We start from the raw sequence: 115,343 nt of genomic DNA on the forward strand, positions 1-115,343 counted from the left end.
CCATGAAGGATGCGCTGCTCGCCTTCCTTCGCGAGCGCGGCGTCGGCGTGCATGACGTCGGGACGTACAGCACGGATGCCGTGGACTATCCCGACTACGCGCTCGCGGTGGCCCGCGCCGTCGCCTCAGGCGCGGCCGCCCTCGGGATCATGGTCGACGGCGCGGGGATCGGCAGCTGCATGACGGCCAACAAGGTCGCGGGTGTGCGCGCCGCGATGTGCTACGACGTGACGACGGCCGCCAATGCGCGCGAGCACAACAACGCCAACGTCCTCACGTTGGGCGGCACGTTGATCGGGGTGCGGCTCGCGCAGGAGATCGTCCGGACCTTCCTCGATACGCCCTTCGGCGGAGGGCGGCACGCCCCCCGCGTGGCCAAGATCGACGCGCTCGATGCCGGGCGCCACGGGAGCCCGTAGCGACGGCCTGCCCAAATCGTTCTCCCCCTACGTCCCGTCGTCTTCCCCCCCACGCCCGCCATGCCTCGCTTCGTCACCCATCTCGCCCCGCTCTTCCTGTCCTGTGCGGTCGCCGTCAGCAGCACGGCGCCCGCGCAGGAGACCCCGACTCAGCGCGCCGCGGCCGTTGACGTGGTGAGGCGTCAGGGGGAGTTGCAGCAGCGCATCAACGCCTTCGCGCTCGCCGCGCGCCTGGCGGGCGCGCCCAACGCCCGCCGCGACGCCGTGGTGGCGCGCGCCAAGGCGTTGTGGGACGGCGAACTGCAGGCGATGGCGGATGACATCACGCGCAATCCCGAGGTAGGCTTCAAGGAGACGCGCTCGGTAAAGCTCCTCAGCGACTGGCTCACGGCGCACGGCTTTGCCGTCGAGCACAACGTGGCCGGGCTGTCGACCGCCTTCATCGCGCGCTACACCAAGGGGACGCCCGGGCCCACCCTCGGCATCATCGTGGAGTACGACGCGCTGCGCGGCACCACGCGCGACTACCATGGCGACCAGCATTCCGCACAGGGGCCGGTGGGGCTCGCCGCCGCCGTCGCCGTCGCCGAGTTCCTGACCAGCAGCAAGACGCCGGGGACGGTGACAGTGTACGGCACCCCCGCCGAAGAGATGATGCCCCCGCCGTCCAAGACGGTGATGCACCAGGCCGGCGTCTTCAACGGCGCCGACGTGATCGTGCGCTCGCACTCCTCGGTCAATACGCAACGCCCCGCGCCGGGCTTCGGCACCTGCTGCCTCAACATCGATGGCGTGCGGTACACCTTCTCCGGGGCACCGGCGCACCAGATGACGGCCTGGGAGGGACGCGACGCGCTCACCGCGGTCATCCACCTCTTCCAGAACGTCGACGCGCTGCGCAAGAACATGCGCCCCGAGACGCGCATCCAGGGGATCATCCCCGAGGGCGGGAAGGCCCCCAACGTCGTCCCCGACCGCGCGGTCGCCGACTTCTACATTCGGTATCCTGACGAGGTCTACCTCGCGCAGGTCCGCGAGATGATCGACAACGCGGCGCGCGGTGCGGCGCTGGCGACCGGGACGAAGGTGGCGATCGACAACTACGGATCGATGCGCGACGGCATCTCGACCGCGGCGCTCAACGAGGTCGCCTTCGCCTACCTCAAGAAGTACGGCGCCACGCGCGTGGTGGCCGAACCGCAGAAGCCGCAGGGCTACGAGGAGACGGGCTCCGTCTCGCGCGACATCCCGGGGGCGGGGTTCAGCGCCTTCACCTCCACCGGGGGCTTCCACACCTACGAGATGGAAGCGGACGCCCTGAACGAGGTCGGGCACACCGGCTTCCGCATCGACGCGATGGCGATGGCGGCCCTCCTCACCGACTTCGCGACCGACGCCAACTTTCGCGCCCGGGTGAAGGACGAGTTCTCAACGACCAAGGCGCTCTTCGGCGACTACGTGAACGCCCTCCGCAAGGCCTATCCGCTCCCCGAGGTGAAGTGACCACGGGCGGCGCGTCCCGTTAGGCAGCGCTCGCGCCGGCCCCGGAGGCCGGAGCGGGACGAGGGTCAGGCGGCGACGTGCGCCGCCCCCACGCCGCCGGGTCGACGTCCTGCTCGAAGAGCGTGTCGAGCTTCACGACGAGCGTGCTCCCGTCCTTCTGGACCGCGAAGCGATCCATCGCCCGCGTGGCCCGCCCGGAGATGAAGATGCCGTCGGGCTGGTACTTCGACTTGTGGCGCGTGCAGAAGAAGGTCTTGTTCCCCTCGTTCCAGCGGAGCGCCGTGTTCTGGTGCGGGCACGTGAGCGCGAACGCGTAGACGACCCCCGCATGCCGCGCGATGATCACCCCCTCCTTCTTGTCGATGGAGACGCCATCGCTCGCCGGGATGGGGTAGCGCATTTCCTCTCCGCCAGACGCAACGCCGCGTACGTCCAGAGCCGGGAGCGCGTGCGCCTCGGCCGGGAGGAGCCCCTCGAGCGCCAGCGCCGCCAGCGCCGTGGCCACGCCGCCAAGGAACTCCCGGCGGCCCGTGCGGAGCGCACAGCCGCTGCAGTCGTGCGCCGCATGGGCGCGGATGTCGTCGTGGTTTCGTGGCATCTTCGTTAGGCTGACCTGGCAAGGACCCTGCGTTCGAGGCAGGACTGCGTCGCCGAGGCGGCCGGCGCCGCGCGCGACGCCGCGGCGTTGCCCCCCCGCAGCAAGACACCGCGGACCATCGTTCCCCCCAAGCGGCGCGCTGGGCAGTCGTGGGTCACGCTGCCCCATTCGGCGGCGATCGCCGCCACCGGTCGCACACGCGACACACGCGACACACGCCGCATACGCAACACGTCGCTCACTCGCGTCGAAACGGCGGCAGCATCATGACCCAACTCACCGCGGCAATCCCCATCGACGTCAGCGCCACCGTCCGGTGCGTCTTCAGCCGCGATCCCCCTCCCGAGCCTTCGTCCTCATCCTCGGCGAAGGCCGGCGTGAGGGCGAATCCCGCGTCGGCGACGAGCATGAGGACCGCGTGTGCCGTGCGCCACTTCCGTGCCTTGGGGTCGCGCCGAGCATCCCAGAGATTCCATCCTCCCGTGATGGTGTTCACGGCAAAAAGCGCCCCGGTCGCGCCGGCGAGCGGCCCATGCCAGTCGTGCGCCCACCCGGCGGCGCCCTCTTCCCCGTGGTCCAGCAGCTGCTGCCCGGCGGCGTACTGCGCGGCGAAGATGGGGAGCATCGCCCAGGAGGCCACCTGGTGGATCTTGAGCCGGCGGCCGTACCAGTCGCTGTACTCGATGGCGACCGGTCGGCGGCGCACCGGCAGCGTGTCGGTGTCAGGCCTCGGGAGAGCATTGCCCGTCGCGAAGGAGGCGAACGCCGGGTTCGGCGTCACCGCGCGGGAGGGATCCAGCCGCGGCGCTTCACGTCGCTGGGCGGTCGCGCGTATGGGAAAGAGCGAGACAACAAGGAGCGTTGCCGCGCCGGTCATGCCGAGGCGTTGCAGGAAGGTCCGCCCTACCGTTCCGTGTGTCATGCGATCGTGCTCCATCGGTTCGTGACCGGTCGATGTCCCATGCCCAGCCTAGCACGCGCGCTTGAACCACCCATGAACGCGACGCCACGCGGCGAGTCTTAGTTCTTTCCTTTCCTGTTCTCTCCTTTCCTCGCCTTCCCCACGGCGGGTCGGGGTTCCCCCATCTCGCGCGCCCGTTTTCGCCGGTAGATTATTCACATGAATCGCAACGACGCCCTCGACTATCACGCGTCTCCCAGGCCTGGGAAGATCGCGGTCGTACCGACCAAGCCGCTCAACAACCAGCGCGACCTCTCCCTGGCCTACTCGCCAGGCGTCGCCGAGCCGTGCCTGGAGATCCAGAAGAACCCCAACGACGTCTACAAGTACACCGCGCGCGGTAACCTCGTCGCGGTCGTGACCAACGGGACGGCGGTGCTGGGGCTCGGGAACATCGGCGCGCTCGCCGGCAAGCCGGTGATGGAAGGCAAGGGGAACCTCTTCAAGCAGTTCAGCGACCTCGACGTCTTCGACCTCGAAGTAGGGTCGGAGAATCCGGACGACGTCATCCGCTTCTGCCAGCTCCTCGAACCCACCGTCGGCGGGATCAATCTCGAGGACATCAAGGCCCCCGAGTGCTTCTACATCGAGGAGACGCTGCGGAAGACGATGAAGATCCCCGTCTTCCACGATGACCAGCACGGGACGGCGATCATCTCCGGTGCGGCGCTGCTCAACGCGCTCGAGGTGGTGGAGAAGAAGATCGAGGACGTGCGCGTCGTCTTCTCCGGCGCCGGCGCCTCGGCCATCGCCACCGCCGGCCACTACGTGCGATTGGGGGTCAAGCGCGAGCACATCATCATGTGCGACCGTGCCGGGGTGATCTGGAAGGGGCGCCCCGATCACATGGATCCGTACAAGGCGAGCTTTGCCAACGACACCCCCACGCGCGAGCTGAAGGAAGCGCTCGTCGGTGCCGACGTCTTCGTCGGCCTGTCGGCCGCCGGCGCAATGACGGCGGAGATGGTGGCGGTGATGGGGCCCAATCCGATCATCTTCGCCCTCGCCAACCCGACCCCCGAGATCCTCCCTGAAGAGGTGAAGGCCGTGCGCGACGACGCGATCGTCGCCACCGGGCGCAGCGACTATCCCAACCAGGTCAACAACGTGCTCGGCTTCCCGTTCATCTTCCGCGGGGCGCTCGACGCGCGCGCGACCGAGGTGAACGAGGAGATGAAGATGGCGGCCACGCGCGCGCTCGCCGCCCTCGCCAAAGAAGACGTGCCGGAGTCGGTCTCGGCGCTCTACGGGCTGAGCAAGGTCAAGTTCGGCCGCGAGTACCTGATCCCCTTCCCCTTCGATCCGCGCGTCCTGCTGTGGGTGGCGCCGGCGGTGGCGTGGGCGGCGGTGGCGAGCGGCGTGGCGCAGGAGTTCATCGAACTCGACGAGTATCGCGAGCAGCTCGAGGCCCGTCTCGGGCGGGCCAAGGGGATCATGCGCGGCATCATCAACCGCGCCGTGCGCGACCCCAAGAGGCTCGTCCTCGCCGAGGGCGAAGCGCGCAAGATGATCCGCGCTGCCCGCCAGCTGCTCGACGAGGGGATCGCCCACCCGATCCTCCTCGGCAACGAGGAGACGATCCGCCGCAAGGCGCAACAGGACGGTGTGCGCGTCGATGACATCACCATCGAGGATCCGGCGCGCTCGCCGCGGTTGGAAGGCTACGCGCAGTTCCTGTGGGAGCGGCGCCAGCGCAAGGGGTTGTCGCTGGGCGAGGCGCAGCGGCGCATCGTCAACGGCAACTATTTCGGCAACGTGATGGTCGCCAAGGGCGACGCCGATGCCCTGCTCACGGGCATGACCACGACGTATCCCGAGGCCTTGCGTCCGGCGTTGGAGGTGGTGGGGGCCAACACCAAGTCGGGGATCGTGGCCGGCATGTACATGCTGGTCTTCGAAAAGCACGTCGTCTTCTGCGGCGACACGACGGTCAACATCGAGCCCTCGGCGGAGCAGCTGGCGCAGATTGCGCACGCCGCCGCGCGCATCGTGCGGGCGTTCGGTCAGACCCCCAAGGTGGCGATGCTCTCGTTCTCGAACTTCGGGTCGGTCCGTCACCCCGAGGCGCAGCGCGTGGCCGAGGCGGTCGCGCTGCTCCGGCAGCGCGATCCGGGGCTGATGGTGGACGGCGAGATGCAGGCCGACACGGCGGTGGACGAGACGATCCTGAAGGAATCGTTTCCATTCAGCGCGCTGAAGGAATCGGCCAACGTGTTGATCTTTCCGAACTTGAGCGCGGGCAACATCGCGTACAAGTTGTTACGCGACCTCGGCGGTGCCACGGCAATCGGCCCCATCCTGGTCGGCATGGCCCAGCCCGTCCACATCCTCGAACAGGGGGCGGACGTGCAGGAGATCGTCAACATGGCCGCGGTCGCGGTCATGGACGCGCAGGAACGGGCGCGCCCCTCGGGTCGGGAACTGTCCCCTCCGGGCGGTGCGCGAGCGTTTTCGTTCCTGTGATCGTCTATACATGACACCAGGGTGAGCAACCGGGCGAGCCGGGTGCTCGCCCGTTTCCCGATTTCTGCCCACTATGGCCACCACGAGTGCACCCCTGAACGCGCTGGAAGGACAGGGGCTCAAACCGTCGGGTACGATCCACTGGAACCTTCTCGCCCCGCGGCTCATCCAGGAGGCGATCGCGCGACATGAAGGGATGATCGCCGACATGGGCCCCTTCGTCGCCAACACGGCGCCGCACACCGGGCGCTCGCCCAACGACAAGTTCGTCGTGCGAGAGGCCTCGACCGAAGCGGACGTCGATTGGGGGAAGGTCAACCAGCCGATCTCCGAGGCGCATTTCGAGGCGTTGCAGGCCGACGTCCGAGCGTACCTCAACTCGAACGACGACCTCTTCGTCCAGGATCTCTATTGCGGCGCCGACCCGGCGCACCGCCTGAGTGTCCGGTACGTCACGCCGAACGCGTGGCACGCCAACTTCGTGCGGAACATGTTCATCCGCCCGGAATCGCGGGAACTCGCGAGCTTTGCGCCAAACTTCACCGTGCTGCACGCGCCGGACTTCCAGGCGACCCCCGAGAAGCACGGGACGCGCAGCGGGACCTTCATCGTCCTGCACCTCGCAAAGCGCACGATCCTCATCGGCGGGACGCGCTACGCGGGTGAACTCAAGAAGGCGATGTTCACCGTCATGAACTACATGATGCCCAAGTCGGGCGTCCTGTCGATGCACTGCTCGGCGAACATCGGTCCCAAGGGCGACACCGCGCTCTTCTTCGGGCTCTCCGGCACGGGGAAGACGACGCTCTCGGCCGACCCCGAGCGCGGGCTCATCGGCGACGACGAGCACGGGTGGTCCAACGACGGCGTGTTCAACTACGAGGGCGGGTGCTACGCCAAGGTCATCAACCTGTCGCGGGAGCAGGAGCCCGACATCTTCGCCACCACGCAGATGTTCGGGACGATCCTCGAAAACGTCGTCCTGGATGACGAGACGCGTCGCGTGCGCTTCGACGACCAGACGATCACCGAGAACACGCGCGCCTCGTACCCGCTGCACTACATCCGCAATCACGTCCCGTCGGGACGTGGCGGTCACCCCCGGAACGTCGTCTTCCTCACCGCCGACGCCTTCGGCGTGCTCCCGCCCATCGCCCGCCTCTCGCGCGAGCAGGCGATGTACTACTTCATGAGCGGCTACACGGCCAAGGTGGCCGGGACCGAGCGTGGCGTCACGGAACCGCAGGCGACGTTCTCGTCGTGCTTCGGCGCCGTGTTCCTCGTCTGGCACCCGACCAAGTACGCCGAGATGCTCGGGAAGCTCATCGACCAGCACGGGGCGCGCGTCTGGCTGGTGAACACCGGGTGGAGCGGTGGCGCCTACGGGACCGGTGCGCGCATGAAGCTCTCGTACACGCGGGCGATGGTGCGCGCGCTGCTCGACGGGGCGCTCGAAGGGATCCCCTTCGCCCCCGACCCGGTCTTCGGGCTCCAGATCCCGGCGGCGGTGCCTAACGTGCCGACCGAGATCCTGCAGCCGCGTTCGACCTGGCAGGACGGCGCCGCCTACGACGCGCAGGCGAGCAAGCTGGCCGCCATGTTCCACAAGAACATCGAGAAGTTCGGCAATGTGGACCCCGCCATCCTCGCAGCGGGGCCGAAGTTCTAGCCACACCACAGGCGGGGACGTCCTCCCCGCCTGCGCAGGGAACCGAACGACGAGTGAAACGAGCCGCTCGGCAATGGCATGATGCCGTTGTCGGGCGGCCGTTTGCTAACTTCTGCCCATGACCGTCATTATCCGCGACCCGTTGTGGAACAACATCCGCGTCGATGGTTACGCCCTGCGGTTGGTCGACACGCGCGTCTTCCAGCGACTGCGGTACGTGCGACAGCTGGGATGGGCGTACCTCGTCTATCCCGGCGCCACGCATGCGCGCTTCGAGCACGCGCTCGGGGCGTATCATCTGGCTGGCGTCGCATTGCGGCTGCTGGAAGAGCGCGGGGCGCTGGCGGAGGTCGATCCGGTCGAGAGCGCGATCGTTCGTGCCGCGGCGCTGCTGCACGACGTGGGGCACTATCCTTTCTCCCACGCCCTCGAGGAGATCGGAGCCCCGCACCATGAGGAGGTCGCCCGCCCGCTCATCACGACCGGCGAAGTGGGCGACGTGCTCGCCGAGATCGCGCCTGACGCACCGGAGCGAGTGTTGGCGATGATTCGCGGGACGTCCACCTCGCCGCTGCAGGGGCTCGTGTCGGGGTCGCTCGACCTCGACAAGATCGAGTACCTCAAGCGCGACACGCTGATGTGCGGCGTCCCCTATGGGACGATCGACGCCGACCGCCTCATCAACTCGCTCACCGTCGTGGCCGACCCGCAGACCGGGGCGCTGCGCATCGGGGTGCTCGAGAAGGGGCTCTCGGCGCTGGAGTCGCTGCTCTTCGCCAAGTACCAGATGTATCGCAACGTGTACTGGCACCACGCCGTGCGCAGCGCGACGGCGATGTACAAGCGCCTGGTCGACGAAGCGCTGGCCACCGCCGCGCTCGACGTGCGCGAGCTGGCGCGCCTGACCGACGAAGCGTTGTTGCACACGCTCGAGCAGCGCGCCCCGTCGCCCATGCTCGACGCCTTGCGCAACAGGCGCCTGTTCAAGCGCGCCTTCGAGTGCCCGGCCGCGGAGCTGGAGGAGGATGTGGGCGAGTGGATGGCCGCCGATCGGGCCCGCGCGGTCGAGGTGGAGAACGCGCTGGCGATGGAATGCGGGCTGGCGGCTGGGGAGCTCCTGCTCGATTACCCCGAGAAGACGCAGATGCTGGGGCTGGACATCCCGGTGGTACGCCGGACGGGCGAGGTGATGCAGCTGACGAGCGCGGGGCTCAAGGGGGCAATCCACCTCCCGCAGATGTCGCAGCAACTCTACCGATCGGCGCGGTGGCTGCGGGTCTTTGTGGCACGACCGGTCGAGCTCACCGCCGAGCGGGTGCTGGCCGTGGCGCGGGCGGGATGACTCCAGGCGGGAGACGCGACTACCGAGGCGCAGCGCGCGCGGGCGCCAGCGTGTCAGCGGCCGGCCGGCGACCGATGCCGTTCACAGATCTTCGCCGTGCCGCGATCGTCGGCCTCGCGCTGGTCGGTGCGCTCTTGGTTGCGACTCGCCCGGCGGCGGCCCAGGTCATACGCGGCATCGCGGTCGATTCGGTCACGCGCGACCCGCTCCCCGACCTCCTCGTCACCCTCGTCGACTCGGCGGCCAACTTCCTCGGGGCCGCGCGAACGTCCGAGCGCGGGCGCTTTGTCTTCACCGGTCGCGGAGGCGGCTTCTATGCGCTGGACCTGCGCGCGATCGGCTTCAAGCGCCTTACGTCGCCGTGGATTCCGCTCGCGGCGAACGACACGGTCGAGGTGACGCTGCGCGTCGTGCGAGTGCCGATCACGCTGTCACCAGTGGTGGTGCGCGCCGAGCGCGATGCGATTCTCGACCGCTCCTTCCTGGGGATGAACTTCAAGGCGATGGGAGCGAAGATCCTCGCGCCGTCGGAGATCGACGCCGTACGCGGCGGCGCCCGCGACTATGTGGATCTCGTGCAGTCGTTGAGCCCCGTGGGTTACCTCCCGCGCAGCATCGACGGGCGAACCAGCGCTCGCTGCATCGCGTGGATGCGTACGGGGGGCTGCATGCTCGTGTTCGTCGACGGCATGCGGATGCAGGATCCGCAGCAGGCACTCGACATGGCGCCTCCCGAACAGGTCAGTCACGTCGTCCTGATTCGCGCGAGTGAGGCCGGTGTCTTGTTCGGGACCGGATCATCGTCCGGGGTCCTGATGGTCTTCACGAAGGGCTTCGTGCGGGGCGCAGCGCGATAGGCCCCCCCTGCTCGCCTCGCCCCTACTGCGTCGGCGGCCCCGCCGGATGCTTGCTGCACGCGGGCGGTTGTTCAGCGGTCCACGCCATCGACGCGATGCGCCACGTCCCATTCGTCTGGACGAGCGTGAAGACGTCCACCCCGCAGTGCGACCACTTCCCGTCGAGATAGAAGTCGTACGGATACCAGACCATGGCGATCGGTCCCTGGATCTTCACCTCGGCGTTCCACCCCCGTTCGGCAAGCTTGGCCGTCGTCGGCGCGCTGCGCTGCTCGGCACGCGTGCGCACGCGATACACCGAGGCGCCGTCGCGCGTGACGGTCGGGAACATGACGGCCTCGGGGATCATGAGGTCCGTGAAGCCCACCATGTCGCTCTTGCTGATCAGGGCCAGCGCCGAATCGGCGACGGCGAGGACGCGGGCCCGCTCAGGCGACACCTGCGCATGTGCGGGGCGCCCGAGCGGGGCGACGATCAGGGAAGCTACGAGTGCAGCGCGCAGGAGGTGCATCGTCGTCGGGGCGGGGGGACACGGGCGGTGCGTGACCACCCGAATCTGGCACGAGGCCGCCCTCCCGTCTACGCCTTCTCGCGCCCCCGCGCCTCGGCCAGCTTGCGCGCAATCCCGCGGTAGAACGCCGCATGATCGCCCTGCCCCTGCTGGTCCATGCCTAACGCGCACGCTTCCAGCGCGTAGAGGATGTTCCCCAGGTACAGCGCCGAAATCGACGCGACCGATTCCGGCTCGCGCTCGTCCTCGCCCGGCGCCTGAACGTGTTCGTCCCCCGCGTCCGTCACGCGGTCCTACGCGCCGAACGCCGGCCCTTCCTGCGTGGGGGCGTCCGCGTTGGGGGAATCGATCTGGAGGACCTGCACCACGATCGCCGTGATGTTGTCCAACCCGCCGCGGTAGTTGGCCTCGGCAATCAGCGCGTCGACGACGCGCCCGGCCGAGGCCCGCGACAGAAGGAGCTGTTGCAGCCGGCGGTCGTCGACCATCCCGGTGAGCCCGTCGGAGGCGACGAGGAAGACGTCGCCCACCTTGAGTTCGCCGGAGTACGTGTCGGGCTCCACCACGTCGCTCGCCCCCACGCAGCGGGTGATCACGTTGCTGTAGGGGTGGTAGCGCGCCTGCTCGGGGGTGAGGAAGCCGGCGTCGACCTGCTCCTGCACGTAGGAGTGGTCCTTGGTGAGCTGGCGCAGGGCGCCGTCGCGCAGCAGGTACACGCGGGAGTCGCCCACCTGGCCGATGAGGTAGCGCGCCCCCGACATCACCAGGACCGACGCGGTCGTCCCCATCCCTTGCTTGTCGGACTCCTGGATCGTGCGATCGTAGATGGCCCGGTTGGCGATGCGCAGCGACTCGGCGACCCGCAGGCGCGCCGCTTCACCATACACGTCGTTCAACTCGTGCAGCTCACGCGAGACGATCTGCACCGCCATCTCACTGGCCACTTCGCCCGCGGCGTGCCCTCCCATGCCGTCAGCGACAATGAAGACGCCGCGCTCCCGGGTGGCATGCGCGAAGAACGCGTCTTCGTTTCCTGAGCGAATCATGCCCACATCGCTGCGGGCGGCAACGGTCAGCTCCACTAGCGACCCTGGAGGACGAGGTAGAGAAAGAAGGCGCCGAGCGCCACGAGTGCCAACCACAACCAGACAGGCGCCCCTTTCGGCGCGGGCGGAGCATCGTCCGTTTCCACGCCACGCGCAAGTTCCTTGAGCCGCTGCTCCGCGCGCTTGGGGTCCGGCCCACGCACCCCCACGATCACCCGCGTCTCCCCTGTGGCCCGCTGTCCCCCACCCATCGTGCGAAAGAGCATCTTCACGCCGCCGAACCGCACGTCTCCCCCGCTCGACACCTTCGCCTCGCCATACACGCGGCTCCCGGCGACGTAGGTGCCGTTCGTGGAATCCATGTCCACAATGTACCAGGCGTCCTCGCGTCGCTGGATCTTCGCGTGCGACTCGGAGACGCTCTCGTCACGGATGGCCACATCGTTGTGATCGCCCCGCCCGACGTGCGACAGCGGGGCGATCAACTCGAAGCGTTTCCCCTTCTCCGGCCCCTCGTTGAGGATCTCGAGCACCGCCAGCGTCCCCTTGCGGCGCGAGGCCGCGGACGACGCCTCGTGCAGTGCCGGGGCCCCACCCACGGGGGCGGCGTCCGACGCAGGGGTGCGCGGCGCGACCGGCCCCACTCCCGGCATCAGCGAGAGATCCGGGGTACGCGACGGCGATGGCGCGGACGGTGTCGCCGGCGGTGTGGGGGCGACGACCGGGCGCTTGATCGCCGGAATCGCCGCCGTCGCCTGCAGCGACGGGACGTCGAGGAGCGACCGTGGTGGGACCGGCGGCTCTGCGTCGGCGTAGAAGCGGAACTCGTCGTTGCCGATGCGCACCGTGTCGCCGCGCGCCAACCCCAAGGCCCCCTGCACGCGCGCCCCGTTGACCAGGACGCCGTTGGTGCTGGAGTCGACCAACTCGTAGCCCCCGGGCCCCGGCGTGATGCGCGCGTGCCGGCGCGACACGTTGGCGGCGGCCACGACGACGTCGCACCCTGCATCACGCCCGAGCGTCAGCCCCTCCGGCGGGACGGCGTACTCGCGACCATCGGTGAGCGAGACGAGGCGTCCGCGGGAGCGCGCCTCACCAATCCCCGCACTCGGCGTCGCCACGCGCACATCGCCCTGCGTGGGGACCTCCAGCGTCACTCCCCCCTGCTGCTCGTCCGCGAAGCGCAGCTCGCAGCCGTCGATCGCCACGCGATCGCCGTGCAGCAGCGGGGCGGGCTCGCGTCCCACGGGGACGCCGTTCACGAAGACGCCGGCATCGCCCTGCACCACACGCAGCGATGCCGCGCCATCCGGGGCTATCACCACGGCCACGAGCGCGGCATCAGCGACATCGCCGGGTTCAGCACCGGGAGGGACGCACACATCGGCCCCGACTCCCCTCCCCACGCGCGTCTCGCCCTGAGCGAGCGGAAAGTGCGCGTCTTGGTGCTGGAGATAGGGCATGCGTTCGGTTGAAATCGGGAACGACGACGGGACGTGACAACACGATCCTGCAGGGGACATGCCCGGGCCAAGGGGCGGAAACTACCCCGCGCACCGCTGGGGCCGCAAGCTCAGGCGCCACTTGGTCATGCGCCCCTCACGACACCGGTCTGAAGACGTGTCAGCCGCTCATACAATCCCCCCATCTCCTGCAACTCGCGGTGCGTCCCGCGCTCGCGCACTTCGCCATGGTGCATGACCAGAATCTCGTCCGCATCGCGAATGGTGCTGAGGCGGTGCGCGATGGCGATCGTCGTGCGCCCGCGCATCAGTTCAGCCAACGCTCGCTGGATCTCCCCCTCGATCTCGCTGTCCACGGCACTGGTCGCTTCGTCGAGGACAAGGACGGCGGGATCGGCCGCGATCGCGCGCGCGAACGACAGGAGCTGTCGCTCCCCCACACTCACCGAACTCCCGCGCTCGCCGAGCGCGTAGCCGTACCCCCCGGGGAGTCGCTGCACCAGCCGATCGGCCCCCACGCGTGTCGCCGCGTCGCGCACCTGCGCATCGGTGAGCGGCGTCGACAGCCGGATGTTGGAGGCGATGTCGCCCGCGAACAGGAAAATGTCCTGCTGCACGTAGCCGATCAGGCGCCGCACGTCGGCCACGGGGAGCTCGCGCTGGTCGATCCCGTTGATCAGGATCTCGCCGCGCTGCGGCTGATAGAAGCCGAGCAGGAGGTTGATGATCGTCGTCTTTCCCGCCCCCGTGTGCCCGACGATGGCGAGAGTGCGCCCGGGACGTGCGACGAAGTTGACGTCCCGCAGCACCCACTCCGGCGGGCGATCGGCGGTGTCGCCAGCGGCGGCGTGCGGCGCGGCGTAGGCGAACCAGACGTGGCGGAACTCGATCGAGACGGGGGATCGAAGACGGGGATCGGACTGAGCCGCGCCGTCGCCGGGCGTTGTGCTGGCGCGGGATGAGTCGGTCGACTGCGCCGGCAGTGCCCGCCCGGTGGCCGACGCGCCAAGCGCGCCGGCATTCGCGTCTCCCGTCGCTCGTCGCACGTCCGGTTCTTCGTCCAGGAGCGCGAAGATCCGCTCGCTCGCCGCCATCGCCTGCTGCAGCGTGTTGTACTTGTCGGAGAGGTCCTGCAGCGGCTCGAAGAAGCGCCGGACGAGTTGCAGGAAGGCAGCCACCGTCCCGACCGAGAGCGTCGCCAGGTCGACGCGCGCGGCGCCCGCGACGAGGATGGCGGCGATCGCTATCGTCGTCAGGAGCTCGATGATCGGGAAGTACAGCGCATAGATCGTGATCGACGTGAGGTGCGCATCGAGATGGTCCTTGTTGAGCGCGTCGAAACGCCTCGCCTCGTCGCCCTCACGTCCGAACAGCTGCACCACGCGCACCCCCGAGAGCCGTTCCTGCAGGAAGGCGTTGATGCGCGCGAGCCGGGTGCGAATCGCGCGATACGCCTCGCGCACGCGCACCCGAAAGACGTTCGACGCGATCACGACCAGCGGGATGACGGCGAAGGCGGCGAGGGCGAGCCGCCAGTCGACCACGAGCATCAGGATGCTGATGGCCAGGAGCGTGAAGACGTCGCCGAGTCCGGCGACGACCCCGGAGGTGAACAGCTCGTTCAGCGACTCCACGTCGGAGGTCACGCGGGTGACGAGACGCCCGACGGGGTTGCGGTCGAAGTAGGCGACGGGGAGTCGCTGGAGGTGGGCGAAGAGCTGCGTGCGGAGGTCGTGCATGACGCGCTGGCCCAGGCGCGCGGTCAGGACGGTTTCGCCGTACGTGCAGCCGAACTGCGCGAGCAGGGTGCCGCCGAAGAGGAGGGCGGCGTGGAGGATCGCGGTGGCGTCGCCTGCGGGGATGGCGACATCGATCACCCGTCGCGTGAGCAGGGGGCCCACCAGCTGCAACGCGCCGTCGATCACCAGCAGGGCGAGCGACGAGGCGATGAGGGCGCGGTACGGCCAGGCGTAGCGCAGGAGCCGCCGGGCGAGGCGCGCGTCGTACGCCTTGCCGAGGACGTCTTCCTCGCTCGAGTCTGGGGGGGTGGGCGGCATCTCCCGCGAACGGTAGCCGGAGCGACCGACGCCCGGCAGCGGGGGGCGGCGATTAGCTTTTCCCCCTGTGAAGGACGCGATTCTCGTCCGGGGCGCCCGGCAGCACAACCTCAAGGGGATCGACGTGGCCATCCCGCGCCGCGCGATCACCGTCGTCACCGGCCCGTCGGGTTCGGGCAAGTCGTCGCTCGCCTTCGACACGATCTACGCCGAGGGGCAGCGGCGCTACGTGGAGTCGCTGTCGTCATATGCGCGGCAGTTCCTCGAGCGCATGGAGAAGCCCGACGTCGACTCGATCGAGGGGATCTCCCCAGCGGTGGCGATCGAGCAGAAGAACCCGACCAAGTCGTCGCGCTCGACCGTGGGGACGGCGACGGAGATCTACGACTACCTGCGCCTGCTCTGGGCGCGCGTGGGGCACACGTACTGTCCGCTGTGCGGGCGCGAGATGACCCCCGACACGGTGGAGTCGGTCACGGACCGCCTGCTCGCGCTCCCCGAAGGGTCGCGCATGCAGGTGGGCTTTCCGTTGCGCCTGTCGTCGAAGGTGACGCACACCGTGGTGGTCGAGAACCTGCGCGCGCAGGGCTTCCTGCGCGTGGTGGCCGACGGCCGCACGCTGCACGTCGACGATTTCGCGGCGGAGAAGCTGGACCTGACCAAGGTCGGCGAGCTGGTGGTGGTGGTCGACCGTCTTTCGGCGACAGCGGAGCTGCGGGGGCGCATTGCCGAAGCGGTGTCCACGGCGTTTCGCGAGGGGGAGGGCGACTGTGCGGTCGTGTTGCAGGAAGACGAGAAGACGAGAAGACGAGAAGACGAGAAAGGGCCGAGCAGCGCGTTGTCCCGTCTTCCCGTCTTCCCGTCTTCCCGTCTTCTGCGTTTCACCGAACGTTTCGAGTGCCCGAACGATGGCACGCGCGCCCCGGCCCCGTCGCCGCAGCTCTTCAGCTTCAACAATCCGCGCGGCGCCTGTTCCACGTGCAACGGCTTTGGTGCCGTGCTCGAGTATGACGAGTCGTTGATCGTGCCTAACGTCGAGCGGTCGGTGCGCGACGGGGCCATCGATCCGTGGACCAAGCCCCGGTACGAGAACAAGCGCCGGGCGCTGGCCGAGTACTGCAAGAAGGAGGGGATCGACACGAGCGTCCCGTGGCTCGCGCTCGCCGCCGATGTGCGCCACCGCCTCCTGCATCACAGCGGGCGCGGCTACAAGGGGATCTTCCCCTTCCTGGTCGACCTCGAGGAGAAGCGTTACAAGCAGTACATCCGCGTCTTCCTGCGGCAGTACCAGTCGGCCAAGGAGTGCGGCACCTGCCGCGGGACCAAGCTGCAGACCGACGCGCTCAACGTGCGCGTGGCCGGCCTCACGATCGCCGACGTGTCGGCGTTGTCCATCGACCAGCTGCGCGCCTGGCTCGACGGACTCGCCCTGTCGCCGTTCGAACAGGAGGTGGCGGACCACATCCTGCGCGAGGCGCGCGACCGCGTGCGCTTTCTCTGCGACGTGGGGCTCACGTACCTCTCGCTGCACCGGGCCACGCGCACGCTCTCCGGCGGCGAGGCGCAACGCATCTCGCTCTCCAACGCGTTAGGCTCGTCGCTGGTCGACACGTTGTACGTGCTCGACGAGCCGTCGATCGGGCTGCACTCGCGCGACCTGGATCGACTCCTCGCCCTGCTCGCGCGCCTGCGCGACCGCGGCAACACGGTGCTGATCGTCGAGCACGACCTCGCGGCGATCCGCGCCGCCGATCACATGATCGAGCTCGGGCCGGCGTCGGGCGAACAGGGGGGACACGTCGTCTTCGACGGGCCGGTGTCCGAGGCGGCCGATTCACCGCTCACCGGGCAGTACCTCACCGGGGCGCGCACGATCCCCCTCCCCGACCAGCGGCGGCGTACCGGGCCACGGTGGCTCACCCTCACCGGCGCCCGCGAGCACAACTTGCGCGGCGTCGACGTGAAGATCCCGTTAGGCACGCTCACCGCCGTCACCGGCGTCTCGGGCTCGGGCAAGAGCACCCTCATCCACGACGTGCTGTATCGCGCCCTCGAGTTCCGCCTCACCGGCGAACACAGCGCCAAGCAGCACCTCGGGGAGAAGGTCGGCGCCTACGACACGCTCACCGGCTACGAGTCGCTGGACGCCGTCGTCCTCATCGACCAGGAGCCGATCGGGCGTTCGCCGCGCTCCAACCCGGTGACGTACATCAAGGCCTACGACGAGATCCGCCGCATCTTCTCGCAGATCCCGCTCGCCAGGCAGCGCAAGTACACCGCCTCGACCTTCTCCTTCAACGTGAAGGGGGGACGCTGCGAGAAGTGCGAAGGCGCCGGCTACCTCGAGGTGGAAATGGTCTTCATGGCCGACGTCTTCGTCCCCTGCGACGAATGTGCCGGCCGCCGCTTCAAGGCCGAGGTCCTCGAGGTCACGCTCTTCGGGAAGAGCATCCACGACGTCTTGCAGCTCACGGTGGACCAGGCGATCCGCTTCTTCCCCTATGAGGAGAAGCTGGGCCAGGCCCTCTGGCAGCTGCAACAGGTGGGGCTCGGCTACCTGCGCCTCGGCCAGCCGGCGACCACGCTGTCGGGCGGCGAGGCCCAGCGCGTGAAGATCGCGCGCGAACTCACCCTCTCCGCCAAGGCCGCCGGGCGCAAGCTGTACCTCATGGACGAGCCAACGACCGGGTTGCACCTGGAAGACGTGCGCAAGCTGGCCGAGGTGCTCGACCGGCTCGTGGAGGCGGGGCACACCGTACTGCTGATCGAGCACAACCTCGACGTCATCAAGCTCGCCGACTGGATCATCGACGTCGGCCCCGAGGGGGGCGACGGCGGCGGGACGATCGTGGCGATGGGGACCCCCGAGGAGGTCGCGGCCACCCCCGCCTCGCACACCGGACGCTTCCTGCAGGAGGTCCTGGGGGCGGATACGCGGGCGCAGGTGAACCCATCATCCAGGCGCGGCGCGGCGGCGCGGCGATAGTTTGGCAAGCGAAGGGACCGCGCGGCGCCTCAGCGAGGTGATTCAGCGGGGCGTTTCGGCAAGGCGATCCCTCGCGTGTACAGCGATCGCTCGGCAGCACCGCACGCGCCGTCCACCCCTCACACTAGCCGAGCCGCGAGCGCTGGATGCGCCGCACCACCGCCGCCGACCAGCTGCGCGGCATGTAGCGGCCCAGCATCGACGCCACACGATTGCGAAAGCCGGCGTACACGATCCGCTTCCCGGCGCGCGTCCCGCGATACGCCAGCTCCGCCACCGCGCGCGACGACATCGGCGGCGCCCCCCCCGCGCGAGCCCCGGACACCACGCCCGAGACGCGCTGGAATCCCGTGTTCGTCGGACCGGGGCAGACCGCCGTCACCGTGACCCCGCTCCCGATGGACTCGTTGTGCAGCGCCTCGCTGAACGAGACCACGTACGCCTTGCTGGCGTAGTAGACCGCCGACAACGGCCCCGGCTGAAAGCCCGCGACCGACGCCATCTGCATGATGTGTCCCCGCCCGTTCCGGCGCAGCCACGGCAGCACGCGAAAGGTGAGGTAGGTGAGCGCCGTGACGTTCACGTCGAGTTGCACCTGCTCGCGCTCCCACGCGATCTCGTGGAACCATCCCACCGCCCCGAGCCCCGCGTTGTTCACCAGCGCGACCACCCGCGACTCGTGCCCCGCGCACGCGGCCACGACGGCGTCGCACCCGGCGCGCGACGCGAGGTCGGCGGCGACCACCGTGGCCGTGATGCCATGACGTTGTTCGAGCTCCGCGGCCAGCGCACGCAGCGCTGCGTCGCGGCGCGCCACGAGCAGAACGTCGTGCCCATCCGAGGCATAGAGATCGGCGAGATCTCGACCGATCCCTTCACTGGCACCGGTGATGATGGCGAGAGGACGCATGAGAAGATCTGAAGGCGGAACGCACGCCCCCGCGAACGCTGGGGTCGGCACGCACGCCCCGGCGAACGCTGGGGGCAGGGCGAGGCGTGGGTAGCAACGTGGGGGCGTGATGCGTGTGGGGGAAGCGGGCCCGGCGTCGGGGCTTTCGGCGATGACGCTCCCGCACGCCGCGGCTAGCTTCCCTTCCGACTCGCACAGCCTGAGGTCGTGATGTCTCGTCTTGCCGTCGCCGTCGCCCCGTTCGTCGCAACCCTCCTGGTCGCCTGTACGCCCGGTGCGCGCGGAACGGTGGGGGCCCCCCCGCCACCAGCGAACGACACACCACACCTCACCGTCCTCCACTTCAACGACATCTACGAGATCACCCCAGTGGAGGGGGGGCGCTCCGGAGGACTCGCGCGCGTCGCCGCCCTGCGCCAGCGCCTCGCCGACTCCGTGGGCCCCGTCCTCACCACGCTGGGCGGCGACCTCTACTCGCCGTCGGCGCTCGGCACCGCCCGCGTGAACGGGGAACGGCTGGCCGGGAAGCAGATGGTCGCGGTGCTCAACGCCACGGGGCTCGACTGGACCACGTTAGGCAACCACGAGTTCGACATCGGCGAGAACGCCTTTCGTGCGCGCGTCGCCGAGTCCCGCTTCAAGTACGTCGCCTCCAACGTGACCGACAGCGCCGGGCGGCCATTCCCGGGGATCCTCCCGCATGCGATCGTCTCCGTTGCGTCTGGCGGTCGGACGCTGCGCGTGGGGCTGGTGGGCGTCGTCATCCCGTCCAACCCCCAGCCGTGGGTGCGCTACACCGACCCCCTGGCCTCGCTGCGGCAGCACGCCGCGATGATCCGGGATTCGGTCGACATCCTCATCGGGCTCACCCACCTGAGCGTGGCGCAGGACCAGCGCGTCGCGGAAGAGATCCCGTCGATCGACGTGATCCTCGGCGGCCACGAGCACGAGAACTACCTCCTGCAACGCGGCCCCAACTTCACCCCCATCATCAAGGGCGACGCGAACGTGCGGACCGTCGCCGTGGTGCGGATCGAGCCCGCCGCGCGCGGCACACGTCCCCGCATCACCAGCACGCTCATCCCCATCACCGACGCCATGCGCCCCGACAGCGCTGTCAACGTCGAGGTGCAGCGATGGATTGACGCCGCTTTCGCCGGCTACCGGAGCCAGGGGTTCGCCCCAGAACAGCTCGTCGCCACACTACGCGCCCCGCTCGATGGGCGCGAGACGGTCGTGCGCACGCGCAGCGGCGCGCTGAGCGACGCGATCCTCGCCGGGATGCGCGCCGAGGCCAGCGACGCCGAGGTGGCCATCTTCAACGGCGGGTCGATTCGGATCGATGACGTCGTCCCGCCGGGGCCGCTCACCCAGTACGACGTCATCCGCATTCTCCCGTTTGGGGGGAACACGGTGCGCGCCGACTTCACCGGACGGCTCCTGCGCCAGGTGCTCACCATCGGGCGCCAGAGCGCCGGGAGCGGCGGTTTCCTGCACGCGTCGGGGGCCGCCTTCGACTCGAGCGGTGTCCTCATGGTTGGCGGCAGCCCCGTGCGCGACGACATCTGGTACCGCATCATCATCAGCGACTTCCTGCTCACCGGAAACGAGACGGCGCTCCCGTTCCTCACACGCACCAATCCCGAGGTGCGGATCGTGCGCGAGTTGCGTGACATCCGGCAGTCTCTCATCGACCAGTTGAAGCGGATGTAGACGCGGCGGGGGGCGCTTTCCGGCCCCTCGATGGCCGGTTGCCCGGCGCCGACGTTCGCCGTAACCGCAGCACTGGGAAGGATTTGCCTCGCCCTTTACGGAGTGGGCGTGGCGGGTTGACCCGGCTTGGGGGCCCGTCTACTTTTCGCCGCCTGATCCCGAGTAGCTCAGTTGGTAGAGCGGGTGACTGTTAATCACCATGTCGGGGGTTCGAGTCCCTCCTCGGGAGCTGGATCAGTCCACGCAAGGCCCGTCGCGCGAGCGGCGGGCTTTGTCGTATCCGGAGTCCGCCGGCGATGGCGGCGCGGACGATCGAGCTGCGACGGCGATCGACTCCGGCGTCGGGGGAGGCGCAAGCGAGCGCCGCAGTGAAGCCTGCGACACGTCGCGGCGTACCAAACAGGGCGCCAAGCGGGAAGTCGCCTAACGGTCGCCCGGGGACGCACTCCGGCGGGACAGGGCTGGCGCCTGCCGTTCGAGCGAGGGAAGTTCTCCGCTCCTCCACGCCACCCGCCGTGACGCTCCCGACGCTCACCCCTGCGCCCCTGCTCTCGACACGCCTCGAGCTCCTCTCGGGCGAGGGAGCCCTCGACGTCTTCCGACGGGCGCAGGCGCTCGAGCGAACCGGACGGCACGTCATTCACCTCGAACTGGGTGCCCCCGACGTCCCGGCCCCGGCGCACGTCGGGGAGGCCGCGATCCAGGCGCTACGCGATGGCGATGCGCGCTACGTCGCGGTCAACGGGATCCCCGAGCTGCGCGCGGCCATCGTCGACGACCTCCGCACGCGCGGCGTGCGCGCGCACCCCGATCAGGTGCTGGTGACGCCCAGCGCGAAGACGGCAGTCTTCTACGCGATCCTCGCGACCGCCGAGCCGGGGAGCGAGGTGCTCGTCCCCGACCCGGGCTTTCCGATCTATCCCTCGGCCGTGCGCTTTGCCGGGGCGACCCCGGTGGGCTATGGCGTCGACAGCCGCAACGCCCCCGACGTGGACGACATCGAGGCGCGCATCACCCCGCGCACGCGCGCCATCCTGCTCAACTCGCCCAACAACCCGACGGGCGGGGCGTTAGGCGCTCCGGCCATGGCGCGCCTGGCGGCCCTCGTCGAGCGGCACGGACTGGCCGCCGTCACCGACGACATCTACACGCGCCTCGTCTACGACGCCCCGTTCGCCCCGACGCTCGCGGCCTTCGAGGGCGCGCGTGAGCAAACGCTGATCGTCGACGGCTTCTCGAAGACGTACGCCATGACGGGCTACCGGCTGGGCTACATCGTCGCGCCGCGCCCCTGGGTGGAACCGCTCCTCGTCCTCGCGACCAATGGACACACCTGCGTCGCCCCATTCATCCAGCGCGCCGGGGTGGCGGCGCTGACCGGACCGCAGGACTCCGTGCGCGCGCAGGTGGAGATCTACCGCGCGCGTCGCGACCTGCTGGTGCGCGGCCTCAATGCGATCGACGGCGTGCACTGCCCCACCCCCGACGGGGCCTTCTATGTCTTCCCCGACTTCTCCGAGCTGCTGCGGCGGCACGGCCTGACGTCGGCACAGTTCGCCGATCGCCTGCTGCAATACTTTGGTGTCGCGGCGATCGACGGCACCTCGTTCGGCGCGAACGGCGAAGGGCGCCTCCGACTCTCCTTCGCCTCGTCCACCGGCGAACTCGACGCCGCCCTGTCGCGCATCGCCGACTGCGCCGCCTCCCTCACCCTCTCGCGCCCATGAGCATCGACCGTCGCTCAGCCGTCGCCGCGCTCGCGACACTCCCGCTCACCCGCTCCCTGCCGCGCTCGCTCTTCGTGCAACCGCACGGCGCCGCCGAGCACATCGCGGTGATCGGGGCCGGCGCCTTTGGCGGGTGGGCCGCGTTGCACCTGCGGCGCGCCGGCCATCGCGTGACCCTGGTCGACGCGTACGGCGCCGGGAACTCGCGCGCCTCGTCAGGCGGCGAGACGCGCCTCATCCGTGCCGTGTACAACGGGCAGGCGGCGTACATCGACATGGTCGCCCGCGCGTACGCGTTGTGGCGCGAGTCCGAACGGTCGTGGAACCGCCGATTCCTCACCCGCACCGGGGCGCTCTGGATGTTCGACGGGAGCGACGATGCCTTCGCCCGCCGTTCGGTGGAGGGGATGCGCAGGCACGGGCTTCCGCTGGAAGAGGTCGCGCCGAGCGACGCGGCCCGGCGCTGGCCGCAGGTCTCGTTCACCGGCGTGCGCCACACCTGGTTCGAGCCCGAGGCCGGGGTGCTGCTCGCGCGCGCCGCCTGCGAGGCGGTGCGCGAGGCGTTCGTGCGCGAAGGCGGGGAGTTCCGCATCGCGGCGGCCCGACTCGGCGCGCCGGGCAACACGAGGCTCACGTCGCTCGCGCTGTCCGACGGCACGACGCTCACCGCCGATCGCTATCTCTTTGCCTGCGGCCCGTGGCTGGGCCGTCTCTTTCCCGATGTCATTGGACGGCGTGTGCGCGCCACGCGGCAGGAGATGTTCTACTTCGGGACCGCCGCGGGCGACACGCGCTTCACCGATCCGGCGATGCCGGCGTGGGCCAACTTCAGCGATCGCCTCTACTACGGCATGCCGGGCAACGAGGCGCGCGGCTTCAAGGCCGCCGACGACACGTTAGGCGACGAAATCGACCCGGACACGCTCGAGCGCATCGTGCGCCCCGCCACCCTGGCCCGTGTGCGCGCCTTCGTGCGCCGGCGCTTCCCGGCGCTCGCCAAGGCGCCCATCGTGGAGACGCGCGTCTGCCAGTACGAGTACAGCACGGACGGCGACTTCATCGTCGACCGCCACCCGGGGATGGACAACGTCTGGATTGCCGGTGGCGGCTCGGGGCACGGCTTCAAGGTGGGGCCAGCGCTGGGGGAGCACATTGCCGCCGTCGTGGATGGGCGCGAACCGGTGCGTCCCATGTTCGCGCTCAAGCGCCTCGGCAATCCCAACGCCGCGCCCGCGTCGCGTAAGGCGTAGTCGCCGGCGCGTCACTCCGCGCCTCCGTTCCATTCGACCAGCACCCCAAGCACGATGCCTCCAACGCCACCCACGTCCATCGACGCCTACCTCGCCCCCCTCCCGTCCGACCAGCGGGAGGCGTTGCAGCGGGTGCGTTTGGCCGTCCGGTCGGCGGTACCCCAAGCAGAAGAGTGCATCAGCTATGGGCTCCCGACCTTTCGACTCGGCGGCAAGGCCTTCTTCCATTTCGGCGCAGCGGCGCGGCACTGCGCCATCTATGGTGCGCTTGAACGAGACTTCGAGGAGGAGCTCTCGGACTTCGAGACCAACGGGAAGGGGACGATTCGCTTCCAGCCAGATCATCCCCTCCCGCTGACGTTGATCAAGAAGCTCGCGCGGGCGCGCCTGGCTCGGGGGGGCGCCACCCGGTGACCCTCGCCGCTCCGCGCCTTTAGCCTGTCACGAATCTCCGGCATGCGACCTCAGGTCAACTACCTGCTCCTGATCGTGGTGGTGCTCGTCCTGCTCGGGGCGACGGTCGGGTACGCCTGGCGGCACCGTCGCGCTCCCGGCGCCCTGCACTTCCTCGCCTTCTCGGGTGCGGCCTGGGCGTGGGCCTTCCTGGTTGCGGCGATGGCGGTCGCCGATCCCCTGACAGCGCGTGTGCTGCTCAGCGTGAAGTATCTCGCGATCGGCCTCGCCACCACCTCCAGCTTCCTCTTCATCGCCCAGCGCACCGGGCGCCTCACGCGCCTCAGCCGCTGGCAGCTGGCGGCCTTCTTCGCCATTCCCGTGTTGGGACACGTCGCCTCGTATCGAGACGCTGCCGGGATGGTCAGCAACGTCTCGTTTGGCGAGGCCTACGAGCTCACGCACGTCGCCGCCATCTCCTTCGGCCCGGTGTACTGGCTCTTCACTGGCTATGCCTACGCGCTGATCCTCTCGAGCATCGCGTTCCTGCTCTTCTCGCGACGCGAAGGGGCATCGATGGCGCGGGTCCAGGCCACGCCGCTGCTCATCGGGGTAGTCGCCCCGCTCGCGACGAACATCCTGCTCATTACTGGCATCGCCCCCCGGGCCTTCGATCCCATGCCGTTCGGGATCGCCCTCACAGGCATCGGGCTCTGGTGGGGCGCGTTCCGTCACCGAATCCTCGATCTCGTCCCCGTCGCGCGTCAGGTGCTCGTCGACACCCTTCACGAGGGGATCCTCATCGTCGATCGCGAGGGGCGCATCCTGGACGTCAACCAGCATTTCGCCTCGCTCGCCGGTGTCGTCCCTGCACGACTCGTGGGGATGACGCTGGAGCAGTGCCGGCTGCCGATCGGCGCCATGTCCGACGTCCTGCAGCGAGCCCTCTCGGCAGCGCCGGCGTCAGGCGCCAGCGATCCGCCCCCACACCACGCGCTCGAGATCGGCGATCGTGTCTTCGATGTGCGCGTCCTGACGGTCGCCGGCCGCGACGCCAGCGCCGAAGCGCGCATTGTCGTCCTCCAGGACGTGACGGAGCGCCAACGATGGCAGGACGAGCAGGCACGCCTCATCACGGAGTTGCAGGACGCGCTCGGGCAGGTGAAGACCCTCACCGGCCTCCTCCCCATCTGCTCCGGGTGCAAGAAGATCCGCGACGACGTCGGTGACTGGCAACCGCTCGAGGTCTACATCCGCGACCACTCGGAAGCCGAGTTCACACACGGAATGTGCCCCACCTGTGTGGACATCTGGTTTCCGGGGTTCATCGAGTCTCCGCGCCCCAAGCGATAGCGGCGCTCCGCGACCGACGTCGATCCCGGTGGCCCGCTGGAGGCGACGCCCTCGTCGCGCCAGCGACGCAATGCCACCCGTCCGCCACGGCCCCAACGGTTCAGGGGCCACGTCGCGCCCTAACGCGACATGGCCCCCGTGTTACGTGACCGCTCGGCGCGGTGCGCCGGACAGCCAGTGCGGATGGTGGTACGTGACGCTTACCAGCCTCTGGCGATCCGCGCCGTTCTTGGGTCAGTAGACAATGGATCACCTCCTCGCTGCAGGGTGGACGTTGAGGGTGCGATGGTGCGGAGAAAATACCGAGATCTGGCGGAGGCGCAATATCGGCCACCTCTCAACGAATCGGCGGCACCGGAATGTCCGGTGCCGCCGACTCGCGATCGAGACCAGATCACCGCCACGAACGCTCCCGCTACACGCCGTTGATCTCACGCGTCGGGTGCGGCCAGCAGCGCGTGCTGCCGTACGGACGATTGGTGAACGGGTTCGACCCGGTCTTCCACACGATGTTGTAACGAAGAAGATCGTTCAGGCGGTGGCCCCCTTCGAAGCTCAGTTCCTTTCGGCGCTCTTCGATGACGTGGGCAACCGCCTCTGCTTGCGTGGTCGCCGTGAGCGCCGGAAGGCTGACCGCCGCACGCCGAGCATTGATGATCGTCATGGCCGGCCCGACCTGCCCCTGCTGCGCCAACGCCTCGGCTTGAATCAGGTTCGCCTCGATCTTGCTCGCCAGACGCATGGGCGAGGTGAGCCCCGTGTACTTCTTCGTCACCCAGAGCCGTACTTCGGCGTTGAACGAGCCACGCCCCGCATCTGCGACGAGGACACGCGGGTCGGCGATGCTTCGATATGCCGTCGCCACGGTGTACGCGCCGGTCTGTTCGGCGAGACGCCAGAGCTTGTTGTGGCGGCGCGTGGTCTCCTGGCCCCGATCGACATTCTTGGTGTAGCCGTCGGCCACGGCCGCGGCAAAGGTCGCCGCCTCCGCCCACTTCTTGAGGTCCATCTTGGTGCGCGCCATGCCGACGCGCGCCAGGTTCAGCATGTCCGTGTTGCCCGAGGCCTGCGCGAGGGTGATGCCCTCGGCAAATCTCGACTCCGCCGCCGTGAGTGCCGCGGTCGGGGGCTGTCGGGCCGCACCGTCAAACGCGACCTCGCAGAATCCCTCGCCCATCAGCAGGTACGAATAGGCCGCGTAGACCTTCGCCTGCGCCTGCAGTGAGGCACGCCCCGCCACCTGCGCATCGGTCCAGGCCCCGAGCTTCTTCGTGGCATCCTCGGCCTGCAACCGCGCCGTGTGCAGCGTCAGGTTCATGCCGAAGTTGCCTTCGCACGTGCCGATCGAGTAGTCGGTCTCGTCGGGTGAAATCGTGCGCTCTCCCCAGTTGGCCAGCGGCACGTTGGAATTCGCCGTCTCGTACTCGTCGGAATGCACCGCCGAGCCGGACATGTAGTTGCTGTACGCGCACTCGAAGTCGCCGACGGCCGACCTAACGAGGACGGCGGCAAGCGATGGATCGCCGATCTGCTCCGTGGGAATCTGCCCAGGGAACTCGACCTCGAGAATGTTGTCGCAGGCGGCGAGCCCGCTCACGGCCGCGAGGGCCGTCGCGCCACGCGCCAGGCGATGCAGGAACGTCTTCATCGATGTCTCCATTGGCTTGTGGGCGGTTAGAAGGTGAATCGGAGCGTGCCACGGATGCGGGCGAGCTGCGGCCACGACTCCTGCGTGTAGCCGGCGTTGCCCGTGACGTCGGTGGAACGATTGGGCAGCAGTTCGGGATCGACCCACGGGGCACCGTACGCGTCCTTCTGGGCACGCCACAGGAACGCCATGTTCTCGGCGGCGAACGTGAAGGAGCCGCGCGTGGCGCCCGCCAGCTTGGCGAGGCGTGGGTGGAAGTCGTAGGTGAGCGAGACCGTACGCAGCCGTGCGAAGCCCGCGTCGAAGACCCCCGAAGCCCCTGGACCGTTGGCGTCGTTGCGCCACGCCTGAAGGATCGCGTCGCTCCCATCGATGGAACTGCGCGAGTTGCGGAAGAAGGTGTGCTGCGCGCCCACGTCACCCACCACCGCGTTCACGCCGCCGAGGTAGTCGACCAGCGTGAAGAGGCGGATGCGCTGGCCAAAGCGCAGCGTGGCCTGCATCGAGCCGTTGTACGACGGCGTTGGGCGACCGGCGTAGAGGCGCGGCGCGGTCGCGCAGTCGACCAGCGTCCCGTCACCATCACTCAGGTCGGCACCACCCTCGCACTTGGCGTTGGTGGCACGCGGGAGAATCCAGTTCGGCGCCAACGAGAGGTCCGGCACCACGTCGGCGCTCTTGATGCGCTTGTAGAAGTAGGCCGACGGGGCGTACCCCTTCACGTTGAACTGCTGGATGTAGCTCGATCCCACGAACGTGGGCGGAACGCCGCCCAGGTCGATGATCTTGCTGTCGTTCGTGGCGAGCGTTGCACGCAGGTCCAGCCCCCACCGCGCGGTGCTGATCGGCGAGAAGTCGAGCCCGACTTCAATTCCCTCGTTGCGCGTGGCGCCGATGTTGAGGAACTGCACACCGGGGAAGCCGCGCGACGGACGCAGTGGCGCGGAGATGATCGCGTCCTTGGTGTCCTTGCGGTAGACGGTGAACTCGATGCCCACGCGCTGGTTGAACAGCCCCGCGTCGAAGCCGAACTCGGTTTCCTCACCAATTTCAGGCTTCAGGTCCGGGTTGCCGAAGTTGCGCGGCGTCACGCCACCGGCCCCGTTCGACCCCACGGCTGCCTGATAGGTCTGAATGGCGGAGAAGACGTCGGGCTGAAGCCCGGCTCGCCCCCATGCACCGCGCAGTTTGAGCTGCGAGAGGACGCTCGAGTTGGCGAGCCATGGCTCCTCGGAGATGACCCAGGAGGCGCTGAACTTGGGGTAGTACGCCGCGTCGAAGTTGGCCCCGAAGGCCGAGTTGCCGTCGGCCCGCATGGCGGCGGTCAGGAAGACGCGGTTCTTCCACGCCAGCTGCTCCTGCCCGTAGACGCCGAAGGTCTTGTTTTCCTGGAACGATTCCGACGCCGCCACCCGCGCGCCGCTTCCGACGTCGCCCGGACCGGGGACCGGGAACTCGAAGCCTTGCGAGATGTTCTGGTCGAACTGCTTGTAGTAGTACTGGACCCCCACGGCTGATGACGCGATGAAATCCTTCGAGATCCCCCAGTCGGCGTTGGCGCTGTAGTCCGCCGTGAAGAAGGTGCTGCGCAGTGCCGACGTCTGCTTCTGTCCGAGCGATGCGGCGAAGAACGGGTTGTACCCGGTCGGATCGCGGAAGACGAGCTGTGACGACTTGTTGTTCGTCATGTCCGGCCCGACGGTAAGCCGGTGCTTGAACCAGGAGAACGGACTGTGGTTGAGGGTGATGCTCAGGCTCGTGCGGTCGATGTAGTCGATCCCCTCGACCCCCTGATAGTCATCGGGCCGATAGAACTGGAAGCCCTGCCCGGCGCCGTTCCACCCCGTCTTGGACGTATCCGGACCGGTCGGCTCGCACCAGGGAAAGTTGCAGGCCCACAGGAGCGACGTGGTAATGGGCTGGACGCCGGACGCCCCGCGCGTCTTGGCGCGGATGACCCCCAGGCTCAGGTCGGCCCTGAACTTGGCGTTTGGTGCCGTGTAGCTCAGGTTCGAGCGAGCCGACATCTTGTTCTGCCAATTGTAGTCGACCGGCCCTTCATCGCGGTTGTAGTCCCCGGAGAAGAAGTACTTGATCGACTCGGTCCCGCCCGAGACGCTGCCGCCGCCGGCATACGGCGTCCCCGTGCTGAAGATGTCGGCATATCCGCGAGAGGCCCGGAATTTCTGTACGTTGAACTCCTTGATGTCGGCAGCGTTTCGGTAGTCACCGCCGCGACGCAGGTAGAAGTTCGATGGATAGCGTCCGACGGGATCCTGGATCCAGTTCTGGCCGGCGTCGATGTGCGTCTCCCACGTCGGGCGGCCGGTGCGGCCGCGTTTCGTGATGATCTGGATGACGCCGTTCGACGCCTCCGTCCCGTAGATCGTCGCCGCCGAGGGGCCCTTGAGCACCTCGATGCTCTCGATGTCCTCGGGATTGAGGTCGTTGAGGCGGCTTGGCTTCTCCTGGCCGTTGAAGGCGAAGGAGGCAACCGCCGCCTGGTTGTTGGAGCGGACGCCATCGATATAGATGAGCGGCTCGTTGGAGAGCGAGAGGCTCCCTGACCCGCGAATGCGCGTCGTGCCACCCGTGCCGATCGCGCCGGACGAGCGCATGATGCGCACCCCGGGGACGTTCACCGACAGCATGTCCTGCATCTTCGCCGGCGGGCCGGTCACTCGCAGGTTGGACGCCACGTCGACGCGCCCGACTGCATTGCCGAGCGTCCGCCGCTGCGCCTCGCCGGCCGTCCCCGTGACCACGACGGCGTCGAGCTTGACGGCGAGCTCGGCGAGCTCGATGCGCAGGTTGGTCTCACCGACCCGCGCGTCGGTCGCCATCACCTGGTAGCCGATGCGGGTGACCCGGAGGCGCACGCTCGTGCCGCTGACGTTCGTTAGGCGAAAGTCGCCGCGTGTCCCCGAACGCACCCCACCGGTGGTTCCCACGACGATCACCTGCGCGTCAGGGAGCGGCAGCCCCGACTTGGCGTCGACCACCGTTCCGGCGATCACCCCGCCCTGCTGTGCCTGCACGGCGCCGCCCCAAGCCATCAGGACGGCACCGCCCAGTGTACGTGCGATGATGCGAGCCCGATCCGACCACGACCTCAGCATACGCCCTCCATGGCCTGCGGTGTGGAACCAGCCTTAGCGCCATCGACCTGACGCTTCCAGCGGACGGCCCATATTGGGATGAACCGTCCTTGTATGCAATGTTGGGCACATTTTCGGTGACGAGACGCCCTCGTGCGGCGCCCCCGTGGCGCTCGGCCCCCTCCATTCGGGCTTTGACGCCTACCCGCTCGTGGGGTACGATTGCGCCGTCACTCCCGAGGTTGCACCCGTACCAGCATCTGACATGCGCTCCGTTCACGCCCTGCTCGCCGCAGTACTCCTGCCCCCGCTGCTCGCCGCCGCGCAGCCGGCGGTGCAGAAGCCCTCCATCGATCCGTCGGTCTACGCTCGCTTGCCGTGGCGCACGATCGGCCCCGAGGGCAACCGATTCACCTCGGCCGCCGGCATCCCGGGGGACCCGCTCACCTACTACGTGGGCGCGGCCTCTGGCGGGGTCTGGAAGACGACCGATGGCGGCGTCAACTGGCGCTCGCTGTTCGACGCGCAACCGGTCCAGTCCATTGGCGCCCTCGCCGTCTCGCGTTCCGACCCCAACACGATCTGGGCCGGGACCGGTGAAGCACACATCCGCAGCCACATCTCGGTGGGGATGGGGGTGTACAAGTCGACCGATGCCGGACGCAGTTGGTCGCTGATGGGGCTCGAGAAGACGGGGCGCATCGCGCGCGTGGCGATTCACCCGCAGGATCCGAACACCGTCCTCGTCTGTGCCCTGGGACATGCGTACGGCCCGCAGCCCGAGCGTGGCGTCTTCCGCACGACCGACGGCGGTGTCACGTGGACGCGCGTGCTGCACGTGGACGAGCAGACCGGGTGCTCGGACCTGGCGATGGACCCAAAGAACCCGCGGATCCTCTTCGCCGGGATGTGGCAGCTGGAGATCCACACATGGGGGCGCACCTCCGGTGGACCGGGGAGCGGGCTCTTCACCTCACGTGATGGCGGCGCCACCTGGACGCGCCTAACGGGGCACGGCCTCCCCCGGGGACCGGTGGGCAAGGTCGCCGTAGCGATCGCCCCGTCCAACCCCGACCGTGTCTTCGCCCTCATCGAAACGGGCGACGGACTCCCGTGGAATGGCCAACCGACGGAGAGCGGGCAGCTCTGGCGCTCGGAGGACGGCGGCGAGAACTGGGCGCTCATCACGCGCGACCGCAACGCCATGGGGCGCGCGCACTACTACTCGCGCATGGCTGTCACCCCCGATGACCAGGACGAGGCGTACTTCCTGACGGCCTCGTATGCCAAGTCGGTCGATGGGGGCGCCACCCTGCGCACCCTGCAGGGGCGCGAAGCGCCGGGCGGGGACCACCACGACATCTGGATCGACCCGACCAACGGCAACCGCCAGATCGTCGCGCACGACCAGGGTCTCTCGATCACGCAGAACCGCGGGCGCTCCTGGTACCGTCAGCGCCTGCTGAACGCGCAGATGTACCACGTCACGGTAGACAACGAGATCCCGTACAATGTGCTGGGGAACAAGCAGGACGAGCCGTCGTATCGCGGTCCCTCCAACTCGCGCGTGATGGGGGGGCGAAGCGCCGGGATCTCACGCGGGATGTGGCATTCGGTCGGGGGCGGCGAGAGCGGGTGGGCCACACCCGACCCAACCGATTCGAAGATCATCTGGTCGACCGCCTCGGGCTCGGGCATGGTCGGCGGCATCGTGGTGCGCTTCGAGGAGGACCGCCGGCAGTTCCGCAACGTGGAGGTCTGGCCCCAGCAGTCCAACGGCCCCGCCGACGGGGTGAAGTACCGCTTCGTCTGGGACTCCCCGTTCCACATCTCGCCGCACGATCACAACACGATCTACGTCGGGAGCCAGCACGTGCACCGCACGACGAACGGCGGCCAGAGCTGGGAGGTGATCTCCCCCGACCTCACGCTCAACGATCGCTCCCGCATGGGGAGTTCAGGGGGACTCACCCCGGACAACATCGGCGTGGAGTACGCCGGCGTGGTGTACGGCATCGCCGAGTCGACGCGAGAGAAGGGGCTGATCTGGGTGGGGACGAACGACGGCCTCGTGCAGCTGACGAGAGACGGCGGAAAGAGTTGGACCAACGTCACGAAGAACATCCCCAATCTTCCGGCGTGGGGGAGCGTGCGCTCCATCGCCCCGTCGCGGTACGACGCCGCGACGGCGTACCTCACGGTCGACTTCCACCAGGTGAACAATCGCGACCCGTACATCTATCGCACCACGGACTACGGGCGCAGCTGGAAGAGCATCACCAACGGCATCCCGCGGAGCATGCTGAGCTACGCCAAGGTCATCACCGAGGACCCGGTGCGCCGCGGAATGCTCTATGTCGGGACGGAGAACGCCATCTACGTGTCGTTTGACGACGGCGACAACTGGCAGCCGCTCCAGAACGACTTGCCGCATGCGCCGGTCTCCGGGATCGTCGTGCAGGAGCACTTCAACGACCTGGTGATCTCCACGTACGGGCGCGGCTTCTGGATCATGGATGACATCACGCCGCTCCGGGCGCTCACCCCGGAGCTGCTCGCCTCGCCGGCCACCCTCTTCGCCCCGCGCGCGGCGTATCGTTATCGCCCGATCACCGCCCCGTCGACGACGTACGACGACCCAACGATGGGCCAGGATCCGGAGTACGGCGCGTCGATCAACTACTACCTCAAGGCGCCGGTTGCCGGAACGGTGACGCTCACCATCGCCGACGCGAAAGGCGACGTGATCCGCACGCTCACCGGGAGCAATGCCGCCGGGATCAACCGCGTGCACTGGGACCTGCGCCACGAGGCGTCGATGGTCACGCGGCTCCAGACCTCGCCGCTCTACGCGCCACACATCGTTCCCGGCCCTGGTGGACGTGTGGCGCCCGGCACGGGGCAGCTGGCGATTCTTGCCCCGCCGGGACGCTACACCGTCACCCTCACGGCCGGCGGCGTAGTGCAGCAGCAGATGCTCGACGTCCGCAAGGACCCCAACTCGGGCGGGACGGAAGGTGACATCGAGGCCCAGGTCCGCGCCCTCGTCGCGATCCGACAGGACCTGAACGACGGCGCCGATGCGGTGCATCGCATCGAAGCCGTGCGGGTGCAAGTCGAGGCGATCGCGAAGGTGGTGAGCGACGCCGAGGTGAAGCGGGCGGCCGAAACGATGCTAGAGCAGTTTGTCGACCTCGAAATGAACCTCGTCGACCTGCGACTGACGGGTGGCGGGCAGGATGGGGTGCGCTTCGGGTCCAAGCTGCTCGCGAAGCTCAACTACCTGGCCAATGGCGTGTCGAGCAGCGACTACCGCCCCACCAACCAGCACGTCGAGGTGCAGGGCATCCTCAATGGGGAGCTGAAGACGCACCTCGCACGCCTCGACGGGTTGCTCGACAAGGAACTCACCGCCTTCAACGCGCTGCTGCGCTCACGCAACGTCCCCAACGTGATCGTGCGTTCGCGCGCTCCGATCAGCGACTGAGCCAACCGCGGGGAGCACCGAGCGGGCGTCCCATCCATTCGGAGAGGGCGCCCGTCAGCTTTCCACCCCTTGGCAGCACCGCACGGGTCCCGCATGTTCCGACCGTTCCCCTCCCGTACGCCACCCATGGACGACCGTCGAACCGGGGCAACCCCCGCGCCCACTCCCATTCCCACGCCCACGGCTCACGAACTGGAAGTCGCGCAGTTGCGGCTGGCGCAGCTGCACCTCGGGTCGGACGGCGACGCCTGGAGCGCATTCGCCGCCGGTGCCGAAGATGCCGTTCGCACCCTCGGCATTGGCCGACTCGGCATCTGGCTGTATTCGGATGACGGGATGGCGCTCCGGTCCTACCTCGTGGTGCAGCCCTCCGACGGCGAAACGTTCGAGGGGGCGCTCCTGCGGCGGCGCGATTTCCCCGCCTACTTTGCCGCGCTCGAGGAACGGCGCGTCGTCTGCGCCGAAGATGCCCTCACATCGCCGCTCACCGCCGAACTCACCGCCGCCTACCTCGTCCCGTTAGGTATCGGCGCGCTCATGGACGCACCGATCTACCGCGAGGGACGCATCGTTGGGGTGGTCTGTCATGAGCACCTCGGTGGTGCCCGCGCCTGGACGGAGCCCGAGCAGCACTTCGCGGCCTCGGTGGCGCAGACCTTCGCGCGACTCGCCGAAGAGGCCGAACGGTTCGACGTCGAATCGCGCGTGGGAGCGGCGCATGGCCAGCTGGAACGCCTCGAGCGCATGGCCGCGCTGGCACGCCTGGCTGCCGGCGTCGCGCACGACTTCCGCAACGTGCTGCACAGTGTCGGGATCCTCGCCGAGATGATCCAGCAGGAGTGCGCCGGCATGTCGCCCGTGCAGGCGCTGGCGTCGGACATTCGCCTCGGCGTGCGCCGCGGCGAAACGCTCGTGCAGAACCTCCTGGCCTTCGGACAGGAAGCGCCGTCGTCGCCGACGATGCTCGATATCCCGGCGGAGCTCCGGGGCATGGAGCGACTGTTGACGCTCTCCGTCGGCTCTGGCGTGCGGGTCGAGTTCGCCATGGCCGATCGCGTGGGGCGCGTCCTGATGGACGCGAAGGACCTCGAGCGCATGATGGTGAACCTCGCGCTCAACGCGCGCGATGCGATGCCGTCGGGCGGGACGCTGCGCATCACCGTGTGCGAATCGGAGCACGATCAGGGCGGACTGCACAACACGACGTGGGTCCTGGTCGAGCTCTCCGACTCCGGCATCGGGATCCCGGCCGACGTGGTACATCGCGTCTTCGAGCCGTTCTTCACCACCAAGGGGGAGCGCGGTACGGGGCTCGGGCTCCCGATCGTCGAGCAGCTCGTCGGCAAGGCGGGCGGGTACGTGCGCGTCGAGAGTACCCCGGGGAACGGGACCACCTTCCGCCTCTTCCTCCCGCGACTCGCCCCGGCTGCCTGACGAGTCGCGACCGCGCGCCCGGTGCGTCGCGACCGCGCGCGTGGCGTGTTGCTCGCCCCTATTTGTGGATCGTCCCCATCTGCACAACCTCGAAGGCGCTCGATGGCACTTGCTTGAGCTTCCCGAGGTTGCCGTCGTTCCAACGCGCGTCGGGCGCGCCGGAGACGTACCATCCGCTTCCGTTGTCAGCCAGGAACATGCCGTAGCTCTTCATCGCCTGCAGGATCACGCGGACCTCGGCGGGATACGCGCTCACGTCGAAGCCGGCCTTGAGTCGCACGCGCATTCCCATCGGGGGGAGTGCCGCCGAGGTATCGCGCGACGCGTAGTGGCGCGCGGGATCGACGAAGGCGCGACGCGTGCGCGGGCAGGTGAAACGCAGCGCGTGGTTGATGACACCGCGGGTGACGGCCTCCTCATAGCGCACCAAACCCGGAAAGATGGGGAGCCCGGCGGCGTCGGCGGAGGTCCAGTACATCGGACGGAGCGCGTTGGAGTTGAGGTCGAAGACTGCCCCCGCCCCGGCCTTCCACGACTTCCCGCCGTTGAGTGGATAGGCGTCGAAGAGCTCGTACAGCTTCCAGTTGAGCGTATCGACGACGAGCACGTGCCGGTCGCCGGTTCCCTTCGCCCCGCCCTCGATCGGAGCGTTGACCGGAATGGGATAGGGGCCGGGATCGCTTTCGCTCGCGTACTGGAAGGTCACGCTGCGCTTGGCCTGCGATCCTCCCACCAGCACATAGGGGATCCCGTTAGGCGCGCCGTTCCAGGTCGTGCCGAAGTCCGGATGCAGGGTGCGCAGGCCACAGCTGGCGATGAGCGTCGCGGAGTTGGGATCGACGGGGGCCGACGCGACGTTCGTGTTCCACGGGTTGTTGGCGGGAAACGGCCGGCGGCCGTTGAGCGGCCCGTTGGCCACCGCCGCGAGCGGTTCGATGGCCTCGTCGGCCAGCCCCGCCGCGTCCGAAGGCGCCTTGGAGCATGCCGCGCCAAGCGCACTGGCGACGAAGGCGAGCATGGCCACTGCAGGGGCGGGACGCAATCGAGTCATCGAGGGCCTCGTGGAGTGTCGTGTCCACGTGCAAGGTGCCGCCGGGAGCGCCCTCGGCGCTGTGCGGCGCGACGCCGTCGCCAGAGGGCACGGATCACCGAGCCATCAGCTCGCCCCGACGACGTGGCCGGCCTCTGACACTTGGCGAGGGACCGCTCCGTTAGGTTGGAGGAAGCTCATTCTCACCTCCACGCGAGCGCTGCATGTCCCTCATCCTGCGCCTCCTCGTCAACGCCGCCGCCCTCTACGTCGCCACGCGCGTCGTCGACGGGATCTCGTTTACCGGGTCGCCGGCCGCGCTGCTCGGTGTGGCGCTCGTCTTCGGCATCGTCAACACGCTCGTGAAGCCGATCGTCCAGTTCTTCTCCTTCCCGTTCATCATCGTGACGCTGGGGCTCTTCCTCCTGTGCATCAACGCGGTGATGCTCCTGGTGACGTCGAGCCTGTCGCAGTCCCTGGGGCTCGGCTTTACCGTGCGCGGATTCGCGGCGGCGCTGATCGGCTCGATCGTCGTCTCGCTCACCAGCCTCGTGTTGGGACAGTTCGTGGACCAGGAAAAGAAGGACTGACCCAGCACTCTCCGTCGACGGCACCCGACTCCTACGTCACCGCCAGCTGGCCGCTACGTCACGCATCCGATGTAGCGGCCGTCGCATTTCTCCGACCTTGGTCGTGCGCTCATGGGGAGCGCATTTCACACCAGGGAGGAGCACCATGCAACAGTCTCGCAAGGTCCAGTCCGCCGTGCTCGCGCTCGCGATGCTCGCGTTCGCCGCCTGCTCCGACGATTCGTCGCCGTCGGCACCGGCGTTGTCGCCGGAGGCTGCGCGCGCGGAGGTGGAGTCCCAGGGAGAGGGAGCGGCCGCGCTACGGCGCTATGTCGCGATCGGGACGAGCGTCTCGATGGGATACCAGTCGGACGGCGTGAACGCCACGGGACAGGATCAGTCGTGGCCGGCGCAGTTGGCGCGCCTCGGCGGCACGACGCTGCGCCTGCCGTCGATCGCGGGGTTCGGATGCAAGGCGCCGATGGCCGCGCCACTCGCCAGCGGCGTCCGTATCTCGGGAGAAGCGATCACCCTGGGCGATTCCCTGCTCAACTGTGATCCGAACGTCGCGGGGATCGAGCTGCCGGCCGCCAACGTCGCGATTGCCGGGGCCACGACTTTCGATGCGCTCTACAGCACGCCACAGAACGTGACGAGCGTGCTGGGGGCCAAGGTGTATTCGCGTGTCCTCCCCTCCAACACGACGCAGCTGCGAGCGGCACTGGCGCAGAAGCCGAAGTTGATCTCGATCGAGCTCGGCGCCAACGAGGTGCTCGGCTCGCGCAGCGGCATCGCGATCCCCGGCGTCACCATCGTCCCCGTCAACACGTGGGCGCCGCTGTATACGGCCGTGGTCGACTCGGCGGTGCGGCAGACCAAGCGCGTCGTCCTCGTCGGGTTGATCAAGGACGCGGCGTCGTTCCCCTCCTTCCGCCGTGGCGACGAGATCTACGCCGACGCACCAACGCTCCTGGCCGCCTTCCACGTCGCCGTCTCCAGCGACTGCGCCGGCAGCCAGAACCTGATCTTCGTCCCGGTCCGCATTCCGACGGCGATCTCGATCGGCGCGTTCTATCGTTCGAAAGGGCTGCCGCCCTACAGCTTCTCCTGCGCCAACGTGAACAACGGCGCCCCTGACTACGTGCTCACCCCTGCCGAGGCGGCGGTGGTGAACAGCACGCTGGGCGAGATGAACGCCCGGATCCGCATCATGGCCTCACGTCGCGGCCTGGCCCACTTCGAACTGGAGGCGTTGTATGGCCTCCCCGGCCTCAAGCCGCCGTTCAGCAGCGTGCAGCTGATGACGTCGTCGCAGCCGTATGGCGCCTACTTCAGCCTCGATGGCATCCATCCGAACGCCGCGGGGCACGCCATCCTCGCCGACGCGGCGGCCAAGGCGCTCAACGCCCGCTTCGGGCTCGGCATCCCGACCGCATCGTCGGTGATCGCCAGTCGTTAGGCCCGATGGGTTCCCGGCCCCCCCGCCGCCGCCCGGCGCCGGGGGGGCCGATGTTGCCGCACCTACTCGTTTGCGTCGGAGAAGCCGGGGTGCGTCCGCAGCAGGTCGACGAGGGCCCCACGCGAGTCGACTCCGAGCTTCCCGAACATGTTGGAGAGATGGGTGCTGACGGTGCGCGCGGAGATGTCGAGCCGCACGGCGATCTCCTTGTTGGTGAGGCGGCGCGCGACCAGTCGCGCGATATCGAGCTCACGACCCGTGAGCGAGAACGCCCCCTCGCTCGCCCCTCGCGCCGGCAGTCGCATTCCCAACGCCCGCATCTCGCTGCGGGTCCCGCGCAGTTCGTGCTCGGCGCCGAGTCGGGCGAAGACGTCGTGGGCGCGGCGCAGTTCGTGCCGAGCGCCGTCGGCGTCACCATCGGCGAGCATCACCTGTGCGGCGTTGCGGCGCACGCGCGCGGCGTGGAAGGGGAACGGGATCGCCTCGAGTTCGTCGGCGGCGGCCAGCAGCGCCGGCACAGTCGCCGGATGCCGTTCCTCGAAGCGCAGCCGCAACGCCTCCGCCGTGTTGGCCCAGGCGAGGCCGAGCCGATGCCCCATCAGTTGCGACTGCTCGCGCAATCGCGCGCTCTCGCGGCGCACGAGGTCGAACTCCTGCAACCAGAGCCCCGCCTCGATGATGATGGGGAGCAGGCGGTGGATCGCCCAGACGACGTACCCGAAGGCGTCGGCGATGGCGAGGCCACGTTGCCCGAACTCCAGCGCGCGGCGCCACTCGCCCATCGCCAGCCAGTACGCGGCCATCCCGGTATGAGCGAGGATCGCGTTATGCACCTCGCCGGCGTCGGGCGACCGCCCCTCCCGCAGCGCCTGCTCCACCTCATGGGCGCGCGAGATCTGCCACGCTTCTTCCAGGAGTTCGTGGCCACGCGGGAACTCGTCCCGCGCGATGTGAATGAACGCTGTCCAGACGAGGAGACGCGGCAGGACCGTGTTGGGGGCGATGGCGCGCGCCATGGGAATCGCGCGGTCGGCGCGGGCGAGCGCCTCCGCCCACTCCCCGACTCCTGAGGCGAACTCGATCGCGATCTCCGCCGTTTGCACCTGCAAGAGCGGCGAGTACAGCTCGCGCGCAAGATGCTCCGCGTGGCGCTGGTGCATCGCGACGACGTCGGAGTTGCCACCGAGCCCCTCGAGCACGGCCAGCCCCCAATGCGCCCACCACATGAGTGCCCGGTCGCCGCTGGCGGTCGCATGCGCGAGGGCAGCGGCGCCGTGGCGCCTGGCGACGTCGGCAGGCCCCGTCCACCCGTAGAACTGCATCAGGGCGCGATGGACGAGGGCCTGCAGCGCGGCATCGCCGGTGCGTTCGGCCACCGGGACGACCTCCTCCACCGCCGCCTTGGCCTCGGCCACGCGCCCCTGCGCGTGGAGCAGCATCGCCTTGGCGACGCGGACAGGGACGGCGAGGTCGGCGCGCTGCATGGCGGTGGCCACCGCCTCGGCGCGGTCGAGGTACGTCAGCCCGTCGGCGGGGCGACCGGCGAAGGCGAGGGCGAGCCCAATGCGCCGCAGCAGGCGCGCACGCGCCAGGTCGTCTCCGGCCTCGACGGCGAGTGAGAGCGCGACTTCCCACACCGTCATGGCCCCGACATGATCACCGTTCCGCGCACGCGCGCGGGCGAGGTCCTCACACAAGGCGCGATAGGCGGCGGCGTCGCGCTCCGCGGGCACCACGCGATCGGCGATCGAGAGGGCGTCAGTGAGGAGGCGCAGCGCCTCGGCGTCGGCGTGCCGGTTCAGTGCCTCACGCCCTGCCGCCGCCACATACCGCAGCGTGCGGACGTCTCCCGCGAGCAGGTCTCCCTCCACGAGATGACGCGCGATCTCGCGGGCGTGCGCGATGGCGCCGGCCCCGAGCGTTCGTTCCATCTCGCGAGCCGTCGTCAGATGCAACGCGCGGCGCCGGGCCGCCGTGAGCCCGGCGGCGACCGTGAGCTGCACGAGCGGATGCACGAACTCGTACTGCGGGAGCCCCCCTTCCCCGATCTCCCGCAGGATGCGTCGGGCGCACAGGATGTCGATGGCGTCGGCGAACGGCTGCGCCTCGAGCCCGGCCACCGACTGCAGCAGGGGAAGCGAGGCGCGCGTCCCGATCACCGCGGCCACCTCGGCCACGCGGCGCGCCCCCGGCTCCACCTCGTGCATGCGCGCCTGCAGCGCCTCGCGAATCGTCGCCGGCAGCCCGACGTCGTCGAAGTCACCCACCACCCAGCGCTCGCCCTCGATGCGCACACGCCCCGATTCCACGAGGTGGCGCACGAGCTGGTCGACGAAGAGCGGATTGCCGCGCGAGCGCTCGTGCACGCGTTCGGCCAGGCGCGTCACCTCGTCGCCCGTGAGTGCAAAGAGACGGAAGAGCACGTCGGCGATATCGTGACGCGTCAGCGGCTCGAGATGCCGCACCACCGCCTCGCCGCGCGAGACCAGCGAGCGTTCGGTCGTCTTGAGGGCGGGCGGAAGTTCCTGCTCGTCATCCGCATACGTGACGATGAGGAGGAGCGCGGCCTGGCGCACGTGGCGCGCGAGGAAGTGCACCAGCTCCATCGACGACGCGTCGCTCCACTGCGCATTCTCGAGGATCAGGAGGACGGGCTGTCGATCGGCCAACCGTTGCAGGAACTGCGCGAAGTTCCAGAGCAGCCGCGCCTTGTGGTCGGCATCGTGCGGCGACAGCGGCTCGCTGGGCGCGCGTCCCAGCGACAGCCCGTGAAGGATCATCGCCAGCTCGCGCTCGGCACCGCGTGCGAGTACCGATAGCGTGGCGGGGGGCAGATCGCGCAAGGCGGGGACGAGGGCGTCCGACAGCATCCCGTACGGAATCCCTGTTTCCGCCGCGTAGGCACCCCCAGCGGCCACGAACATCTCGCGCCGGAGCGCTTCGCGTGCGAGCAACTGCACCAGGCGCGTCTTGCCGACGCCACTTTCCCCGGCGAGGAAGATCGTCTGCCCCTTTCCTTCGGCAGCAGCATCGAGCGCCATCCGCAGAACGCCGAGCTCGGCCCGGCGCCCCACGAGGGGGAGTTCGGTCTGCGCGGTCAGCGTCATCGTGGGATCGGCGCTCGATGCCATGGGCGCAATTCTGCGGACGCGCGCAATGCGCCGCTAGTGGCGCGCTCAGCGGCGCGGGACGTGGCGCGCGACGTGGCCCGTCAATCGTGCGGCCGTGCGCAATCGATCGGTGAAGTGAACCGTCTGCCGTCACCCCCGTCCTTCGTCCGCGTCCGATCCTCCTCAAACGCCACCGGCCCGCGAATGCCATGTTGGCATCCGCGGGCCGGGGCGTACTGCCGGGGGCCGTTAGGCGTTCCGGTCCAGGCACCCCTTGAACTTGGGGTTGTTCTGCTCGTCCTGGATGATCGGCAGGTTCACGTCCGGGCCAAAGACACCGCCCTTGTAGTGCGGCCCCGTCGGGAAGACGTTGTTCGCCGAGCGCCCGTACTGGCGGATGAGTCGACGCATGTCGCCCAACCGCTGGCCGCGGCTGAACGTCCACAGCGCCTTCTCACGGAAGTGCAGGTTGATGCGCGCCGCCGGCGTGCCCGGGTCGGTCAGCGCCGGCAACGCGGTCACGGCTACCGAGTGGATCGTCGGCGGCGTGGCACGCAGCGCGTTCAGGATGGCCAGCCACTGCGTGGGGTTGTTGTCACGCAGTGCCTTCTCGGCTTCGATGAAACGCGCGTCGATGCCGTTCACGATGTCCACGGCCGTGAGCTGCTGGAAGATGATGGTCGTGTTCATGAACGTCTGCCCGTCCTGGCCGGCCGTGGTGCGCTTGGTGACCGGGACGCGCGGATCGTTGAGCGTCGCAAACGGAATCGCGTTGGCTACCGGGATGTTGCGCTGGTTCCCCTGCAGCGAATCGCCCACCGTGTAGCGCAGCGACGACTGCCCCAACGACCAGAGCTGGTTGGTCTGCGTCGTGGTGGAGAACAACGACCGGTGCGCAAACGTGGTGGGAATGCCGGCGACCGTCGCGGCAGCGGCGTCGACCTGGTTGAGGCCCATCTGCGCACGCGCCTTGCCGACGCGTGCCGCGCGGGCAATCGCCACACTGATGGTGTCGGTGGCGCTTCCCACCGTCGTGATCGCCGAATCGAACTGGGCGACAGCGGAGTTGAAGACCTGCGTCACGGTGAGCGGATCACCGAAGACCGCCTTGTCCCCCGAACCATCGGACAGCGGGATGCCGTTGCAGAAATCCGACGCCAGCTGCAACTCCACGAAGCCCTTGGCGAAGTACATCTCACCGATGCTCGCAGTGGCCGTCGGCTCCCACTCTTTGAGGCCGGCGACGGCCTGCGTGGCCGAGGTGCGAACGCGATACAGGCGATACAGCATCCCGGAGACCTGGGAGTTGTTCTCCTGGATGCGGCGCTGGTCGGTTTCATCGTTCTGCACGAAGGTCGAGCTGGTTCCCCACTCGTCGGCGAGGAGTCCGCCGAAGAGCCAGGTGCTCTCACTGCCGGCGGTGGCGGCGGTGAGCCGCGAGACGGTGCCAATGGCCAGTCCGCGCGCGCCCTCGATCGACCCAACGTCGCCCGGGGGAATGAGGTCGGGATCGGTCGCCTCGAGCAGCGTATCGGTCACGCTGCTGCAGGCGGCAGTGGAGGCGAGCCCGAGGACCGCGAGGGTCCTCGCAAGGCGCCCGCCAAAGGAGATGCGATGCATCTGAAGTGTCCTCAGGTAGGCGTTAGCGGTTGATGTTGACACGGAGGATGTAGTAGCTGGGGAGGCCGAGACCCTGGAAGTCGCCGCCCGCCGCATCAGCGCCGGTGGTGACCTGATAGTCGTTCTCGGGGTCGACGCCGCGGTACTTGGTCCAGAGCGCCAGGTTGCGTCCCGTCAGGAGCACGCTCACCGCGCGGCTCTTGAACAGGCGCTGCGAGAGGTCGGGGCTCAGGTTGTACTGCACCGTCATCTCACGGAAGCGCGCAAAGGCGCCGTCCTGCAGGAAGCCGTCGAGCGAGGCCGACGGGTGGTTGCGCGTCGCGACCACCATGGCCTGCTCCTCGAACGAGGCATCCGGGTTCTGCATGCCGTTGCAGTTCTGGCGCGAGACGCAGCGAATGCGCTCCGTGTTGTTGTACCAGCGGTGTCCACCACGATAGTCGATCATCGTCTGGACGCGGAAGCGACGCGAGAACAGGTCGATCCCGTTGGTCCACGTCATGAGGTGGCGCGGCTGCCCGTACCCACTGAAGGAGAACGAGTCGGCGACGAACACTTCGTTGAGGTTCGGGTCGGCGTTGTAGGTCAGGATCTTGTCGCTGTTCTTGTCTTCCCACCCCGTGATCTTGCGCGACCACAGGCCAAAGATCGGGTAGCCTTCCACCGCACGCGTCGTGGTGCCGAGCTGCGGCGGCGTGCCGCCGAGCGAGACGAGTTCGTTGGAATTGGTGGAGGCATTGAGCGCCACGTCCCACGCGAAGTTCTTCTTGTCGACCACCTGTGCCGAGAAGAACGCTTCCCACCCCTGGTTGGCCACGGAGCCGATGTTGACGCGCTGAGTGGTCGGGCCACCGATCGACGGCGGCTGGATGGCCGAGATGATCGCGTCCTTCGTCGTCTTCGTGTAGTACGTGAGCTCGAAGGAGTAGCGGTTGTTCAGGAACTTCGCGTCAAAGCCCGTCTCGAACTCGGTCGACCGCTCTGGCTTGAGGTTCGGGTTGCCGATGGAGCTGTAGACGACGGCCGCCTGGTCAACACCGCGATAGTTCGCGGTGGTGGCGCCGTAGAAGCGCAACGCGTCGTTGGGGCCCGGTTGCACACCCGACGACCCGATGGCGGCGCGGAAGCGGAACTGGTTCAGGAAGTCCCACTTGGGGAAGAACGACTCGTCGGACATGATCCACGAGACCGATCCCTTGGGATAGTACACCGACTGGAAGTTCGTGCCGAAGGCCGAGTTCTGGTCGGTGCGCAGCGCCGCCGTCAGGAACAAGCGGTCATTGATCGCCGCCGCCTGTTCGACGAAGAGCCCCAGCGTCTTCTGGAACGTGGTCGCTTCCGACGCGGTCGGGACGGCGCCCGCGCCAGCCGTCTGCGCACCCGGCGCGAGCTGCGTCCCCAACGCGGAGCCGAACTCGAACAGGTAGTTCACGTACTGCACGCCGCCGGTAGTCTTGAGCGCCAGCCACGGACGCGGCGTGTACGACGCCGTGGAGCCGAGATCCACCGTGAAGTTCCGGATGTCGGCGCGCGTGTTCTGCTTGAAGCCGTTGCGATAGAGCGCCGTGATCGGCGGCCCCTCGCCGCGATAGAGCAGGTTGTCGTCGACGCGGTTGGTGTAGTCGTTGCCCACCGTCAGGCGATTCTGCAGCCAGTCGGTCGGGCGCCAGTTGGCATTGAACGAGCCGAGGAAGCGGTTCACGCGCTGTCCTGTCTTTTCCTGCCAGGTGTAGCCCGGCGTCCAGGCGCGATACCCATAGAGCGGCGTCGCCAGAATACCGGTGCCCACGAGGCGGTTAGGCGCGCAAATCTTGCACCCCGGGCCGCCGAAGGCCTGCGACCCGAGACCAGCGGTGGCGTTGGACTCCAGCGAATAGCGCTGCGCCAGATTAATGAAGCCGGTCGACGCCGACAGGTCGAGCTTGGGGCTCACCGCCGCGTTGATGTTCGCGCGCACGCTGTTCTTCCCCAGCACGTTCGGGCGCTCCGTCCAGTCCCGAATCGGAATGTTGAGCGTGTCCAAGCGACGACGTTCGAACGCCGGGAGCTCCAGCATCCCGGTTTCGTCTTCGCGCTCGCCCGAGACGAAGTAACGCACCAGGTCGTTGCCGCCCGACAGCTGCAGCCCGTACTGGTTGCGGTAGCCCGTTCCCAGCGGCGTAACGTCCGGATCCTCGAACAGGTTGTACTTCGCCACCGAGTCAATCGTGCAGAAGCCCGACGACACCAACGGAAGGTTGCACCCGTTGATGGCCAGCTTGGACCCGTTGGACACGCGCGTGCCGAAGATCGTGTAGTTGGTGGGATAGGTGTTGTTGTCCTTGATCATCCCGCCTTCGCCGTAGATCGTCCAACGCGCCGTCCCCGCCCGCCCACGCTTGGTGGTGATGAGGACTACGCCGTTGGCGGCGTCGGTGCCGTACAGCGTCGCCGCCGACGGCCCCTTCACGATCTCCATGCTCTCGATCTCTTCCGGATTGAGGTCGCCGACACGGCTCGGCTGCGCCCCACCGGTGAAGAGGTTCGACGACCCGATGTTGTTCGACATGCGAACGCCATCGATGATGAAGATCGGGTCGTTGGAGAGCGACAGCGAGTTCTGGCCGCGGATGCGGATACGCGCGCCCGAACCGGTCTGCGTCCCCGACGTGACCGTCACGCCCGCGGTACGCGAGTTGAGCATGTCGTTGACGTTCTGCACCGCCCCCGACTCGGCGATCTTGGCCGCGTCGATCGAGGCCACCGCGTTCCCGAGCTCGACGCGACGCTGGTCGCCCGTCGCCGTCGTCACGACCGGCGCGAGCGTCAGCGCGACTTCGGTCAGCGCGAACTCCAGGCTCGCCGCCTGGCCCGCCGCCACGGTCACCGGCTTCTTCTGCTCCGAGTAGCCGACGCGCAGCACGCGCACCGTCACGTTGCCCGGCGTCACCGCACGGAAGGTGAAACGACCGTCCGCATTCGTGAGGCCGCCAAGCGTCGTCCCGACGATCACGACTTGCGCCTGATCGAGGGGGCGACCGCCCGCGGCCTCTGTCACACGAACACTGATTGTCCCCTGCGAGGTCTGTGCGCCGAGTGCACTGGCCCCGATGGCCAAGAGCGCTCCGACAGACCGCAGGGCTCGTCCGAACGAGACAATACTCATTCTACGAACTCCAAGGTGTGGGGAATGGAGGGGTACCGCGACACGCCCGCGCCCGCGTTTCGGCGGACGACACGGAGGAGACCTTCCCGCGGGGGGGTGTACGGGGGTCGGACTCCGAAAAGCGTTTCAACGGACCCGCTAGGTTACAGGATGAAAAAGCGTGAGTCAACGACGGATGACGTGGGCGAGCCGTGCGCTGGGCGTGATGGAAGCGCTTTCATTGGTCCCCAGTCCACGTCCGACCGCGCGCGGGGGCCCCTCGTCCCGTATGCGGACGCAAGAGGGGCGACACGCCAGCGCGCGACGCTCCCGTTCAGCGCAGGCGGCGCTCCAGGAACTCGGTCGTGGCGCGAGCCACCGCCAACCACGACTGGTGCCGCAGGAAGCTGTGCACCTCATCGGGGAAGACCAGCTGCTCCACCTCCACGTTCCGCTGCCGGAGCCGCTCGACCAGGGTGATCGTCTCGGCGAACGAGACATTGCGATCGTCGTCGCCATGGATGACCAGCACCGGGGCCTTCCAGCGGTCGAGCGAGGCGAGCGGCGATGACTCGAGCGCCAGCCGCGAACGCTCGGGGTCGAGGAGCGTGTTGTAGTCGGGGATGAAGGTGCGGATGCCCACGTTCCAGTCGTGCACGCCGTGAATGTCCACGCCGGTAGCGAACAGCTCCGGCGCGCGCGCGAGCCCCATCGCGGTGAGGTAGCCGCCGTAGGAGCCTCCCCAGAGCGCGACCTTTGATGGGTCGACGTCGGGGCGCGACCGCATGAAGAGCCCGGCCCCGACCACGTCGTTGAACTCGCTCGCCCCCTCGGCGCCGTACCGATCGGCCTCACGGAACTTCATCCCGTAGCCGATCCCGCTGCGATAGTTCACCGACAGCACCACGAAGCCGCGGCTCGCCATGTACTGGTTGAGCGAGTACGCGTGATGGTAGTACTCCATGTAGTTGTAGCCCAGGAGCATCTGCCGGCGCGACCCGCCGTGGAAGAAGATCGCCGCGGGTCGCTTGTCCCCCGGCTTGGCCCCCGGCGGGAGGAAGAGCTGCGCGGGGATCGGCATGCCGTCGGCCGCCGTGATGGTGACGGCCTGCGGCGTCACGAGGCGCGCCGAGGGGAAGTCGGCCAGCAGCGCCGGTGCGAGCGGGGTGGCCACGCCGGCGTTCGTTAGGCGCGCCGCGTGCGCCGGCGTGCGCGCGTCGGATCGCAGCACGGCGAGCGATCCGTCGCTCAGCTCCACCTGGCCCCACTCGATCCCTTCACCGCGCGTCACCTGCACCGGCGCCCCACCGCGCACCGGCACGCGCCAGACGTGCCGTCGATCGATGTCGCCGATGTTCGTGTTGTAGAGCACTTCGCGACGATCACGACTGAGGGAGACATACTCCACCTCGCCTTCACCTGGCGTGAGAAGCGTCGCGCGACCGCCGGCCACCGGGACGCTGTACAGGTGGTTCCACCCATCCTTCTCCCACGGGAAGACGAGGATGTCGCCGTCGCCCCAGAGCAGCTGGTCCGCTCCAACGATCCCGTGCGGGACGCTTCCATCGCCCGCGTCGGCGGTCCACACGGTGCGCGCCGTACCGGTGGCCACGTCGCCGACGAGGATCGACCACGGGCGCGCCGTGCGCTGCGCCCTGAACATGTACAGCTCGCTCGATGCCGGCTCGCGGACGAAGGCCACCCGCCGGCCATCGGGCGACCAAACCGGCGCCCCGTCGGTGTCGACACTCGGCGCGAGGAAGCGCACCGCGCGTGTGGCGACCTCGAAGATGCCGATGAACGCGTGATCGCCGCGGCTGCTCACGAAGGCAAGCTTCGACCCATCGGGCGACCACCGCAGGTTGCCGATGCCACCACGGATGTTCAGCCATTCGGCGAAGTCGGCCTTGTCGTTCGAGAGCGACCGCGCCCACAGCTTGCCGCGATTGATGACGAGCGTCGCCCCGTCTGGCGCGATGCTCGGTGCAAAGCCGCCGCCCAGTCGCACCGGCGCCCCGCCGCCGAGCGCCACGCGATGGAGGGCGCTCTCCGCCCCCGTCGGGTTCTGCGCCGGATTCGGGCTCTCCCCCGCGCGATTGCGCGCCCCGCCACGCACGAAGACGAGCGACGCGCCGTCGGGCTCCCAGGTGAGCGCCAAGATCTCCTGCCCGTCGTCGGCCGTGTAGTTCGTTAGGCGCCGTCCCGCATAGGCGGGCGGTGTCGCCACCCAGATGTTGCGCGCCCCACGCTCGTTGAGCACCCAGGCCACCGCCCCACCGCGCGGCGCAGCGGTGAGTTCGGTCGGGAACGGGGCACCCAGGAGTTGCTCGAGGGTCGGCCCGGTCACTCCCTGGCCCGGGAGTCGGGACGTCGTGGACGCAATCAGGGTCAGCGCCGCGGCCAGCGCGGGAATCGCTCGACAAAGCTGGGAGGGCATGAGATCGGGGAAAGGGAGGCGAGAATATGTCCCCGGAATCCGGCCGCGGCGATGCCGCGCATCGTGACACCGCCGACGCTTCGCTCCCCGCGCCCCTTCGCGGGCCAGAGCACGCGCCGCATATTTCGCCCGAGGTCTCGCCTGACGGCCTGCACCGCCGGCGCCCCCCCCGCCACCGCCTCCCCAACGCCATGCCATCGTCCGCCGCCCCCCTCGTCGGGGTCGTCATGGGTTCCAAGTCCGACTTCGAGCACATGCAGCACTGCTGCGCCATGCTCGACGAGTTGCAGGTGCCGTACGAGGCGCGCGTCGTCTCGGCGCACCGTACCCCGGACTGGATGTTCGAGTACGCCGCCTCCGCGGAGTCGCGCGGACTGCTGGTGATCATTGCGGCGGCCGGTGGTGCCGCGCACCTCCCCGGCATGATCGCCGCCAAGTCGCTCGTCCCGGTGCTCGGCGTACCGATCCCCGCCACGTTGCTCAACGGACAGGACGCCCTGCTCTCCATCGTGCAGATGCCGGCCGGCGTCCCGGTGGGGACGCTGGCGATCGGCAAGCCGGGGGCGATCAACGCGGCGATCCTCGCCAGCGAGATCGTGGCGGTGCGGCACCCCGAGGTGCGCAATCGGCTGCGCCACTGGCGCGACGCGCGCCGTGACGACGTCCTGACGCAGGTCCTCCCGTGAGCGTGATCCTCCCCGGCGCGACGATCGGCATCCTGGGCGGCGGCCAACTGGGCCGCATGACGGGCATGGCGGCCCGTTCGTTAGGCTACGACGTCCAGGTCCTCGACCCCGATCCCGATTGCCCGGCCCGTGCCATCGCGTCGCGCACCATCACCGCACGCTTCGATGATGCCGATGCCGCGGCCGAGCTGGCGCGCGACTGCGACGTCGTCACGCTCGAAATCGAGCAGATCGCCCGTCCAGCACTCGAGGCGGTGACGACGCTCGCCCCGCTGCGGCCGCGTGCCGAGGCAGTCTTCACGGTGCAGGACCGCATCCGCCAGCGCTCCTGGCTCGACAAGCACGGCTTCCCCGTGGGGCCGTATCGCGCGGTGGGAACCGCCGACGAGTGTGCGGCGGCCGTGACGGCTCTCGGGCCTTCCATCTGCAAGGCCCCGATGGGGGGATACGACGGACGCGGACAACGCCGCGTCCGCACCGCCGAGGAAGGGACCGAGGCGTGGAAGGCGTTAGGCAGCGGGCGGGTGATCGTCGAACAGTTCCTCGACCTCGACATCGAGCTCTCGGTGCTGGTCGCCCGGCGCGAGGACGGAGTGTGCGCGGTGTATCCACCCTCGGTGAACCACCACGTGCACGGGGTGCTCGATTGGGCCATCACCCCCGGCGCCCTGCAGGCGCCGCTGCTGCAGCACGCGCAACAGGTGGCGCGCGCCATCGCCGAGAGCATGGGGATCGTCGGGCTGCTGGCGGTGGAGCTGTTCCTCACGAAGGATGGTCGCCTGCTCGTCAACGAACTCGCTCCGCGCCCGCACAACACGTATCACCACTCCGAGCGCGGCCACTCCACCTCGCAGTTCGAGCAGCTGGTGCGCGCCGTGTGCGGGCTCCCGTTAGGCTCGGTGGACGCGGTTGCTCCGGCCGCCATCGCCAACCTCCTGGGCGACCTCTGGGTCGAGGGCGACCAGCCGCACTTCGTCGAGGCGCTCGCCGTCCCCGACGTGCGATTGCACCTGTACGGCAAGGCATCCGCCCGCCCCGGCCGCAAGATGGGCCACCTCTCCGCCATCGCCGCCACCGCCGAGGAAGCGCTGGCGCGCGTCCTCGAGGCGCGGCGACGCATGGCCACCCGCTCCGCGATCGAGGTCTGACATGTTCCGCGTCGCTCGCTCGACACGCGACCGTCTCGCGCTCCGCCTGACGAGTCGCGTGCTCGCCACCCTTGCGCTGGGCGCCTGCGCGCACGGCCGGGGCGCAGTGGCCCCGCCGGCGCTGGCCGTCGCGACGCTGCGAAGCAGCACCGGCACCACCATCGGAACCGCCACGTTGCGTCAGGTCGACGGCGCCATCCAGGTCGACCTCGATGTGCGCGGCATCGCCGACGGAGCGCACGGCGTGCACTTCCACACCGTCGGGCGCTGCGACGCCCCCGACTTCGCCACGGCGGGCGGCCACCTCAATCCCAAGGGGACCAAGCACGGCGCGAAGAACCCGGCGGGGCCGCACGCCGGCGACCTCCCCAACCTGATCATCTCCGGCGGACGGAGCAGCGGATGGACCGCGAAGACGCTCCGCATCGCGGCCGACGCCTCACCGGGCGGGCTCTTCGACGCCGACGGGACGGCCATCGTGGTGCATGCGATGCCGGACGACGAGATGACCGACCCGAGCGGTAGCAGCGGCGCGCGGATCGCCTGCGGGGTCATCGAGAAGCGCTAGCTCGAGAACCACTCACTGGATCGCGGCACCGTCCACCGGTAAGGGAGCCCTCACCATGACGTCGCACGCCTCGCGCACCACCGATGGCCGCGGTCGACTGTTCGACAGCGTCGTCGACACGATCGGCAACACCCCGTGCATTCGCCTCAACCGCATCGCCCCGTCGCACGTGCGGATGTATGTGAAAGCGGAGTTCTTCAATCCAGCCGCGTCGGTCAAGGATCGCCTCGCCATCAGCATCATCGAGGAAGCGGAGCGCCGGGGCGACCTCAAGTCGGGACAGACGGTGGTGGAGGCGACGAGCGGGAACACCGGCATCGGTCTGGCGATGGTCTGCGCCGCAAAGGGGTATCCGCTGGTCGTGACGATGGCGGACTCGTTCTCCATCGAGCGGCGCAACCTCATGCGATTCCTCGGCGCCAAGGTCGTCCTCACGCCGCGCGCCGCGAAGGGGCTCGGGATGTACCAGAAGGCGAAGGAGCTCGCGGACGCCAACGGGTGGTTCCTCGCGCGTCAGTTCGAGACCGCCGACAACGCGTTGATCCATGAGAATACGACCGGACGCGAAATCATCGCCGATTTCGGGGGCGATCGACTCGACTACTTCGTGAGTGGATACGGAACTGGGGGAACGGTCACCGGCATCGCGCGTGTCCTGCGCAAGGAACGGCCGGAGACGAAGATCATCCTGAGCGAACCCTCCATCGCACCGCTCGTGGCCTCAGGCATCGCGCAGGTGCGCGGCGCCGACCACTCACCGGCGGCAAGCCATTCGGCCTTCACCCCGCATCCCATCCAGGGGTGGACGCCGGACTTCATTCCGTATGTGCTGCAGGAGTCGATCGACCAGCATTTCTACGACGAGCTGATCCCCGTCGCCGGCCCCGACGCCATCGCCTGGTCGCGCAAGCTGGCGGCGCAGGAGGGGATCTTCACCGGGATCTCGGGCGGCGGGTCGCTCGCCGTCGCCATCCAGGTGGCCGAGCGCGCGGCCGAAGGATCGGTGATCTGCTGCATGCTCCCCGACACGGGTGAGCGCTATCTCTCGACGCCGCTGTTCGAGGGGGTCGCCACCGACATGACCGACGACGAAGTCGCCCTGTCGCGCTCGACCCCCGGCTTCCAGATGGACCCGCCGCCCGCCTAACGGGCGGTCGCGGAACGACACCGGGGGGCCGGCATCGAGTGCCGGCCCCCCGGGTTCGTCCCCTCGTGGTGCGGTCGTGCTCCCCTAGATCGCCTTCGACAGCCCCCCAAACCGGCGGTCGCGGGCGCGGAAGTCGTTCACCGCCTCATCGAAGTCGGCGTTGGAGAAGTCGGGCCACATGCGGCGCGAGAAGACCATCTCGGCGTAGGCGCATTCCCACAGCAGGAAGTCGCTCAGGCGCTGCTCGCCCCCCGTGCGCACCATGAGGTCGACATCGGGGACGTCGCCCGGGCAGTGGTTCACCATCGAGATCGCGCGGCTGAAATCCTCGCGTGACAGCGCCGCCCCCTGCGGGACCATCGTGGCCGCGCGCACGAGCGTGTCGCGCGACGAGTAGTCCACCGCCAGCCGCAACACCATGCCATCGCAATCCGCCGTCTCGCGCTCGGAGGCCTCGATGGCCCGCCGCAGCTCGGGGGAGAGGCGATCGCGGCGCCCGATGACGCTCAGGCGAATGTCGTTATCCAGCAGGCGCGGTGTTTCCGAGGCCAGGTTGCGCCGGAAGAGCTTCATGAGCGCGTGCACTTCGTCCTGCGGACGATTCCAGTTGTCCGAGGAAAAGGCATAGAGCGTGAGGTAACCCACGCCGGAGCGCCGGGCATGCTCGACGATGCGCCGCACCGTCTTGGCCCCTTCGATGTGCCCCATCGTGCGGCGCTTGCCGCGCTGCTGCGCCCAGCGCCCGTTGCCATCCATGATCATGGCGACGTGCCGAGGCCCGAATGCCGAGACCGAGACGACTTCGCGTCGCCCGTCTCCCGTCTCCCGTCTGAGTGTTGTCGTCACCGCTCGCGAGTGGCTTTGATAATCGCTTCCATGTGCCCGAGATACCGTTCCAGCGCCTGCCGCCCGAGCGGGGACAGCGCATAGTCGGTCTTGGGTAGGCGTCCTTCAAACGACTTGGTACAGAGGATGTAGCCGGCTTCCTCGAGCTTGCGGGCATGGACGCTGAGGTTCCCGTCGGTGGTCCCCATCAGCGACTTGAGCGCGTTGAAGCTCAGCGAATCGTTCACGGCGAGTGCAGAAACGATGCCGAGACGAATGCGCTCGTGGATCAGACGATCGAGGGCGGCCGGGGTCGCATCAGTCGCGTGACCGTCCACCGAGGAGAGCCCGCCCGCTCCCGGCCCGTGGGCCCCGACGTCCCCCGCGGGAGGACGGGTCGAGGCGGCTGTGTTTCGCTTAGCCACCGTACCTCCGTGAGATCAGATAGCCGAACAGCACGTGCAGCCCGCCGAAACCGGCGGCCATGATCGAATTCAGCAGGACACCGCGCAGCTCCGGCGGCCATCCGGCAAAGACCAGCGGGACCGCCAGGGCGATCGCCCCGAAGCCCATGAAGAGCGCCCCCATCACCGGGACGATCGGGACCGACATCGCCCCGCCGGCCATGACCGCGGCGCCGTACATCATGAGCCACATCCCCGGGAGCGCCGGATACCACCCGGCCCGGATCGCCACGGCGGTCAGCACCGCTCCCGCGACCAGCGACGGGAAGAAGGCCAGCGCCAGCTTGCGGGCCAGCGCCGTGGTGAACGTCGCCTTCGACGCGCGCGTCTTGCGCACGGTGTGGTAAACCGACGCCGAAAAGGCGATCGGCGCCGCCGCCATCCAGGTGAGGAGCCAGCGCGGCGACTCGAGATGCGTCCCCGCCACAAGGGTGGCGATGAGCGCCACGATGCCGGTCAGGGTGATCCCGGCCCCGGAGACGGCCGTGAAGGTCCCCGCCGCTTCCATCGTCTGCCGAATGAAGCGAAGGTTGTCCAGCGCCCGGTCCGACAGCGCCGGCGGCGGCGCGGGGGGCTCGAGCTTGAGTGGGCGGTCGTGTCGCGTCATGGGGGGAGAATGTCGCCGTGCCCGTACTGTCGTCAAGTGCTTTGCAGTGTAAAGACGATGTGACACACGACCTGTCACAACACGGCGGCGCCCCTCGCCGTGAGGAGCGCCGCCGAGCCCGGAACGCGGTTACGCCCGGGAGGACCCTACCGCGTCACCACCCGCCGGAGCCCCCGTCGGGCGCGTCGTCGTCATCGTCGCTGACCGCCGGGGTCCCCAGCACCTTCCGCAACTCGGCGATCCGCTCGTCGAGCTCCTTCCGCAACACCCCGTACCGCGTGATGGCGTCGCGGCCGATCTTCTGGTCGGCCTGCATCGTCATGCTGTAGAGGTACTGGATGTGTGCCTGCAACTCCGGCTTGGAGTAACGCACCGACGGCATGATGACCTTGGCCCGCAGCGCTTCCAGCGCCTTCAGCGTGTCGGCCGCACTGGCCGCCGAGGCCAGGCGACGGCGCCCGTCCTCGATCTGCGCGGCGACCTGGTTCACCTCGGTCACCATGTCGCGCACCTTGACGTTGTGCTGGAACTGCTCGCGCAGGTCGGCGAGCGTCACCCCGTCACGTGCAATGCGCGGGTCCATGCGCAGCTCGAGCGGCCGGGTCGCCGACCAGCTCCCGCTCGTCAGGCGCACGCTGTACCGTCCGGGGACCACGCGCGGCCCGTTGCGCCCGCTGCGGGCGGGGTTGGCGTCCCACGGCCCGGCGACGGTGAAGTCCCAATAGAAGCGGTTCACCCCCGCCGCGGCCGGGAGGCGTGGCGCCCCCGAGCGCTCGCTCACCATCTGCCGCATCGACGGCTGCACCGTCTCGCGCTCCCCTTCCCCGGCACTGGTGAAGGCACGTAGCACCTTTCCAGTGGCATCGAGGATCTCGAGCGTCACCGGCGCCGACGGCGCGCGACCGAGCCAGTAGTCGATCTGCGCCCCGGCCGGCGGGTACTGCGGATCGGCCGGGTCGGAGCGCGACGACTCGACGCCGCCGAACGAGCCGGCGTAGCGCTGCAGGATCGCCGGACGCGGCGCGAGCAACTCGGCGTCCGCCTTCACCACCTGGTCGGACAGCTGGTGCAGCGACGACAGGTTGTTGAGGATCCAGAACGAGCGCCCCTGCGTCGAGAGCAGGAGGTCGCCGTGCTGCACGCGCATGTCGGTGATGGGCACCACCGGCAGGTTGCGCTGGAACGACTGCCACTGCCTGCCGTTGTCGAACGAGATGTACATGCCGAACTCGGTGCCGGCGTAGAGCAGTCCCTCACGCGCCGGGTCCTCGCGCACCACGCGCGTGGGGGTGTTGGCCGGGATGCCGTTGGTCCCCGGCGTCAGCAGCGTCCACGTCGCCCCATAGTCATCCGTCCGATACAGGAACGGGCGGAAGTCGCCTAACAAGTAGCAGTGTACGGCGTAGTACGCCGAACCGCGACGGTGCGGCGACGGCTCGATCTGCTGGGTGCGGCAACCGTCCGGCGGCCCCTTGAAGCCGTTGCGCGTGAAGTCGTCCGAGGTGGCGACCAGCCCACGCGGCGTGATGTCCTTCCACGTCTTGCCGTTGTCGCGCGTGATGTAGAACGGACCGTCGTTGGCGCCGGTCCAGATCACCCCGGGCTCGAGGACCGACTCGCGAATCGCGTAGATGACCGAGAAGTACTCCTCCCCCGTCACGTCGATCGTGATGGGCCCGCCGCTCGGCGCCTGCTGCCGCTCCGTAGGGTTGAGCGTGAGATCGGGCGAGATCGTCTGCCAGGTCACCCCTCCGTCGCGCGTGCGGTGCACGTACTGCGACCCGTAGTACACCGTGTTGGGCTCGTTGGGCGAGACCTCCATCGGCGAGACGCGCTGGAAGCGCAGGATCATGTCCTTGCCCGGGTTGCCATAGAGCGACTGCCCGCCGTTCCAGTACGGCTGCTCCTGCCCGGTGCGCATGCTCATGCGCGAGAACTGTCCCTTGCAGGCGCCGTAGACCGTATCGGGGTTGGTGCGATGCGGCATGATCGGGCCGGTCTCGCACCCGGGGCCCTGCATCCACTCCTGCATCGGCGAGTCCGGGCGCCCCGACGTGAGCGGGAGCGACGGGACGATGAGCGTGGAGTTGTCCTGCTGTGCGCCGTACAGGCGATAGGGGAACTGGTTGTCGGCGATGACCTGGTAGATCTCCGCCGTCGGCTGGTTGTACAGCGTCGACCAGGTCCGCCCGCCATTGAGCGTGACCGTGGCGCCGCCGTCGTTCGACTGCACCATCAGCTCCGGATTGTTTGGGTTGATCCAGAGGTCATGGTTGTCGCCGTGCGGGATGTTCTGCGGGCGGAACGTCTTCCCGCCATCGGTCGACTTGTAGAACCCCTCGCTCATCGTCCAGAGCACGTTGGGATCCTTGGGGTGCACCACCACGCCGGTGTAGTAGAACGGGCGGGTGAGCATCGGCCCGAAGCTGCTCACCAGCGTCCAGTTCTCCCCAGCGTCGTCAGAGCGGTACAGGCCGCTCCCGGGCTTGGCTTCGATGATGGCCCACACCGCGTTCGGCGTGGCGGGGGAGACGGCGAGGTTGCTCTTGCCGAAAAGATCACCCGGCAGCCCGTTCGTCAGCTTCTTCCAGGTGCTGCCGCCGTCGACCGACTTGTAGATCCCGCCTTCGCGCGCGCCGGAGATGATCGTCCACGGCTTGCGCTCGGCGCGCCACATCGAGGCGTACACCACGTTCGGATTGCCCGGCTGGAACTCGACGTCGACCGCGCCGGTGGAGTCGGAGACGAAGAGGACGTTCGTCCACGTCTTGCCGCCGTCGGTGGTGCGATAGACGCCGCGTTCGCGGTTGGGGCGGAACGGATTCCCGATCGCGGCGACGAAGGCGACGTCCGGGTTGTTCGGGTGGATCTCCACCCCGCCGATGTTTCCGACCTTGTCGAGCCCGACGTGCGCCCACGTGGCGCCGGCATCGCTCGACTTGTAGACGCCGATCCCGATGGCGACGTTCGAGCGATAGCCATCGGAGCCGGTGCCGGCGTAGATGACCTTGGGGTCGGAGTCGGCGACGTCGATGTCGCCCATCGACCCGACCTTGAAGTACTTGTCGCTGATGTTCTGCCACGTCTGCCCGGCATCGGTGGTGCGCCAGACGCCGCCACCGGTGGAGCCCATGTAGAACGTGTGCGGCTCCTGCGGCACACCGGTCACCGTGGTGACGCGGCCACCACGCGCGGGGCCGATCATGCGGTACTGCAGGTTGGCGAGGTGCGACGCGCTCACCTCGGTGAGCGGTGCCGCGGGAGCGCGGCGCGCGAGGGCCGGTCGGGCGGCGGCCGTCGCCTGCGCCCCGAGCTGCGGGGCGAGGAGGACGGCCGCGAGGAGCGTGGCCCCCGCCGCGCCACGGTGCGCGGAGATCGGACTGCGTTGGTGCATGCTGCGCCTCGGGGTGGGGAGGAGTGTGCTTCTACAACGTGCGGGCGACGCCTCGCGTTGGCGGCGCCCGTCCGCGCGGGAATCTGCCTCGGAAGGGGCGGCGAGGCGAGTCCGGACTTGCGCCGCCCCTGCGCCGGACGTTGCGTTGCCCCATCCCCCCGCCGATCCCTCCATGCCGTCCACGATGCGCCTGCGCCGAACTCCCGTGACTCCCACGACATCGACCCCACGCCGCCGCGCGTTGCGCCTGCTCCTCGCCACCGGTGCCACGCTCATTGCAGCCGCCGCCCTCCCCCGCGCCGGCTCGGCGCAGGCCGTCAACGAGGCGCGCGTGCGCTGGGAGCGCATGTGCCAGATCCGGAAGGACAAGTTCGACCGGATCCTCCCCGAGGCGATGCGGGAGAACGGGATCGACATGTGGATCGTGGCGATCAAGGAGGGACACTACGATCCCATGTGGGACGTGCTGGGGCGCGGATACGCCGGCAGCATCGGCTACTACATCTTCACCGACCGCGGCGACCGCGTGGAACGCGCGGCGTTAGGCCTCACCGACCACCATCGCGAGGCGTGCGGCGCCTACGACATCGACGAGGACGGCGCCGACCTGGCCGCCTTCGTCACGGCGCGCAACCCGAAGAAGATCGGGCTCAACATGTCCGACGAGATGGGAATGGCCGATGGCCTCACCCATACCCTGCACGCGCACATCGTGAAGACGCTCGGCGCCCCCTACGCCTCGCGCATCGCGTCGGCCGAGAAGCTCGTCTCCGACTTCAGCTCGCGGCGAACGGCGAGCGAGCTCGTGGCCTTCGGTGCTGCGGGAGAGATCGGTCGCCAGATCGCCGAGCGCGCACTCTCCAACGCAGTCATCACGCCGGGGGTGACGACGCTCGCCGACGTCGCGTGGTGGATCCAGGACGAGATGCTGCGCCGCGGACTCGGGACGTCGTTCGAGGTCCCCTCGATCTACATCACCGGCCCCAACGGCATCGAGGCAACCTCCAACGACCGCATCATCCAGCGCGGCGACTTGATGATGATCGACTTCGGCGTCGGCTACCTCAACATGTGGACCGACCAGAAGCGCATCGCCTACGTCCTCAAGCCGGGCGAAGTGGCGCTCCCCGCGAGCTACCAGCGGGCCTTCGACAACGCCGTGAAGGTGCGCGACGTCATTCACCGCACCGCCAAGGCGGGGAAGAGCGCACAAGCGATGATGGACGAGGTGAACGCGGCGATCGCCAAGAGCGGCCCGCTCCCGATGCGTGGCTTCAACCAGGTGCGCGCTGACGCGTCGATCGAGTTCATCATCGGCTGCCACTCGGTCGGCGACTGGGGGCACGGGATCGGGCCGTCGATGGCGTTCTTCAACCCCGGCCGCCTCACCTACGAGATCCGCCCGAGCAACCTCTTCTCGATCGAGCTCTTCGCCTACACGCCGATCCCGGAGTGGGGGGGCAAGAAGCTCCGCATTCCGCTGGAAGACGACGCGGTCATCACCGAGCGCGGGGTGGAGTGGGTGTACCCGGTGAATCCGCGGATCCTGCTGGTGAAATAGGGCGAGCGACGGGAGACGGGAGAAGCGTTGGCGACGCGCCTAACGCGTCGCCAACGCTTCTCCCGTCCCTCTCGCACCCGACAAGCGGTGAGATTCGCATGCGCACCGCGCGCGGCACCGCCGTGCGCACTCCCGTCTCCCGTCTCCCGTCCGCCCTACGGCTTCCGCTTCCCCCACAACGGCGGCGGCGGCTCCGTCATCATCCGCGTGGGCGCCGAGGGGAGCAGGCGCAACGCCTCCTGCACCGCGCGCTCGAGCTGCGGATCGCGACCGGCAATGACCTCCTTCGGCGTGTTCTCCACGTCGATGTCGGGCCCCACCCCCTCGTTCTCCACCGCCCACTTGCCGTCGCGGGTGAAGAAGCCGCCGCGCGGGGCGATCATGGTGCCGCCATCGATGAGCACCGGGGTATCCCACGTCCCCACGAGTCCGCCCCACGTGCGCTTGCCGACGAGCGGCCCCACCTTCCGCCGCTTGAACATATTGTTGAAGTAGCCGTCGAAGTCGCGCTCGAGGATGTCGATGATGTAGTCGGCCGCCGAGCCGCCACCGTTGAAGCGCTCGTCGATGATCGCCCCCTGCTTGTGCTGCTGAGCGAAGTAGTACCGGTTGAACGAGGTGTAGCCCGGCTGCCCCGTGTTGGGGATGTACACGTAGGCCAACCTCCCCTGCGACAGCGAGTCCACGAGGCGGCGGTTCCCCTCGATCCAGGCGCGATTCCGCAATCCGTTCTCGTTGGCAACCGGCGTGACGACGACGCGCCGTGCCCCCGCCATGTCGGGGGTGCCGTTCACCATCAGGACCACCTGCCGGTTCGCCGTCCCGTCAAGGAGGCGATAGATGTTGTCCGGGGCCTGCAGCTCGGCGCCATCGATCGACAGGATGTAGTCGCCGACCTTCACGTTGATCCCGGGGCCGCTGAGCGGGGCGCGCAGTTCGGGGTTCCAGCTCTCGCCGTCGTAGATGCGCGCGATGCGATAGCGCCCGTTCTCCACGACGAAGTCGGCGCCTAACAAGCCGCCGTTGGCCGGCGGCACGTCGGGGAGGTCACCGCCGCGCACGTACGAGTGTCCGACGGCCACCTCGGCCCCCGTCATGTCGAGGAGGTAGCCGAAGTCCTCGCGGTGCGCGACGTGGGCCACCATCGGCTCGTACATCGCCTTCACCTTCTCGTAGTCGGCCCCCTGCATGTTGCTCACGTACAGGTACTCGCGCTGGTTGCGCCACCCTTCGGCGAACATCTGCTTGTACTCGGCGCGCGGGTCGACGAGCATGCGAATGCCGGCGTTGAGGCGCCCCTGCCCCGCCGTGGGTGCCGGGCCCTCGGTGTTCACGATCGCCAGGGCCCCCTGCGGACCGGCACCGCGCCACAGGAGCTTCTTCCCGTCCTGCGAGATGGTGTACTGCGCCACGCCCGACGCGAACGGCGTCGCCCGGCGTTCCTTGAACGTGTACCGATGGAGGACGTCGCCCCCGCCCTGCGGTCCGCCCGTCGCCGTCCCGACGTCCGGCGTGTTCTCGAGGAAGAAGAGCGTCCCCGCGCCCCCGGCCTTGAGCGCCGAGTAGTCGCGCGGCGCCACGCCTAACGATACGACCCGGTTGACCAGGCCGTCGAAGTCGATCGTGACCGCGGGCGCCAGCGGTGTCGCATCCCGGTTTCCCGCCGCCCCCGACGGCGGCGCCACGGGCGCTGCCACGCCCGTCTCCCGCCTCCCCTCGCCCTCTTCATCGCTTTCGGGGGCCAGTGGAGAGGGATCGGCCTTGCGCAGCACCGCCGCATAGATCGCGCGCGTCACCGGATGATCGTACGACGACATGTCCAACCATCCGGAGCGCGGACCGAAGTCGGTCGACGCCATCCAATACAGGTACTTCCCGCTCGCATCCCACGCCGGCCACGAAGCGTCGGCCATGCCGTCCGAGAACTGACGCGTGGTGCCCGTCTGCACGTCGTGGACGAAGATGGCGCGGAAGAGCGACGGGAGCCGCTTGGCGTACGCGATCCAGCGCGAGTCGGGGCTCCAGACTGCGTTGATCGACCGTTCGGGGAGCATGTACGGATCGGTGTCGATCTTGCTCGAGCGTCCTGACACGACGTCGGTCACCCAGAGGCGCAGGTGTGCGTCGGTGTAGAGGAGCTTCGAGCCATCGGGCGACCAGGCCGGCGTGTAGTAGAACGACGGCTCGGGGAGGGAGATCGTGCGCGGCGGCGTGATGCCGTCCTGCGACGCGATCACGAGCTGGTAGGCACCGCCGGCATCGGAGAAGTAGGCCACCGACCTGCCGTCCGGCGACCAGGCCGGCGTACGTTCGGCGCTCCCGTTGGCGCGCGTGAGGTTGCGCCAGTCGCCCTTCTCGGCAGGGATGGTGAAGATCTCGCCGCGCGCCTCGACGGCGGCACGCTTTCCGGTGGGCGAGAGGGCGATGTTGCTGATGCGGTTGCCGACCTCCTTCCACTGTGGCACGAGCCACGGGAAGTCGCCGCGGACCGTGATGGCGAGGCGCTTGTGCTGGCGGGTGCGCGGGTCGAGCGTGTGCAGGTAGCCGCCCTGCTCGAAGACGACCAGACCACCGCCCGCATCGAGCGCCTTCACGTCGAAGTCGGTGAACTTCGTGAGCTGCTCGAGGGCCTTGGTCTTCGTGTCGTACGACCAGACGTTGTGCACGCCGTCGCGATCGGAGGCGAAGTAGACCACGTCGCCGATCCACGCCGGGTCGATGTCCTTCGAATCGGTCCAGGGGGGCGACGTCAGTTCGTGGCTGGCCAGGTCGAGGATCCAGATCGCCCGGTTCTGCCCGCCGCGATAGTTGCGTCGTTCATCGTCCCACGAGCCGTTCATGCGATAGGCGACGCGCCTCCCGTCAGGGGCAATCTTCCCCTGGAAGGCGCGCGGCATCGGGAGCGCCGTCTCCACATCGCCCTGCGGCGCGACGGTCCAGAACTTCGGCTGGCCGTTGGACGACGCGCGCGCCGACGAAAACACGATGCGCGCGCCGTCGGGCGTCCACCCCTGCACCACGTCCGCCCCCGGGTGCCACGTGAGGCGACGCGGCTCGCCACCGTCCACCGGGACGACATAGGCGTCGGTGTTGCCGGCATACTGGCCGCTGAAGGCGATCCACTTCCCGTCCGGCGAGAAGCGCGGATTGGTCGTGACCCCCTGGAAGGTCGTCACGCGGCGAGCATCGCCCCCATCGCGCGGTGCGGTCCAGATGTTGTTGGCGTACGCGAAGGCGACGTGCGTCGCACTAATGGTCGGCTGCCGGAGGAGCCGAGTCTGCGCGCTGGCGGGGCGGGCGGCGGCGAGGGCGGCAAGCGCCGCAAGGGCGGCGTGCAACGCGAAGGGAAGTCGACGGTCCATCGGGGAGGGCAGGAATGAGACAGGCCCCCAGCCGATGCGGCTGGGGGCCCTCAATCATGCCTGCCGGAGACTACCAGCGCGAGACGCGTCGCTCGCAGTAGTCGCGAATCCGCCGGCGCTCGCGGATCGCCTCGCGACGCGTGTCCACGCGATCCCAGCGCGAGCGGCGCCACAAGTCGCGCTCGCAGTCGCGGAAGGCGTCCCACTGGTAGCGGTTCCAGCGACGGCTGCGACGCTCGAAGTCACGCTGCTCGCGTTCGTACGCCTTCCAGTCGTCATCGCGCCCGTACCCCCACCCGATCCCCCGGTTGTCCCGGCGATCGTCGTAGCGATCCCGGTCGCGATCCCGATCACGATCCCGGTCGCGGTTCTTGTCACGGTTCCGGTCCCAATCCCAACGGTCATTGCGCCCCCGCGTCGACGTCGCGTTCGCGCGACCGGACTTCCCCTTCGCTCGGCACTCGCTGGGCAGCGCTCACGCGAGGGGACACGGCCAGGACTGAGGTGGCCATCAGGGCAAACAAGGCGATTCGCATGGTCTCTCCCGCGTCGGGGTGTCGAAGCGTCAACCGGTGCCAGGTACGGCACGTCGCTCGCGCGACGCTCCAACCGTATCTAGGGCAGCATCGGTGCCACGCGCGAGAGCGGCGCCGTGAGCGCGTAAGTCGTTGCAGCGACTCGGCGTGCGAGATCTCGCGCATCCGACCGGCGCCTCCGGTGTCGCCGCTGGAGGACGAAACGCTGTCCTCCCGAGGCGTGCTTTGCGGAGAGCCGCGCCATCGCGGCGCGGTCGGTGGGCCGACGCGCGCTCGCAACGCGTGCCGTCGAAGGACCGTCCGGTCCTGTGGCGCGCACGGTGGCCGCCTCGCATTCTACGGCAGGCCCGATTCGAGGGATGACGCCTGGCGCGGCGTCCATCGCGTCGGCGCGACTCCCGCGTCCCGGAGACCTAACGATGGCGTCGACCGTTCCGAATCGCCCCGCCCCCAACGGGCCGCTCGACGCCGTCTACGGTGATCGCCTTCGGTCGCTCGCGCTCCTCGTCGGCAACACACCGCTGCTCGCCCTCGACTTCAGCTTTGGCGGCGAGTCGCGCACGGTGTACGCCAAGCTCGAGTCGATGAACATGACGGGGAGCGTCAAGGATCGGATGGCGCTCCACATCCTGCGCAGCGCAGCGCAGCAGGGCGTGCTCGCGCCGGGAGCGCTCATCGTCGAGGCCACGAGCGGCAACACCGGGATCTCCTTCGCGGCGTTAGGGCGCGCGCTCGGCCACCGGGTGGCCATCTTCATGCCCGACTGGATGAGTAGCGAGCGCATCAACCTCATCCGCTCGTTCGGCGCGGACGTGCGCCTGGTCTCGCGAGCAGAGGGTGGCTTCCTGGGCTCGATCGCGCTGGCCGAGACGCATGCGGCCAGGACGCCCGGGGCGTTCCTGCCGCGCCAGTTCTCCAACGAAGCCAACTCCGCGGCCCACGAGCAGAGCACCGGCCCCGAGCTCTGGTGGCAACTCGCCCCGCTCGGCCTCGCCCCCGATGCGTTCGTCGCGGGGGTCGGCACCGGCGGGACGATCATGGGAACCGGGCGCTACCTGCGCGAGAACGATCGCTCGATCGCCCTCTATCCGGTGGAGCCGGAGAACTCGCCGACCCTCACCACCGGCCACAAGGTCGGGCACCATCGCATCCAGGGGATCTCGGACGAGTTCATCCCCCCCATCGTCGACCTCGACTACCTCGACGAGCCGATCGCCGTCGACGACGGCGACTCCATCATCATGGCGCAGAAGCTGGCGCGTGACGTGGGGCTGGCCGTGGGGATCTCGTCAGGCGCCAACTTCCTCGCCAGCATCATCGCGCAGGAACGGCTGGGGCGCGACGCGGTCGTCGTCACCGTCTTCCCCGACAGCAACAAGAAGTACCTGTCGACCGACCTGATGCGCGACGAGCCGTCACGCCCCGAGTTCCTCTCGCGGCACGTGACGCTGCACGGATTCCGCGTGATGGCACGTGCGTGCGCGCTCTGCAATCACGCCGCCGAGTCGCTCATCGACCCGAACGAGTCCAGATCTTCTTCGTTGGAAGCGCCTCCCGATCGATGATCGTGCCGCGCGCCACGACAGTCTCGAGGCGCCGGATGTTGCGAATGTCGGCCAAGGGATCGGCGGTGAGCACCAGCAGGTCGGCCGACTTGCCGCGCTCGATCGTCCCGTAGTCGTCGAGCGCCTTGCTGGCCAGGGCGCCGTTGCGAGTGGACGCCACCAACGCCTGCAGCGGCGTCATCCCCAGTTCGACCAGCCCCTCGATGGCGGCCAGCGACCCGGTCCCCGGATCCTGCCACGCCGGCTTGGGCTCGCGGCGGAATTCCGGGGCGAGCCCGAGGTAGTTGTCGGTGGCGATCGTGGTGACGCACCCCGCCTTGATCAGCTTCTCGGCGTTGGCGCGCCGGATCGCCATCCCGCGATCGCCCTGGTCGCGCCGCTTTTCCGCCTCGGTGCGCGCGCGCGGCACCACCCCCTTGGCACGCGCCGAATCGACGCGTGCCTGACGAGTGGAATCGTCGCGGCGGAGCTTGGTGATGTACTCCGTCCACGGTGCCCCCGTCATCGTGTTGGAGAGCATGGCGCAGACCACCTTGCGCTCCACGAACTCGCGCACGATCTCGTCGGACATGGGGACATCCAGCACCTCGGGGTGCTGCACCACGTCCACACCGGCCCGCAGCGAGATCAGGAGCCCTTCCGGGGTGGTGGAGTGCGTCTCCGCGACCAACCCTCGCGCGTGCACGGCGTCGACGATGACGCGCTGCGATCGTTCGGAGAAGCCGATGAACACGGGGAAGCCGAAGTGCGACGTGCCGCCGAACTTGAGGAAGTCGACCCCCTTGTCGAGGTAGCGGTTGATCGCCGCGCGCAGTGAATCGGGCTCCATGTTCACCAACTCCTCGCCCGCGCCCTCCGCGATCGCATCGTTCATCTGCTCCTGGAACAACGAGAGGTTCTCCGGGGGGCGCCCGGTGAACGAGAACGACCAGGGGCCACCCCATCCGACGATGTTGCCGGCGACGTACAGGCGCGGCCCGGGGACGTCGCCGCGCCGGATGGCGTCGCGCGCCGCCACGAGCGGGGCGAGCATCCCGTACGAGTCGCGCACCGTCGTCACACCAACCTTCAGGTGGTTCTGCGCCGCCTCGATGGCGACGTCGGTGAAGCGATCCTGGTAGCGGGCGAAGTTCTCGAGCCCACTGTAGATGGAAGCGTGGATGTTCGCATCGACGAAGCCGGGGGTCATCCACTTGCCGGCGACGTCGATGACGCGGGCCCCGCGCGGGACCGCGGTCGTCGCCCGGCCACCGACCGCGGCGATGCGCGACCCGCTGACGACGACGACCGCGTCCGTGAGCGGAGGGGCACCCGTCCCATCGATCAGCGTGGCGCCGACGAAGGCGAGGAGCGTGTCGGGGCGCGCCGGACGCCCGGTCGCGCGCGACTGCGCGCCTAACGTTCGCGAGGACGGAAGCAGGAGGGCGGCAAGCGCCAACACGAGGACGGCAACGCGCGAGCTCTGGCGGGCGGTTGGCATGGTCGACCGGTTGAGGAAGCCGCCATATTGCCCTCGCGGAAAGCCGCGATCAACCCATGCCCTTGACAGTCCGAACGCGAGGGGGGCAATTGCACCGCAGCGTAATCCGGAGTGTCGCCGAGCGACCTCCCCTCTTCCGTCACCGTCTCCAGCCTCCCGTCCGGTCGCCCCGTGTCCCTCTCTCCCGAACAGTCCGCCGCCATCGCCGCCGTCTCCCTCGACGAACCCTGGGCGCTCATCGAGCGATTCACGACGCTCAAGCGCGAGCATCCCGATGACGTCAACACCGCCGCCGGCGAGATCGTCGATCGCCTAACGCGGCTCGGCGTCCCGGTGGAGGTGCATCGCCCTTCGCTCTTCCTTTCCCTCCCGGGCAAGGCGAGCCTCACGGCAGGGGCGCAGGAGTTCCGCGCCAAGCCGATGGCGATGTCGGTTCCGTACCCGGGGGGCATCACCGCCCCGCTGGCCTACGTCCCGGCGCGCTACGCGCGCAACGCCGACGAGATGTTCACCAAGGGCTTCGTGAGCGACGCCAACGTCGACCTCACGGGAAAGATCGTGCTCAGCGAAGGGTTCGGAATGCCGGGGAAGGTGTCGTACTTCCAAGAGCGCGGCGCGATCGGGATGATCGCCGTGAACCCGGGACACAATCCGCACTGGGGAATCTGCACCACCGTCTGGGGAACCCCAGACCTGCGCGACCTGCCGCGCAAGCCGAAGATGGCGGTCGTCGCGGTCAACAATCCGGACGGGCAGGCGCTCATCGAGATGGCCAAGGCCGGCGCCAGCGTCACGCTCACCAGCGAGGTCACCGAAGGGTGGTGGGAGTCGCCCATCCCCGTCGTCACGATCCCCGGGACCGAAGAACCCGAGGCGTTCGTCCTCCTGCACGGGCACTACGACTCGTGGGACTACGGCATCGGCGACAACGCCGTCGGCGACGCCACCCTCCTCGAGATCGCCCGCGTCCTCTGGCACAACCGCGCCTCGCTCAAGCGCAGCGTGAAGATCGCGTGGTGGCCGGGGCACTCGACCGGTCGCTACGCCGGCAGCACCTGGTTTGCCGATGCGTTTGCCCTCGACCTCTACGAGCACTGCATCGCGCAGGTGAACTGCGACTCACCGGGGTGCCGCTGGGCCACCGAGTACAAGGACATCTCGTGGATGGACGAGACCGAGGCGTTCTGCCAGTCGGTCATCCGCGACATCACCGGCCAGGACTCGCAGGGCGAGCGCCCGCACCAGGCGGGCGACTATTCCTTCAACAACATCGGGATCTCCTCCTTCTTCATGCTCCTCTCGACCATGAAGGACTCGCACCGCGAGGAACTCGGCTACTATGCCGTCGGGGGGTGTGGCGCGAACATCGCCTGGCACACCGAGGAAGACCTGATCCACATCGCCGACCGCGAGATCCTGCTGAAGGACATCAAGATCTACCTCGCCTCGGTCATGGGGGTTGCGAATGCGACCATCGCTCCGTTCAACTTCCGCCGCACGTTGCGCACCTTCGGCGCGACGCTCGACACGTACCAGGCGGCGGTGACGGGGGTCTACGACTTCGCCCGCGCGCGGGCCGCGATCGCCGACCTCGACGCCACGCTCGAGACGTTAGGCACGTTCGCCTGCAAGGCCGCCACCGGTCAGGCAGGCGATCCCGCGGTGCGCAAGATCAACCACGCCATCCGCCGGCTGGCGCGGCTCCTCGTCCCGGTCAACTACACCCGCGGCCCCGCCTTCTTCCACGACCCCGCCGAGACGACCCCGGCGCTCCCCGACCTCGCGCCGGCGCTCGGCGCCCCGACGATGGCCCCCGGCGAGATCGGCTTCCTCCGCACGCACCTGCTACGTGGAGAGAATCGCCTGGTCGCCGCGCTGCGCGATGCGCGCCGCACGGTGGAAGGGGCAATGGCGTGATCGCGCTCCGGCGCAGGTCCTTCGTGCTCCCTCGCCCCGGCGCCCGCGCGCTGTGGATCGTTGGGGCACTCCTTGTCGTCGCGGCCTGCGGCGGCGATCAGCGACCGCAGCCCCAGGCGGGGAACAGCACCGACGCCGGCGGGACGCTGCGCATCCCGCTCATCAACGACCCGATCCTCGACCCGGTGGTGGCGCCGGACATCGGGTCGGTGATGGTCAACAAGGTCCTCTTCCCGGGCCTCGTTCGCCCGGACGAGGCGCTGCGCCCCATCCCCGACCTCGCGCTCAGCTGGACCACGAGCGACGACGGACTCCGCACGACCTTCAAGCTCCGCCCCGGCGTCACCTGGCACGACGGCACGCCGTTCACCGCCGCCGACGTGAAGTTCACCTTCGACCAGATCCTCGACCTCAAGTCGGGCTCTCGCCTGCGCTCCGACTTCGCGGCGGTTGACGGCGTCGACGTCGACGATTCGCTCACCGTCACCTTTCGCCTCAAGGCCCCGTTCGCCCCCTTCCTCACCCTGCTCGGCTACAACGCGGGCATCCTCCCCAAGCACCTGCTGCAGGGAGCGCCGCTCGCCGACGCCACCGACTTCAATCGGAAGCACCCGGTGGGGACGGGGCCGTTCATGGTGCAGGACGTGTCGCCCGGAGCCTCGATCACACTCGTGCGCAACCCGCGCTACTACGGGACGCCGCCGCGGCTCGATCGCATCGTCTTCAAGGTGGTGCCCGACGTCAACGCGCAGGTAGCCCAGCTGCGGGCGGGCGAACTCGACCTCATCACGATCGAACCGGCCAACCTGGCCAGCGTGCAGGGGGTCCCCGGCGTCGAGGTGCAGCAGGTGCCGGTGGTCCAGCACTACTACGTGGGGCTCAACGTGGCGCGCGCACACTTTCGCTCGCCCGCGGTGCGGCGTGCCCTGGCCATGGCGATCAACCGCGAGGCGATCATCAAGGGCGTGCTGCGCGGCTACGGCGACCCGGCCGTCGGGACGATCCCCGTCGCCCTGCGCGACTTCGTGGCCGACTCACTCCTCCCCATCCCCTACAACCCCGACTCGGCACTCGCCATGCTTGCAGCTGCCGGGTGGCGACGCGGCGCCGACGGGGTGCTGCGCAATGCCGCGGGGGCCCCCTTCCGCTTCGAGTTGCTCCTGGACAAGGGGAACCCCACGCGCGAGCAGACCGCCCTCGCCATCCAGCAGGACCTGCGCAAGCTCGGCGTCGATGCGTCGCTGCGCACCATGGAGTTTGCCGCGCTCGTGCGCGACCGCATCCTTCCCGGCAACTTCGACGCCGTCCTCACCTGGTGGACCACCCCGCCGGACCCCGACCAGTACGCCTTCTACCACACGGGGCAGGACAACAACAACGTGCACTGGTCCAACCCGGTGGCCGACTCGCTGCTCGCCCTCGGACGCGCCACGCGCGACCTCCCGCGGCGCCAGGCGATCTATCGCGCCTTCCAGGCGCTGGAACTGGAGGATCCGCCGGTGATCGTCCTGTTCTTCCCGCGCGAGATCCAAGCCGTCTCGTCACGCCTGCAAGGGCTGCCGCTGCTCGGCATTCGCGACGCCTTGCGACACAGCGAGCGCTTCGCCATGCGCGCCCCGTAGCCGCCGGCGATGGCGGCGTTCGTCCTGCGCCGGCTCGGGCACGCGTTCCTCGTGCTCCTCCTGGTCGCCACGGTGACGTTCACCATCGTCCACGCGGCCCCGGGCGGGCCCGCGCTGCTCGCCGATCCCAAACTGAGCATTGCCGAACGCGACGCCATCGCCCAGCGCCTGGGGGTCGATCGCCCCCTCCCCGTACAGTACGTGCGATGGCTCGGCGCCCTGGCGCGTGGCGACCTCGGGAACTCGTTCCTCTACGAGACGAGCACGGTCTCCACCATCGCCCAGCGCCTCCCCAATACGTTGCTCCTGGCGGGAGCGGCCCTGCTCGTCTCCCTCCTCGTCGCCATCCCGGTGGCCGCATGGTGCGCCGAGCGCCCCGGAGGGTGGCTCGATCGCCTGGCCGGCGCCGTGGCCCTCGGCGCCATCTCCATCCCCGTCTTCTGGCTGGGCATCGTCGCGATCCTCGTCTTCGCCGTGTACCTGCGCCTCCTCCCCGCCGGAGGAGTGGAAACCATCGGGGGCGACGGCTCGCTGCGCGACCGGCTGGCACACCTCATTCTGCCGACACTCGTCCTCGCCGCGGCCGGGACCGCCGAGCTGCTGCGCTACACCCGCAGCAGCGCGCGACGACAGTTCGCCCGCCCCTTCGTCCGCACCGCACGCGCCAAGGGGGTCGGCGAGCGCGCCGTGCGCTGGCGACACGCCATGCGCAACGCCCTCGTCCCCGTCGTGACGGTCATCGGGTTGCAGCTGCCGCGGCTCGTCGGCGGGGCGGCGATCACCGAGACCGTCTTTGCGTGGCCCGGGATGGGGCGCCTCGGGATCGAGGCGGCACTCGCCCGCGATTACCCGCTGGTCATGGGGATCACGCTGCTCGTCTCCGGGGGCGTCCTCCTCGCCTCGTTCCTGGTCGACCTCGCGTACCTCGTGCTGGACCCGCGCATCCGCCTCGACGCATGAGCGCCCCGCTCTCCCCGGCCTCCCCGGGCACTGCGGTCGCGCCGGCCGCTTCGCTTACGCCGCGCGCGCCATCACCGCGGAGGTTGCAGCTGTCGGTGGCCATCCTCGCCACTCTCGTCCTCGCGGCGGTCGCCGGCCCCATGCTCTACCGCGTCGATCCCGACGCCCTCGACTTCGCGCGCGCCGCCGCCCCCCCAGGCACCGGACACCCGTTCGGTACCGACGAGAGCGGGCGCGACGTGCTCGCCCGGCTGCTCGTGGGGGCGCGCGTCTCGCTGGCCGCGGGTGCCGCCGCCATGCTCCTCGCCGTCGCCCTCGGGACGGCGGTGGGGGCCGTGGCCGCCCTCTCGCGGCCGCGCATCGACGCGCTGCTCATGCGCCTCACCGACGCCGCCCTGGCCATCCCCGCCATCTTCGTCGTCATCACCGTGCTCACCTTCCTCGGGCCCTCGGTCGTCACGCTCGTCGTCGCCATCGGCGCCACGTCGTGGATGGGGCTCGCACGACTGGTGCGCGGCGAACTCCTGGCGCTCAAGCACCAGGACTTCGTGGAAGCCGCCGTTGCCCTGGGCGAACGCCCCGTCGCCCGCTTCGCGCGGCACCTGCTCCCGCACCTCTGGCCCACGATCCTCGTCAACGCCACGTTAGGCATGGGGAGCGCGCTCCTGACCGAATCGGCGCTCTCGTTCCTCGGGCTCGGCGTCCAGCCCCCGGCGGCCAGCTGGGGCAACATGCTCAGCGGGGCGCAGAGTTCGCTCTTCAGCGCCCCATGGCTCGCCGTCTTCCCCGGTGCCATGATCCTCCTCGCCGTCGCGACCATCAACATCCTGGGCGACGCGCTGCGCGACGCCCTCCACGCCGGCGACTAGCCGGAGCCGACCCGCCTCAGATGCTCACACGCCTCCCGCACACCATTGTCGTCGGCACCCTGGTCCTGCTCCCCCTGGCCGCCCCGCTCCGCGCACAGGGGACCGTGCAGCCGCCAGCCGCAACGCCCGCCGCCTTTCGCATCGAGGAGGCGACGATCGCCGACGTGCACGCCGCCCTCCGCTCGGGCGCGCTGTCGTGCCGGCAGCTGGTGCAAGGCTACCTGCGCCGCATCGAGGCGTACGACAAGAACGGCCCGGCCATCAACGCGATCGTCGTGATCAACCCGGCCGCGCTCGCAACCGCCGACTCGCTCGACCGACGCTACGCCCGCGACGGCTTCGTCGGCCCGTTGCACTGCGTGCCGACGATCGTGAAGGACAACTTCGAGACGATCGACCTCCCCACCAGCGCCGGCACCCTCGCCCTCAAGGGGTGGCAACCCACGCGCGACGCCTTCCAGGTGCAACGCGTGCGCGCCGCCGGGGCCATCGTCCTCGCCAAGTCGAACATGGCCGAACTCGCCTTCTCGCCAAACGAGACCGTGAGCTCGATCCTGGCCGGTTACACGCGCAATCCCTACGCGCTCGATCGCGTCACCGCCGGGTCGAGCGGCGGGACCGCCGCGGCCGTCGCCTCGTCGTTCGGCACCGTGGGACTGGGGAGCGACACCGGGAACTCGATCCGCGGCCCTTCGTCGCATCAGGCGCTCGTCGGCATTCGTTCGACCATGGGGCTCACCAGCCGCAACGGCGTCGTCCCGCTCTTCGACTCGCAAGACATCGCCGGCCCCATGGCGCGCACCGTCGCCGATGCCGCCGCGGTCTTCCAGGTCATCGCCGGCGAGGACCCCGGAGACCCGGTCACCGCCGCCGCGCGAGGACGTCCGATCCCCCGCTATGCCGACTCGCTCCGCGCCGACGGGCTTCGGGGAGCACGCATCGGCGTCCTGCACGCGGCCTACGACACGCCGACGCTCGACGCCGAGGTCAACTCGGTCTTCCAGCAAGCGATCGACGACCTCCGGCGCCTGGGAGCGACGGTCATCGACCCCGTCGCCATCCCGACCCTCGATTCGCTCCGCCGGCTGCAATCCGGCGCCTGCTCCCCCTTCCGGCACGACTTCGAGACCCACATGGCACGCGTCGCCGATTCGCGACCGCCCGTGAGCACGGTCGACGAGATCCTCAAGTCGGGACGCTTCCACCCGTCCATCGAAGCGCGACTCGCCGCCGCGGTCCGCGTGACCGAGAGTCCGGCCGAGAGCCCGGGGTGCCAGGCCCGCGAGCGCTACCGCGCCGGGCTGCGCCTCGCGCTGCGCCAGCTCATGGACTCGCTCCGCCTCGATGCCGTCGCCTATCCGACCTGGAGCAATCCCCCGCGCCTCATCGGTGACCTCAACACCCCGGGGGGCGACAACTCGCAGGTCTTCTCGCCTGCCACCGGCTTCCCGGCCATCACCGTCCCCATGGGCTACACGCGGACCGTCCTCCCGGCCGGGCTGCAGCTCCTGGCGCGCCCCTTCGCCGAAGGGACGCTGTTCAAGCTCGCTTATTCATATGAACAGGCGACGCGGCATCGGCGCCCACCGCCAACGGTTCCCCCCCTGCGATAGCGCTCGGGCCCCCACTCCGCCGCGACGCCCATCGTCGCATATTTCCGCCCATGCCCATCGTCCCGATCCACGGCCACGACGCCCTGCGAGCGCGCCTCTCCGACGCACTGTCGCGAGGACTCCTTCCGCAGAGCCTCCTGCTGCATGGCGAGAGCGGGATCGGAAAGCAGCGCCTCGCCCTCTGGCTCGCGCAGGCCATCCTGTGCGAGGGGACCATCCAGCCATGCGGCGCGTGTCGCCAGTGCCGGTACACCGCCGAGCTGACGCACCCTGACCTCGTCTGGGTCTTCCCGCGTCCCAAGCTCAAGGACTCCGATCCCTCGCTCGAGGAGATCAAGCAGGACCTGAACGAGTCGGTGGCCGAACGCGCGCAGGCGCACGGGCTCTATGCGCCGCCACCCGGGAGCGACGGGATCTACGTCGCCACCTCGCGCCTGCTGGTGCAGATGGCGTCGATCACCCCGGCCATGGGGCGCCACAAGGTGATCGTCGTCGGAGAGGCGGACCGCATGTCACCGCCGCAGGAGAACGCCGAGGCCCCAGCGGCCAACGCCTTCCTCAAGCTGCTCGAGGAGCCGCCCGCCGACACGAACATCATCCTGACGTCGAGCGCCGCCGGCGCCCTCCTCCCCACGATCCGCTCCCGGGTCGTCGCCGTCCGCGTCGCCCCGCTCGGCGAGGCGGCGTTGCGCGCCTGGCTGCTGGAGCCGCTGGTGAAGGAAGCGCTCGACAAGGCCAAGCTCCCGGGGAATGTGGACGAGCGCGTCCGCCTGGCCGGGGGGGCCCCCGGCCGGCTGCTGGCCACCCAGGAAACGAGCGCCGCCAGTGAGGCCGCCAAGCGGCTGCTCGAGGTGGCGCTGAGCGGCGACCGGGGGCGCGCCCTGCGCGTCTCGCTGGCCCAAGGGAGCGCCGGCGCCCGTGGCGCCTTCACCGATGTGCTCGACGCGCTCAGCGTCGCGCTGCACGACCGCACCCGTGCCGCGCTCCAGAAGTCCGACGAGCGCGCCGCCCACAACGCCGCCCGCGCCATGAGCTTGGTCGAGGAGTCGAAGCAGATGGCCGGCGGCAATGTGAACCCGCAGCTCATCACCGCCTCCCTCCTCGAGGAGTTAGGGCGAGTCCTAAGCTCCTAGTGCAGCAGTCGACACGTCGGGCCTTTCCGCTCGAGTTCCGGTCAGTGTTTGGGCCTCACCGCCCGCTGGGCTCACCGCTTCACACGCATCTTCCCGCCATCCCTTGACCAGACTGACTCACTCGGACGATGCCGGCCAGGCCCGAATGGTCGACATCTCGGCCAAGTCGCCGACCCAGCGAATGGCCCGCGCGACGGGCGCAATCACGATGCGCCCCGAAACGCTTGCTCTGATTCGCGATAATCAGATCGCCAAGGGCGACGTGCTCACCGTGGCCAAGATCGCCGGAATCATGGGCGCCAAACGCACGGCCGAGCTGATCCCGCTCTGCCATCCTATCGCCCTATCTGACATTCACTTGCAGCTTTCCCTGGACGAATCGCTCCCCGGAATCCGGGTCGAGGCGACGGCCAGAACCACCGGCACGACCGGAGTGGAAATGGAGGCCATAGTGGCCGTAAGTGTGAGCTTGGTCACACTTTACGATATGGCCAAGGGGGTGGATAAGGGGATGGAGATCGGTCAGATTTCCCTCATCGAAAAGCGCGGCGGGAAAAGCGGGGATTGGGTGAGAGGGTAACGGTCTCCCGTCGCTTCATCAGGAACCGATCGGCCTTCCGGTTCGCCGGACTTAGGGTCGAGCGGCTGACGATAGAGGAAGACTTTCATGAAGGATCTCAGCAAGTCGTACGTGCACCGCGGCGACGCGGAGCGGCGAAAGCGGAGAGTCCGAGGGGCGATCATGCTGGCGGGGGTACTCACCGCCGGAACCATGGCCGCCAGGAACTGGGAGCCCTCCGAGGCCACCGCGACCCCCCTTCGCCGCACGTTGGCCGAACGGGCCGAAGTCCAGCGACTCCAGAAGCAGATCGAACAGGCGCGTGGCGATCTCCGCCTCGCCTCAGTCCAGCTCGAGCGCTGGAACCGGATCTTCCATTACTCCCACAAGTTCCGCATCCCGGCCGACTTGGCGGGCTCCATCTACGACGCCGCGGTGGCGGAGCGCATCGATCCGGACCTCGCCTTCCCGCTGGTCAAGCTGGAGAGCGACTTCACCGAATCCGCTCGGAGCGAGGTGGGAGCGATCGGCCTGACCCAGCTCATGCTGTCGACCGCCAAGTTCTACGATCCGTCGCTCACCCGCGAGAAGCTCTACGAGCGCAACACCAACCTGCACATCGGCTTCCGATATCTCCGCGACCTGATCAAGGAGCAGCGCGGTGATATCCAGATGGCGCTCCTCGCCTACAATCGTGGGCCGGCGGCGGTTCAGGTGGCCAAGGAGCTCGACCTCGACGCCTCCAACGGCTACGACCGGATCGTGCTCAAGGGGTACCGCGGCAAGGGAATCCTCGACTGATCCCCGACACGATCGTCGGCTAGCAAGCCGTCAGCGGGCGGCCGTCTTCTTCTTCGAGACGGCCGCCTTCTTCTTTGCCGGTGCCTTCTTTCGGGCTACCGACCCCTTCGACTTGGCGGTCCCCGACTTGGCCTTGCTCGCGCTCCGTGACTTGGCGCGCGACTTGGCCGACGACGAACGCGCGGTGCTCTTCTTCTTCGCCGTCGCGCTTCGCGCTGAGCTGGTGCTCGACGAGCCAGCGCGCGCCGTGGAGCGACGGGCCGATCCGCCTCGCACAATGATCGTCTGCCCGGGGTAGATGACCTTCCGCTTGAGCCCATTGAGGCGGACGAGCGATGCAACCGACGTGCGATACCGCTTGGCGAGGAGCCCGAGCGACTCGCCGCGCCGCACCACGTGCGTGACGCGCCCCGCCCCCGAAGACGACGCGCTCGGTCCATAGCGCTCGATCGATGGATCGGGGACGTCGAACGCCCCCTGGACGACGGCGGCCGTCGGAACCAGGAGCGTCTGTCCGGCCAGCAACCGTCCCTTTCGCGTCGAGATCTTCCGATTGAACCACTGAAGGTGCCGCACCTGCACGCCGTGCCGATTGGCGATCGACGCAAGCGACTCACCCTTCTTGGTGGTGACCTTCGTGAACGGCGAGCGCTCGTCCGTCGAGAGGGCGGCGAAGAGCGAATCGAACCCTCCACCCGTCCCTGACGGAATGCGGACCGACACCTCGGCATCGGGAGGGGTCACGCCACGCAGCAGGTGCGGATTGAGCGTCTGCACCTCGCGCACCGTGAGGCCGAGCGACCGGGCCACCGCAGCCACCGGGGTCAGCGACGGGACCATCACGGAGTCGTAGGCGTAGCGCGGGACGGAGTCGAGTTTGATGCCGTACTTGTCCGGCGCCTTGCCCAGCAACGCGGCGGCGATGAGCTGGGGGACGTAGTTCTTTGTCTCGGCGCGCAGGTAGTCCTGCTCGGCGAGGGCGAAGAAGCAGTCTTCACCTTCGACCGTGTCGAGTGCGTCGTCGAACTTCTTGAGGCCGCGCGAGACACGTCCGGGACCACCGTTGTACGCCGCAGCCGCGAGATACAGGGAGCCGAACTGCCCGCGCAGATCGCGAATGAAGCGCGCCGCGGCATCGGTCGACTTCATCGGGTCACGCCGTTCGTCGACCCACCAGTCGACGCGTAGCCCCACGCCGCGCGCCGTCGACGACATGAACTGCCACATCCCGACCGCTGCGGCGCGCGAGTACGCGTGCGGATCGTAGCCGCTCTCGACCAGCCCCAGGAAGTACATGTCCTCGGGAATGCCGGCGGCGCGGAACTTCTCGCGGATCATCGGCTCGTACTGCTTGCCGCGCTGCAGGCGCTCGGTGAACCGCGTCTTCCCGGCCCCGAGAAAGAGGTTCACGTACTGCGCAACCTTCTCCTGCGTGACGTACGAATCGACCTCGATGTCCCACGTCGGCTCGCCGCCGACGTTCGATGTCGAGTCCACATCGACGACCGAGGAGGACGCCATGCCGCGCACGACCGAGTCGGGGACGTCGAAGAGCTTGCTGACGCTCTTGATCGCATCGCCGAGCGCCGTGTTGACGGAGTCGGGGACGACGAGCGATTCCGCCACGCGCCGGGCGCTGTCGGCCGTGCTTGCGCTGTCCTGATTCCTCGCCGCTTCGGCAACGACGGGGCGATCGGGCGAGGGCGGTGCCGCCGGCGGCGTCGGGCGAATGGCCGGGGCGCACGCGGCAAACGCGGTCAGCGCGAGGCAGGTCGCGAGCGGGCGGGCGCGGGAGAGGAGTGGAATGCCGACCTCCTGCGGGGCGTGAGCGAGAACGCCGCAATCTGACATGGCGCCCGGGGAATGGGAACCTCGTACCCGCTGACGTTCGTGGTGTTCACGCGCGCCCTGCCTGACGAGTCCGTCGTATCGCTCGTCCCGAGCGCCTCACCGCCCGTCGTGAGCCATGACAGACCTTCACGGAGGACCGTCACGATCCGTGGCCCAACAGCGCAACGCGCTATCGCGTGGCGATCGAGTTCCCGAGCATGCGATTGGTCGCCTGCAGCGTGGCGATCACGGCGCCGCGCAGCGGATCCTCATCGGCCAGGTGACAGCCGAGGAGTCGGCGCTCCTGCTCGGCGCCATCGGGGCTCTGGCAGAGGACACTGACGATGACAACGTTGGCGTCGAACGCGCGCATCTGCTTCACGCCCAGCAGGTCGAACTTGAGCGTTCCGCGAGAGAAGTGCTCGATGGCCCGCAGCGTCGCCTCCGCAGCCAAGCGCACATCGCCGAGCGGCGCCGCCACCCCCTCGGCGCGCCCGATGACCGAATCGCCCGGCTGGTATTCGAGCTCCACTTCGGCCGAGCAGCGCGCCGTCGGCGTGCGATCGAAGGAGAAGCGTGTGAAGCGCAGCCGTTCGCGGCGCTGCCCCCCGGCGGACGCGCGCTCGTCCAGCGCGCCCTGGGCGCGGTCGTCCAGCGCGCTGAGGGCGAGGGAGAGATTCAGGTCATCCACAGAGAGGCGCATCCGGCCCGGCCGACGAGGGAGACAACGGAACTGCGTAGGGAGACTCCCCTGTGACACGACTGTCCCCCCCGACAGGCAACACAGCCGTTGCCAGCCGGCCACTCGGCCAACCGTCCCGTCATGCTTCGACCCGTCCGGTTCGTGGTCCCTCGGGTTCTTCGTCGGCTCGCCAGGCATCGACACGCGAACCTGGGCGCACTCCCCTACCGATGTGCTGCAAGCGCCATGGCCTGGCGGGGGCCGCCACCCTGCACGGTGCGGCGCTGGTGCGTCCCGCCGACGGCGCGCCCTGCGTGCTCGTCGTCGCCACGCGAGGGCTGCCTGACGAGACGACGGGGCCGCGCCGCATCGAGGACATCTCCCGGCTGGTGTGGGGGCACGCCACCGCGAGGTGGGGTGCGCCCTAGCCGGCGAACATTCCCATCGTCGCGCGCCGCGCCTTGAGGCGCGCGGCGCCGTCCGTGTCGTCGGCGGGGAGTTCGCCCAGGATCAGGCGGAACGAGGAGCCGTAGCCCGGCGTGCTCTCGACCGCCAGCGCGCCTCCCAGCATCTCGCTCAGGCTGCGGCAGATCGCGAGCCCGAGCCCCGTGCCACCGAAGCGACGCGACGTGCTCGAGTCGGCCTGCTCGAACGGGAGGAAGATCGCCTCGAGCCGCTCGCGCGGGATGCCGACCCCCGTGTCGTGCACGCCGATCGCCGTGACCTCACCTAACGAGTCCGTCTCCACCCGCACGAGGACCTCACCGCGATCCGTGAACTTGATCGCGTTCCCCACGAGGTTGATGAGGATCTGCCGCAACTTGCCGAGATCGTTCTTGACCAGCGGTGCGCGCGCCGGTCCGTCGTAGCGCAGGAGCACCGGCTTCCCCGCCACCTGCCCCTCGAGCTGCGAGATCGTCTCGTGCGCCAGCGCCACCATGTCGACCTCGTCGATGTCGAGCACCATGCGCCCGGCCTCGATCTTGGAGATGTCGAGGATGTCGTTGATGAGCGAGAGCAGGTGCTTGCCGTTGGAGAGGATGCGCTCGATGAGGTCGAGTTCGGAGGCGGTGAGCCGCCCCGCGCGGTTCTTCATCAGGACGCTGGAGAAGCCGATGACCGAGTTCAGCGGCGTCCTCAGCTCGTGCGACATGTTGGCCAGGAAACGCGACTTCGTCACGCTCGCCTCCTCGGCACGTCGCAGCGCTTCCTGCAGTTCGGCGGTGCGCGCCGCCACGCGCGCGTCTAGTTCACGCAGCACGCCGTTGAGTTGCGTGTTCAGCCTCTCGCGTTCGACCAGCGTGCGTGCCACCTCCTCGTACGAGGCGCGCAGGCGTTCGCCGAGGACCTCCATGGCCGACATCACCTCGCGAATCTCGCTGGGCGTGTTGGCGGGCACCTCGGGGGGCGACCGATCCACGCGCACATCGAACTCGCGCAACCATGCCATCACGCGCCCGAGCGGCCCCCGCACGCTGCGCATGAGAAGGAGCGTGATCACGAAGCCCAGCAGGACGGCGAGCGCCGCGGCGCGAACGGCGGCGACGCGACGTCCCGTCGAGGCGACGAAGACGTCGCGGAGCGGTCGTTCGACGATCACGCGCCACCCGGCCGACGTGCTGACGCTGGCGATCATTCGGTCCGACGACTGCACCAGCGTCGCACTCGGCGCCATGGCGGGGGCGATTCCCCAGCGCTCGCGCATTCGCGACTCGTCGACCGTATCGAGCGGGGCGATCTCAATCATCCCGTCCTGCGCCGCGACCACGCCGGCGGGATCGAGAATCACATATGCCGCGCCGGAGCCGAGCGAGCGATCGCGCATTGGCCCCAGCGTGGTCAGGTTCAGCGACGCCTGCAGCACGCCGCGGACCTGGCCGTTCACGTCGCGTAGCGCGCGCCCGAACGCCACGATCACCTGGTCGCCCAATCCGCGACCGCGGTAGACCGATGTGGTGACCGTCACGCTGTCGCGCACCGCGCGCGCGAAGTACTCGCGCTTGGCAAACGATTGGCCGACCAGCGCCGACGTGTCACCGGCCCCGAACTCGCGAGGCTCGACCGCGCGTAGCGTTCCGGCGGCATCGAGCAGCGCGACGGTGCGGAACTCCGGGTACTCCGCGTGCAACGCCCGAATGGCGGCGAGGTTGGTCGGCCCCGAGAGCGACTCGGTCGCCTCGAACAGGTGCGAGGCCAGCGAGACCGCGTTGCGGTGCGGCTCGAAATGACGCTCGAGTCGCTCGCCGAAGTCCTGCGCTTCGTCGCGCAGTTGCGCCGATGCAGTCTCGATATCGAGGCGGCGTGCCGCTCGATCTTCCCAGAAGGCAACAGCGACGACGGGAACGGTCGCCACGAGCAGAAACCCTGCGAGAATGCGACCGGAGAGCGAACGAAACACGAGTTACGGTTTCAGGATTGCGTGGGTGCGCACACGATCGCGCATGTACTCACCAGTGTCGGCACAGATTAGACGATCTTGATCTGCCGCTCACGAACTCGCGTCATCTGCGCGAGTCGGTGCTGGCCCCCCCCTCGTCCACCTCCGCCAGTACTGCCCGGCGACGCACCGCGCACACCGATCCCGTCCGGTGCCCTCGATGCGTCCAGCTGCAACCCGATCAGGAATCGCGACGACCGCTACTCCCCCGACTCCAGACGCTGTCCCGCCGAGTCGCCGAGTCGTCCGCGACGCTTCCGTCAGGAACGGCGGCCGGATCGCATCCAGGCGTTCTTCGGAAGTCCCGATCGTCGAGTCGGAGACGTTCGGGCGCGTGCGCCCGTGGCGCCGCTCCCGGTAGCGCGTCCCGTCCCAGGTCGCGAAGCCGATGCCGCCGGTCGAGGCGGCACGCCCAAGTATCGACGAGAGGAGCGGCGACTTGATGGTCGCGGCCGGAGTCGCGCGGACTCTGCCGGCGTCGCCGGGGCGAGGGGGCCGTGAATGGTTCGACGGCTGGGTGCAGCGGAGCGCCTTCCGCGCATCGCGGACGCCGTGCGTGCACTGAACGACTGCATGACCCGGCCGGGTCTCGAACCCGGGACCTACGGATTAAAAGTCCGTTGCTCTACCAACTGAGCTACCGGGTCGACGAGCGGGGCGAAATCTACTCGCCCGCAGGGGAGGATTGTAGCAATGCCATGGGTCGGAAACGCAGCAGGGGCCCCGGCAATGCCGGGGCCCCTGCGTCGGTCAGGCTGGTTCGACTTACTGCATCGACGCCGTGGCCGTCTCGCCGCCCTTCGTCTCGATGACGAAGACCACGCGACGGTTGGCCTGCGCGCCCGGCTGATCGCGCTCGGCGCCTTCCACTACCAGGCGGGCCTCACCCATGCCGACCGTGCGCATGGAGACTCCCTGCACACCGGCCTGCGTCAGGTACGACGCCACCGACTCGGCGCGACGCTTCGAGAGCGCGTTGTTGTACATGGCGGAGCCCGCGGGGTCGGCGAAGCCTTCCACCGTGAGGAGCGCGCCACCGTAGTACTTGTTCACGACCTGGACGAAGCGATCGAGCGACGGACGATCCTCGTCGCGGACCGAGGCGTCGTCGAAGGCGAACGTCACGGGGAAGGCGAACTTCATCCCGTTTTCCATCGCCGTGATCTTCGCGCCGAACTCCGTGCGAAGCGCCGTCAGGTCGCGACGCAGCGCCGCGACGTCGGTCTTCAACGTGGCGACTTCGCCCTTCACCGTGGACAGCTCGCCCGACAACGCGCTATCGCCCTGGGCACGGGCAACGCGTTCGGTGGAGAGGCCGGTTTCGACGGTGTTGCGGACGAACCCCTTGGTGGCGCAGGCGCTCAGGGTGACCGCCGCGAGGGCAACCGCGGACAGCTTCAGGATACCGCTCATGATGTACTCCTCAGGTAGGCTGAGTTTCGGTTGGATGTGCCGCGCTGCCCATGAGGTGGGCCGTCCGCGAGGGCAGCGTGCATGCACAGGGGAATTATAGCGGCGGCAGAGATTTCCGCGTGTGACCGCTATCACACCCTAACCAACGACTAATTCAGCCTACTTCACCCGTGGAGAGTTGCGGCTTCCACAACCACTCGCCGCCATCGACCACCAGGATGGCGCCGGTGATCCACGACGCGGCATTCGAAGCAAGAAAGGCGACCGCGTTGGCCACGTCGTCCGGGCTCCCCCAGCGCCCCAGGGGAATGGTCTTCCGTGCGTAGTCTCCCATGGCTTGTTCGACGGCGAAGACGTCCGTCGCGCCAGAGCCGCTCGGGGGAGTGAACGCCTTGCGCACTCCCTCGGTTGGAATCGGGCCGGGGGCAATGGCGTTGACCCGGATGTTGTGGCGCGCCCACTCTACCGCGAGCGTGCGGGTGAGCGCGTCGATCCCCGCCTTGGCCGCGGTGGCGTGCGCCATCAGCGGCCACCCGCGGTAGTGCAACGTCATCGAGATGTTGACGACGTTGCCCCCACCGATGCGCTGCATGATGGGAAAGACCGCCTGGGTGCAGAAGAACGTCCCCGAAAGGTCGATGTCGAGCACGGAGCGCCAGGCATTGGGCGACATCTGCTCCGACGGCACGTAGAAGTTGCCGGCCGCGTTGTTGACGAGCAGGTCGATCCGGCCGTGCTGCTCGGCGATGCGTGCCATCGTCGCCTTGACCGCCTCGGGGTCCCGCACGTCGAGGGGCATCGGGTGCACGTTGCCGCCCTCGGCCCGGAGCATGTCCGCCGCCGCCTCGAGCCGCGTGGCGCTGCGGCTGGCGATGACCACGGTGGCGCCTAACGAGGCGAGCTGTCGGCTGATGCCATAGCCAATGCCGCTCCCGCCGCCGGTGACGACGGCGACGGTTCCGGCATACAAGTCGGGGCGGAAGACGGACGCTGTCATCGGGAGACGGAGGGCAAGAGACGGGAGACGCGACGGACCGCAGGACGAACGACGCTCGCGGTTTGCGGTGCGCCGCGCAAGACGGCGGTCATGTGGGTGAGGATGACGACGGTCATGCCGGCGGTCATGCGGGCGAGCAGGGGCGACCGTCAGTGCGCAGTCGCAACCGGCGCCGACCGGCGGCGCGGGGGAGGAAAATGGCACCCGCCGCACGCAAATGATGACGCGACCGGCCGCGCCATCGCACATCTATTCGTCGGGGGGGGGCCCCGCCGTCAGCGACAACGACAGCTGCTTCACGCAGAACGACCGTCGGTGATGCGGCGTCGCCCCCAGCGCCTCCAGGGCCGCCATGTGCGCCGGTGTCCCGTACCCCGCGTTCTGCTCCCAGCCGAAGCCCGGGTACCGAACGGCCAGACGGTGCATCAACCGATCGCGGGTCACCTTGGCCACGATGGATGCGCACGCGACGGCGTAACACTTCCCGTCGCCGCCCACCACCGCCGTATGCGCCACGCCGAGGGTGCGGATCGGCTTCCCATCGACGATCACGTGGTCGGGGACTACGCCGAGGCGAGCCAACGCCCGTCGCATCGCCGTGGTCGTGGCGTGGTAGATGTTGAGGTGGTCGACCTCGCGAGCTGACGCGGCGCCGATCCCTAGGGCGACCGCTCGGGCGCGAATCTCGTCGACCAGGGCCTCACGCGAGTCCGCGTTCAGTCGCTTGGAGTCGTCGACGCCTGGAATACGGCGTCCGGTCGAGGGCATGATGATGGCGCATGCGACAACGGGGCCCGCGAGGGGGCCCCGTCCGACTTCATCGACTCCGGCGATCAGTTCGCCGTATGTGGTACGGGCGTCGCGCTCGATGCGCGACCAACGGGGGGAGCGCCGAGACGGCATCCGCCCCGCCCGACGATCTTACGCCTTGCCCGCCTCGGCACCCGGCACCACGACGCGCGCCTTCTTTTCCTTGATGCGGGTCGCCTTGCCGGAGAGATGACGCAGGTAGTACAGCTTGGCGCGGCGCACACGGCCACGACGCACCACGGTGATCTCGGCCAGCATGGGCGAGTGCACCGGGAAGATGCGCTCGACACCGACGCCGTTGGACACCTTGCGCACGGTGAAGGTGGCGCTGACGCCGCTACCACGACGGGCGATGCAGACCCCTTCGAACGCCTGCAGGCGTTCCTTGTCGCCTTCCTTCACGCGAACGTTGACGCGGACGGTGTCGCCGGCACGAAACGGCGGCACTTCGCGAAGCCACTCCTTCTGAGTTTCGATGAACGGATGCATATGACGCTCGGGTCGGTCAGGCAGGGCCCGTCTAGGACGATTTTCGGGAGACCCGTAACGTAAACGGACGGATCACCATCCGCTACCCTCAACCGCAGACTGGGGTTACGCCCCTACTCGATCGTCCCGCGGATGGCCCCGAGGCGCGCCGACGTGGCCGAATGCACGCTCACCTGAAAGGCGCGCGGGTTCTCCCGGATCTCCTCGGCCAAGGCGCCGGGGCGCGCGTCTCGCCCGACCGACACGGTCCCGCGTAGCTGGATGTAGGGGGAGCGCAGCGTCATGTCGGAGAAGAGCGTCGCCAGCACCACCCCGGCGTCTCCCCCCCCGCTCCGGCGCAGGAACGCCCCGGTGAAGGTCTCCCCCTTCGGATTGTAGATCGTCGCCAGGTACTCGAAGGAGTCGTCGTCGTTGACCACGATCCGCACGGTCCCCCACGCCTCGGACGATCCGACGGTCGGCTCCAGCACCGGGCGCGTCTCGGCGGCGCTGATGCGGGTGCTGAACACCCGCCGTTCCGCGGATCGCGGGTGCGTGCCCATGGCGGTCGAGGCGCGAACCAGATTGCCCTGCGTGGCCATCGTGGCGCACGCGGGACAGAGGGCGACTATCGACAGGACAACGAGAAGCGGTCTACGCACGCGGGGTGGTCTGGGGGAGGCCCAGCGAACGCCACAGTATGCACCGGAATCGCGGAGGCGTCCAGCACGAAAAATCCCGTCGGGACTACTCGATTCCCCGACGCGGACGTTCGCGCGAGCGCTCCTGCGTCAGGCGCTCCCCCTCGTCCCGGCGCCATCGCGCGATTTCCGCGTGATTGCCGGAGAGCAGGACATCGGGCACCGTTAGGCCGCGATAGTCCGGCGGGCGTGTGTAGCTCGGCGCACTGATCCCGGTGGAGTCGTAGAACGAGTCCGTGCGGGCGCTCTCGTGATCCGACATCGCCCCGGGCAGGAGGCGCACCACCGCGTCGACGATGGCCAGCGCCGCCGGCTCGCCCCCGCTCAGGACGAAGTTGCCGATCGACAGTTCCTCGGTGGCGAGATGCTCGGCCACGCGCTGGTCGACGTCCTTGTAGTGTCCGCAGAGGAGTGTGAGCTCCTCGCCCGCAGCGAATCGTGCCGCGTCGCGCTGCTCGAAGACCCGTCCGCGCGGCGACAGCAGGACGATCGGGGCCGCACAGCCTAACGCTTCCACCGCCTCGAAGAACGGCCCCGGCTTCATCACCATCCCTGCCCCGCCACCATACGGATAGTCGTCGACCGAGCGATGCCGGTCATGCGTATAGTCGCGCAGGTCGACGACGCGATACTCCACACTCCCCGCCGCCGCCGCCTTGGACGGGATGGACAGCTCGAGCGGGATGCGAAAGAAGTCGGGGAAGATCGTGACGATCGTGATGCGGAGCGGGCTCATTCGAAGAGCCCGTCGGGGGGATCGATGACCAGGATCCGCGCTTCGGTGTCGACCTCCGCGATGAACTCGTCGCGGTACGGCATGAGCACCGTCTCCTTCCCGCGCCGAATCTCGAGCAGGATGCCGTGCGCGAGTTCGAAGTAGCCGAGCACCGTCCCGACGACTGTCCCGTCGGTGCGACGCACTTCGAGCCCGACGAGGTCATGCAGGTAGACCTCGTCCTCGGCCAGCGGTTCGAGCTCTTCGATCGGCACCAGGAGGTAGCGCTCGCGCCACAGGTCGGCCGCGTTGCGGTCCTGGATCTCGTCGAAGGTGACGAGCAGCCCGTCCTTGAACGGTCGCGAGTCCTCGACATGCAACGTCGCACCGTTGGGTGCGAGATCGCCGGCAGTATTCCCGGCGAAAATACGTGCGCCGGACGCGAAGACCGCGTCCGGCGCATCCGTCATCACTTCGATCAGCAGCTCCCCGCGCACCCCGTGGGCGCGCCGCACACGACCAACAATGGCGTGCGTGGCCTCCCCGCGCGGCGACGAGGTCACGGCTGGTTACTCGGCGCTCTTCTCGCCCTCGGCGAGGGGAACGGCAGCCGCCTGCAGCTTGCTGGCGAGGCGTGCCTCGTGACGAGCCTTGAGGAGCCCCGCACGACGCAGGATCGAACGCACCGTGTCGCTCGGCTGTGCGCCGACGTCGAGCCAGTAGTTGGCGCGATCCTGCTTGAGCTCCACGCCCCCCTCGGTCTTGCGGGGCTGGTAGGTCCCGATGATCTCGATGAAGCGCCCTTCGCGCGGGCTGCGCGAGTCGGCGACGACGATACGGTACATCGGGTTCTTCTTGCGCCCTTCACGGCGGAGTCGAATGCGAACCATGTCAAAACCTCGGTTGGTGCGTGAATCCTACTACCCCGGGTTCCTCGCGATCTCCGGCAGTTCCGGAGTGCACCCGGTTCCCTCTCAAGAAGACGGGAAGACGAGAAGACGAGTGAATGCTCGCCGTAGAACCCGTCTTCTCGTCTTCCCGTCTTCCCGTCTTCTACCGTCCGAACATCCCCGGCGGCATTCCCATGCGGCCGCCGCCGGCGGCTTTCTTCATCATCTTCTGCATGTCGCGGAACTGCTCGAGCAGGCGATTGATCTCGCTGATCGGGCGGCCGCTCCCCTTGGCGATGCGCGCGCGACGCGACCCGTTGATCAGGTTGGGCGTCTTGCGCTCTTCCTTGGTCATCGAGAGGACGATCGCCTCGACATGCTTCAGGCGCTTGGGGTCCAGGTTGGCCCCCTTGAGCATCTTGCTGTTCACGCCGGGGAGCATCTTCAGGATGCTCTCCATCGGTCCCAGCTTCTGCATCTGCTTCATGGCCGTGAGGAAGTCCTCGAGGTCGAGTCCTTCCTTGCGGACCTTCTTCTCCAGCTTCTTGGCTTCGGTGGCGTCGAATGCTTCCTGCGCCTTTTCCACGAGCGACACCACGTCGCCCATCTGCAGGATGCGCCCGGCCATGCGCTCGGGGTGGAACTCCTCGAGCGCGTCGGACTTCTCGCCGACGCCGATGTACTTGATCGGCTTCTTGAGGACGCCGTAGATGGACAGGGCGGCGCCACCGCGGGCGTCGCCGTCCATCTTGGTGAGGATCACGCCGGTGACGCCTAACGCCTTGTTGAAGCCCTCGGCGATGCGCACCGCGTCCTGGCCGGTCATGCCGTCGGCGACGAAGAGGATCTCGTCAGGGCGGACCGCGTCCTTGAGGCGGACCAGCTCCTGCATCATCTCCTCGTCGATCTGCAGGCGGCCCGCGGTATCGAGGATGACCACGCGATCGCGAGCCCGCTTGGACTCGTCGATGCCGGCGCGGGCGATCTTCACCACGTCCTTCGTGGAGCGATCGGCGTAGACCGGGACCTCGAGCGAGGCGCCTAACGTCTCGAGCTGGTCGATGGCGGCGGGGCGATAGACGTCGGCCGCCACCAGGCGCGTCGGGCGCCCCTCGCTCTTGAGCTTGCGCGCCAGCTTGGCCGCGGATGTCGTCTTCCCCGACCCCTGCAGCCCGACCATCATCACGACCGTCGGCGGGACGGACGACAGCTTGAGCGGCTCGCGGCGCTCGCCGAGCATCGTGGTGAGTTCGTCGTAGACGATCTTCACCAGCTGCTGCGCCGGCTGCACGGTCTTGAGCTGCGTGACGCCGACGGCCTTCTTCTCCACGCGCTCGAGGAACTCGCGCGTGAGCTGGAAGTTGACGTCGGCCTCGAGCAGCACGCGCCGAACTTCCCGCAGCCCTTCCTTGATGTCCGATTCGGTCAGGACACCGCGGCCGCGGAGTTTGGCGAAGACGCCGGAGATTTTGTCTGAGAGCTCGTCGAACATAGAGCCAAGAACGCTAGCTAAGTGGCCTTGGAAACACAACCTAGAGCCCACTTCGCGTCCGACTTTTTCCACGCGCCCCTACCCCGCCCTCCAGAGCATCCCCAGCACCGCCGCCCCCCCCATTACCCATGCCACGGTCGTCGGCGCGCGGAACCGGAGGAGGGCGACCAGCGCCCCTACGAAAGTGACGATCGCCAGCGGCGAGGTCAGCGCCCCTCCCCACGCTCCATGGTCACCGCAATCACCCACCACCCCGCGGTGACCCCGTCCGGAAGGCATGGTGGACGGCGTCTCGACGATCCGTTCGAGCTGGTCGTGCCCCACCAATGTGAACGCGAAGGCGGGGAGGAAGACCCCAGCCGTGACGACGACCGCCCCAACCATCCCTCCCCCGAGGTATCCCGACAAAGGTCGAGAAGATGATGAACGGGGCGGGCAGCACCGACGACAAGGCCAATCCGTCGAGAAACTGCGCGTCAGTCATCCACCGGCCGGTGATCACGGCGTCGGATCGAAGAAAGGGGATCGCCGTGTACGCCCCGCCGAAGGTCAGGAGTCCGGCGCGCCCGCTGCCGAACAGGGTCCTGATCGACGGGGCGATGGTCGACCGACCTGGCGACCAGCGGCGCGGGAAGCCAGAGCGAGGAGCGCCCGGAAGCCCGACAGGTCCGTCGCCCGTCGCGTCGCCGCCAGCGCGTGCAGGCGCGACACCAGCGACGGCGAGAACCACGATCCGGTTGGCCCGGCACTGGCTCCGGCCGCCGCGACGGCAATCACCCAGAGAGCCGGCGAGGAAAGCGCGTGTTCCCCGATACGCACCACAGCGCGCACGATCAGCGCCGCCACCGCCCCTTGGCAGCCCAGCATCGCGCCGCGCCACAGCGGCGAATCCACACCGAAACGGACGTAGCTCCACGACAGCAGCAGCATGAGCGCGAAGCCCGGGAGCATGAAGCCCAGCCCGGCGACGATCGCCCCGGACCGACCACGCGCCAGCATCCCGAAGTACACGCAGAGCTCGTGCGCCTCCGGTCCCGGGAGCGCCTGGTACACGGCGAGCACACGATGAAAGCGCTCGCGCGAGATCCATCGCTCACGATCGACGAGCTGCTCGCGAATCATTGCGATCTGCGCCACCGGCCCGCCCCACGCCAGCAACCCGAACCTGAGGAAGCGCACGAACAACGCCCCCAGTCTCTCGTTAGGGACGCCCTCCACCGCGCGCGCGGCCGGTGATGAACTCGGTTGCTCCATGCCGGAATATGCACCGGGTCGCGCCCCTCCTCACCAGCCATCACGCGCTGCGACCTCGCCCTCCGCTGTCGCGCACAACTCCCGCGCCCCGTACCTTTGTGGCAGGAATCACATGCACCGTCCGTTGATAGGGCGGTGGCATGCCGACGGGAGATCACGCCACACTCCCTCCCGTCTCCCGTCTCCCGTCTCCCGTCTCACCTCATGTCCCGTCCCCAGCGTCGCGACGAAATCCTCGGTCAGGAACTCCCGCCGACCCTCCCGTTGATGGCGTTGCGCTCCACCATCGTCTATCCACTCGGGACGATCGCGGTCCAGATGGGGGCGCCGGAGAACCTGGCGTTGCTGCGGGCCAACGAGGATCCGGGGCTGATCGTCGCCCTCGTCGTGGCGACGGGCGACGTCGACGACGCGATCGACAACCGGAAGTTCATCGGACGCGTCGGGGTGGCCGCTCGCGTGCACGAACGGATCAACCTCCCCGGCGACACGGTGCAGATCACGCTGCAGGGACTCCGCCGAATCACGATCGAATCGGTGGAGCAGGAAGAGCCGTTCGTGATCGCCGGCGCACGCGCGGCCAAGGAACTCCCCGCCGACCCTGACGAGTTGGACGACCTCGTCGCCCGCATCGTGAGCGCCGCCGAGACGCTGGCCGACCTGGTCGACCGCATCCCGGACGAGGTGCCGCAGATCCTCAAGATGAACGTCTCCGACCCGGGGCGCTTTGCCGACCTCGCGGCGACGAACATGAACTTCCGGATCAGCGACAAGGACGAGGTGCTGCAGCGGCTGGACGTGGGGCAGCGGCTGCGCTTCATCCTCTCGCGCCTGGAGCGCGAAGTGGCGCGCGCCCGGGTGATGGAGGACGTGAAGAAGCAGACCGAGGTCAAGATCGAGCAGCATCAGCGCGAGTTCTACCTGCGACAGCAGCTGCGCGCGATCCAGGCCGAGCTGGGCGAGACCGATCCCGGGGAGAAGGAGGCGATCGAGCTCCTCAAGAAGATCGACGAGGCCAAGCTCCCGGAGCGCGTGGGACAGGAGGCGCGCCGCGAGACGGAGCGCCTGCGCATGCTGTCGCCGGCGTCGAGCGAGTATCAGGTGATCCGCAACTATCTCGACTGGATCCTCGCCCTCCCCTGGCACAAACGATCGGGAGATGAAGAGATCGCGCTCTCCAAGGTCGAGGAGGCGCTCGACGGCCGGCACTACGGGCTGCAGGAGGCCAAAGAGCGCATCGTCGAGTTCCTGGCGGTGCGCAAGCTGCGCGGCGGTGACCCGCACGGCCCGATCCTCTGCTTCGTCGGGCCGCCGGGGACGGGGAAGACGTCGTTAGGCGAGGCGATCGCCACCGCGATCGGGCGCGCCTTCTACCGCATCGCGGTGGGCGGCGTTCGCGACGAGGCGGAGATCCGTGGCCACCGGCGCACCTACGTCGGCGCCATGCCCGGGCTCCTCCTGCAGGCGCTGCGCCGCGTGGGCGTGAGCGACCCGGTCCTCATGATCGACGAGATCGACAAGATGTCGGGCGGCGGCGCCTCCGGCGATCCGACCGCGGCCATGCTCGAGGTCCTCGACCCGGCGCAGAACCACGACTTCGTCGATCACTATCTCAACCTCGCCTTCGACCTCTCGCGCTCGCTCTTCATCTGCACGGCGAACAACCTGTTCGACATCCCGGCCCCGCTGCGCGACCGCATGGAAGTCATCCGGATCGCCGGATACACCGTGGAAGAGAAGGTGGAGATCGCGTGGCGCTATCTCCTGCCGCGCCTGCTCGAGGAGCACGGGATCACCGACAAGGACATCCAGTTCACCGACGAGGTCCTGGGCTTCATCTCGTCGCGCTACTCGCGTGAGGCGGGGCTGCGCAACTTCGAGCGCAACATCGCGACGATCATGCGCAAGCGCGCGCGCCGGAAGGCGGAAGGGGAGGAAGGCGCCTGGGTGGTGGACAACGCCCTCGTCGAACAGCACCTCGGTGCGCCGCGCCACTCCGCCGAGGAGGCCGAGAAGGAGCCCGAGATCGGTGCCGTGACCGGGCTCGCGTGGACGTCGATGGGGGGCGACATCATGACCATCGAGGCGCTGCGCATGGTTGGGACCGGCAAGTTGACGGTCACCGGGCAACTCGGCGACGTGATGCGCGAGTCGGTGGATGCCGCACTGTCGTTCGTGCGCTCGCGCGCCGACTTGTTAGGCGTGACGACGCAGGACTTCAAGGAGAGCGACCTGCACATCCACTTCCCGGCAGGGGCAGTGCCGAAGGACGGCCCGAGCGCCGGCGTCGCCGTCACGCTGGCCATCGGCTCGGTCCTGAGCCGCCGCCCCGTGCGCCGCGATGTGGCGATGACGGGCGAAGTCACGCTGCGCGGCAAGGTGCTGGAGATCGGCGGCGTGAAGGAGAAGACGCTGGCCGCTTACCGCGCCGGGTTGCGCGAGGTGATCCTCCCCGCCGGCAACCAGAAGGACCTGCGCGACGTGCCGGAAGAAGTGCGCGGCAACATGGCCTTCACCTTCGTCAGCACGATGGACGAGGTGTTCCGGCTGGCGTTGATGGAGCACCCGAAGGCCGAACTCGCCGACAGCGCCGAGTCGATCGACGACGCACCGCGCAGCATGGGGGCGGCGCAACCGGAGAGTCACTCTAGCTAGGGGAAGACGGGAAGACGGGAAGACGGGAAGACGAGAAGACGAGTTTGGGAGTGCGCGGCGCGAGTCCGGCGCTCCAGGGTCGCAATCTCGTCTCCCGTCTTCTCGTCTTCTCGTCTTCTACTCGCCAGCCCTCAAACCACTCGCTGCAGCAAGTAGAGAATCATCCCCGCCAGCCCCCCCACCAACGTCCCGTTGATGCGGATGAACTGCAGGTCGCGGCCGATCGCCAGCTCGATGCGATACGACGTGGCCTGCGGATCCCAGCGCTTGACCGTGCCGGCGATGAGCGCGCCGACTTCGTCCTGGTAGCGCTCGACGATCGCCACGACCGCCTCGATGAGCCAGGCGTCGACCTTTTCCATCAATACCGGGTCGGCGAGGATCGCGTTGCCGAAGGCGGTGAGCCCGCGTTCGATCGTTTCGGGGTTGAAGCCGTCGGGATTCTCGGCGTGCCGTGCAATCGACGCCTTGGCGTCGCTCCAGAGTGAGGCGCTGAACTGCCGCACGGCGTCGGCGTGCAGCAGGTCCTCCTTCATCTGCTCGGCCTTGAGGATCACCTCGGGCGAGGCCTGCAGCTTGACGATGAACTCGTCGATCGCGGTGTCGAAACGCGCTCGCAGCGGATGGTTGGGGTCCTCGTGCACCGCCTGCATGGTGCGCTCCAGCGCCCGCACGATGCGCCCGGCGATCTTGTCGTCGACCGCCCCGGGGATCCACCACGGGCTCTCCTTTTCCACCCGCTCGCGAATGAGGTCCTGGTTCTCGCTGATCCCCTTGGCCAGGAGGCGGATGGCGTCGTCGAGCAGCGCCTGGTGGCGGTTGCCCGCCGTGAGTACGGAGAGTGCGCGCCCGATGAGCGGGGCGACCTGCGTCTTCTGCACGCGCGAGATCACCGCCTTGGAGATGACCTCCTGCACGTCCTCGTCCTTGAGGACGTTGGCGGCGGCGGCGAGCGACTTGGCGAGTTGACGCGCAATTCGGCGCGAGTTCTCCGGCTCCACCATCCACGTCGCCATGCGCTGTGCCGCGCCGAGCGTGTGCAGCTTGGCGACGATCACGTCGCGAGCCAGGAAGTTCTTCTGGACGAAGGCGCCGAGCGTGGTTCCCACCCGGTCCTTGCGGGCGGGGATGATGGCGGTGTGGGGGATCGGGATGCCTAACGGGTGACGGAAGAGCGCCGTCACGGCGAACCAGTCGGCGAGCCCGCCGATCATCGACGCCTCGGCGGTGGCCCGGACGATCCCCAACCATGGGTACTGCCCCTCGAAGTAGCGAGCGACGATGAAGATGATCGTCGCCAGCACGAGCAGCGCCAGCGCCCACCGCTTCATGTTGCGCAGTCGGACGATCCGTTGCGCCTCGTCCTCCGGGCGCAACGGCTGCGGGACGGCGAGCGCGTCCGGCGCGGGGGCCGGACGGCGGGTCGCCTCGGTCATGCTACTCCTCGAGGGTGACCTTGGAGAGGTCGAGCACCTTGATGCTCGCCCCGGCCGGCACGTCGACGTAGAGCACCACCGGACGCCCATCGACGTCGCCCGCCGTCACGGCGATCGTGCGTCCGCGCGCCGAGTAGACGCGCGTCATCTGTGACGCCTCCGCCGGCTTCACATTGCCGAAGCGCTTGAGGATCGACGTGTCGATGAGGTCGAAGAACTCGGCGGCGTCGACCGACGTGTCCCACACGGTCACCCAGGCGAGCCCCTCGCCCTTTGGCGTATCGAACAGCACGTAGCGATCGCCGTCCCACCCCGCTGCCCCGCGGTAGGCGGCATCACGGTCCTTGAGGTGCTCGTAGAGGAAAAGCCGCGTCTCGAACTCGCCGAGGTCGTTTTCGTAGACGACCTTCCCCGTCGGTGCCGGCAGCGTGACCACGGTGGGATCGTCGCGGTTCACGAAGAAGCGATCGTCGTGCATGACCTGTTCGGTCGACACGGGCATCGACTCGAAGACCGACTTGCCGGCGCGCTTCTCCTTGAAGTAGCGAATGAACTCCGCGCCCGAGAGATACGGAAAGAGCAGCGTCTCCTGCACGAGCGTCGGCGCCGACGAGAAGATCGGCATGGTCGAGTTGTTCTCGCGGATGAGCGTGCGGACGCGATCCCATCCACCGGGGAGGTTCGCGACCATCGTCCCGCTCCCCAGCATGCTGGCGAGCTGCTCGAACGTCGCCTGCCCCTCGATCACCGACTGCGCCGCCAGTTGGCGATCGTTGCGCCGCTTGACCTTCTGCAGCGAGTCGAGGTTGAGATACTGGTCCTGGAGCGCGTGCACGAGTTCGTGCGACACGGTGACCGAGACCATCTCGTCGGACGCCCCCTGGACGATGTACAACACCTTGGTCGCCGGGTCGTAATAGCCGGCGATCTGCTCGGTGAGGAGCGCGAGCATGAACTTGCGCAGGTCGAGCGAGTCGGGGAGGAGTCCGAGCCGCTTGTAGGAGCGCTCGCTCCCCTTGAGCTCCTCGTCAGGCATGTCCTCGGCGAATCGCTTTTCGAGGAACGCGCGCACCTCCTCCTTGGTCCGCGCCTCGAACTTCGGCGGCGTCTTGAAGGTGAGCCCAGTCGACTTCTCCAGCTGCGGGATCGCGTCGGCCACCTTGGCCGCGACGGGATCCTTCGGCTTCTTCTCGCCGCAGGCGACGATCGCCAGCAGCAACACCGCCCACCCGAATCGTGCCATTACTCGCTCCATCGAACCGTGTGTCCCGTCGCCAGGGCGACAACCCGTGCAACGTCGAGCCCTCGCACGACCACTCCATCCTCGATCAGGAGCGATCGCAATTCCACTTCGAGCACCGCCAGGCTGGGCGCCGTCGCCGGGGGCGCCGGCGCGGGTCGTTCGCCGACGTCGGCCGGGGCCGGCGCCGGGCGCGGTGCCACGCGGTCGGGGGCGCCCACGGGGGTCGCGGTGAAGATCGACTCCAGCTCGGCGCCAAATCGTTGCAGCGCGGACAACCCGTCACGCGCAAAGGTCTCCAGCCCGTCTGATCCTAACGAGCCGTCGTCGTCGCTGCCACCCGACTCACGACGCGGGGGCTCCACAGGGCGCTCGCTGCCACGCCCGCGCACCGGGCGCTGCCGCAGGAGCTCGCGACGGCGCACGATCATCGCCTCGGCGCGCGCCGTGTAGCGCGTGACCGCCTGCGTGTGTGCGCAGGCTTCGTCGAGGACGTCGATCGCGCGGTCGGGGCGACGCCGGTCGAGCATGTGCACGTCGGTCAGCTCCACCGAGGCGCGTACCGCGTCGTCGGCAATCACGACGTTGTGATGCCGCTCCAGCCGTTCAAGGCGCGCGCGCAGGACGTCCAGTGTCTCCTCCGTCGACAGCTCGCGCACCAGGACCCGCTGGAAGCGTCGCTCGAGCGCCGGGTCGCCGCAGATCCAGCGGTCGTACTCCTCGCCGGTGGTCGCGCCGATGACGCGAAAGTCGCCGCGCACGAGCGACGGCTTGAGCATGTTGGCGGCGTCCATCGCACCCCGATCGCCGTCCCTTGCCCGATGAGGTTGTGCAATTCGTCGACGAACAGCACGACGTCGGGGTCGGCCGATGTCTCGTGCACGAGGGCGCGGATGCGCTCCTCATACTGGCCGCGATAGGCGGTCCCCGCCATCAGGGCGACGTGGTCGAGCGCGAGGAGGCGCGTGGTGCGCAAGACGAGCGGAACGTCGCCACCGACCAGGCGCTGGGCGAGCCCCTCGGCGATGGCGGTCTTCCCCACCCCGGCCGGCCCCACCAGCGCCGGATTGTTCTTGCCATGGCGCAGGAGGATGTCGATGACGCGGGCCACCTCCTCGTCGCGGCAACGCACCGGCTCGAGGCGTCCCTCGCGCGCCTCGCTCGTGAGGTCGCGCGTGAAGCGTCCGAGCGCCCCCGTCACCCGCCGACCGAGATCACCCTCGTCCATCACATCCCCAGGAATTGGGAGGAGTACCAGGCGATCAACGTCTCGCCCCACACCAAGACCAGGATGGCCGCTGGAGCCAGGAAGACGCCGAAGGGGACTTCCGGAAGCTCGGCGCGTGGCGCCTCGAGCCCGAGATCGATCTGATCACCGCGCGGAGCCCCGCGCAGCTTCACCACGGGATACACCACACCGATGAAGGCGAACGCACCTAACGCCGCCCCGATGAACAGCACGAGGAGCGATCGCGTGGGGCCGACCGCCGCGCCGACCACCGCCATCAACGTCACGTCACCGAATCCCATCGCTTCCTTCTTGAGCACGACCTCACCGAGCCAACCCACGATCGCGACGGCGCCGGCCCCGGCGCACGCCCCCACCAGGGCATCATACGGCTCGGCGAACGGCCCGGGTTCACCGCGGAAGACCGCAACCATCGACGTCACCATCACGAAGACCAGCCCGCTGACCGTGAAGCCGTCGGGAATGAGGTAGTGCTTCGCGTCGGTCACGGCGATCCCGAGCATGATGGTGGCGAAGATCGCCACCCGCAGCGCGGCGAAGGTCGCCCCGTAGTGTACGGCCGCCAGGAGCCAGAGGATCCCGACGACGAGTTCCACGATGGGGTACTGCGCCGAGATGGGGAGCGCGCAGCCGCGGCACTTGGCGCGCAGGAGAATCCAGCTCACCATCGGGATGTTGTCGTACCAGGCGATCTCGTGCGCGCAGCGCGGGCAGCGCGAGCGCGGGCTCACGACCGACTCGTTATGCGGCCAGCGCCCGATACAGACGTTGAGGAACGACCCGACGCACGCCCCGAGGGCAAACGCCAGCGTGCCAAGGAAGGCGTCGATCACGTCGGGGCGGGGTACGAAGCGAGGTGGGGCAAGGCGAAGCGAGGATCGGCGTGAGCGAAGTGGCGGACGATGGCGAACGAATCAGGGACGGGCCGACGGACGCAGCTCGTACATCAGGATGCCGGCGGCGACCGCCACGTTCAGCGACTCGACGATCGGCGAGATGGGGAGCGAGACGATCTGGGAGAGCGCCGACCGCACGTGCGGCGAGAGCCCGCTCCCTTCGTTCCCTACCACGAGGGCGCAGCGCGACGGCGCGCGGAGGGTGGACACGTCGGCCCCGCCCATGTCGGCCCCCCACAACGCCGTTTCGGTTGTCGCACACAGTTCCTGCAGTCGCTCCCACTGCATCGCCACCGCGGCAAAGTGGAAGTGCGCCCCCATTGCGCTACGGACGACTTTCGCGTTCCACACGTCAACGGTTCCCGGAAGGGCAAAGACGGCGCTGGCGCCCAGCCCGGCCGCCGTCCGGATGAGCGTCCCCACGTTTCCCGGGTCCTGGACGGCATCGAGCACGAGCGGACGCCAGGTGCCGTCGCTCGGGAGGGCGAGTCCTTGCCCGGTCGGAATGCGGGCGACCGCCAGGAATCCCTGGGGCGATTCCGTCTCCGCGGCGCTCTGGAACTCGCGATCAGTGACGTGCGTCACCAAAACACCCTTGGCGGCGAAGGCCTCGAGCAGCGCCGCGCCGCGCGGCGAGGTGGCGAGCTGCGGGGCCGCGAGCACGCCGACGACGTCGAGCCGCGACCGGACCAGCTCTTCGCCGGTTCGGACCCCTTCCACCACGAACAGCCCTTCGCGCTCCCGCGCCTTTCGGCGGGTGAGGTCCCGGGCCAGGGTCAGCAGTCGCATCGATTCTCCCGGTCGCGGTGTATCATCGGCTGAACCTGTACGGGGCGCCTGACGCGCCCGTTTCTCCCGTCATGCTCGCAATGCCTCGCTTGCTCCGTTCGTACTCGCCACGCCACGTGCCGCGTGGCATGCGCCCGATCGCCGCCGTCGCGCGGCTCGGGGTTGCGGTGCTCGCCCTCGCCGGCTGCGCCATCTCGACGCAACGCGAGATCGAACTCGGGACCGACTACTCGCGGCAGGTCAACGCGCAGCTTCCGATGGTGACCGATCCCGAGGCCGTACGCTACATCAACGTGCTCGGCGACTCGATCGCGCGCATCGCCGACGACCGAAATCTCGACTGGCGCTTCTTCATCGTCGATAGCCCCGACGTGAATGCCTTCGCCATTCCCGGCGGCTTCGTGTACGTGAACCGGGGACTCATCGAGCGCACCACGCAGATGAATCAACTTGCCGGGGTGCTCGGACACGAGATCGGGCACGTGGTTCGCCGGCACAGCGTCAAGCAGATGCAAAAGGGTCAGGGACTCACGATGGGCGTGCTGCTCGGCTGCATCCTCACGCCCATCTGCACCAACGGCGGCGATGCGGCGGTGGGAATTGCGGGGAACCTGGCGATGGCGTCGTTCTCGCGCTCGGATGAGGCGGAGTCGGACCAGGAGGGGATTCGATATGTGATGCGCGCCGGGATCGACCCGCGCGGGATCCCGGAGATGTTCCGCATCCTCATCAAGGAGCGCAACGACCACCCGTCGGGGGGCATCGACTCGTGGTTCCGGACGCACCCCATGGAGGAGGAGCGCGTGCGGGCGACCGAGTCGACGATCGCCCAGTTCAGCAAAGGGCAGCTGGACCGGCTCGCGCGCGACACGCCACGCTACCAGCAGTTCAAGCAGCGCCTCTCCAAGCTCCCGGCCGCGCCGACGCGCGCGCGCTAGCGGCACGCCGTCGAGACGGACGCGCGAGGTCGCGTTGGTGCGGGGACACCAGCGGCAGACGTGCGCGGGGTCACGGCGCCCCGCGCGCGCCGCACCCATCTGTGGGGGCGTTGGCGGATTGCGGCCCTGAGGCCAGTCGCGCAACGTGCAGTCGCACGCGCCGCTCCGTCGCATCACCCACCCTTGGAATTGCCCGCATGCACGCCTTCTTCGCGTCTTCCGTTCGCCTTCAATTGCTGGCGCTCGCCCTCGCGGCGATTCCGACGCTCGCCGCGACCCCGACGCTCGCCTCCGCACAGCAGCGCGCGCCGCGCGTCTTGAGCGTGGGACTCGGCGGTGGCGGTGCGGTCCCGGTGGGGGATTTCGCCAACGACGTCAAGACGGGGTGGACCGTGAACGGCCACCTCCAGTACCAGCCAGTGGCCGAGGGGCCGTGGGCGGTCCGCGCCGAGGTGCTCTACATGCGCACGGACCTCAGCGATGAGGCGATTGCCTCCGGCGGCGGTACCCCTGACCAATCGTGGACGAACAGTGTGGTGTACGCCGGCGTGTCGGCCCCGTACTTCGTCGCCGGGCGTGCCGGATCGGTGCGGCCGTACGTCATCGCCGGGCTCGGGCTGTACTCGCAGACCATCAAGCTCGATGACGCCGGCGGCGTCTCGTCCAGCGTGACCGAGTCGGGGTTCGGATTCAACGCCGGCGCGGGGATCCGGTTCGGCGGCGCGATGGGGTTCTTTGCCGAGGCACGGTTCCACCAGTTCAGCATCACCCCGAGCGGGAGCGAGAAGACGACGAGCCAGTTCATCCCGGTCTCGCTGGGCTTCACGTTCTAGGGTTGCAGCTGCCGAGCAGACGACGGGCCGCGCCGGTATGGCGCGGCCCGTCGCATTTCACCCTGATCGCCACGCGGGCGTCGGTCAGAGCGCCTGGACCAGTGCCTCGACCAGCCGCTCGAAGTCGGCGGCGGCCACGCGCGTCACCTCGATGACCTCCTGGTGGTGGATCGGGTGCGGACTCGTCCCCGCCGCCGGATTGGTGATGCAGCTGACGGCGGCGCAGCGCATCCCCATGGCCCGCCCCACCACGACTTCGGGGACCGTCGACATCCCCACGGCGTCCGCCCCCATCCGCTCGAGCATGCGCACCTCGGCCGGCGTCTCGTACGTCGGGCCGAGCAGCCCGCAGTAGACCCCCTCCTCGAGGCGGATCCCCAGCGCGTTGGCGGCCGCGTGCAGCTGGCGGATGAGTCCCGGGTCGTATGGCGCCGACATGTCGGGAAACCGCTCGTCGCCGGCCACCACCCGCCCGAGCAGCGGGTTCCGGAACATCAGGTTGATGTGATCGGCGATGACCATCAGTTGGCCGGGGGAGAAGGTGCGGCGAATCCCCCCGGCGGCGTTGGACAGGATGAGGGTGCGCGCCCCCAGCGCGTGCACGACACGCACCGGAAAGGCCGAGTGCTCGGCCTCGTGCCCTTCATACATGTGGAAGCGCCCGGCCAAGGCGAGCACCTCGCGCCCCCCAAGCGTTCCGTGCAGCAACTCGCCGGCGTGCCCCTCCACCCGCGGCTCGGCAAAGCCCGGGATGTCGCGATAGGCGACGCGCGTGGCGCCGTCGATCCTGTGGGCCAATCCCCCCAGGCCCGAGCCCAGCACGATCGCCGCCACGGGCGACTGCACCGGAAGCCTCGTGCGCAGGACGGCGACGGCCGCCTCGAGCGTGCCCGCCACTCCGAGCGACTCAGCCATGGCGCAGCAGCTCGATCTCCGCCCGAGCGCGTTGGAGGAGCGCGTCGCGCTCCGCGTCGGGGAGGAAGGCGCTCGCAAAGCCGTTGAGCGCCATCGTGGCGAGCTCGTCGAAGTCGAAGCCGAGCGATCCGGCCGCGTGCTGGTACTCGTCGACGAGGTTGGTCCCGCTCATGAGCCGGTTGTCGGTGTTGAGGACGACGTTGAGCCCCTGGTCGAAGTAGTGTCGCAGCGGGTGCGTCTCGTACGAATGCGCGGCGTGCGTCTGCACGTTGCTCGTGAGGCAGATCTCGAGGGCGATGCGCGCGTCGTTCACCTCGGCGGTGAGCGACGGGTCCTCGAACAGTCGCGTGGCGTGGCCGATGCGCGAGGCGCCGCAGGTGTGGACCGCCTGCCAGACCGACCCCGCGCCGTCCCCCTCACCCGCATGGCAGGTGCAGGCGAGGCCGTGCGCCTGCGCGTAGCGGAACGCCTCGGCATGGTCGGAGGCCGGGTGGCCGATCTCCCCTCCCGCGAGGTCGAAACCGACGACCCCCTGGTCCTTGTAGTCGACCGCGAGGCGCGCGAGGTCGAGCGACGTCGCCGGCGGCAGGTGCCGCAGCGAGCAGACGAGCACTCGGGCGACGATGTCGTGGTCGCGTTGGGCCTTGGCCAGTCCGCGCAGCGGGGCCTCGACCGATTCGCCTAACGTGAGCCCCCCCTTCACGTTGAGGACGGGGGCGTAGCGCACCTCGATGTAGCGCACCCCCTCCCGGGACGCATCCTCGGCCAGCTCGTAGGCAATACGTTCGAGCGACTCGGCGGTCTGCATGACGGCCAGCGTCGTGTCGAAGCGCGCGAGGTAGTCCTCGAGGTTGCGCGCGTCGCTGACGAGCATGTAGTCGGCCAGCGCCTCGGCGTCGTCGCGCGGCATCGCGATACGCGATTCGCGCGCCAGGTCGAGCATGGTGTCGGGACGCAGCGAGCCATCCAGATGGCAGTGCAGTTCAGCCTTCGGGAGCTGTTCCAGCAGCGTGCGGGTGATGACGCGTGGCATGCTCGTCAGGCGTCCTCGCCAGCGGCACCGCGCTGCCGGTTGGAGACGACGCGGAAGATCGCGCCGTCGTACAGCGCCGCAACGCCGTCGACCGGGAGCCCGCGCGAATCGGTGACGATGCGGTCCCCGGCGACGATGGCATCGGCGAGTGACGCGTCGAACAGCCGCACGGCGTCGACGGGCGAACCAGCGGCCGGGGCATCGACGCCACGGCCATTCACGTACACGCGCACGGTGGCGCTCATGGCTTCAGGGGAATGAGGCGCGCGTCCGTGGGCGCACGCAAGGGTTGGGGACGGGACTTCACGTAGCGCGCCAGCGCCTCGAGGTCGACCAGCTTGAGGTCCTCGACCTTTCGCGCCACGCGCGCCAGGGTGGAGCCGTCGCCGCCGGTGAGGATGAAGTCGAGCGTCACGAGTCGATACGACTGCCGCGCGTTGACCGGACGCCCGTCGGTGAAGGTGAGGCGTGTGATGCGCTGGCCCGCGGGGCGTGCCGGATCGTACGTGACCTTCACGCCGCTCAGGTGCAGGTTGATGTCGTCGCGCGCGACGATGTCCTCGAGCAGCCGCCGCAGGTCGGCCCCGCGCAAGGTGACGCGCACGAGCGAGTTGCCGAACGGCGTGACCTCGAAGAGCGAGCCGAGGGTGACGGGGCCGGCGTTGAGCGGGGCGCGAAGGCCGCCGCGGTTCATGAGGCCGACGTCACCGCGTCCCACGCTGCGATAGGCGTCGGCGATGAAGTTGCCTAACGGTCCGGCGCCACGCTCGATCCGTTCGGCGGCGGTGGCCACCGGCACGTCGTAGACGGCATTGGCGCGCGCGACCACCGAGTCAGTGTATGCCGCCGACGGAGGGTCGGCGGCGATCGAATCGCGCTGCACGTTGCGCACGCGCACCGGTGGCGCCTCCCCACCGGCCAGCGGAAGGTCGATCACGCCGATCGCGGTCCCGCGCGAGAACGCCTGCACGATCGGGATCCCCTTCACGCGCGTGAAGACGCCGGAGTGCGTGTGCCCGCTGACGATCGCATCGACCTTCTCGGTGACCTGCTGCGCGAGGTCGACGATCTCGCCGTTGCAGCTATCGGGCTTCCCGCGCTCGCAGAAGGCCCCCGCGTGGGCGATGACGACGACGAGGTCGGCGCCGCGCGCGCGCAGCGAACGGGCGTGCGCATCGACGGTGGTGGCGGGGTTGGCAAAGCGCAGTCCCGCGACGTTGGAGGCCTTGGTCGTCGTGGGCGTCTCGACCGTGGCCACGCCCACCACGCCAACCTTGATCCCCTGGACGTCGACGATCGTGTCGTTCCGGATCCACGGGACGTCGGCACCGGTGCTGTCGGTGACGTTGGCCCCGAGGATCGCGTACGGCGCCTGTCGCATGCGGGCGCGCAGCGAGTCGACGCCCCAGTCGAATTCATGGTTGCCTAACGCCGATGCCGCGAGCCCGAGCCGCCCGAACAGGGTGACGACCGCCGCGCCGTACGTGAGGTTGGAGGCAGGGGTCCCCTGGAACTCGTCGCCGCCGTCGAGCCAGATGGAGGCGCAGGTGGGGGCCGGACATTCGCCCCGCGCACGCCGAATGGCGCTGGCGAGGTAGGGGGCACCGCCGCGCATCACGCCGTTGCCGTCCGGCCGCGCCTCGAAGGCACCGTGGAAGTCGTTGGTGGCGATGATCCGGAGCCACCGTCCGCTCGTCAGGCGGTCGGCGGTGCGGCGTGCCGTCCCGCTGGCGTCGAAGGCCCCGCCCTGCATCGCGCGATACGCCGCCGCCGCCGCGCTGGCCGGCTCGAGCGTCCAGTTGCGCCGGGCAAAGTCCTCGGGGCGCAGCGTTCCGCGACGTCGCACCTCGGCGATGAGCAGGTCGCGGATCTCTTCCTGCTTGTCGTAGACCACCGGCGCCCCGCGCAGCATGGCGTACCCGCCGCCCCCGGTCTGCCGGTAGTTGTTCAGCGCCATCGTGAAGCGGTCGGCGTCGGTGACGTCGCGCCCCTTCACCTGCAGGCGCGTGATCCGACTCCCGATCGGGCGCGAGATGTCGAGCGTGTAGTCGGCCCCGGCGATGATGTCGAAGTTGTAGCCCGGGACCGACGGATCGGTCGGCGACGTCGCCGCCTCCGGGGTGCCGGCGGTGCGGTAGTAGCGAGCGCTGAATTCCAGGTAGTCGCGCAGCTGGCGACCGGTGATGCGCACGGCGCGCAGCGTGTTGTCGTACGGATACAGCCGCGCGACTTCGGCCACCGTGATGGGACCGGCGTCGAGCGCGGCCCCGATATCGAAGGCGGCGGTGGCGGCCAGGTCGGCCCCCGAGGCACGCGCCATCACGTCGAGCATGAAGTCGATGAGCGGCGTATCGCTCACGCGGGCGGAGTCGGCACGCCAGGCCACGGGCGTCGTGCCTAACGTCTGGTTGACCCACCGCACGGTGGCGTCGTGGGCGCGTTGCGTTGCCGCGACGACCGCCGGGGCCTCGGGATGTCCCGCGTCGCGCACGATCTGCCCGCGCTTCCTCGCGACGTGCCACGTGCTCCCCTGTCGCACCATCGAGAGCGTGGCCAGCGCGACCGACGTGGCCCAGTTGCGCGGCTGCATGACCATCACGCCGTTGATGACCGTGTCGGCCACCTCACGGTGCGAGTGTCCGATGACGATGAGGTCGACCCCCGGCACCTCGCGAGCGATACGCGCCCCGACGTTTTCGCTGGGGAGTCCGCTGGAAACGGTGTCGTAGCTCGACGGTTCTCCAAGCCCGGAGTGCATCACGACCACGACCGCGTCCGCACGGTCGCGCACCGCCCGCACCTCACGCGCGACGTCGGGGACAATGTCGCGCACCTCCAGACGCCCGGTGAGGTTGTCGCGATCCCAGACCATCGCCCCCGGCGTGGTGGCGCCGACGATCGCGACCCGCACTCCGCCCCGCTGCACGATGTGCGAGGCGCCGTACGCTCGCCGGCCGTTGGGGAGGTACGCGTTGGCCGCCAGGAAGGGGAAGCGCGCCTGACCGATCGCCTTGGTCAGCGTCGGGAGACCGTAGTTGAACTCGTGGTTGCCCAGCGCCGCGGCATCGTAGGCCATCGCGTTCATGGCCGCGATGACGGGGTGCGGCGCGGCCGAGTCGACGCGGGCCGCGACGTAGGTCAGCGGATTCCCTTGCAGCAGGTCTCCAGCATCGACCAGGACGACCTTCCCGGGGTGCGCCCGACGCACCGAATCGATGATTGTGGCCGAGCGCGACAGGCCGCGCAGCGTATCCGGGGCGTCGGCGTAGTAGTCCCAGCCACGCAAGCGGCCGTGGACGTCGGTCGTGGCCGCGACGACGAGGTCGGTCGAGTCGGCGGCGGCGCTGGCGTCAGGACTCCCGGCCCCGCTGCGCGCGGCCGGTGTGGTCGCGCAGGACCACGTCGCGAGGGCGGCGATCGCGGCGACGAAAACGTTCAGGCGATGCATGGGACGAAACTAGTGGCCCCCCGATCCCAAAGGGAGCGCCATCGCGACGCGCCCGCCCGCTCGATTGACCGGGGCGAAGCGCTTCGCAAGCTTGCAGTTAGCCAGCGGCGCCGCGCGCGCCTTCGACGCCGGCCCCGTTGGGCGCCGCCCTCTCTCACCCTCGCCGCACGAGCGGGTTCGATACCAAACCGTGACGCCCTCCACGCTTCAATTCCAGGTGCCGACAGTTGATCGTCCATGGCGTAGTAGACACACGGCGGTGTTAGTCCCGTGAAGCCGCTCATCATTGGCATCGCGGGGGGGACGGGTTCGGGAAAATCGACGGTCGCGCGACGGGTGGCAGAGCAGTTGTCCAACGCCTCGGTCGCCTTCATCGACATGGACGCGTACTACCGCAACTACGCGCACCTGCCGATCGAGGAACGGCGCCAGATTAACTGGGACCATCCCGACGCGTTCGACATCGAGCTGATGGTCGAACACCTGCAGCAGCTCGGCGCGGGCAGTGGGATCGAGAAGCCGATCTACGACTTCGTCACCCACACCCGGAGCCCGGCGACCAAACGCATCCCACCGGCCGATGTGATCGTGGTGGACGGGATCCTGTTGTTCGTGGACGAACGACTACGGGACCTGTGCGACGTGAAGGTGTTTGTCGACGCCGATGCCGACATCCGGCTCGCGCGCCGCATCAAGCGAGACATGGTCAAGCGGGGTCGCCCGCTGGAGGACATTCTGGAGCAGTACCTGACGACGGTGCGACCGATGCACCTGCAGTTCGTGGAGCCCAGCAAGCGCTACGCGGACGTGATCGTCCCGCGCGGTGGCCACAACGCCATCGCCATCGAAATGATCATCGCCAAGATCCAGCGGCGATTCGACAACGCCCGCGGATGATCGCCCGCCCTGCGACCGGTGGCGAGCGCGTGCTCGTCGTGGACGACGAGCCGGACATCGTCGCGCTGGTCGCCTATCACCTCGTGAAGGCCGGCTATCGCGTCTCCACCGCCTCCACCGGCCACGACGCCGTGGCCCAGGCGCGGCAGGAACGCCCCGCACTCATGGTGCTCGACCTCATGCTCCCCGGCATGTCGGGGTTCGAGGTCCTCGAACAGCTGCGGGCCGAGGAGTCGACGCGCGACATCGCCGTCCTCATGCTCACCGCCCGCAAGGACGAGCCCGACCGCATCAAGGGGCTGTCGTTAGGTGCCGACGACTACCTCACCAAGCCCTTCTCCCCGCAGGAACTCACCCTGCGGGTCGGGGCGATCCTGCGGCGGATGCAGCAGGGGCAACAGCAGCCGGGTGACACCCTGCGCGTGGGGCCGATCGCCATCGACCGCGCGGCGCACCGCGTCGCCGTCGACGGCCGCGACATCGACCTCACCCCCACCGAGTACAAGCTCCTCCTCACCCTCGCCGAGCGGCGTGGACGCGTGCAGGCGCGCGCCCACCTCCTCGAGACCGTGTGGGACGCCGCCCCCGACATCCAGACGCGCACCGTGGACATGCACGTCCAACGACTCCGCACCAAGCTGGAGTCGGCCGGAGAACTCATCGAGACAGTCCGGGGCTTCGGGTATAGATTGCAGGCGGCCCAACCACGTAGTGCGTGAGGCTCTCCCGACAGCTCCTTGCAGGTTCGCTCCTCGTCATAGGCGTGCTGGTGCTGCTGGTCGTGATCGCTCTCGACTGGCGGCTCGGCGTTCGCCTGCGTGACGACACCGCCATCGAGCTGCAGCGCGAAGCGCGACTCATCGCCGCCTCCTGGCACCCCACGCTCGATGCCGATTCGCTGGCCGACGCCGCGGGCGAGGCCCTCGGGCACCGCGTCACCCTGATCGACTCCACCGGCGTGGTCCTCGGCGACTCCGAGTTCGACCAGCCGGCGTTGGCTCGCCTCGAGAACCACAAGGGCCGCCCCGAAGTCATCGCCGCCATGCGCACGGGGGAGGGATCGTCGGTCCGCCCCTCACCATCGGCCGGCGATGAGGAGCTGTACTCGGCCCTGCGCGCCCCCTTTGGCGTTGCCCGCGTCTCCATTTCCACCGCCACGCAGCGCGGCATCGTACGGCGTGTGCAGGGCGACGTGCTCTCCGCGGCGCTGCTCGCGACCGCCGCGGCCTTGCTCCTGGCGGTCGTCTTCGCCCGCTCGATCACGCGCCCCATCCTCGAACTGCGCGACGATGCGCAGGCCATTGCCGCCGGCGACCTGACGCGCCGCCCGTCGCTCGTGGCCCCGGGCGAGGTCGGCGAACTGGCCTCTGCCTTCCACCGCCTCGCCGAGCAGCTCTCCGCACGCGTGCAGGCGCTCGAGGCCGATGATGCCCTCCTGCGCGCCCTCACCGAGGCGCTCAACGAAGGGGTGATCGCCCTCGACGGCCGACAGCAGGTCCTGCACATGAACGCTGGCGCGCGGCGCCTGCTGGGTGTGAAGGACCCGATCCCCTTCCCCTCCGACCTCCTGCCACGCGACCGCGTGCTGCGCGACGCCCTCACCGCGGCGCTGACCGGCGTCTCGACCGACGCGCTCGAGACGCAGCTCAACGAACGCGCCGTCACGCTCACGGCCCGCCCCCTCGACGGCGGTGGAGCGGTGCTCGCACTCCTCGATGTCACCCCCATCCGGCGACTGGAGAAGGTCCGGCGCGACTTCGTCGCCAACGTCTCGCACGAACTGCGCACGCCGCTCACGGTCGTGAGCGGCTTCGCCGAGACGCTGCAGGACGAAACGCTCCCACCGCCCGAACGCGCGCGATTCAGTGCGACGATCCTGGCCAACACCCACCGCATGCAGCGCATCGTCGACGACCTGCTCGACCTGTCGCGCATCGAGTCGGGCGGATGGCGCCCCAACCCCGCCGACGTCGACCTGCGGGCGGTGGTGCAGGAGATCTTCGGGGGGGCGCGAACGACCGCCGATCGCAAGAAGATCGCCCTCGTCTCGGCGCTCCCCACCGACATTCCGACCGTGCATGCCGATCCGACGGCGCTGCGGCAGGTGCTGGCCAACCTCGTGGACAACGCGCTCCGCCACACCACCGCGGGGAGCGTGACGATCGCCGCCGCCCGCGAAGACGGCGGCGTGCGGCTCTCGGTGCGCGACACCGGGTCGGGAATCAGTGCCGAGCACCTCCCGCGCATCTTCGAACGCTTTTACCGCGTCGATGCCGCCCGCTCACGCCACGAAGGGGGGACCGGGCTCGGCCTCGCCATCGTGAAGCACATGGTCGAGGCGCACGGCGGGCGCGTGACCGCCGACAGCACGGCGGGCCTGGGGACGACGGTGAGCGCGTACTTCCCCGACCTGACGGCGTTTCCGAGGGGCGATACGCCGGCCTCGGTCGCCACCATCCCCCCGCTCCCTCCCGGCTGAAGCCCCGGCGGGCGCGCGGCGAGCGGTCCTCGCCACCGCCCGGGGCGCCGCTCTGTCACAATGTCACGCCTGCTGTGACATCGCCGTGATGCGATCACGCGGTTGTGTCACGACGGGTGCGCACGCTAGGGGAGGTCGGTAGCGGATGGAGGAGGAATTGGGCCCGCGCCGTGACGCGTTCGTTGCATGGCTGTCGGCCAGCCGAGACGAAGGGCGGTGATTGTAACGGAGCGTCGCGCGCGACCAGCGCCGCGCCCTGCTCCCTTACGTGTGAGAATCACATGACCCGTTTGCTCCGTGACTCCCTGCTCCGCGTGCGCGCTTCGGCCCTCGCGCTGGCGGGGGCATTCCTCTTCGCCTCCAGCGCGTCGGCGCAGCAGCCCACCGGGCGCGTCGTCGGCCGCGTGATCGACGCCGCCAGCGGCCAGGGACTCTCCGACGTCGGCGTGCAGGTGGTTGGCACGACGTTAGGCACGATGTCCGGGGTCGATGGTCGCTACACCCTCACCGGCGTCCCCGCCGGCACGGTGACGATCCAGTATCGCCGCATCGGCTTCGCGCCCAAGACCGTGACGGGGATCATCCTCGAAGCCGGCAAGACGCTGGAGCAGAACGTGACGCTGGCCACCGCCGCGATCACGCTTGCGGCGCAGACGGTGACGGCGAACGCCGAGCGCGGCTCGGTCTCCGACGCGCTCGACGCGCAGCGCACTGCCACTGGTGTCGTGAACGCGATCACGTCGGAGCAGATCAGCAAGAGCCCCGACTCGGATGCGGCCCAAGCGGTGCAGCGCGTGAGCGGCGTCACCGTGCAGAACGGCAAGTACGTCTTCGTCCGCGGACTCGGCGAGCGCTACACCACCACGCAGCTCAACGGGACGCGGGTGCCGAGCCCCGAACCGGAACGCCGCGTGGTGCCGCTCGACATGTTCCCGTCCAACCTGCTCGAGTCGATCACGACGTCCAAGACGTTCACCCCCGATCAGCAGGGCGACTTCTCCGGGGCGCAGGTCGAGATCAAGACGCGCGAGTTTCCCGCGCGTCGCCAGGTCACCTACAGCCTCACAACCGGGATGAACAGCGGGTCGACGGGGCAGTCGCTCCTGCGCTCGCGCAACGGCGGCGGCGAGACCTTCGCCGATGGCCGGCGTGCAGCGCAACCTGCCGTACGTCTTCAGCGTCCTGAACAACTTCCAGGGCGTCAACCTCACCTCCGCCGACAAGAGCTTCCTCGTTGGGCAGTTCCGCAACGCCTGGACCCCGGGTGAGGCGACCGGTGCCCCGAACACCTCGACCAACATCTCCGTCGGCGGGAACCAGCCCGTGCTGGGGCAGCGCATCGGCTACATCCTCTCTGGCACGTACGCCTACACGCAGGACCTGCGCAACAACCAGCAGCGCGCCCTCGCCGATCGCGGCGACAACCCCGGCGACACGCGGGAGATCGACCGCTTCGAAGGCACGACGGGGAGCCAGGGGGTGCTGTGGGGCGGGCTGGCGAACTTCAGCACGCTGATCGGCGGGCGCACGCGCCTGATGTTCAACAACACCTACAACCGCACAGCGGACAACGACGCACGCCGCGAGCGCGGGACGTTCGAGAACGAGGGGATCCGGGCGCAGATCGATCGCATGCAGTACGTCGAGCGCTCGATCCGCTCCAACCAGCTCGCCGCCGAACACCAGCTGGGCGGAACGCGCGTGGACTGGGCGCTCACGTCGTCCGGCGTCACGCGCGACGAGCCCGATCGCTCCGAGTTCATTTCCGTCATCGAGCAGGACACGCCGAACGGTCCGGAAAAGCTGCGCTGGCTCAACACCGGCAACGGCGGCGCCGTCCGCACCTTCTCCAAGCTCGACGAATCGTCGCGCGAGGCACGCGCGAACGTGCTGCACAACTTCACCTGGATGGGTCGCCAGCACTACGTGAAGGTCGGGGGACTGTCCGCGCGACCGAGCGTGATGCCAACACCCGCGCCTACGCCATCGCCGCCCCGCTCGCCTCCACCGCCATTCGCGAGCTTCCGGCGGAGCAGCTCTTCGCCCAGCCGTTCAGCGGCAACCGCAGCGGCATCTTCGAGATCTTCCCGCTGTCGCAGGGTGGTGCGTACAGCGCCAGCGACCGCCTGGCCGCCGGCTACCTCATGTCCGAAGTGGCGCTGAGCGAGCGCATCCGCCTCATCACGGGGGCGCGTTACGAACAGGATGCGCTCGATGTCGATGCGCAGTCCACGCTTGGGGCGCCGGTCGCCGCCCGTCGCGACTGGAAGGACGTTCTCCCCTCGGCCGCCCTGAACATCAAGCTCAGCGAGTACCAGAACCTGCGCATCTCGGCGTCACAGACGCTGGCCCGCCCGGAATATCGCGAGCTGGTCCCGATCAAGAGCCGCGACGTGCTCAACGGCGATGACCTCGAGGGCAACCCCAACCTCCAGCGCACGCGCATCCAGAACGCCGACATCCGCTGGGAACTGTATCCGTCGACCGATGAAGTCCTGAGCCTCGGCGTCTTCGCCAAGCGCTTCGACAAGCCGATCGAGCGTGTGTATCGCGCAGCCGGCGCCTCGTCCCGCTTCATCTCGTACGTCAACGCCGACCAGGCGACCAACTACGGTGTGGAGCTCGAGGCACGGAAGGGGCTGGGCTTCCTCGGCCGCGTCGGTGAGCCGTTCCTCTTCTTCACGAACGTCACGCTGATGCAGTCGGAGATCGATCTCGGCGCCTCGCAGGCGGCGGCGACCAACCAGAAGCGGCGCATGGTCGGTCAGGCCCCGTACGTGCTCAACACCGGGCTCACCTACGCCACGCGCACAGGCCGTGGCAGCGCGACGGTGCTGTTCAACCGCACGGGCGACCGGATCGATGCGGCGGGCGATCTTCCGCTCCCCGACGTGATCCAGGTGGCGCGCAATGCGGTCGACGTCTCGGTGCGCTTCCCCGTGTTTGGCCCGCTGCAGGGGCGGTTCGACGCGCGCAACCTGCTCGACGAGCCGTTCAAGACGCAGCAGGGCACGGTGACGCGCGAACAGTGGACGGTCGGTCGCACCTTCCAGCTGGGCTTCATCCTGCGGTCCTGACCTGCACGCGCGCCCTCGCCGGCGCGCGAAACCGGTGACGCCGAGGGCGTCGTGACGCGCGCGTGACGATTGTGACACACGCCCGCGACGCGACGCCCTCTTCTTTCCCTGCGCACCCCCCGCTCCATCGCAACGATCATCCCTTCCTCAGTCCGAGGCTACAGCATGTCAGGATTCTCCCGGTCGATGGCCACCGGCCTGCTTCTCTCGACGCTCGCCCTCGCCGCGTGCAGCAGCGACGATGATCCGGCGGCGCCGGTGATCCTTCCGCCGTTAGGCGTCACCACCGCCCCCACCAGCGTCTCCAGCATCCGCGTGACGTTCAACAGCGTCGCCGGCGACAACAGCTACGAGATCGAGCGCGCCGAGGGCGCCGCAGGCTCCTTCGCCCCCGCCACCACGGTCGCCGCGCCCGCCACGGCCGGCACCGTCACGTACGACGACACGAACCTCAAGGTCAGCACGCTCTACCGCTATCGGATCACCGCGGTCCGCGGCACGAGCCGGTCGCAGCCGTCGTCCGAAGCGTCGGCGACCACCTTCGCCTTCGGTGGCAACCAGACCATCGACGTCACGACCGACATCACGACGAACACGACGTGGAAGGCCGAGAACACCTACGTGCTCAAGGGCTTCATCCACGTGGCCAACGGCGCCACGCTCACCATCGAGCCTGGGACGACGGTCAAGGGGGACTTCAACACCCTCGGCGCCTCGCTCTTCATCCTGCGCGGCGCGAAGATCAACGCCGTCGGACGCGCCGACGCGCCGATCGTCTTCACCTCCTCACGCGCGGCCGGACAGCGCCAGCCGGGCGACTGGGGCGGACTCGTCATCGTCGGCAATGCGACGATCAATCGCTCGGGCGTCGAGATCGAGATCGAAGGGACCAACACCGCGTCCGGCACCACCTCGGGCACCAACTACAAGGTGGTGTACAGCGGCGGCACGACGGACACGGACAACAGCGGTGAGATGCGCTACGTGCGCGTCGAGTTCGCCGGCTTCGCGCCGAGCATCAACAACGAGCTCAACTCGTTCACCTTCGCCGCCGTCGGCTCGGGCACCAAGCTCTCCTTCCTGCAGTCCCTGGCCGGTCTCGACGACGCGTTCGAGTTCTTCGGTGGCACGGTCGACGCGACCAACCTCGTCTCGTACGAGTCGGGCGACGACCACTTCGACATGTCCGAGGGCTATCGCGGACGCCTGCAGCACATCATCGCGCTGCAGACCACGCAGCTGGCACCGCGCACCTCAGCCGGCTCGGCGTCGACCGATCCGCAGGGGATCGAGAACGACGGCTGCAACGGGGCCGGTTGCACCAACGGCTTCAACACCGCGCCGTTCACCATTCCCGTGGTCGCCAACTTCACCCTGGTCGGCACCGGTGACATCGCCTCCTCCGCCTCGGCGGGTGGCGTCGGCATGATGCTCCGCCGCGGGACGGGCGGGTACTACGTCAATGGCGTCGTCTCGCGCTGGGCGCGCGCCGCCTTCTCGGTGCGTGACGGCGACACGTACGTTCGCGCCGGCAGCACCGCGATCCCCAACCTCGCCACCGCCGACTTCGCGCTGCGCAACATCCTGCTCACGGAGAACGCGGCCGCCTTCCAGACCGGAGGGAGCGCGACCCAGAACACCTTCGACGTGACTGGCAATGCCCTCGAGGCGGCGACTGGCGCCACGTCGGCGCTGTTCACTGCCCTCCCCGCCTCCGGCGCGACGCCGACCACGGCGACGCTCGACTGGACGCCGCCCTCCGCCAGCCCGGCGGCCACCGGTGGCCTGACGACCTTCGCCGGGAAGCTGGCGACCGCCGCCGGCACCGTCGTGACCGGGACCGCGTACCGCGGTGCCGCGAACCCTGCCGGCACCAAGTGGTGGCAGGGGTGGACCACCTACGCTCGCAACTAACGTCGTGACGATCCACCGTGCTGGTCCGACGATGGCGTGGGGGGCTCTGGCCCTCTGCGCCATCGTCGGCTGTTCCCCCTCGCGCGAATCGCGCGGTGAGGCCCAGGCGGCCACCGTCGACGGCGACTCCGTCGCGCGGGTGCGGCAGGACTCCATCAACCGTGCCCAACCGGGCTATGTGGTGGACTCGATCCTCCCGCCCGACGAAGCGCTGCGTCGCTTTCAGGAGAGCGTGGTCAACCCGGGCGCGCTGGTGCACGGCGCCGCGTCGCGGGATGCCCTCGTGTACCAGTTCGTGCGCGCGGTAGAGGCCAACGACTCGCTGACCCTGATCCGCTCCGCCGTCCATCGCGGCGAATACGCACATCTCATCTACTCGCAGTCCCCGCTCGCACAGGGGGCGACCTATCAGCCGCCCGAGGTCGCCTGGGTCCAGCTTTCGAACGGCTCGGTACAGGGCTTTCGCCGGACCCTCGCTCGGCACGGCGGGCATTCGCTCAACTTCGCGTCGTACCGGTGCCCCGAGGCGCCTGAGCGACACGGGGATCTGACCATTTGGCGCGGCTGTCTGGTGGAGCTGGGGACCGGCGAGGGGCGCAGCATGACACGCCTGTTCGGTCCCATCGTCTCACGGAACGGCCAGTTCAAGTTCCTGAGTCTGGCCAACGATTTGTAACGCGCCCCGCCCCCAGTCGGCGGGGCCGTCGAGGCCCTGGTCCGCCCCCGGAACGGCAGCTCCCCCTCCCAACTCGCCCCGTGGGCCTCAGCTGTGACGGCGCCGTTACAATTCCGCCGCCCGTCTGAGCCACAAGGCGTGTGATCTTACTGTCACTTCTCGACTTATCTGGAGATCACACCGTGTACGCTCGCGCCCTTTCCGCGCTCGCCATTGTAACAATCGCTGCCTGCGGCGGCGGAGAAACGAAGTCCAGCGACTCGGCGGCTGCTCCCGCCCAGTCCTCCTCGTCGGTCGACCTCAACGGGGCAGGCGCCACCTTCCCCTATCCGATCTACTCCAAGTGGTTCTCGGATTACGCGACCACGAAGGGGATCAAGATCAACTATCAGTCGATCGGCTCGGGCGGCGGGATCAAGCAGCTCTCCGAGCAGACCGTCGACTTCGGGGCCACCGACGGCCCGATGTCCGAGGAAGAGATGGCCAATGCCAAGGGCGGCAAGGTCCTCCACTTCCCGACGGTGCTCGGTGCCGATGTCGTGACCTACAACCTCCCCGAGGTGAAGGAGGCGCTCCGCCTAACGGGCGAGCTGGTCGCCGACATCTTCCTGGGCAAGGTGACCAAGTGGAATGACCCGCGCATCGCCGCGGAGAACGCCGGCGTCGCGCTCCCGGCCAAGGACATCCTCGTCGTGCATCGCTCCGACGGCAGCGGCACCACCTACATCTTCACCGACTACCTCACCACGGTGAGCAAGGCGTGGGCGGCCGGCCCGGGCAAGGGGAAGTCGGTGCAGTGGCCGGTGGGACTCGGCGGCAAGGGGAATGAAGGGGTCGCCGGGGCGGTCAAGCAGACGCCGGGGACGATCGGTTACGTCGAGCTGGCGTACGCCAACCAGAACAAGCTCCCCACGGCCCACATCAAGAATGCCATGGGCGAGTACGTGCAGCCGACGATCGCCAGCATCACGGCCGCGGGCGAAGGGGCCTCCGCCGCGCTCGGTGCCGACTCCGACTACCGCGTTTCGATCGTCAACGCCCCGGGCGCCGGCGCCTACCCGATCGCCTCGTTCACCTGGCTCCTCGTCTACGAGAAGCAGGCCGACGCCGCCAAGGGTCAGAAGCTGGTCGACTTCATGAAGTGGATGTACGCCGACGGGCAGCAGAGCGCCTCGGCGCTCGACTACGCCCCGCTTCCCGCGGCCCTCGCCACGCAGCTGGCGGCGCGCCTCTCCTCCATCCAGATCGGCTCCACGCCGTGACCCAGCCGTCGCAGGGCAGCGTGATGGGCGGAGCTCCGTCAGGAGCACCGCCTGCCACGGTGCCGGGGGCGATCGCCGGCTCCTCCCCCGGCGATCGTGTCTACCGCGTCATCACGACCGCCTTCGCGTGGGCGGTCCCGCTCCTCCTCGCGCTCATCACGCTCGAGGTGGTGCTGGCGGCCTGGCCCGCATTCCGCACCTTCGGCTTCGACTTCCTGACCTCGAGCGAGTGGGACGAGGTGCGCGGGAACTTCGGCGCCGCCCCCATGATCTACGGGACGGTCGTCTCCTCCGTGCTCGCCCTGATCCTCGCCACGCCGCTGGCGCTGGGCGTGGCGATCTTCCTTTCCGAGTTTGCGCCGAGCTGGCTGCGGCAACCGGTCGCCTTCCTGGTCGACCTGCTCGCCGCGATCCCCAGCGTCGTCTACGGGCTCTGGGGGATCTTCGTCCTCCTCCCCGTGCTGCGCGAGAAGGTCATGCCCTTCCTCGCCACCACGCTCGGCCTCGGCAACACGCCGTTCTTCAGCGGACCGGCCTATGGACCGTCGATGCTCGCCGCCTCGGTCATCCTGGCGATCATGGTCCTTCCGTACATCTCCGCGGTCTCGCGCGAGGTGCTCATGGCCGTGCCGCGCTCGCAGCGCGAAGCGGCGATGGCGCTCGGCGCCACCAAGTGGGAGATGATCCGGGACGCCGTGGTCCCGTATGCCCGTTCGGGGATCGTCGGCGGGATCATCCTCGGCCTCGGGCGCGCGTTAGGCGAGACGATGGCGGTCACGATGCTCATCGGCAACCGCCACGAGATCTCGTCGTCGCTCTTCGCCCCCGGTTACACGCTGGCCTCGGTCATCGCCAACGAGTTC

General features: G+C 68.8%; 86 protein-coding genes, 2 tRNA genes and 1 pseudogene (1 of these 89 running past the window's edge). 44 read left to right on the forward strand and 45 right to left on the reverse strand.

Annotated features, from left to right (window positions below; all coding sequences use genetic code 11):
- Together rpiB and IPN47_13065 are read left to right on the forward strand one after the other, a co-directional pair.
- The coding region (rpiB, locus tag IPN47_13060) for a ribose 5-phosphate isomerase B (protein MBK9408945.1) at window positions 1-419 on the forward strand (419 nt) is incomplete at its 5' end.
- Between the two features lie 60 nt (window positions 420-479).
- On the forward strand, window positions 480-1,922 hold the full coding sequence (locus IPN47_13065; GenBank protein ID MBK9408946.1) for a peptidase dimerization domain-containing protein: 1,443 nt from the start codon (window positions 480-482) through the stop codon (window positions 1,920-1,922).
- A 19-nt stretch (window positions 1,923-1,941) separates the two neighbouring features.
- Here the strand turns inward: IPN47_13065 and IPN47_13070 are convergent, their stop codons facing one another.
- Both IPN47_13070 and IPN47_13075 read right to left on the reverse strand, forming a co-directional pair.
- On the reverse strand, window positions 1,942-2,520 hold the full coding sequence (locus IPN47_13070) for a Rieske 2Fe-2S domain-containing protein (GenBank protein ID MBK9408947.1): 579 nt from the start codon (window positions 2,518-2,520) through the stop codon (window positions 1,942-1,944).
- Window positions 2,521-2,758: 238 nt separating this feature from the next.
- Window positions 2,759-3,442: a hypothetical protein gene (locus IPN47_13075; GenBank protein MBK9408948.1), complete on the reverse strand. Its 684-nt coding sequence runs from the start codon at window positions 3,440-3,442 to the stop codon at window positions 2,759-2,761.
- 198 nt (window positions 3,443-3,640) lie between these two features.
- Between IPN47_13075 and IPN47_13080 the strand changes: the two genes are divergently transcribed.
- From IPN47_13080 to IPN47_13095, 4 genes are all read left to right on the forward strand, one after another.
- Window positions 3,641-5,944 (forward strand): NADP-dependent malic enzyme, encoded by a 2,304-nt coding sequence (locus IPN47_13080; GenBank protein MBK9408949.1) that lies wholly within the window; start codon window positions 3,641-3,643, stop codon window positions 5,942-5,944.
- Between the two features lie 73 nt (window positions 5,945-6,017).
- Entirely contained in the window at window positions 6,018-7,613 is a 1,596-nt protein-coding gene (gene pckA / locus IPN47_13085) for a phosphoenolpyruvate carboxykinase (ATP) (protein ID MBK9408950.1), read from the forward strand.
- Between the two features lie 118 nt (window positions 7,614-7,731).
- Window positions 7,732-8,955: an HD domain-containing protein gene (locus tag IPN47_13090; protein ID MBK9408951.1), complete on the forward strand. Its 1,224-nt coding sequence runs from the start codon at window positions 7,732-7,734 to the stop codon at window positions 8,953-8,955.
- Between the two features lie 74 nt (window positions 8,956-9,029).
- Window positions 9,030-9,812, forward strand: coding sequence for a carboxypeptidase regulatory-like domain-containing protein (locus IPN47_13095; GenBank protein ID MBK9408952.1), 783 nt, complete (start codon window positions 9,030-9,032; stop codon window positions 9,810-9,812).
- Window positions 9,813-9,834: 22 nt separating this feature from the next.
- On the opposite strand, the gene IPN47_13100 is transcribed toward IPN47_13095, so the two are convergent.
- From IPN47_13100 to IPN47_13120, 5 genes are all read right to left on the reverse strand, one after another.
- Window positions 9,835-10,323, reverse strand: coding sequence for a hypothetical protein (locus IPN47_13100; GenBank protein MBK9408953.1), 489 nt, complete (start codon window positions 10,321-10,323; stop codon window positions 9,835-9,837).
- A gap of 68 nt (window positions 10,324-10,391) precedes the next feature.
- Entirely contained in the window at window positions 10,392-10,610 is a 219-nt protein-coding gene (locus IPN47_13105; GenBank protein ID MBK9408954.1) for a hypothetical protein, read from the reverse strand.
- A 6-nt stretch (window positions 10,611-10,616) separates the two neighbouring features.
- Window positions 10,617-11,369, reverse strand: coding sequence for a Stp1/IreP family PP2C-type Ser/Thr phosphatase (locus IPN47_13110; protein MBK9408955.1), 753 nt, complete (start codon window positions 11,367-11,369; stop codon window positions 10,617-10,619).
- A gap of 35 nt (window positions 11,370-11,404) precedes the next feature.
- Window positions 11,405-12,694: an FHA domain-containing protein gene (locus IPN47_13115; GenBank protein MBK9408956.1), complete on the reverse strand. Its 1,290-nt coding sequence runs from the start codon at window positions 12,692-12,694 to the stop codon at window positions 11,405-11,407.
- Between the two features lie 263 nt (window positions 12,695-12,957).
- Entirely contained in the window at window positions 12,958-14,889 is a 1,932-nt protein-coding gene (locus tag IPN47_13120; protein MBK9408957.1) for an ABC transporter ATP-binding protein, read from the reverse strand.
- A gap of 67 nt (window positions 14,890-14,956) precedes the next feature.
- Between IPN47_13120 and uvrA the strand changes: the two genes are divergently transcribed.
- The gene (gene uvrA / locus IPN47_13125) at window positions 14,957-17,875 is read left to right on the forward strand and encodes an excinuclease ABC subunit UvrA (protein MBK9408958.1); all 2,919 of its coding nucleotides are present in this window, start codon (window positions 14,957-14,959) and stop codon (window positions 17,873-17,875) included.
- A gap of 124 nt (window positions 17,876-17,999) precedes the next feature.
- On the opposite strand, the gene IPN47_13130 is transcribed toward uvrA, so the two are convergent.
- The gene (locus IPN47_13130) at window positions 18,000-18,785 is read right to left on the reverse strand and encodes an SDR family NAD(P)-dependent oxidoreductase (GenBank protein MBK9408959.1); all 786 of its coding nucleotides are present in this window, start codon (window positions 18,783-18,785) and stop codon (window positions 18,000-18,002) included.
- 210 nt (window positions 18,786-18,995) lie between these two features.
- On the opposite strand from IPN47_13130, the gene IPN47_13135 reads away from it, so the two are divergent.
- The 6 genes from IPN47_13135 (at window position 18,996) to IPN47_13160 (ending at window position 25,221) form a co-directional block, all read left to right on the forward strand.
- On the forward strand, window positions 18,996-20,498 hold the full coding sequence (locus IPN47_13135) for a bifunctional metallophosphatase/5'-nucleotidase (protein ID MBK9408960.1): 1,503 nt from the start codon (window positions 18,996-18,998) through the stop codon (window positions 20,496-20,498).
- A gap of 156 nt (window positions 20,499-20,654) precedes the next feature.
- A tRNA-Asn gene (locus tag IPN47_13140) sits at window positions 20,655-20,727 on the forward strand.
- 286 nt (window positions 20,728-21,013) lie between these two features.
- Window positions 21,014-22,225 (forward strand): pyridoxal phosphate-dependent aminotransferase, encoded by a 1,212-nt coding sequence (locus IPN47_13145; GenBank protein ID MBK9408961.1) that lies wholly within the window; start codon window positions 21,014-21,016, stop codon window positions 22,223-22,225.
- The gene (locus IPN47_13150; protein MBK9408962.1) at window positions 22,222-23,475 is read left to right on the forward strand and encodes an FAD-dependent oxidoreductase; all 1,254 of its coding nucleotides are present in this window, start codon (window positions 22,222-22,224) and stop codon (window positions 23,473-23,475) included. Before IPN47_13145 ends, IPN47_13150 begins: the two co-directional genes overlap by 4 nt.
- A gap of 54 nt (window positions 23,476-23,529) precedes the next feature.
- On the forward strand, window positions 23,530-23,889 hold the full coding sequence (locus tag IPN47_13155; protein ID MBK9408963.1) for a DUF1801 domain-containing protein: 360 nt from the start codon (window positions 23,530-23,532) through the stop codon (window positions 23,887-23,889).
- A 42-nt stretch (window positions 23,890-23,931) separates the two neighbouring features.
- Window positions 23,932-25,221 (forward strand): PAS domain-containing protein, encoded by a 1,290-nt coding sequence (locus tag IPN47_13160; protein MBK9408964.1) that lies wholly within the window; start codon window positions 23,932-23,934, stop codon window positions 25,219-25,221.
- A gap of 415 nt (window positions 25,222-25,636) precedes the next feature.
- Here IPN47_13160 and IPN47_13165 read toward each other — a convergent pair whose 3' ends face one another.
- Both IPN47_13165 and IPN47_13170 read right to left on the reverse strand, forming a co-directional pair.
- A complete protein-coding gene (locus IPN47_13165; protein MBK9408965.1) occupies window positions 25,637-26,869 on the reverse strand; it encodes a RagB/SusD family nutrient uptake outer membrane protein in 1,233 nt (410 codons plus the stop codon).
- Between the two features lie 26 nt (window positions 26,870-26,895).
- Window positions 26,896-29,925, reverse strand: coding sequence for a SusC/RagA family TonB-linked outer membrane protein (locus IPN47_13170; GenBank protein ID MBK9408966.1), 3,030 nt, complete (start codon window positions 29,923-29,925; stop codon window positions 26,896-26,898).
- A 307-nt stretch (window positions 29,926-30,232) separates the two neighbouring features.
- On the opposite strand from IPN47_13170, the gene IPN47_13175 reads away from it, so the two are divergent.
- Together IPN47_13175 and IPN47_13180 are read left to right on the forward strand one after the other, a co-directional pair.
- Window positions 30,233-33,454 (forward strand): sialidase, encoded by a 3,222-nt coding sequence (locus tag IPN47_13175; protein ID MBK9408967.1) that lies wholly within the window; start codon window positions 30,233-30,235, stop codon window positions 33,452-33,454.
- 126 nt (window positions 33,455-33,580) lie between these two features.
- Window positions 33,581-34,888: a GAF domain-containing protein gene (locus IPN47_13180; protein ID MBK9408968.1), complete on the forward strand. Its 1,308-nt coding sequence runs from the start codon at window positions 33,581-33,583 to the stop codon at window positions 34,886-34,888.
- A gap of 58 nt (window positions 34,889-34,946) precedes the next feature.
- Here the strand turns inward: IPN47_13180 and IPN47_13185 are convergent, their stop codons facing one another.
- Window positions 34,947-35,939, reverse strand: a complete 993-nt coding sequence (locus IPN47_13185) for a hypothetical protein (GenBank protein ID MBK9408969.1) — start codon at window positions 35,937-35,939, stop codon at window positions 34,947-34,949.
- A 203-nt stretch (window positions 35,940-36,142) separates the two neighbouring features.
- Here IPN47_13185 and IPN47_13190 point away from each other — a divergent pair, with 203 nt between their 5' ends.
- Together IPN47_13190 and IPN47_13195 are read left to right on the forward strand one after the other, a co-directional pair.
- Window positions 36,143-36,508 (forward strand): phage holin family protein, encoded by a 366-nt coding sequence (locus IPN47_13190; GenBank protein ID MBK9408970.1) that lies wholly within the window; start codon window positions 36,143-36,145, stop codon window positions 36,506-36,508.
- Window positions 36,509-36,653: 145 nt separating this feature from the next.
- A complete protein-coding gene (locus tag IPN47_13195) occupies window positions 36,654-37,946 on the forward strand; it encodes a hypothetical protein (GenBank protein ID MBK9408971.1) in 1,293 nt (430 codons plus the stop codon).
- A gap of 62 nt (window positions 37,947-38,008) precedes the next feature.
- Here IPN47_13195 and IPN47_13200 read toward each other — a convergent pair whose 3' ends face one another.
- The 4 genes from IPN47_13200 to IPN47_13215 form a co-directional block, all read right to left on the reverse strand.
- Window positions 38,009-41,077 (reverse strand): DUF2791 family P-loop domain-containing protein, encoded by a 3,069-nt coding sequence (locus tag IPN47_13200; GenBank protein MBK9408972.1) that lies wholly within the window; start codon window positions 41,075-41,077, stop codon window positions 38,009-38,011.
- 228 nt (window positions 41,078-41,305) lie between these two features.
- A complete protein-coding gene (locus IPN47_13205) occupies window positions 41,306-42,676 on the reverse strand; it encodes a hypothetical protein (GenBank protein MBK9408973.1) in 1,371 nt (456 codons plus the stop codon).
- A gap of 22 nt (window positions 42,677-42,698) precedes the next feature.
- Window positions 42,699-45,713, reverse strand: coding sequence for a SusC/RagA family TonB-linked outer membrane protein (locus IPN47_13210; protein MBK9408974.1), 3,015 nt, complete (start codon window positions 45,711-45,713; stop codon window positions 42,699-42,701).
- Between the two features lie 421 nt (window positions 45,714-46,134).
- A complete protein-coding gene (locus IPN47_13215; GenBank protein ID MBK9408975.1) occupies window positions 46,135-48,237 on the reverse strand; it encodes a S9 family peptidase in 2,103 nt (700 codons plus the stop codon).
- Between the two features lie 191 nt (window positions 48,238-48,428).
- Here IPN47_13215 and purE point away from each other — a divergent pair, with 191 nt between their 5' ends.
- Genes purE through cysK form a run of 4 tightly spaced genes read left to right on the forward strand, consistent with a single transcriptional unit; the run spans window position 48,429 to window position 51,786 of the window.
- A complete protein-coding gene (gene purE / locus IPN47_13220) occupies window positions 48,429-48,923 on the forward strand; it encodes a 5-(carboxyamino)imidazole ribonucleotide mutase (GenBank protein MBK9408976.1) in 495 nt (164 codons plus the stop codon).
- Window positions 48,920-50,071: a 5-(carboxyamino)imidazole ribonucleotide synthase gene (purK, locus tag IPN47_13225; GenBank protein MBK9408977.1), complete on the forward strand. Its 1,152-nt coding sequence runs from the start codon at window positions 48,920-48,922 to the stop codon at window positions 50,069-50,071. Before purE ends, purK begins: the two co-directional genes overlap by 4 nt.
- A 1-nt stretch (window position 50,072) precedes the next feature.
- Window positions 50,073-50,639 (forward strand): superoxide dismutase family protein, encoded by a 567-nt coding sequence (locus IPN47_13230; GenBank protein ID MBK9408978.1) that lies wholly within the window; start codon window positions 50,073-50,075, stop codon window positions 50,637-50,639.
- Window positions 50,640-50,694: 55 nt separating this feature from the next.
- A complete protein-coding gene (cysK, locus tag IPN47_13235) occupies window positions 50,695-51,786 on the forward strand; it encodes a cysteine synthase A (GenBank protein MBK9408979.1) in 1,092 nt (363 codons plus the stop codon).
- A gap of 84 nt (window positions 51,787-51,870) precedes the next feature.
- Here the strand turns inward: cysK and uppS are convergent, their stop codons facing one another.
- From uppS to IPN47_13255, 4 genes are all read right to left on the reverse strand, one after another.
- Window positions 51,871-52,548 carry a di-trans,poly-cis-decaprenylcistransferase gene (gene uppS, locus IPN47_13240; protein ID MBK9408980.1) on the reverse strand — a complete coding sequence of 226 codons (678 nt, stop codon included), beginning with the start codon at window positions 52,546-52,548 and terminating at the stop codon, window positions 51,871-51,873.
- A gap of 80 nt (window positions 52,549-52,628) precedes the next feature.
- Window positions 52,629-52,949, reverse strand: a complete 321-nt coding sequence (locus IPN47_13245) for a transcriptional regulator (protein ID MBK9408981.1) — start codon at window positions 52,947-52,949, stop codon at window positions 52,629-52,631.
- 79 nt (window positions 52,950-53,028) lie between these two features.
- The gene (locus IPN47_13250) at window positions 53,029-53,682 is read right to left on the reverse strand and encodes a hypothetical protein (GenBank protein ID MBK9408982.1); all 654 of its coding nucleotides are present in this window, start codon (window positions 53,680-53,682) and stop codon (window positions 53,029-53,031) included.
- A gap of 154 nt (window positions 53,683-53,836) precedes the next feature.
- A complete protein-coding gene (locus IPN47_13255; protein ID MBK9408983.1) occupies window positions 53,837-56,887 on the reverse strand; it encodes a hypothetical protein in 3,051 nt (1,016 codons plus the stop codon).
- A gap of 373 nt (window positions 56,888-57,260) precedes the next feature.
- Between IPN47_13255 and IPN47_13260 the strand changes: the two genes are divergently transcribed.
- Window positions 57,261-58,637 (forward strand): aminopeptidase P family protein, encoded by a 1,377-nt coding sequence (locus IPN47_13260; GenBank protein MBK9408984.1) that lies wholly within the window; start codon window positions 57,261-57,263, stop codon window positions 58,635-58,637.
- A 155-nt stretch (window positions 58,638-58,792) separates the two neighbouring features.
- On the opposite strand, the gene IPN47_13265 is transcribed toward IPN47_13260, so the two are convergent.
- Window positions 58,793-61,999, reverse strand: a complete 3,207-nt coding sequence (locus tag IPN47_13265; GenBank protein MBK9408985.1) for a PD40 domain-containing protein — start codon at window positions 61,997-61,999, stop codon at window positions 58,793-58,795.
- A gap of 955 nt (window positions 62,000-62,954) precedes the next feature.
- On the opposite strand from IPN47_13265, the gene IPN47_13270 reads away from it, so the two are divergent.
- Window positions 62,955-64,100, forward strand: a complete 1,146-nt coding sequence (locus tag IPN47_13270; GenBank protein ID MBK9408986.1) for a cysteine synthase family protein — start codon at window positions 62,955-62,957, stop codon at window positions 64,098-64,100.
- On the opposite strand, the gene IPN47_13275 is transcribed toward IPN47_13270, so the two are convergent.
- Complete coding sequence (locus IPN47_13275) at window positions 64,045-65,580, reverse strand: amidohydrolase family protein (protein ID MBK9408987.1); 1,536 nt, start codon at window positions 65,578-65,580, stop codon at window positions 64,045-64,047. The genes IPN47_13270 and IPN47_13275 overlap by 56 nt on opposite strands.
- 171 nt (window positions 65,581-65,751) lie before the next feature.
- On the opposite strand from IPN47_13275, the gene IPN47_13280 reads away from it, so the two are divergent.
- From IPN47_13280 to IPN47_13315, 8 genes are all read left to right on the forward strand, one after another.
- Window positions 65,752-67,497 (forward strand): M28 family peptidase, encoded by a 1,746-nt coding sequence (locus IPN47_13280; GenBank protein MBK9408988.1) that lies wholly within the window; start codon window positions 65,752-65,754, stop codon window positions 67,495-67,497.
- 212 nt (window positions 67,498-67,709) lie between these two features.
- The gene (locus IPN47_13285; GenBank protein ID MBK9408989.1) at window positions 67,710-69,119 is read left to right on the forward strand and encodes a peptide ABC transporter substrate-binding protein; all 1,410 of its coding nucleotides are present in this window, start codon (window positions 67,710-67,712) and stop codon (window positions 69,117-69,119) included.
- A 9-nt stretch (window positions 69,120-69,128) separates the two neighbouring features.
- On the forward strand, window positions 69,129-70,079 hold the full coding sequence (locus IPN47_13290; GenBank protein ID MBK9408990.1) for an ABC transporter permease: 951 nt from the start codon (window positions 69,129-69,131) through the stop codon (window positions 70,077-70,079).
- Window positions 70,076-70,948 (forward strand): ABC transporter permease, encoded by an 873-nt coding sequence (locus IPN47_13295; protein ID MBK9408991.1) that lies wholly within the window; start codon window positions 70,076-70,078, stop codon window positions 70,946-70,948. The genes IPN47_13290 and IPN47_13295 overlap by 4 nt, the downstream gene beginning before the upstream one ends.
- A 20-nt stretch (window positions 70,949-70,968) precedes the next feature.
- The gene (locus tag IPN47_13300) at window positions 70,969-72,561 is read left to right on the forward strand and encodes an amidase (protein MBK9408992.1); all 1,593 of its coding nucleotides are present in this window, start codon (window positions 70,969-70,971) and stop codon (window positions 72,559-72,561) included.
- A gap of 50 nt (window positions 72,562-72,611) precedes the next feature.
- Complete coding sequence (locus tag IPN47_13305; protein MBK9408993.1) at window positions 72,612-73,694, forward strand: hypothetical protein; 1,083 nt, start codon at window positions 72,612-72,614, stop codon at window positions 73,692-73,694.
- A gap of 103 nt (window positions 73,695-73,797) precedes the next feature.
- Window positions 73,798-74,274, forward strand: coding sequence for a cyclic pyranopterin monophosphate synthase MoaC (gene moaC / locus IPN47_13310; GenBank protein ID MBK9408994.1), 477 nt, complete (start codon window positions 73,798-73,800; stop codon window positions 74,272-74,274).
- 87 nt (window positions 74,275-74,361) lie between these two features.
- Complete coding sequence (locus IPN47_13315; GenBank protein MBK9408995.1) at window positions 74,362-75,054, forward strand: transglycosylase SLT domain-containing protein; 693 nt, start codon at window positions 74,362-74,364, stop codon at window positions 75,052-75,054.
- Between the two features lie 30 nt (window positions 75,055-75,084).
- On the opposite strand, the gene IPN47_13320 is transcribed toward IPN47_13315, so the two are convergent.
- Both IPN47_13320 and IPN47_13325 read right to left on the reverse strand, forming a co-directional pair.
- Entirely contained in the window at window positions 75,085-76,905 is a 1,821-nt protein-coding gene (locus IPN47_13320; GenBank protein MBK9408996.1) for a transglycosylase SLT domain-containing protein, read from the reverse strand.
- Between the two features lie 169 nt (window positions 76,906-77,074).
- The gene (locus IPN47_13325) at window positions 77,075-77,587 is read right to left on the reverse strand and encodes a hypothetical protein (GenBank protein MBK9408997.1); all 513 of its coding nucleotides are present in this window, start codon (window positions 77,585-77,587) and stop codon (window positions 77,075-77,077) included.
- Window positions 77,588-77,796: 209 nt separating this feature from the next.
- Here IPN47_13325 and IPN47_13330 point away from each other — a divergent pair, with 209 nt between their 5' ends.
- Window positions 77,797-77,994, forward strand: coding sequence for a hypothetical protein (locus IPN47_13330; GenBank protein MBK9408998.1), 198 nt, complete (start codon window positions 77,797-77,799; stop codon window positions 77,992-77,994).
- On the opposite strand, the gene IPN47_13335 is transcribed toward IPN47_13330, so the two are convergent.
- The 13 genes and pseudogenes from IPN47_13335 to IPN47_13395 all read right to left on the reverse strand — a co-directional run bounded on the left by IPN47_13335 (window position 77,991) and on the right by IPN47_13395 (window position 88,743).
- A complete protein-coding gene (locus IPN47_13335) occupies window positions 77,991-79,919 on the reverse strand; it encodes a hypothetical protein (protein MBK9408999.1) in 1,929 nt (642 codons plus the stop codon). The two genes, IPN47_13330 and IPN47_13335, sit on opposite strands and share 4 nt — an antisense overlap.
- A gap of 658 nt (window positions 79,920-80,577) precedes the next feature.
- Window positions 80,578-80,650: transfer RNA gene (locus IPN47_13340), tRNA-Lys, on the reverse strand.
- Between the two features lie 118 nt (window positions 80,651-80,768).
- Entirely contained in the window at window positions 80,769-81,416 is a 648-nt protein-coding gene (locus IPN47_13345; protein MBK9409000.1) for an OmpA family protein, read from the reverse strand.
- Window positions 81,417-81,570: 154 nt separating this feature from the next.
- Complete coding sequence (locus tag IPN47_13350; GenBank protein ID MBK9409001.1) at window positions 81,571-82,413, reverse strand: SDR family oxidoreductase; 843 nt, start codon at window positions 82,411-82,413, stop codon at window positions 81,571-81,573.
- A 249-nt stretch (window positions 82,414-82,662) separates the two neighbouring features.
- A complete protein-coding gene (locus IPN47_13355; protein MBK9409002.1) occupies window positions 82,663-83,316 on the reverse strand; it encodes a ribonuclease HII in 654 nt (217 codons plus the stop codon).
- Between the two features lie 18 nt (window positions 83,317-83,334).
- Window positions 83,335-83,712, reverse strand: coding sequence for a 50S ribosomal protein L19 (rplS, locus tag IPN47_13360; protein MBK9409003.1), 378 nt, complete (start codon window positions 83,710-83,712; stop codon window positions 83,335-83,337).
- 113 nt (window positions 83,713-83,825) lie between these two features.
- Complete coding sequence (locus tag IPN47_13365; protein ID MBK9409004.1) at window positions 83,826-84,254, reverse strand: hypothetical protein; 429 nt, start codon at window positions 84,252-84,254, stop codon at window positions 83,826-83,828.
- A gap of 184 nt (window positions 84,255-84,438) precedes the next feature.
- Window positions 84,439-85,128, reverse strand: a complete 690-nt coding sequence (gene trmD / locus IPN47_13370) for a tRNA (guanosine(37)-N1)-methyltransferase TrmD (protein ID MBK9409005.1) — start codon at window positions 85,126-85,128, stop codon at window positions 84,439-84,441.
- Window positions 85,125-85,670, reverse strand: coding sequence for a ribosome maturation factor RimM (rimM, locus tag IPN47_13375; GenBank protein MBK9409006.1), 546 nt, complete (start codon window positions 85,668-85,670; stop codon window positions 85,125-85,127). The genes trmD and rimM overlap by 4 nt, the downstream gene beginning before the upstream one ends.
- 6 nt (window positions 85,671-85,676) lie before the next feature.
- On the reverse strand, window positions 85,677-85,997 hold the full coding sequence (rpsP, locus tag IPN47_13380) for a 30S ribosomal protein S16 (protein MBK9409007.1): 321 nt from the start codon (window positions 85,995-85,997) through the stop codon (window positions 85,677-85,679).
- A gap of 163 nt (window positions 85,998-86,160) precedes the next feature.
- Window positions 86,161-87,489, reverse strand: a complete 1,329-nt coding sequence (gene ffh, locus IPN47_13385) for a signal recognition particle protein (protein MBK9409008.1) — start codon at window positions 87,487-87,489, stop codon at window positions 86,161-86,163.
- Between the two features lie 241 nt (window positions 87,490-87,730).
- Window positions 87,731-88,219, reverse strand: a complete 489-nt coding sequence (locus IPN47_13390) for a chromate transporter (GenBank protein ID MBK9409009.1) — start codon at window positions 88,217-88,219, stop codon at window positions 87,731-87,733.
- Between the two features lie 29 nt (window positions 88,220-88,248).
- Window positions 88,249-88,743 (reverse strand): annotated as a pseudogene (locus tag IPN47_13395) (chromate transporter).
- 204 nt (window positions 88,744-88,947) lie between these two features.
- Between IPN47_13395 and lon the strand changes: the two are divergent.
- The gene (gene lon, locus IPN47_13400; protein ID MBK9409010.1) at window positions 88,948-91,398 is read left to right on the forward strand and encodes an endopeptidase La; all 2,451 of its coding nucleotides are present in this window, start codon (window positions 88,948-88,950) and stop codon (window positions 91,396-91,398) included.
- Window positions 91,399-91,529: 131 nt separating this feature from the next.
- On the opposite strand, the gene IPN47_13405 is transcribed toward lon, so the two are convergent.
- The 5 genes from IPN47_13405 to IPN47_13425 all read right to left on the reverse strand — a co-directional run bounded on the left by IPN47_13405 (window position 91,530) and on the right by IPN47_13425 (window position 97,008).
- Window positions 91,530-92,834 carry a DUF445 family protein gene (locus tag IPN47_13405; GenBank protein MBK9409011.1) on the reverse strand — a complete coding sequence of 435 codons (1,305 nt, stop codon included), beginning with the start codon at window positions 92,832-92,834 and terminating at the stop codon, window positions 91,530-91,532.
- 1 nt (window position 92,835) lies between these two features.
- Complete coding sequence (locus IPN47_13410) at window positions 92,836-94,077, reverse strand: hypothetical protein (GenBank protein MBK9409012.1); 1,242 nt, start codon at window positions 94,075-94,077, stop codon at window positions 92,836-92,838.
- The gene (locus IPN47_13415) at window positions 94,077-94,853 is read right to left on the reverse strand and encodes an ATP-dependent Clp protease ATP-binding subunit (GenBank protein MBK9409013.1); all 777 of its coding nucleotides are present in this window, start codon (window positions 94,851-94,853) and stop codon (window positions 94,077-94,079) included. Before IPN47_13415 ends, IPN47_13410 begins: the two co-directional genes overlap by 1 nt.
- A gap of 448 nt (window positions 94,854-95,301) precedes the next feature.
- Entirely contained in the window at window positions 95,302-96,156 is an 855-nt protein-coding gene (locus IPN47_13420) for a prepilin peptidase (protein ID MBK9409014.1), read from the reverse strand.
- An 81-nt stretch (window positions 96,157-96,237) separates the two neighbouring features.
- Window positions 96,238-97,008, reverse strand: a complete 771-nt coding sequence (locus tag IPN47_13425; protein MBK9409015.1) for an RNA methyltransferase — start codon at window positions 97,006-97,008, stop codon at window positions 96,238-96,240.
- Between the two features lie 128 nt (window positions 97,009-97,136).
- Here IPN47_13425 and IPN47_13430 point away from each other — a divergent pair, with 128 nt between their 5' ends.
- Window positions 97,137-97,946 carry a M48 family metalloprotease gene (locus IPN47_13430; GenBank protein ID MBK9409016.1) on the forward strand — a complete coding sequence of 270 codons (810 nt, stop codon included), beginning with the start codon at window positions 97,137-97,139 and terminating at the stop codon, window positions 97,944-97,946.
- Between the two features lie 197 nt (window positions 97,947-98,143).
- On the forward strand, window positions 98,144-98,779 hold the full coding sequence (locus tag IPN47_13435) for a porin family protein (protein MBK9409017.1): 636 nt from the start codon (window positions 98,144-98,146) through the stop codon (window positions 98,777-98,779).
- An 84-nt stretch (window positions 98,780-98,863) separates the two neighbouring features.
- On the opposite strand, the gene IPN47_13440 is transcribed toward IPN47_13435, so the two are convergent.
- Genes IPN47_13440 through IPN47_13455 form a run of 4 tightly spaced genes read right to left on the reverse strand, consistent with a single transcriptional unit; the run spans window position 98,864 to window position 104,175 of the window.
- On the reverse strand, window positions 98,864-99,694 hold the full coding sequence (locus IPN47_13440; protein ID MBK9409018.1) for a purine-nucleoside phosphorylase: 831 nt from the start codon (window positions 99,692-99,694) through the stop codon (window positions 98,864-98,866).
- Window positions 99,687-100,727, reverse strand: a complete 1,041-nt coding sequence (gene add, locus IPN47_13445) for an adenosine deaminase (GenBank protein ID MBK9409019.1) — start codon at window positions 100,725-100,727, stop codon at window positions 99,687-99,689. The genes IPN47_13440 and add overlap by 8 nt, the downstream gene beginning before the upstream one ends.
- Window positions 100,728-100,732: 5 nt before the next feature.
- On the reverse strand, window positions 100,733-100,972 hold the full coding sequence (locus IPN47_13450) for a hypothetical protein (GenBank protein MBK9409020.1): 240 nt from the start codon (window positions 100,970-100,972) through the stop codon (window positions 100,733-100,735).
- Window positions 100,969-104,175, reverse strand: a complete 3,207-nt coding sequence (locus IPN47_13455; protein ID MBK9409021.1) for a 5'-nucleotidase C-terminal domain-containing protein — start codon at window positions 104,173-104,175, stop codon at window positions 100,969-100,971. Before IPN47_13455 ends, IPN47_13450 begins: the two co-directional genes overlap by 4 nt.
- Window positions 104,176-104,445: 270 nt before the next feature.
- On the opposite strand from IPN47_13455, the gene udk reads away from it, so the two are divergent.
- From udk to pstC, 9 genes are all read left to right on the forward strand, one after another.
- The gene (gene udk / locus IPN47_13460) at window positions 104,446-105,072 is read left to right on the forward strand and encodes a uridine kinase (protein MBK9409022.1); all 627 of its coding nucleotides are present in this window, start codon (window positions 104,446-104,448) and stop codon (window positions 105,070-105,072) included.
- Window positions 105,069-105,791 carry a response regulator gene (locus IPN47_13465; GenBank protein MBK9409023.1) on the forward strand — a complete coding sequence of 241 codons (723 nt, stop codon included), beginning with the start codon at window positions 105,069-105,071 and terminating at the stop codon, window positions 105,789-105,791. Before udk ends, IPN47_13465 begins: the two co-directional genes overlap by 4 nt.
- Window positions 105,788-107,551, forward strand: a complete 1,764-nt coding sequence (locus IPN47_13470) for a HAMP domain-containing protein (protein ID MBK9409024.1) — start codon at window positions 105,788-105,790, stop codon at window positions 107,549-107,551. The genes IPN47_13465 and IPN47_13470 overlap by 4 nt, the downstream gene beginning before the upstream one ends.
- A gap of 281 nt (window positions 107,552-107,832) precedes the next feature.
- Window positions 107,833-108,819 carry a carboxypeptidase regulatory-like domain-containing protein gene (locus IPN47_13475; GenBank protein MBK9409025.1) on the forward strand — a complete coding sequence of 329 codons (987 nt, stop codon included), beginning with the start codon at window positions 107,833-107,835 and terminating at the stop codon, window positions 108,817-108,819.
- Window positions 108,820-109,035: 216 nt separating this feature from the next.
- The gene (locus IPN47_13480) at window positions 109,036-110,628 is read left to right on the forward strand and encodes a TonB-dependent receptor (GenBank protein MBK9409026.1); all 1,593 of its coding nucleotides are present in this window, start codon (window positions 109,036-109,038) and stop codon (window positions 110,626-110,628) included.
- A 165-nt stretch (window positions 110,629-110,793) separates the two neighbouring features.
- Window positions 110,794-112,542: a fibronectin type III domain-containing protein gene (locus tag IPN47_13485; protein MBK9409027.1), complete on the forward strand. Its 1,749-nt coding sequence runs from the start codon at window positions 110,794-110,796 to the stop codon at window positions 112,540-112,542.
- A 31-nt stretch (window positions 112,543-112,573) separates the two neighbouring features.
- On the forward strand, window positions 112,574-113,218 hold the full coding sequence (locus IPN47_13490; protein ID MBK9409028.1) for a hypothetical protein: 645 nt from the start codon (window positions 112,574-112,576) through the stop codon (window positions 113,216-113,218).
- Between the two features lie 149 nt (window positions 113,219-113,367).
- Window positions 113,368-114,480: a phosphate ABC transporter substrate-binding protein PstS gene (gene pstS / locus IPN47_13495; protein ID MBK9409029.1), complete on the forward strand. Its 1,113-nt coding sequence runs from the start codon at window positions 113,368-113,370 to the stop codon at window positions 114,478-114,480.
- Between the two features lie 23 nt (window positions 114,481-114,503).
- A protein-coding gene (pstC, locus tag IPN47_13500) for a phosphate ABC transporter permease subunit PstC (GenBank protein ID MBK9409030.1) crosses the window boundary here: on the forward strand, window positions 114,504-115,343 show its 5' portion. It continues 129 nt past the right edge of the window; 840 of the gene's 969 nt are visible here — the first part of the coding sequence; it begins with the start codon at window positions 114,504-114,506; its stop codon lies beyond the right edge, outside the window.

This window comes from Gemmatimonadota bacterium (genome assembly GCA_016719105.1).
Classification (GTDB): domain Bacteria; phylum Gemmatimonadota; class Gemmatimonadetes; order Gemmatimonadales; family Gemmatimonadaceae; genus SCN-70-22.

What these genes read in the sequence shown, in the direction of transcription:
- IPN47_13345 (MBK9409000.1), bottom strand. Translation starts at nt 81,416, where the DNA reads ATGAGCGGTATCCTGAAGCTGTCCGCGGTTGCCCTCGCGGCGGTCACC.
- IPN47_13305 (MBK9408993.1), top strand. Translation starts at nt 72,612, where the DNA reads ATGCCCATCGTCCCGATCCACGGCCACGACGCCCTGCGAGCGCGCCTC.
- IPN47_13200 (MBK9408972.1), bottom strand. Translation starts at nt 41,077, where the DNA reads ATGGCATCGAGCGCCGATCCCACGATGACGCTGACCGCGCAGACCGAA.
- IPN47_13205 (MBK9408973.1), bottom strand. Translation starts at nt 42,676, where the DNA reads ATGCATCGCATCTCCTTTGGCGGGCGCCTTGCGAGGACCCTCGCGGTC.
- IPN47_13405 (MBK9409011.1), bottom strand. Translation starts at nt 92,834, where the DNA reads ATGACCGAGGCGACCCGCCGTCCGGCCCCCGCGCCGGACGCGCTCGCC.
- IPN47_13330 (MBK9408998.1), top strand. Translation starts at nt 77,797, where the DNA reads ATGTGCTGCAAGCGCCATGGCCTGGCGGGGGCCGCCACCCTGCACGGT.
- IPN47_13435 (MBK9409017.1), top strand. Translation starts at nt 98,144, where the DNA reads ATGCACGCCTTCTTCGCGTCTTCCGTTCGCCTTCAATTGCTGGCGCTC.
- pckA (MBK9408950.1), top strand. Translation starts at nt 6,018, where the DNA reads ATGGCCACCACGAGTGCACCCCTGAACGCGCTGGAAGGACAGGGGCTC.
- IPN47_13475 (MBK9409025.1), top strand. Translation starts at nt 107,833, where the DNA reads ATGACCCGTTTGCTCCGTGACTCCCTGCTCCGCGTGCGCGCTTCGGCC.
- IPN47_13320 (MBK9408996.1), bottom strand. Translation starts at nt 76,905, where the DNA reads ATGTCAGATTGCGGCGTTCTCGCTCACGCCCCGCAGGAGGTCGGCATT.
- IPN47_13265 (MBK9408985.1), bottom strand. Translation starts at nt 61,999, where the DNA reads ATGGACCGTCGACTTCCCTTCGCGTTGCACGCCGCCCTTGCGGCGCTT.
- uppS (MBK9408980.1), bottom strand. Translation starts at nt 52,548, where the DNA reads ATGATCATGGATGGCAACGGGCGCTGGGCGCAGCAGCGCGGCAAGCGC.
- IPN47_13095 (MBK9408952.1), top strand. Translation starts at nt 9,030, where the DNA reads ATGCCGTTCACAGATCTTCGCCGTGCCGCGATCGTCGGCCTCGCGCTG.
- IPN47_13415 (MBK9409013.1), bottom strand. Translation starts at nt 94,853, where the DNA reads ATGCTCAAGCCGTCGCTCGTGCGCGGCGACTTTCGCGTCATCGGCGCG.
- IPN47_13215 (MBK9408975.1), bottom strand. Translation starts at nt 48,237, where the DNA reads ATGCCCTCCCAGCTTTGTCGAGCGATTCCCGCGCTGGCCGCGGCGCTG.
- IPN47_13315 (MBK9408995.1), top strand. Translation starts at nt 74,362, where the DNA reads ATGAAGGATCTCAGCAAGTCGTACGTGCACCGCGGCGACGCGGAGCGG.
- IPN47_13065 (MBK9408946.1), top strand. Translation starts at nt 480, where the DNA reads ATGCCTCGCTTCGTCACCCATCTCGCCCCGCTCTTCCTGTCCTGTGCG.
- IPN47_13160 (MBK9408964.1), top strand. Translation starts at nt 23,932, where the DNA reads ATGCGACCTCAGGTCAACTACCTGCTCCTGATCGTGGTGGTGCTCGTC.
- IPN47_13250 (MBK9408982.1), bottom strand. Translation starts at nt 53,682, where the DNA reads ATGACGCGACACGACCGCCCACTCAAGCTCGAGCCCCCCGCGCCGCCG.
- IPN47_13350 (MBK9409001.1), bottom strand. Translation starts at nt 82,413, where the DNA reads ATGACAGCGTCCGTCTTCCGCCCCGACTTGTATGCCGGAACCGTCGCC.
- IPN47_13285 (MBK9408989.1), top strand. Translation starts at nt 67,710, where the DNA reads ATGGTCAACAAGGTCCTCTTCCCGGGCCTCGTTCGCCCGGACGAGGCG.
- IPN47_13080 (MBK9408949.1), top strand. Translation starts at nt 3,641, where the DNA reads ATGAATCGCAACGACGCCCTCGACTATCACGCGTCTCCCAGGCCTGGG.
- lon (MBK9409010.1), top strand. Translation starts at nt 88,948, where the DNA reads ATGTCCCGTCCCCAGCGTCGCGACGAAATCCTCGGTCAGGAACTCCCG.
- IPN47_13090 (MBK9408951.1), top strand. Translation starts at nt 7,732, where the DNA reads ATGACCGTCATTATCCGCGACCCGTTGTGGAACAACATCCGCGTCGAT.
- IPN47_13195 (MBK9408971.1), top strand. Translation starts at nt 36,654, where the DNA reads ATGCAACAGTCTCGCAAGGTCCAGTCCGCCGTGCTCGCGCTCGCGATG.
- IPN47_13485 (MBK9409027.1), top strand. Translation starts at nt 110,794, where the DNA reads ATGTCAGGATTCTCCCGGTCGATGGCCACCGGCCTGCTTCTCTCGACG.
- IPN47_13185 (MBK9408969.1), bottom strand. Translation starts at nt 35,939, where the DNA reads ATGACTCGATTGCGTCCCGCCCCTGCAGTGGCCATGCTCGCCTTCGTC.
- IPN47_13170 (MBK9408966.1), bottom strand. Translation starts at nt 29,925, where the DNA reads ATGGCTTGGGGCGGCGCCGTGCAGGCACAGCAGGGCGGGGTGATCGCC.
- IPN47_13110 (MBK9408955.1), bottom strand. Translation starts at nt 11,369, where the DNA reads ATGATTCGCTCAGGAAACGAAGACGCGTTCTTCGCGCATGCCACCCGG.
- IPN47_13300 (MBK9408992.1), top strand. Translation starts at nt 70,969, where the DNA reads ATGCTCACACGCCTCCCGCACACCATTGTCGTCGGCACCCTGGTCCTG.
- rpsP (MBK9409007.1), bottom strand. Translation starts at nt 85,997, where the DNA reads ATGGTTCGCATTCGACTCCGCCGTGAAGGGCGCAAGAAGAACCCGATG.
- IPN47_13440 (MBK9409018.1), bottom strand. Translation starts at nt 99,694, where the DNA reads ATGGCTGAGTCGCTCGGAGTGGCGGGCACGCTCGAGGCGGCCGTCGCC.
- purE (MBK9408976.1), top strand. Translation starts at nt 48,429, where the DNA reads ATGCCATCGTCCGCCGCCCCCCTCGTCGGGGTCGTCATGGGTTCCAAG.
- IPN47_13325 (MBK9408997.1), bottom strand. Translation starts at nt 77,587, where the DNA reads ATGCGCCTCTCTGTGGATGACCTGAATCTCTCCCTCGCCCTCAGCGCG.
- IPN47_13180 (MBK9408968.1), top strand. Translation starts at nt 33,581, where the DNA reads ATGGACGACCGTCGAACCGGGGCAACCCCCGCGCCCACTCCCATTCCC.
- IPN47_13230 (MBK9408978.1), top strand. Translation starts at nt 50,073, where the DNA reads ATGTTCCGCGTCGCTCGCTCGACACGCGACCGTCTCGCGCTCCGCCTG.
- IPN47_13455 (MBK9409021.1), bottom strand. Translation starts at nt 104,175, where the DNA reads ATGCATCGCCTGAACGTTTTCGTCGCCGCGATCGCCGCCCTCGCGACG.
- IPN47_13135 (MBK9408960.1), top strand. Translation starts at nt 18,996, where the DNA reads ATGTCTCGTCTTGCCGTCGCCGTCGCCCCGTTCGTCGCAACCCTCCTG.
- IPN47_13175 (MBK9408967.1), top strand. Translation starts at nt 30,233, where the DNA reads ATGCGCTCCGTTCACGCCCTGCTCGCCGCAGTACTCCTGCCCCCGCTG.
- trmD (MBK9409005.1), bottom strand. Translation starts at nt 85,128, where the DNA reads ATGAGCCCGCTCCGCATCACGATCGTCACGATCTTCCCCGACTTCTTT.
- IPN47_13410 (MBK9409012.1), bottom strand. Translation starts at nt 94,077, where the DNA reads ATGGCACGATTCGGGTGGGCGGTGTTGCTGCTGGCGATCGTCGCCTGC.
- IPN47_13490 (MBK9409028.1), top strand. Translation starts at nt 112,574, where the DNA reads ATGGCGTGGGGGGCTCTGGCCCTCTGCGCCATCGTCGGCTGTTCCCCC.
- IPN47_13275 (MBK9408987.1), bottom strand. Translation starts at nt 65,580, where the DNA reads ATGCCAACCGCCCGCCAGAGCTCGCGCGTTGCCGTCCTCGTGTTGGCG.
- IPN47_13130 (MBK9408959.1), bottom strand. Translation starts at nt 18,785, where the DNA reads ATGCGTCCTCTCGCCATCATCACCGGTGCCAGTGAAGGGATCGGTCGA.
- IPN47_13355 (MBK9409002.1), bottom strand. Translation starts at nt 83,316, where the DNA reads ATGCCGTCTCGGCGCTCCCCCCGTTGGTCGCGCATCGAGCGCGACGCC.
- IPN47_13190 (MBK9408970.1), top strand. Translation starts at nt 36,143, where the DNA reads ATGTCCCTCATCCTGCGCCTCCTCGTCAACGCCGCCGCCCTCTACGTC.
- IPN47_13070 (MBK9408947.1), bottom strand. Translation starts at nt 2,520, where the DNA reads ATGCCACGAAACCACGACGACATCCGCGCCCATGCGGCGCACGACTGC.
- ffh (MBK9409008.1), bottom strand. Translation starts at nt 87,489, where the DNA reads ATGTTCGACGAGCTCTCAGACAAAATCTCCGGCGTCTTCGCCAAACTC.
- IPN47_13425 (MBK9409015.1), bottom strand. Translation starts at nt 97,008, where the DNA reads ATGCGACTGCTGACCCTGGCCCGGGACCTCACCCGCCGAAAGGCGCGG.
- IPN47_13260 (MBK9408984.1), top strand. Translation starts at nt 57,261, where the DNA reads ATGCGCCTGCGCCGAACTCCCGTGACTCCCACGACATCGACCCCACGC.
- IPN47_13150 (MBK9408962.1), top strand. Translation starts at nt 22,222, where the DNA reads ATGAGCATCGACCGTCGCTCAGCCGTCGCCGCGCTCGCGACACTCCCG.
- IPN47_13255 (MBK9408983.1), bottom strand. Translation starts at nt 56,887, where the DNA reads ATGATCGGCCCCGCGCGTGGTGGCCGCGTCACCACGGTGACCGGTGTG.
- IPN47_13075 (MBK9408948.1), bottom strand. Translation starts at nt 3,442, where the DNA reads ATGACACACGGAACGGTAGGGCGGACCTTCCTGCAACGCCTCGGCATG.
- cysK (MBK9408979.1), top strand. Translation starts at nt 50,695, where the DNA reads ATGACGTCGCACGCCTCGCGCACCACCGATGGCCGCGGTCGACTGTTC.
- IPN47_13365 (MBK9409004.1), bottom strand. Translation starts at nt 84,254, where the DNA reads ATGGGCACGCACCCGCGATCCGCGGAACGGCGGGTGTTCAGCACCCGC.
- IPN47_13295 (MBK9408991.1), top strand. Translation starts at nt 70,076, where the DNA reads ATGAGCGCCCCGCTCTCCCCGGCCTCCCCGGGCACTGCGGTCGCGCCG.
- add (MBK9409019.1), bottom strand. Translation starts at nt 100,727, where the DNA reads ATGCCACGCGTCATCACCCGCACGCTGCTGGAACAGCTCCCGAAGGCT.
- rplS (MBK9409003.1), bottom strand. Translation starts at nt 83,712, where the DNA reads ATGCATCCGTTCATCGAAACTCAGAAGGAGTGGCTTCGCGAAGTGCCG.
- IPN47_13120 (MBK9408957.1), bottom strand. Translation starts at nt 14,889, where the DNA reads ATGCCGCCCACCCCCCCAGACTCGAGCGAGGAAGACGTCCTCGGCAAG.
- IPN47_13465 (MBK9409023.1), top strand. Translation starts at nt 105,069, where the DNA reads ATGATCGCCCGCCCTGCGACCGGTGGCGAGCGCGTGCTCGTCGTGGAC.
- IPN47_13450 (MBK9409020.1), bottom strand. Translation starts at nt 100,972, where the DNA reads ATGAGCGCCACCGTGCGCGTGTACGTGAATGGCCGTGGCGTCGATGCC.
- IPN47_13165 (MBK9408965.1), bottom strand. Translation starts at nt 26,869, where the DNA reads ATGAAGACGTTCCTGCATCGCCTGGCGCGTGGCGCGACGGCCCTCGCG.
- IPN47_13430 (MBK9409016.1), top strand. Translation starts at nt 97,137, where the DNA reads ATGCGCCCGATCGCCGCCGTCGCGCGGCTCGGGGTTGCGGTGCTCGCC.
- IPN47_13270 (MBK9408986.1), top strand. Translation starts at nt 62,955, where the DNA reads ATGGCGTCGACCGTTCCGAATCGCCCCGCCCCCAACGGGCCGCTCGAC.
- IPN47_13100 (MBK9408953.1), bottom strand. Translation starts at nt 10,323, where the DNA reads ATGCACCTCCTGCGCGCTGCACTCGTAGCTTCCCTGATCGTCGCCCCG.
- IPN47_13290 (MBK9408990.1), top strand. Translation starts at nt 69,129, where the DNA reads ATGGCGGCGTTCGTCCTGCGCCGGCTCGGGCACGCGTTCCTCGTGCTC.
- IPN47_13155 (MBK9408963.1), top strand. Translation starts at nt 23,530, where the DNA reads ATGCCTCCAACGCCACCCACGTCCATCGACGCCTACCTCGCCCCCCTC.